Origin of the sequence: Vibrio sp. vnigr-6D03 (genome assembly GCF_002835515.1) — a bacterium.
GTDB lineage: Bacteria > Pseudomonadota > Gammaproteobacteria > Enterobacterales > Vibrionaceae > Vibrio > Vibrio penaeicida.
Map to the genome: position 1 here is coordinate 634,388 of NZ_PIZL01000001.1, position 101,871 is coordinate 736,258.

The 101,871-nt window shown below is 44.5% G+C and carries 87 protein-coding genes (1 of these 87 running past the window's edge); 36 read left to right on the forward strand and 51 right to left on the reverse strand.

Going from position 1 to position 101,871, the window contains the following annotated elements:
* Window positions 1-402, forward strand: partial view of a hypothetical protein gene (locus tag CW749_RS02775; protein WP_101110400.1) — the 3' portion only. The gene continues 132 nt to the left of window position 1, outside the view; 402 of the gene's 534 nt are visible here — the last part of the coding sequence; the start codon falls outside the window, past its left edge; it ends in the stop codon at window positions 400-402.
* A gap of 129 nt (window positions 403-531) precedes the next feature.
* Here CW749_RS02775 and CW749_RS02780 read toward each other — a convergent pair whose 3' ends face one another.
* The 12 genes from CW749_RS02780 to CW749_RS02840 form a co-directional block, all read right to left on the reverse strand.
* On the reverse strand, window positions 532-1,023 hold the full coding sequence (locus CW749_RS02780) for a MarR family transcriptional regulator (protein WP_101110401.1): 492 nt from the start codon (window positions 1,021-1,023) through the stop codon (window positions 532-534).
* Window positions 1,024-1,201: 178 nt separating this feature from the next.
* Window positions 1,202-2,248, reverse strand: a complete 1,047-nt coding sequence (locus CW749_RS02785; RefSeq protein ID WP_101110402.1) for a methyl-accepting chemotaxis protein — start codon at window positions 2,246-2,248, stop codon at window positions 1,202-1,204.
* Between the two features lie 357 nt (window positions 2,249-2,605).
* On the reverse strand, window positions 2,606-3,685 hold the full coding sequence (locus tag CW749_RS02790; RefSeq protein ID WP_101110404.1) for a site-2 protease family protein: 1,080 nt from the start codon (window positions 3,683-3,685) through the stop codon (window positions 2,606-2,608).
* A 35-nt stretch (window positions 3,686-3,720) separates the two neighbouring features.
* The gene (locus tag CW749_RS02795) at window positions 3,721-5,619 is read right to left on the reverse strand and encodes a reverse transcriptase family protein (RefSeq protein ID WP_101110406.1); all 1,899 of its coding nucleotides are present in this window, start codon (window positions 5,617-5,619) and stop codon (window positions 3,721-3,723) included.
* Between the two features lie 447 nt (window positions 5,620-6,066).
* Window positions 6,067-7,722 carry a hypothetical protein gene (locus CW749_RS02805; RefSeq protein WP_101110410.1) on the reverse strand — a complete coding sequence of 552 codons (1,656 nt, stop codon included), beginning with the start codon at window positions 7,720-7,722 and terminating at the stop codon, window positions 6,067-6,069.
* Entirely contained in the window at window positions 7,719-10,922 is a 3,204-nt protein-coding gene (locus tag CW749_RS02810; protein WP_101110411.1) for a hypothetical protein, read from the reverse strand. The genes CW749_RS02805 and CW749_RS02810 overlap by 4 nt, the downstream gene beginning before the upstream one ends.
* Window positions 10,923-11,051: 129 nt before the next feature.
* Window positions 11,052-12,194 (reverse strand): hypothetical protein, encoded by a 1,143-nt coding sequence (locus CW749_RS02815; protein WP_101110414.1) that lies wholly within the window; start codon window positions 12,192-12,194, stop codon window positions 11,052-11,054.
* Window positions 12,195-12,286: 92 nt separating this feature from the next.
* Entirely contained in the window at window positions 12,287-13,348 is a 1,062-nt protein-coding gene (locus CW749_RS02820) for a hypothetical protein (RefSeq protein WP_101110417.1), read from the reverse strand.
* A gap of 148 nt (window positions 13,349-13,496) precedes the next feature.
* The gene (locus tag CW749_RS02825) at window positions 13,497-14,942 is read right to left on the reverse strand and encodes an NAD-dependent succinate-semialdehyde dehydrogenase (RefSeq protein WP_101110419.1); all 1,446 of its coding nucleotides are present in this window, start codon (window positions 14,940-14,942) and stop codon (window positions 13,497-13,499) included.
* Window positions 14,943-15,148: 206 nt separating this feature from the next.
* On the reverse strand, window positions 15,149-15,583 hold the full coding sequence (locus CW749_RS02830) for an SRPBCC domain-containing protein (protein ID WP_101110421.1): 435 nt from the start codon (window positions 15,581-15,583) through the stop codon (window positions 15,149-15,151).
* An 86-nt stretch (window positions 15,584-15,669) separates the two neighbouring features.
* Window positions 15,670-16,143 (reverse strand): SRPBCC domain-containing protein, encoded by a 474-nt coding sequence (locus CW749_RS02835; RefSeq protein WP_101110423.1) that lies wholly within the window; start codon window positions 16,141-16,143, stop codon window positions 15,670-15,672.
* A gap of 2 nt (window positions 16,144-16,145) precedes the next feature.
* Window positions 16,146-16,487, reverse strand: coding sequence for a metalloregulator ArsR/SmtB family transcription factor (locus tag CW749_RS02840; RefSeq protein WP_101110429.1), 342 nt, complete (start codon window positions 16,485-16,487; stop codon window positions 16,146-16,148).
* Between the two features lie 150 nt (window positions 16,488-16,637).
* Here CW749_RS02840 and CW749_RS02845 point away from each other — a divergent pair, with 150 nt between their 5' ends.
* The 3 genes from CW749_RS02845 (at window position 16,638) to CW749_RS02855 (ending at window position 19,202) form a co-directional block, all read left to right on the forward strand.
* Window positions 16,638-17,000, forward strand: a complete 363-nt coding sequence (locus CW749_RS02845) for a nuclear transport factor 2 family protein (protein WP_101110432.1) — start codon at window positions 16,638-16,640, stop codon at window positions 16,998-17,000.
* 3 nt (window positions 17,001-17,003) lie between these two features.
* On the forward strand, window positions 17,004-17,879 hold the full coding sequence (locus CW749_RS02850; RefSeq protein ID WP_101110436.1) for a helix-turn-helix domain-containing protein: 876 nt from the start codon (window positions 17,004-17,006) through the stop codon (window positions 17,877-17,879).
* Between the two features lie 480 nt (window positions 17,880-18,359).
* Complete coding sequence (locus CW749_RS02855) at window positions 18,360-19,202, forward strand: DUF6279 family lipoprotein (RefSeq protein WP_101110439.1); 843 nt, start codon at window positions 18,360-18,362, stop codon at window positions 19,200-19,202.
* A gap of 88 nt (window positions 19,203-19,290) precedes the next feature.
* On the opposite strand, the gene CW749_RS02860 is transcribed toward CW749_RS02855, so the two are convergent.
* The 3 genes from CW749_RS02860 to CW749_RS02870 all read right to left on the reverse strand — a co-directional run bounded on the left by CW749_RS02860 (window position 19,291) and on the right by CW749_RS02870 (window position 21,264).
* Window positions 19,291-19,857: a pyridoxamine 5'-phosphate oxidase family protein gene (locus CW749_RS02860; RefSeq protein ID WP_101110441.1), complete on the reverse strand. Its 567-nt coding sequence runs from the start codon at window positions 19,855-19,857 to the stop codon at window positions 19,291-19,293.
* Window positions 19,858-19,963: 106 nt separating this feature from the next.
* The gene (locus tag CW749_RS02865; protein ID WP_101110446.1) at window positions 19,964-20,332 is read right to left on the reverse strand and encodes a DUF4440 domain-containing protein; all 369 of its coding nucleotides are present in this window, start codon (window positions 20,330-20,332) and stop codon (window positions 19,964-19,966) included.
* Window positions 20,333-20,439: 107 nt separating this feature from the next.
* Window positions 20,440-21,264 (reverse strand): NAD-dependent epimerase/dehydratase family protein, encoded by an 825-nt coding sequence (locus CW749_RS02870; RefSeq protein ID WP_101110448.1) that lies wholly within the window; start codon window positions 21,262-21,264, stop codon window positions 20,440-20,442.
* Window positions 21,265-21,985: 721 nt separating this feature from the next.
* On the opposite strand from CW749_RS02870, the gene CW749_RS02875 reads away from it, so the two are divergent.
* Together CW749_RS02875 and CW749_RS02880 are read left to right on the forward strand one after the other, a co-directional pair.
* On the forward strand, window positions 21,986-22,957 hold the full coding sequence (locus tag CW749_RS02875; protein ID WP_101110449.1) for a hypothetical protein: 972 nt from the start codon (window positions 21,986-21,988) through the stop codon (window positions 22,955-22,957).
* A gap of 81 nt (window positions 22,958-23,038) precedes the next feature.
* Complete coding sequence (locus CW749_RS02880) at window positions 23,039-24,784, forward strand: HEAT repeat domain-containing protein (protein WP_145997820.1); 1,746 nt, start codon at window positions 23,039-23,041, stop codon at window positions 24,782-24,784.
* Here CW749_RS02880 and CW749_RS02885 read toward each other — a convergent pair.
* Window positions 24,778-25,968: a sugar efflux transporter gene (locus CW749_RS02885; protein ID WP_101110454.1), complete on the reverse strand. Its 1,191-nt coding sequence runs from the start codon at window positions 25,966-25,968 to the stop codon at window positions 24,778-24,780. The two genes, CW749_RS02880 and CW749_RS02885, sit on opposite strands and share 7 nt — an antisense overlap.
* A 549-nt stretch (window positions 25,969-26,517) precedes the next feature.
* Between CW749_RS02885 and CW749_RS02890 the strand changes: the two genes are divergently transcribed.
* The gene (locus tag CW749_RS02890) at window positions 26,518-27,411 is read left to right on the forward strand and encodes an AraC family transcriptional regulator (protein WP_101110456.1); all 894 of its coding nucleotides are present in this window, start codon (window positions 26,518-26,520) and stop codon (window positions 27,409-27,411) included.
* An 8-nt stretch (window positions 27,412-27,419) separates the two neighbouring features.
* On the opposite strand, the gene CW749_RS02895 is transcribed toward CW749_RS02890, so the two are convergent.
* The 19 genes from CW749_RS02895 to hpaC all read right to left on the reverse strand — a co-directional run bounded on the left by CW749_RS02895 (window position 27,420) and on the right by hpaC (window position 49,728).
* Complete coding sequence (locus CW749_RS02895) at window positions 27,420-27,956, reverse strand: nucleotidyltransferase domain-containing protein (protein ID WP_101110458.1); 537 nt, start codon at window positions 27,954-27,956, stop codon at window positions 27,420-27,422.
* Window positions 27,957-27,958: 2 nt separating this feature from the next.
* Window positions 27,959-28,924 (reverse strand): D-2-hydroxyacid dehydrogenase family protein, encoded by a 966-nt coding sequence (locus CW749_RS02900; RefSeq protein WP_101110460.1) that lies wholly within the window; start codon window positions 28,922-28,924, stop codon window positions 27,959-27,961.
* 11 nt (window positions 28,925-28,935) lie between these two features.
* Window positions 28,936-29,262, reverse strand: coding sequence for a hypothetical protein (locus CW749_RS02905; RefSeq protein WP_101110464.1), 327 nt, complete (start codon window positions 29,260-29,262; stop codon window positions 28,936-28,938).
* Window positions 29,263-29,399: 137 nt separating this feature from the next.
* On the reverse strand, window positions 29,400-31,760 hold the full coding sequence (locus tag CW749_RS02910; RefSeq protein ID WP_101110466.1) for an ATP-binding protein: 2,361 nt from the start codon (window positions 31,758-31,760) through the stop codon (window positions 29,400-29,402).
* Window positions 31,761-32,142: 382 nt separating this feature from the next.
* The gene (locus tag CW749_RS02915; RefSeq protein WP_101110467.1) at window positions 32,143-33,480 is read right to left on the reverse strand and encodes an SAF domain-containing protein; all 1,338 of its coding nucleotides are present in this window, start codon (window positions 33,478-33,480) and stop codon (window positions 32,143-32,145) included.
* Between the two features lie 36 nt (window positions 33,481-33,516).
* Window positions 33,517-35,217 (reverse strand): dihydroxy-acid dehydratase, encoded by a 1,701-nt coding sequence (locus CW749_RS02920; RefSeq protein WP_101110468.1) that lies wholly within the window; start codon window positions 35,215-35,217, stop codon window positions 33,517-33,519.
* Entirely contained in the window at window positions 35,214-36,149 is a 936-nt protein-coding gene (locus tag CW749_RS02925) for an NAD(P)-dependent oxidoreductase (RefSeq protein ID WP_201796987.1), read from the reverse strand. The genes CW749_RS02920 and CW749_RS02925 overlap by 4 nt, the downstream gene beginning before the upstream one ends.
* Before the next feature lie 414 nt (window positions 36,150-36,563).
* Window positions 36,564-38,225 (reverse strand): GMC family oxidoreductase N-terminal domain-containing protein, encoded by a 1,662-nt coding sequence (locus tag CW749_RS02930; RefSeq protein WP_101110469.1) that lies wholly within the window; start codon window positions 38,223-38,225, stop codon window positions 36,564-36,566.
* Window positions 38,226-38,525: 300 nt separating this feature from the next.
* Window positions 38,526-39,485, reverse strand: a complete 960-nt coding sequence (locus CW749_RS02935) for a LysR substrate-binding domain-containing protein (RefSeq protein ID WP_101110470.1) — start codon at window positions 39,483-39,485, stop codon at window positions 38,526-38,528.
* 48 nt (window positions 39,486-39,533) lie between these two features.
* Window positions 39,534-39,947 (reverse strand): TRAP transporter large permease subunit, encoded by a 414-nt coding sequence (locus tag CW749_RS28565; protein ID WP_343232519.1) that lies wholly within the window; start codon window positions 39,945-39,947, stop codon window positions 39,534-39,536.
* Window positions 39,948-39,974: 27 nt separating this feature from the next.
* Entirely contained in the window at window positions 39,975-41,003 is a 1,029-nt protein-coding gene (locus CW749_RS02940; protein WP_343232515.1) for a TRAP transporter large permease subunit, read from the reverse strand.
* Window positions 41,000-41,554 (reverse strand): TRAP transporter small permease subunit, encoded by a 555-nt coding sequence (locus CW749_RS02945; protein WP_101110473.1) that lies wholly within the window; start codon window positions 41,552-41,554, stop codon window positions 41,000-41,002. Before CW749_RS02945 ends, CW749_RS02940 begins: the two co-directional genes overlap by 4 nt.
* Before the next feature lie 109 nt (window positions 41,555-41,663).
* On the reverse strand, window positions 41,664-42,701 hold the full coding sequence (locus tag CW749_RS02950) for a TRAP transporter substrate-binding protein (RefSeq protein WP_101110475.1): 1,038 nt from the start codon (window positions 42,699-42,701) through the stop codon (window positions 41,664-41,666).
* Between the two features lie 390 nt (window positions 42,702-43,091).
* A complete protein-coding gene (locus CW749_RS02955) occupies window positions 43,092-44,546 on the reverse strand; it encodes an NAD-dependent succinate-semialdehyde dehydrogenase (protein ID WP_101110477.1) in 1,455 nt (484 codons plus the stop codon).
* 532 nt (window positions 44,547-45,078) lie between these two features.
* Window positions 45,079-46,203 carry a lipase family protein gene (locus CW749_RS02960; RefSeq protein ID WP_101110479.1) on the reverse strand — a complete coding sequence of 375 codons (1,125 nt, stop codon included), beginning with the start codon at window positions 46,201-46,203 and terminating at the stop codon, window positions 45,079-45,081.
* A gap of 11 nt (window positions 46,204-46,214) precedes the next feature.
* The gene (locus tag CW749_RS02965; protein ID WP_101110481.1) at window positions 46,215-46,724 is read right to left on the reverse strand and encodes a carboxypeptidase-like regulatory domain-containing protein; all 510 of its coding nucleotides are present in this window, start codon (window positions 46,722-46,724) and stop codon (window positions 46,215-46,217) included.
* Between the two features lie 774 nt (window positions 46,725-47,498).
* Complete coding sequence (locus CW749_RS02970; protein ID WP_101110483.1) at window positions 47,499-47,732, reverse strand: hypothetical protein; 234 nt, start codon at window positions 47,730-47,732, stop codon at window positions 47,499-47,501.
* Between the two features lie 266 nt (window positions 47,733-47,998).
* The gene (locus tag CW749_RS02980; RefSeq protein WP_101110490.1) at window positions 47,999-49,168 is read right to left on the reverse strand and encodes a p-hydroxyphenylacetate 3-hydroxylase oxygenase component; all 1,170 of its coding nucleotides are present in this window, start codon (window positions 49,166-49,168) and stop codon (window positions 47,999-48,001) included.
* A gap of 50 nt (window positions 49,169-49,218) precedes the next feature.
* Entirely contained in the window at window positions 49,219-49,728 is a 510-nt protein-coding gene (hpaC, locus tag CW749_RS02985) for a 4-hydroxyphenylacetate 3-monooxygenase, reductase component (RefSeq protein ID WP_101110491.1), read from the reverse strand.
* Window positions 49,729-49,982: 254 nt separating this feature from the next.
* Between hpaC and hpaH the strand changes: the two genes are divergently transcribed.
* The 16 genes from hpaH (at window position 49,983) to CW749_RS03065 (ending at window position 65,928) form a co-directional block, all read left to right on the forward strand.
* Window positions 49,983-50,786, forward strand: coding sequence for a 2-oxo-hept-4-ene-1,7-dioate hydratase (gene hpaH, locus CW749_RS02990; RefSeq protein ID WP_101110492.1), 804 nt, complete (start codon window positions 49,983-49,985; stop codon window positions 50,784-50,786).
* 44 nt (window positions 50,787-50,830) lie between these two features.
* A complete protein-coding gene (gene hpaI, locus CW749_RS02995; protein WP_101110493.1) occupies window positions 50,831-51,622 on the forward strand; it encodes a 4-hydroxy-2-oxoheptanedioate aldolase in 792 nt (263 codons plus the stop codon).
* 25 nt (window positions 51,623-51,647) lie between these two features.
* Window positions 51,648-52,337 carry a fumarylacetoacetate hydrolase family protein gene (locus CW749_RS03000; protein ID WP_101110495.1) on the forward strand — a complete coding sequence of 230 codons (690 nt, stop codon included), beginning with the start codon at window positions 51,648-51,650 and terminating at the stop codon, window positions 52,335-52,337.
* Window positions 52,334-53,104 carry a fumarylacetoacetate hydrolase family protein gene (locus CW749_RS03005; protein WP_101110496.1) on the forward strand — a complete coding sequence of 257 codons (771 nt, stop codon included), beginning with the start codon at window positions 52,334-52,336 and terminating at the stop codon, window positions 53,102-53,104. Before CW749_RS03000 ends, CW749_RS03005 begins: the two co-directional genes overlap by 4 nt.
* Before the next feature lie 2 nt (window positions 53,105-53,106).
* A complete protein-coding gene (gene hpaE, locus CW749_RS03010; protein WP_101110498.1) occupies window positions 53,107-54,630 on the forward strand; it encodes a 5-carboxymethyl-2-hydroxymuconate semialdehyde dehydrogenase in 1,524 nt (507 codons plus the stop codon).
* Window positions 54,631-55,014 carry a 5-carboxymethyl-2-hydroxymuconate Delta-isomerase gene (locus tag CW749_RS03015; protein WP_101110499.1) on the forward strand — a complete coding sequence of 128 codons (384 nt, stop codon included), beginning with the start codon at window positions 54,631-54,633 and terminating at the stop codon, window positions 55,012-55,014.
* 57 nt (window positions 55,015-55,071) lie between these two features.
* Window positions 55,072-55,923: a 3,4-dihydroxyphenylacetate 2,3-dioxygenase gene (gene hpaD / locus CW749_RS03020; RefSeq protein WP_101110501.1), complete on the forward strand. Its 852-nt coding sequence runs from the start codon at window positions 55,072-55,074 to the stop codon at window positions 55,921-55,923.
* A gap of 202 nt (window positions 55,924-56,125) precedes the next feature.
* Window positions 56,126-57,571, forward strand: a complete 1,446-nt coding sequence (locus CW749_RS03025) for an NAD-dependent succinate-semialdehyde dehydrogenase (protein WP_101110503.1) — start codon at window positions 56,126-56,128, stop codon at window positions 57,569-57,571.
* Window positions 57,572-57,726: 155 nt separating this feature from the next.
* Window positions 57,727-59,025: an FAD-binding oxidoreductase gene (locus CW749_RS03030; RefSeq protein ID WP_101110504.1), complete on the forward strand. Its 1,299-nt coding sequence runs from the start codon at window positions 57,727-57,729 to the stop codon at window positions 59,023-59,025.
* Between the two features lie 133 nt (window positions 59,026-59,158).
* Complete coding sequence (locus CW749_RS03035; RefSeq protein WP_101110507.1) at window positions 59,159-59,521, forward strand: cupin domain-containing protein; 363 nt, start codon at window positions 59,159-59,161, stop codon at window positions 59,519-59,521.
* Between the two features lie 80 nt (window positions 59,522-59,601).
* A complete protein-coding gene (gene hpaA / locus CW749_RS03040) occupies window positions 59,602-60,645 on the forward strand; it encodes a 4-hydroxyphenylacetate catabolism regulatory protein HpaA (RefSeq protein WP_101110509.1) in 1,044 nt (347 codons plus the stop codon).
* Between the two features lie 47 nt (window positions 60,646-60,692).
* Window positions 60,693-62,105: an aldehyde dehydrogenase family protein gene (locus tag CW749_RS03045; RefSeq protein ID WP_101110511.1), complete on the forward strand. Its 1,413-nt coding sequence runs from the start codon at window positions 60,693-60,695 to the stop codon at window positions 62,103-62,105.
* 99 nt (window positions 62,106-62,204) lie between these two features.
* Window positions 62,205-62,708, forward strand: a complete 504-nt coding sequence (locus CW749_RS03050) for a universal stress protein (protein ID WP_101110610.1) — start codon at window positions 62,205-62,207, stop codon at window positions 62,706-62,708.
* Between the two features lie 161 nt (window positions 62,709-62,869).
* The gene (locus CW749_RS03055; protein ID WP_101110512.1) at window positions 62,870-63,817 is read left to right on the forward strand and encodes a tripartite tricarboxylate transporter substrate binding protein; all 948 of its coding nucleotides are present in this window, start codon (window positions 62,870-62,872) and stop codon (window positions 63,815-63,817) included.
* Window positions 63,818-63,855: 38 nt separating this feature from the next.
* The gene (locus tag CW749_RS03060; RefSeq protein WP_101110513.1) at window positions 63,856-64,449 is read left to right on the forward strand and encodes a hypothetical protein; all 594 of its coding nucleotides are present in this window, start codon (window positions 63,856-63,858) and stop codon (window positions 64,447-64,449) included.
* Between the two features lie 9 nt (window positions 64,450-64,458).
* Complete coding sequence (locus CW749_RS03065) at window positions 64,459-65,928, forward strand: tripartite tricarboxylate transporter permease (RefSeq protein WP_101110514.1); 1,470 nt, start codon at window positions 64,459-64,461, stop codon at window positions 65,926-65,928.
* 125 nt (window positions 65,929-66,053) lie between these two features.
* Here the strand turns inward: CW749_RS03065 and CW749_RS03070 are convergent, their stop codons facing one another.
* Complete coding sequence (locus CW749_RS03070) at window positions 66,054-66,773, reverse strand: helix-turn-helix transcriptional regulator (RefSeq protein ID WP_167404686.1); 720 nt, start codon at window positions 66,771-66,773, stop codon at window positions 66,054-66,056.
* Between the two features lie 324 nt (window positions 66,774-67,097).
* Between CW749_RS03070 and CW749_RS03075 the strand changes: the two genes are divergently transcribed.
* The 4 genes from CW749_RS03075 to CW749_RS03090 all read left to right on the forward strand — a co-directional run bounded on the left by CW749_RS03075 (window position 67,098) and on the right by CW749_RS03090 (window position 71,108).
* Complete coding sequence (locus tag CW749_RS03075) at window positions 67,098-67,592, forward strand: hypothetical protein (RefSeq protein WP_101110517.1); 495 nt, start codon at window positions 67,098-67,100, stop codon at window positions 67,590-67,592.
* Between the two features lie 83 nt (window positions 67,593-67,675).
* Window positions 67,676-69,295, forward strand: a complete 1,620-nt coding sequence (locus CW749_RS03080; RefSeq protein ID WP_101110518.1) for an ABC transporter ATP-binding protein — start codon at window positions 67,676-67,678, stop codon at window positions 69,293-69,295.
* Between the two features lie 148 nt (window positions 69,296-69,443).
* Window positions 69,444-70,613 (forward strand): GGDEF domain-containing protein, encoded by a 1,170-nt coding sequence (locus CW749_RS03085; protein WP_101110520.1) that lies wholly within the window; start codon window positions 69,444-69,446, stop codon window positions 70,611-70,613.
* A 237-nt stretch (window positions 70,614-70,850) separates the two neighbouring features.
* Window positions 70,851-71,108, forward strand: a complete 258-nt coding sequence (locus CW749_RS03090; protein WP_101110522.1) for a DUF3081 family protein — start codon at window positions 70,851-70,853, stop codon at window positions 71,106-71,108.
* Between the two features lie 28 nt (window positions 71,109-71,136).
* Here the strand turns inward: CW749_RS03090 and CW749_RS03095 are convergent, their stop codons facing one another.
* The 3 genes from CW749_RS03095 to CW749_RS03105 form a co-directional block, all read right to left on the reverse strand.
* Window positions 71,137-72,036, reverse strand: a complete 900-nt coding sequence (locus CW749_RS03095) for a LysR family transcriptional regulator (RefSeq protein ID WP_101110523.1) — start codon at window positions 72,034-72,036, stop codon at window positions 71,137-71,139.
* A 280-nt stretch (window positions 72,037-72,316) separates the two neighbouring features.
* Window positions 72,317-73,465 carry an iron-containing alcohol dehydrogenase gene (locus tag CW749_RS03100; protein WP_101110524.1) on the reverse strand — a complete coding sequence of 383 codons (1,149 nt, stop codon included), beginning with the start codon at window positions 73,463-73,465 and terminating at the stop codon, window positions 72,317-72,319.
* 115 nt (window positions 73,466-73,580) lie between these two features.
* On the reverse strand, window positions 73,581-73,943 hold the full coding sequence (locus CW749_RS03105; protein ID WP_101110526.1) for a PilZ domain-containing protein: 363 nt from the start codon (window positions 73,941-73,943) through the stop codon (window positions 73,581-73,583).
* A 560-nt stretch (window positions 73,944-74,503) separates the two neighbouring features.
* Here CW749_RS03105 and CW749_RS03110 point away from each other — a divergent pair.
* From CW749_RS03110 to CW749_RS03120, 3 genes are all read left to right on the forward strand, one after another.
* Window positions 74,504-75,142 carry a 2OG-Fe dioxygenase family protein gene (locus CW749_RS03110; protein WP_101110528.1) on the forward strand — a complete coding sequence of 213 codons (639 nt, stop codon included), beginning with the start codon at window positions 74,504-74,506 and terminating at the stop codon, window positions 75,140-75,142.
* Window positions 75,120-76,361, forward strand: coding sequence for a cysteine desulfurase-like protein (locus tag CW749_RS03115; RefSeq protein WP_101110529.1), 1,242 nt, complete (start codon window positions 75,120-75,122; stop codon window positions 76,359-76,361). Before CW749_RS03110 ends, CW749_RS03115 begins: the two co-directional genes overlap by 23 nt.
* A gap of 672 nt (window positions 76,362-77,033) precedes the next feature.
* Window positions 77,034-79,790 (forward strand): immune inhibitor A domain-containing protein, encoded by a 2,757-nt coding sequence (locus tag CW749_RS03120; protein ID WP_101110531.1) that lies wholly within the window; start codon window positions 77,034-77,036, stop codon window positions 79,788-79,790.
* 63 nt (window positions 79,791-79,853) lie between these two features.
* On the opposite strand, the gene CW749_RS03125 is transcribed toward CW749_RS03120, so the two are convergent.
* From CW749_RS03125 to CW749_RS03150, 6 genes are read right to left on the reverse strand one after another with little or no spacing between them, the layout of a single operon-like run.
* The gene (locus CW749_RS03125) at window positions 79,854-80,192 is read right to left on the reverse strand and encodes a hypothetical protein (protein WP_101110532.1); all 339 of its coding nucleotides are present in this window, start codon (window positions 80,190-80,192) and stop codon (window positions 79,854-79,856) included.
* Between the two features lie 35 nt (window positions 80,193-80,227).
* A complete protein-coding gene (locus CW749_RS03130; RefSeq protein ID WP_101110534.1) occupies window positions 80,228-80,536 on the reverse strand; it encodes a hypothetical protein in 309 nt (102 codons plus the stop codon).
* Between the two features lie 17 nt (window positions 80,537-80,553).
* Window positions 80,554-80,892 carry a hypothetical protein gene (locus tag CW749_RS03135; protein WP_101110535.1) on the reverse strand — a complete coding sequence of 113 codons (339 nt, stop codon included), beginning with the start codon at window positions 80,890-80,892 and terminating at the stop codon, window positions 80,554-80,556.
* Window positions 80,893-80,945: 53 nt separating this feature from the next.
* Entirely contained in the window at window positions 80,946-82,181 is a 1,236-nt protein-coding gene (locus tag CW749_RS03140; RefSeq protein ID WP_101110537.1) for a hypothetical protein, read from the reverse strand.
* Window positions 82,178-82,711, reverse strand: a complete 534-nt coding sequence (locus CW749_RS03145) for a hypothetical protein (RefSeq protein ID WP_101110539.1) — start codon at window positions 82,709-82,711, stop codon at window positions 82,178-82,180. Before CW749_RS03145 ends, CW749_RS03140 begins: the two co-directional genes overlap by 4 nt.
* A 58-nt stretch (window positions 82,712-82,769) precedes the next feature.
* Window positions 82,770-83,120 carry a hypothetical protein gene (locus CW749_RS03150; protein ID WP_101110541.1) on the reverse strand — a complete coding sequence of 117 codons (351 nt, stop codon included), beginning with the start codon at window positions 83,118-83,120 and terminating at the stop codon, window positions 82,770-82,772.
* A 520-nt stretch (window positions 83,121-83,640) separates the two neighbouring features.
* On the opposite strand from CW749_RS03150, the gene CW749_RS03155 reads away from it, so the two are divergent.
* The gene (locus tag CW749_RS03155; protein ID WP_180958311.1) at window positions 83,641-86,685 is read left to right on the forward strand and encodes a M6 family metalloprotease domain-containing protein; all 3,045 of its coding nucleotides are present in this window, start codon (window positions 83,641-83,643) and stop codon (window positions 86,683-86,685) included.
* Window positions 86,686-86,848: 163 nt separating this feature from the next.
* Here CW749_RS03155 and CW749_RS03160 read toward each other — a convergent pair whose 3' ends face one another.
* Window positions 86,849-88,972 carry a GGDEF domain-containing protein gene (locus CW749_RS03160; RefSeq protein ID WP_101110545.1) on the reverse strand — a complete coding sequence of 708 codons (2,124 nt, stop codon included), beginning with the start codon at window positions 88,970-88,972 and terminating at the stop codon, window positions 86,849-86,851.
* A gap of 500 nt (window positions 88,973-89,472) precedes the next feature.
* Window positions 89,473-90,723 carry a multidrug effflux MFS transporter gene (locus CW749_RS03165; RefSeq protein WP_101110547.1) on the reverse strand — a complete coding sequence of 417 codons (1,251 nt, stop codon included), beginning with the start codon at window positions 90,721-90,723 and terminating at the stop codon, window positions 89,473-89,475.
* A gap of 311 nt (window positions 90,724-91,034) precedes the next feature.
* Here CW749_RS03165 and CW749_RS03170 point away from each other — a divergent pair, with 311 nt between their 5' ends.
* On the forward strand, window positions 91,035-91,922 hold the full coding sequence (locus CW749_RS03170; RefSeq protein ID WP_101110549.1) for a LysR family transcriptional regulator: 888 nt from the start codon (window positions 91,035-91,037) through the stop codon (window positions 91,920-91,922).
* A gap of 76 nt (window positions 91,923-91,998) precedes the next feature.
* Here the strand turns inward: CW749_RS03170 and CW749_RS03175 are convergent, their stop codons facing one another.
* Window positions 91,999-93,846: a sigma-54-dependent Fis family transcriptional regulator gene (locus tag CW749_RS03175; protein WP_101110551.1), complete on the reverse strand. Its 1,848-nt coding sequence runs from the start codon at window positions 93,844-93,846 to the stop codon at window positions 91,999-92,001.
* A 234-nt stretch (window positions 93,847-94,080) separates the two neighbouring features.
* Between CW749_RS03175 and CW749_RS03180 the strand changes: the two genes are divergently transcribed.
* Together CW749_RS03180 and CW749_RS03185 are read left to right on the forward strand one after the other, a co-directional pair.
* Window positions 94,081-95,601, forward strand: a complete 1,521-nt coding sequence (locus tag CW749_RS03180) for an aldehyde dehydrogenase family protein (RefSeq protein WP_101110553.1) — start codon at window positions 94,081-94,083, stop codon at window positions 95,599-95,601.
* A gap of 217 nt (window positions 95,602-95,818) precedes the next feature.
* On the forward strand, window positions 95,819-97,639 hold the full coding sequence (locus CW749_RS03185; RefSeq protein WP_101110555.1) for a bifunctional diguanylate cyclase/phosphodiesterase: 1,821 nt from the start codon (window positions 95,819-95,821) through the stop codon (window positions 97,637-97,639).
* A gap of 38 nt (window positions 97,640-97,677) precedes the next feature.
* On the opposite strand, the gene CW749_RS03190 is transcribed toward CW749_RS03185, so the two are convergent.
* Entirely contained in the window at window positions 97,678-97,986 is a 309-nt protein-coding gene (locus tag CW749_RS03190) for an isoamylase early set domain-containing protein (protein ID WP_101110611.1), read from the reverse strand.
* A 531-nt stretch (window positions 97,987-98,517) separates the two neighbouring features.
* On the opposite strand from CW749_RS03190, the gene CW749_RS03195 reads away from it, so the two are divergent.
* Window positions 98,518-99,003 carry a MarR family transcriptional regulator gene (locus CW749_RS03195; RefSeq protein WP_101110557.1) on the forward strand — a complete coding sequence of 162 codons (486 nt, stop codon included), beginning with the start codon at window positions 98,518-98,520 and terminating at the stop codon, window positions 99,001-99,003.
* Between the two features lie 163 nt (window positions 99,004-99,166).
* On the opposite strand, the gene CW749_RS03200 is transcribed toward CW749_RS03195, so the two are convergent.
* Window positions 99,167-99,793: a bifunctional 4-hydroxy-2-oxoglutarate aldolase/2-dehydro-3-deoxy-phosphogluconate aldolase gene (locus tag CW749_RS03200; protein ID WP_101110559.1), complete on the reverse strand. Its 627-nt coding sequence runs from the start codon at window positions 99,791-99,793 to the stop codon at window positions 99,167-99,169.
* A 131-nt stretch (window positions 99,794-99,924) separates the two neighbouring features.
* Complete coding sequence (locus CW749_RS03205) at window positions 99,925-100,857, reverse strand: sugar kinase (protein WP_101110561.1); 933 nt, start codon at window positions 100,855-100,857, stop codon at window positions 99,925-99,927.
* A 277-nt stretch (window positions 100,858-101,134) separates the two neighbouring features.
* Between CW749_RS03205 and CW749_RS03210 the strand changes: the two genes are divergently transcribed.
* Window positions 101,135-101,764, forward strand: a complete 630-nt coding sequence (locus tag CW749_RS03210; RefSeq protein ID WP_101110563.1) for a thioredoxin domain-containing protein — start codon at window positions 101,135-101,137, stop codon at window positions 101,762-101,764.
* Window positions 101,765-101,871: the final 107 nt, after the last annotated feature.

A 101,871-nucleotide genomic window follows, 5' to 3' on the forward strand; every position in this document is an offset into this window, starting at 1 on the left:
GACTGGAACGAGGAAGATGCCATTCCTCGATGTTTGAAATGCCGAAAAGAATCCCAGATTAAGCATCAGCCGGATGGGCCTGAAATATTCGACCGCTACGTTGACGCAAATGGTCTTCAATTCTTAACCGCCAAAAACATCCGACACACGTTTGATATTGCTCTTGCAGAAAATTCCGTCACGCTCAGTTTCAAACTCATTGATGGGAAAGTTTTTATCTCCATAGATAATGAAAATGATACTTTGATAACAACGGACCAGAAGCAGGTGTTCAATCATTTGAATCACCAACTTTCATTTAGGTTTACCGATGTGTACCGGCCAAAAGAAGTGCCCACTCATCTGTCAAATGAACAGCCGGAGTTTTCTGTCGACTTCCAGCTAAACGTTTCGAAACTTTAGCTCCATGCTTCAAAACAGCGGTAAATACCAAAGAAGCTTGTAGCCTAAACGCAGCTCTCACCATAAAAACACTAAGGCGACTACTTAAGGGTCGCCTTGTTTCATTTTGCTTTTTTAAACGAACAGATGTTATTCCGACTGCTCTTGCGCAGAAAGTAGTTTGCTCAACAATGTAGACAGCGCTTCTCTTTCATCTTTGTTAAGGGATGTTAGCAGCGATTCACTGTTGTTAACGTGAGCTTCCAACGCAGTATTCGCCAGCTTTAATCCTTCTTCTGTGAGCGACACTTGAACGCCTCTTCTGTCATTTGGATCAGCGCTTCGAACCACTAGTTTTTTGTTCTCTAGCTTGTCGATACGATTGGTCATGGCTCCCGATGTCAGCATCATCGATTGCAACAAATTGTGAGGGCAAAGTGTGTAAGGCTCCCCTGAGCGTCTCAACGTCATCAACACATCGAACTCACCTGAGTTGAGCCCAAATTCCGCGAACGTTTTCTTCAGCTTTGGCGCAATATGACCGCGCAGCTGCCCTATTCTGCCTAAAATGGCCATTGATGAGGTATCTAGATCAGGTCGTTGTTCTTGCCACTGACGCAAGATGTTATCCACTTTATCCATTGCATTACTTTAAGTTAAGAATCTTAATAAGAAATTACTTTAATGGAATCAAAGAAGGCTGGCAATTCTTACCGCTTATATCCTTGTCTTTAGACGTAAAAAATCGGTCTCAAAATACATTGAGACCGATTCCATTGTCGGTTTTAGCGTTATCGGCGCTTGGGTATATAACGTTTCTTTATGATGCTTTAACGACGTGCTGTAAGTCCGTGAGCAGACTGTCGCTTAATTCCATATTATTGGCTGAGCCATCTACAGCCGCTTTGGCATCTTCTGCTAACTGCTTAACCTTCTCTGCCATTTTTTCCATCTCTGCAATCTGCCATTGAGCACGATCATGAACATCGGTTGCAGCAGAACGAATTTGATCAATAGAAACCGCCACCTGCTCTGCTTCTTCGTGACTCGTGTTTTCCTGCATTTTCGACATGGATTCAGCAAACAATTTTGCATCATCGGCAAGTTTGGTGCTGGTTGTACTGAGCTCTCCCATTAATGCATTAATCTTTTGAGCATCTTCACCAGATTTGTTCGCCAACCCTTTAACTTCTTCTGCCACAACAGCAAAACCGCGACCAAATTCTCCCGCTCTCGCAGCTTCAATGGAGGCGTTCAGTGCCAGTAAATTCGTCTTATCAGAAAGGGAGGTGATGGACGACGCCATATTTTCGATTTGAGAAAACTGCTGGCTAAGGTTATCTATGGACTCTTTCAGATTATCTGCCCACTCAGATGCTTGCGAGAATTCCGCCATAAACTCCGTTTGACGTTTGTTCATCAAGTTGAAGTTACCGTGGACACTGTGAATTTGTTCTTGCGATACTTCCGCTAATTTTGCCAGTTCGCAGGAACCCGACGTCACCTCATGAGCTTGATCAACCACAGATTCTGCAAACGCCAAACGCTTTCTAGAAGCCTGATTCACGTTTCCTGCGTTTGATCTCATCGACTGAACCTTGCCACGCGCTTCAGACAACGTATCCCGACAAACCAAGCCGGCAATATCTTCAGGACATTCAGGCGCAACCATGTTTTTCTCGACCGATTTCAATGTAATCTTGCTACTAACAATAGACACAATAAAAGGGACACAATAGGTGAGCATAGCCTTTACCACATTGAAATCCGCAGGACCAAGCAACGCATCGAATTGATTAATAAGATTTAAGATGGAACCGACAATAACAGCGATAATAACTGCACGCTTATAGAGAGCAGACTGCATAACATTCCCTTTATTTATAATTGATTTGAATAGATCAGTATCGAACCATATTCAACTTACCGTAACTACAGCATTTCAGCGAGTACTAAATTGCCCAACTTCAGAACTCAGACCTGAGCTGGAAGAGAAATATTTCAGTTTTATGAATCAAAATTTATAGAATGTGACGGGGCTTGCATCCCAGTCAACCAAACCCTAATCAGATATTGAAGGGATCGAGATACACCTTTATCTCTAAAACACATAAAAATTGTTCAAAATACCGATATAAAAAAGATGAGGCCGCAACCTCATCTTTTCCGTTATTACGCGATGCTACAGCCAACAACCCTCAAAATACTAGGCTGTTTTAATGCACTAGCTTGCCAATATTTGGAGTGGTAGGCTCAGTAACTGGTCGCCACTTGAACCGATATAAACCATGATTCCCACCAGCGCGGCAACCAACGCCACATACCAGACAAAAGACACCAGTTGCCCATAACGATCTAAAGGAAGTAGATGGCTGTTATGTCGCGTTCGCCATTCAACGATGATTTCGATGCTACCCATAATCAGAAGGAAGCCGAACAAAGCCATACCAAATGTGTAGCTTGCAATAATGCCTGCTACGGCCGCGACAATGCAGATAGCCAGTCCTGCGACACTGTTGAATGAGAAGCTGATACTCTTGAGCACGTGCCCGCCATCCAATGGCAACACAGGCAATAAGTTGATCAAGTTGAGGAACGCATTAAATACCGCGAGACCTGCAAAGAACACATCTCCAGTCACCCAATACACCACCAATAAAGCCATCGATAGTACTAAGCCAAACGTCGGACCCATGATGGATATCACCACGTCTTGCCAGCGGGTATTAATTTTCTCGTCACTGAGTGCGAGCCCACCCAGAAATGGAATCAGATAAATGCCTTTGGTCTTCATGCCAAAGAATTTCATGGCGCGAATATGCCCATATTCGTGGAACATCAAACACGCCAACAAACCTAAGGCAAATTGAAACGAGAAAAACCAAGAATAGGCAGCCAAACTCAACGCGGCGAGTACACCTTTGATCACCTTTGCACTTTTTAGCGCTTTCATGCCAAGAGCAAATAACCCAACGACACTGAACTTTCGTTCCTGCTTTACAGGTACAACGGGGGTTTGCCTTTCAATATCTTTGGCGTCTCGTTGCCCTTGCGCCACTAATTGGTTGTCCACTTTCGCTTCATATTGAATATGGAAAGGCTGCCACTTTAAATCAACATTTACTTGGCACTCTATTGCCTGTTCGCCCCTGGTTAATTGAAACGCATGGCTGTGATCCAGCCTTTCTGCATTGGCATCCAATTGCGAGACTAGCGTGTTATCCCAATACAGCTGTTGCCAGCCTGCCATTGAGCCTTCTAGCCTTAATGGTTTTCCTAAAAACTCGATATTAAACAGTTCCACTTGGGTTCCCTGCTACGACAAAAATTAGGCGTAGTTTAATTCAGATAGAGGTACAGAAGCCAGAGCACACCAACAACAATACATTTGATATTCCAAGGTGCTTTAAAGAACAGCATGACCAATACGATTGGTAAGAACAGTAAACCGAGAATGTACTCTCGCGTCGTCCACTTTTTCTTAGCATCCGATTCGAGGTCACTCCAGCCGTCACCTTGGTTAGCTTCGTTATCCTGATTGAAATCTGCATCTTGCCACTCAGAATTCGCGCCTTGATTCTCTCTTTGTTCCTGATTTCTCTGTCGCTTGATCGCTCGCTTGCGTTCAGCAATCTGGTTAGGTGTTAGCTCCAATTCAGGCGCCGGTTTCTCTTCCGGTTGCCACCAGCCTTCTTTGGGGTTCTCCCCATTAGCCGCTTTCACCCGTAACAAGCGCTTGTTTAGTTCGGTCACTTTGCCATGCTTGGTGGTGACGCCGTGCTGACGCTTCAAATGCACCAACGTTTTTTGCAGCGGAATGCCTTTTTCGGCATCCACCATCGCAACAAAATTGGCGTAGCCTTCCATTGATGCGAAAAGCTCACCTGCTCCCCAGTGCTTACCATCAGGACCATCGAGCTCGATTTGCTTGAGCGTAGCGCGAAAGCGTTTCAGAGTTTTGCGGTCTATCGAGAGCTTCTCGTTAACGACTACGCCTGTGACTTCTTGCTTTTGGTGCCTTCGCATAACACGGGTTTTATCTGGATGAAGAGTAAAACCTTCACTCACAACGATTTGTTTTGCGCGCCATAAAAGTGCTTGGGCTTTCTCTGCGCTGTCAGTGGAAAACGTTAAATCATCGGCATAGCGGGTGTAAGCAAACCCGAGTTTGTCGGCCATACCTTGCAATCTGGCATCTAACCGGCGACACATCACGTTGGTAATCGCAGGGCTACAAGGTGAACCTTGCGGCAGTCTGCGCTCACCTTGAGCAACAAACCAAGTTTGACCATCCATTTCCAGCTCTTGTGTTTCAGACTCTGTCGTCAGTAACCCAAAAACAGTAGCAAGTTCTTCACTGTACCCTTGGGATTGAAACAATCCTTTTACCCGTTTGTAGCTGATACTAGGGAAGAAGTCCTTCAGATCCATGTTGATAACCACTGCCTTACCGACATGTGGCTGGGCGTTAGACACAATGCTTCTGCCCGTCACGAAACCATGGGCAGCATCGTGCACAGACAACTTAGCGAGGATGTTGTCTAACAGCCAGTATTGCGCGCGCTTTAACCGCGGCATTGGCGCCGAAATATGGCGAAGCCCGCCCGTTTTCTTGGCAATGCTGAATCGTTGATAATGACTGACGTTCGATACGTCTTTTTGGTATGCCAAAAATCGAAGTTCTGAAACCGAGATACCCATTGCTCCGGCTAGTGCTGCGATGTTTTCAAACGTTGGCAACTCTCGTTCTTCAAGCCTGCCATCATCGTTCTCTTTGTTTTTTAACCCGAGAGAAACGTCATCTCCTAACCAAGTGAATGTCTCTTTTTGCTGGTTATACCATGCCAATGCTCTGTCATAGCGTTTTTGGTTCAGTGCTTGACGAGTTTGCTCTCGCTTTTCTAACGCCGCTTTTTTGCGTTCTTTATGCAGAGCTTCTAATGCTTTTTCAGGGTCAGCGTATAACGAATCTAGATCGCTTAGCTCCCTAAGCTTTCTTGTGAGTTCGGAGCGGCGCTCAATAAATTCTTGAGTCAGACTTGGCTGTTCGTCATCTTTGTTCCAGAACCCAAGGCGAATCATTTCTTGAAGAATGTATTCATCCTTGCTGCTTTCTCGAATGCGATCGTAAATTTGCTGACGCGTCAGCTTTGGAGCAGAATCGGTCACCGAAGCCTCCTGATGGCTTGCGTTGGAAGAGTTTGAGCGAGACGTTGATTGACTGGAAGAATCAGACATAAGCCACCTCCTCAGCCGTGAATCCTAGGATGGCGCGCAACATATATGTCTGTGAAAGCGACGGTTTCAGCTTTATTTTTAGATGGGGTGTACCTAAACGGAACGTCTTTAAGCAAAGTTCGGGTAAACGAAAAAAGGAACGCAGCGCGACAAGATATTCCTTCGAAGAGTTCTTAGTACTGAGGTTATCAACTCGATGCCGTACGTTACCTATACCGCTCATTGACTTCTGTGAAGTCACACCGCAATAGCGGTATAGGTGACTGTACGGCTCAGTAAAGATAGCATCAGTGATGCGTGGGCAGTCTTTATACCTGAATGGTGATCCACCATTCGAGAGGCAAGGTTCTTCTGCCGCGCTGCTGTAGTGTTCTATTGTATTGCTAGTTCTTTGTTCTGCAAGTAAAAAAGTTGAGACAGAACTGAATTTTGAGAGGGAGGTAACTATCATGCCGTCACCTCTGTATGTTGCTCTCTTGTGGATTGTAAGCGAAGCGCTAGCATATGCTCACACGGTCCTTGCCTCAATTTATTACTGTGCCAAAAATGACACTGGCACTCACCTTCCACCAATCTCTGGTCTTGGTCGATGCGAAGCTTCGACTGAAATTCTTTACCGTTATCAAGCGTCAGCCCAATGATCTCAGTGCCTTTTGAACCTTGGTTTAGCTGTGTAACCGACACCAAGTTAGCCTCAACGAAATTGTTCGCCTTTTGCTCTCGTTCATTCGTGAAACGTATTTCTTCTAACTCGATGGGCTGATTGTAAAGATGACGAAGACGATAAACATCTAACGATAAATCGTACAACACCTGCCCAAGCTGACTGTATTGCGCCAATGCCGATTTCACCACACTCACATCCAGTGCTAGCCGAGAAGCTAAACTTGCTGCACTCTCTTGCTGAGTCTCTTTAAGAGCCAAATAGACTCGCTGGCTGGTTAGCTCGTCAACGGTATCTCTTGGGGCTAATAGATCGAACTGCCCTGCCGCCGACCAATCGTTCGCGCTCCATCCCGATAAACCCAAGGTAAAAGTCATCCCACCCATGTTCGCGACATAAAACGACGGCATCCCATCGCCAAGCAAGCACACGTCGAAGCTATCCGCGATGGGCAACAAACGCTCAAGAATCAAAATACGTCGACGCCCCCATGTTCGAATAGTGCGCGCTTCCTCTCCACGGTATAAGGATCGTGCGCAGGTGACAACATCCCCCCAAGGCTCCATCACAATCTGAATGGGCTTGTTTGGGATCAGCTCGAAACGCATGGAACGCGGACCGACCCGTTCTTTCTTGCGTTTGAGTAATGTACAAATGTTGTGAATATCCATCGGATGTAGGCGGAATTTCACCATCGGAAGTGTCATGGCGGAGCTAACTTGCAAGAAGCCTCTTACCCAAGAGTCGGGTAAATCAATTTTCTTTTCCTCAAAGGCGTCGCTGCCGCTGGTCTGTACATTAAATCCATCAGGGTCGACTTTTAGCTGCGTCTTCCGATAGTCACGAATTTTTTGGAATTCGTCGTATAGCCCTTGGGAATAATCAATGTTCGTCGTCCCATATTCCTTGTCGCTGATGTGCTCAAAGGTGTCGTAGTTGCAGCTGAGCTTTCCATAGCTTGATTCGTCTTCGGAAAAACACTCAAAAAAGACCTGATCAGGGTGAACGGTAATCACTGGGTCGAGCACATACCAAGCATCCATATCGTGCTTGTATAGGTATTTGAAGTATTGGTCTTGCGCTTTATAGAACGGAGCCATGATCTCGCTGGACGCTTTGCCCATCGAAGAAAGTTCGGCTTTTACCGCCTCTAACTCTTCTTTTACTTCTCCATGGCGGCTAACAAATTCTGCAAGTAACCTTTCCTCTTCTTGTGCCAACCAAATCTTGTATTCGTCTCGATTTCTTGGCACAAACCGCATGTCTGAAATCACCACATCATGAAGGGCGGATATCGCCTCTCGGAAAACGCGTTTTTCCTTTACTTCACCAATGAAAAACGTAGGCGCTCTCGATGTATCAGGTGAAAAAGCAACATCCGTAGATTGGGAGCCAGAGCGAACTTGGCTTTTGGATGCGTATTGATAACTTACTTTCATGATTCGCGCTCCGTGGCTTTCTTCTCTGGTGTTGAATCTCCCCCATTGGACGAAGTGCTTTCTTTAGACTTATTGCCTTCGTTAGAGATAGCGCCTTCTTTAGATATAACTGAGGAAGGAGAAGTCACTTTAATCGGCATATCGAGGTGGGTATTCGTCTTTTTCAAGTGCAACATGGCTTTAAGGATTTGGGCTTTATCCTTTTGAACCGATGTTAAAGATTGGCGAACCAAAATATCCGATACCATTTCCGTAACCAGAGCGCTGCAATCCGCTTGTTCGGTTAAAAATTTCAATACTCTGTCTTTTGCTACACGGCCACGGTTGACTCGGCTCAGCACCGATACAAAATAGGGCTTCAATGCCAATAAAATACCTTCATCATTTGCGGCGTACTGTACCAGCAATTGGGTAACAAACAGCTCGACGTTTGCGGCAGGATGTTGGCTGAGTTTTAGCAGGTACTGTTTGCCTTCGGATTCATCAAAGAAGCGTTGTAAGAGTTCTCGTCCGAAGGCTTGTACTCGCTCGTCAGGGTTATCACATACGGCAACAATCGACTCTGGGTTCCAATGCTCTGACGTCATTTGATTACGGCAAAATTCGAACGCAAAGTCCTGTACATCTTGCCATTGGCTGTTGAGTAGCGTTAATACGGGTTCCGGCTCTTCTGGCGATTCATTCGCGTTCAATAAGGTTGCAGGTGTTCGCACATATTGTTCAATGGCTAATGCTCTAAGGGCATAGGTGCTGCTTTGGGCAAGCGAGTACCATTGGCTTGCCGTGAGTGTTCGCTCTAACTGACGCGCGTTATAACTGTCGGCAAAAACGTCATAAGCAAGATCGTGTGCCATTGTCGATGTTGCGGTAGCCAAACTCATCACTTCATCCAGAGAGTTCAACGACAGCTCACGTTCAAACTCTTGACGAATAAAACCGATAATCATTTGCTGTAAATCGCTATCGAGTTCGCGCTTGTGGAGAAGATCAACCAACTTACCAAAAACAAGAGGGCGGTGCTGGCTACCACGCTGGTAAGTCGCGGGCAACGTTTTCAACACAGCTTGGCGCTGTGATAGATTGTTTTTGAGTAGCAGTTTGAGTAGGTAGGATAAATTGTCGACTAGCTCTTCGGCACTTTGTTTAGACAGTAAGGCGACACTGTATGACTGAACCTTTTGAGAACGGTTGTTTTCAATCACTTCAAAAATCGTGGCGGGTATCTGTGCCCACTCCACATCAACAGCCATCAAAAATTCGCAACCTATCAGTACATTCGGTGAATATTGAGAGAGAATCAGCAATTCAATTTGTGATAACGAAAGCGTTGAAATGGCATCTTTACAATGTAAATTAAGCCATTCGGACAGCCACTCTGCGTGCTCGAATGTCTCAATGGAATTACCCTCGGAGTGCGGTTCCGTTAGCGTTAAGACAAGGCTCATGAGCAGTTCACTCTGAGCGCTTCTAAACAGCGCAGTTCGCTTCATTCGCTCTTCGAGCCACTTGTGTATTGATGGTTGCCCCATCAAAAGAAGCGCGGCTAATACATCGACTGACTTCGACAAGTCTCGAATTTTATCTAATTGATCTAAAGCCAGATTTTGAGCGGCTTCTACGTCACTGTTGAGTAATGTAATCAAACATTTTGTGCTTAAGGCGTGGCGTTTTAAGTAGGTTTCTAACAGTGGCAGCGCGAAATTCTGGCAAGCAGTGTACGGGCGAATCAATATGCCCACCAAAATATCGCCACTTAACGCGTCGGTGTAACTTGTGTTGTCTTGTAGCGCCCGAACCGCAAAATCACATACAGGTTCGCATTGGCTACCTAGTACTAACTCAAGTAAGTTATGAGGCACTTGGTCCCAAAGGTGAGCAAACGCTTCACCCCGACCTTCAAACACCACATCGGGGCTCAGTTTCCAAACGTACCCCGCATCGCTTCGTTTATAACGCGGGTTCTCACTTCTCAGCAACGCATTCAATGTGGAGTAACGAGCAAATTCATCGTAGTGGTTCACGGCTTTCACGTGACGACGCCAATTTTGATCGTATTCGTAAATTTCAGACGTTTTGGGTTTCTTGCCGTCACTGTCTTTAAATTGAAGTAAAAGCTGAGTCGCAAGCCGAACGAAATCAGGGCTTTCATTAACCCCCAATTGTTTTAACACCCGCCACTGTCTACGAATCAGGTAGTTATGAGTATGTTGGGAGTGCGCAAGTTTAGATTCTGGGGACGACAGTTCATTCTCAATGTCCAGCCTTCCATGTTCAGGCGAGTAATGGTATTTCCAAGCTCTTTGGAAATACGGGTTACTTTGCTCCAAACGATAGTATGCGGCGGCAAACATATTGGCATCCAGCCGGAATTCACTCATTTTTAGAATGTAGCGAATACCTTGGAAGGCATTGGGGGCGTATGGAATTTTGGCGAGAACATCTCGTAATGACTGATGCATCTCTTCATCAAAAACGGATTGAAGATACGCTTTCTTCAACAACAGATTAATGCTTCCCTTCGCCGTTCTTTGGGCAATAAAATCATCAACTTGAGTGACAAACTCTTCCACAGAAATGAGTTCGAAGCCACTGGCCTCCACGTAAATGCGTTTGCGCTCAGATTTAGGCGAGAGTGAAATTAGCGATTCCAATGCGATGGTGGCGAGACGAACATCTTGATGGGATAGATAGGGTTTAATGGCATCGATATTCGCTTCGCTACCTACTCGTCCTAGTGCCCACAAAATAGCGTATTCCAATTGCCAAGTATCACTGCCTAGCTTATTGGCTATCAAGGACGCCACATCGGGATTCGCCTCGGGGCGTAAACGCCAAATCTGCCGACCCAGCTCATAAGGGCTGGATTCTCGTTCAATGCGATTGATTAACGTGTTGTGGTCAAATCCGGAGCTCGGTTGTTTAGGTTGGAGAGAAGTGTAAGACGAGAGAGCATTCTGATCTTGGTAGCCTTTGTTAACCTTCGAAACAACCACACTATCAAACAGCCTTTCCGCTTGCTCAAGTGTAACTGGATCTCGGGTTTTGGTGCCTTCTCGTAGGGTACTGCCTTTTCGACCGTATCGAAAATTCACCAAATACCTTGAAGGTTCGCCTGATGTAAGCTCGACAAGATCCACTTCGTAGACTTTATCGGATTTGTCCTTTTGATAACGAAGCCGCGAATTCCTTATCAATTTCATGTTGTCGCCCTAACCCATCTTTAAACGTATTGGACAACATTATCAAAAATAATCAATTGGTTACATAACGCCACACTGTGAATTAGGCACAATCCACATTTTGAGATTTCAATGCTTACTGAACGGTGTTTACTGCCCTAATTTTTTCAGGAATTCGAGGCGCTCTTTCTCTTGCGCTGTAGGCTGATATGGCTCATCACTCAGTTGGGACACGTCAAACGAGCCTAACGAATAAGACGGTTGATCGCTAACGCCAAAACCTGTTTTCTGACCGGGAAAATCAGACAGTTTTTCCAATTGAAGGTAACGCAATTCGAATTCGGAGTCCCCACCTTGTTGAGTCCCATTTTTTAACGCGCTATTTTTTAACGAGCTGTTCTTTAAAACACTGCTGTGCACCTTCAAATGCATTTCTTGGCTACCTTCTGCTAACGTCTTTGTTACACGTAACGACGCAATTGGCTGACCGCTTGCCGAGAATAGGCTAGCCCGAAGTCGAAACGTTCCGCTCTTTTTGACTTCCAACTGAACAGGGATGAGCATGTCGGGACCTTCGCTACCTAATGTGTCTACGCCCGTAATTTTTCCAACTGGAACGTAGAAGCGAAAATCGCCTGTCAGAACATCATCCCCTTGTGCGAACGTGACTTTGGCTTTTACACGAATTTCTTCTGGCCAATCTTCGCTCGATTTAAATGTAGCTTCTGCGCGATTAACGGTTTGGCTAGCAATGCTTTTCCCGTTCTCGACTCCCCGTAAATCAAACGATACTTGCTGGATCTCAAGTGGTGAATCTATCGCGATGCGAATCGGGTTAGGGTAGAAATAACGATATTGTTCCAGCCTCAATGCCGCTTTGTGCTTGCCCTCTAAAATAGGTAATTCCACTTTATGGTATCGATTAGGATCGAGGGTAATTGGGTTGTCATCGTTAAGCGGCGGCGAGTACGCAGGGTGCTTCAGCTCTTCACTATAAGCACTCGCTATCAACGAGAATTGCTGCTTTATTGGTGTCTCGAGTTCAATAGGCTGCTCTGCAAGATCCGTAGCCTGATCGGGCTGCTCAAATTGGGGCACCTCAACCTCGCTGTCTTTAGGTTTCACCGCCATTTCTTGTTTGGGTTGACTGTATTTTTCGGAGCTACTGCCCTTAATGGTGTCTTTGTCATACGACAGATACGTCACCAAGGCCACTAGAATAATGGCCACAATAATGACAAAGCTTCTAACATAAACATTTCCTGACAAATACGCAGAGCCAAACACTTTCATAAATGAATCTCGGTCAAAGAAAGAGAAAAACAGGGCTCTGCCAAATCACAGAACCCGATTACCTGCTGTGCAATACTCAATATAAGACACCTTTACCGCGCGCTCTCAAGCAAGTTGTACGTTAACTGAGACATCGATTGGGAGTCTGAGTGTTGGACATAACGATACACGCTGCTCGACCACCAAGAGCTCTGATCTTCTGTATTAACTGTAACGGTTTTGCCATTACTTAAACTCAAATTGGCGCGTGCCGTAGTCACTTTGCCTTCGTGCTTGTTATCGATAAGGGAACTGTGAGAATAATCCTCACCCATAAGCAAAGGGTAATGCTGCGCCATAAAGCGGGTTACACCACGAGACTGAGCAGTAAGCTTGCCATTAAGCCCAACAAACGCAGAGCAACTGTTGTAGCTGCCAGCTGATTTTGCGCCACAACTGGAATGCGCAGCAACGACACCATCATCGTGCCCTGGTAGGAAGCCAGCAGTAAGCCCCCAAAAATCTGACCTGTCACCAACAATACGTACTCGTGGGACTCGGCTATCTGGTGTCGCGGAAAGTTGTCTCGCGTTTGCCACTTTTAGATCGTTCAAGACACCGGTATTGCCCGTTGTCGGTACCATACCCAACCACAATGACAGAGCTTGTCTAAGTGTCCAATTACCTGCACCGCCGCCTTCTGCTGCATTAATCGCAATGTCGGCCAATTCTGAACCACCGCCTGCACCCGCAAAATCTACCGTTGCGACGATGTTGAGTGGCGTTAAGCCTGCGTTTTCAAGCCAGCGTTTTTGGTTGTCCAAAATATGTCGTGCAATGAGATCGCCCGTAGAATGTGTGACAAAAATACAGCCGTTCGCGCAGGTGTTGTTACGAGAAAGTGATTGAAGTTTTGGCCAAACATAGTCTGATGCAATTTTGCCTTGGATCCGTTCATGAGAAGGCCAATCGATACGCTCATCAGAGCGAGAAAGCCAATACGATCGCCAACCTTCTTCACCCGCTAATGCCACCTGTTGAGCGTTTGGTTTTTCGCTCAACTGGTCGGCATTAAAACCGTGAATAAGGATAACGGGGTGTTGCGAAATGGCGGCTGAGGCACCTGTAGAAATGCATGCCATAAGACATGCTAGAGAGCAGATTAACTTCTTCATTTTATAGTTTCTCTTGTGTGTTATAAAAACAACAACAAGAATAGAAGCAAATTATTTAATTACTAAGGCAATAATGTCACAACTTACAATAAATGTTAAAAAATTGTAACATTGTCGCAAATTTCACCAATACACTCAGCAGTTAATCTCATAGCCCGCCCATCAGCATATACTTAGTTTCTAGATAATCTTCAATGCCTTGGCGCGCACCTTCACGACCAAGCCCAGATTCTTTTACCCCCCCAAAGGGCGCTACTTCGGTAGAGATCAACCCTTCATTTATGCCAATCATGCCAGCCTCCAACTGTTCTGAGACCTGCCAACTTCTTCTTAGCGACTGAGAGTAAAAATACGCCACCAAACCTGCGTCCGTTTGATTCGCTCGTTCGATCACTTCATCTTCGCTGTCAAACGTAAATATCGCGGCAAGAGGTCCAAACGTTTCTTCACTTGCCACTCTCATGTCATCGGTCATTCCCGTTACAATCATGGGAGAGCAGAAAAGATCGGCTGGTTTTTGCTTCGAGCCGAGCTCTAACGTTGCGCCTTTTTCTAGCGCATCGTTTAAATGAGCGTACACTTTGTCGATACCGCCTTGATTGATCATTGAGCCAATATGATTGGTTGGATCCATGCCATTACCGACACTCAACTTTTCAAACGCTACCTTGAGCTTGGCGACATATTCACTTTGCACATCACGATGAACAAAAATACGGTTGGCACACACGCAAGTTTGGCCGGCATTTCTCAGCTTCGCAATCACCGTACCTTGAACAGCTGCGTCGATATCTGCGTCTTCAAAGACAATGAAAGGGGCATTTCCACCTAACTCCAAAGACAGTTTTTTCACTGAGCCAGACGATTGGGACATTAAAAGCTTCCCAACTTGGGTAGACCCAGTAAACGACACTTTTCGAACGGTTTTGCTATCGGTCAGTGCGCCACCTATCCCTGCGGCATCACCGGTAATAATATTAAAAACACCAGCTGGAATACCGGCTTCTTCCGCCAATACACCGAGAGCCAATGCAGTAAAAGGAGTATCTGGAGCAGGCTTAAGGACCACGCTGCAACCTGCCGCTAAGGCCGGACCGCATTTTCGTGTGATCATGGCTGCGGGGAAATTCCAAGGCGTGATGGCTCCGACAACACCAATGGGTTCTTTGGTTACTACAATTCTGGCGTCGGTTTTGTGGGCGGGAATGGTTTCTCCGTATGCGCGTTTGGCTTCTTCCGCGAACCATTCAATAAAACTGGCGGCATACGCTACCTCGCCTTTCGCTTCGTTAATCGACTTACCTTGTTCTGTGGTGATTATCGTCGCTAAGTCGTCGCTGTTTGCTTGAATCAAATCAAACCATTTTTTTAATAGATTGCATCGTTCTTTGGCGGTGCGTGTTTTCCATTCTTTCTGTGCTTTACTCGCGACTTCTATGCAATATTCAGCTTCTTCTCTACCAAGTACAGGCACTTCACCCACTTTTTCTGCAGTGGCGGGATTGAAGATAGGTTGCTTTTCTACAGCCTCCCCGATCCACTGCCCGTTGATATAACACTGTTGTTTAAAAAGAGAGGTATTTTGAAGTTTCACAGAAGTACTCCTAAGCACAAAAATTCAGTTCTCCTAATCTTTGTTCTAAATATCGAAACAAATCAACTCATATTTTATTAAATGGTGATGTATACCCAAGTGACCTCAAGGTGCAGGATTCAAAACCTCTCCACTTTCAAACTCGAAAGTGGGGAGGTCGATGAAGCCAAATATGCTGGCTACAAAGTCGCTTTCGTATCACTACTTTAAATATTTTGCTCATTTGGGTGAGGTACTCCTTTCCCTGTTTCTAAGTAGCTTTTTAGGCTCAAACCAAGAAACAACCCCCACTTACAGTTACAGTGTCCGAAAAAGGCGCCCATCTCTGGCCACCCTTCATGGGTAAAGCTCAGCGCTGCTCCTCGAGCATCTTCTTTAATGACAAAAGAGAAATGCCCCATATCTGCCCATGGTCCTTCTACGCATTGCCAAACCACTTTTCGGTTCGCTTCTAATGAGATCAGGTGCATTTCCATCTTGTGGTCGCATTGAGGACCAAAGAAAAACGAAAGATTCTCGCCTACCTGTTGTGTCGCTTCTGCCTTTGTCCACCATGAAGACAAGCCTTCGGAAGACGTGATCGCTTGAAACAATTTTTCAGGCGTCGATTCAATGACAATGTGGTGATGTATATTTTCCATGTTACTTTCCTTAGTTATGTACACCAAAAGGTGTACTGTCTACTTCAAAAAAAAGCACTAATCCAGTGCTCAATTTCGACAAATACTTATTGGCTGATGCTTTGAAGAATATCCTCTAAGCTGTCTAAGCTGCTCGACCAGCCGAATTTATGCCTTTCGTAGGCTTTCTGATCAGGCAACTTTTCATGAAGTAAAGTCAACCGAGTGAGCTTCGAATCCAACTGCTCAAACCGCAAAGTCACTAACGTGGACGTATCTTGATCCGCACAGCCACCACAATCTTGGTTAGCAAGTACCCAAGTAAAAACAAGGTGTACGTGTGGGTCGACGACAACATATTCGCCAAAGTGGCTAATCTCCCCCCCCTCGGGGGATCGCAAAACAATCTTGTATTGTCCGCCTTGCACGGCATTGATGCTAGCCGTCAGTACATCGTGCTCTTGGGGGCCAAACCAGCGACTGAGCATCGTCGATTGCGTCCACGCCTCAAAAAGAGTTTTACCATCAGTCCGAAATTCTCGTTGTAATTTTAAAGCTGCATAACCGCGTTGAGCCGACATCGTTACTCGCTCTCCGTTAGTTGCTTGTCTAGGTAAAATTCTAGTGCATCAAATTTGTCTTCCCAGAAAGTTTGGTAGAACGCTAGCCATTCGTTCACTTCAACCAAAGGATCGGGGTTCAAAGAGCATATGTGCTCACGCCCAACCACTTGCCGAGTCAGCAACCCTGCTCGCTCTAAAATTTTAAGGTGTTTCGTTACCGCAGATTTAGAAATGTTGTTTGGGTTCGACAGCTCTTTAACGGGCAACGACCCATTAGCTAACTGACGTACCATTTCACGTCGTGTTTCATCTGCGAGAGCCATAAAGACGTGGCTCAATTGTTCGTCATTAATGTTTACCATAAGGTGTACAATAGGATTGAATCCATTCCTTGTCAAGATTGATTAAAATACAACCAAAAATTTCGCACAAAATATCAAAACGTGTATTTATCCAACCTGCACAATGGCGGTGTTTATAACTCAGGTCTGTTGACCTCAAGGAGATACATCATGGAGCACAGCGAAATTTGGGAACAATATGTACAAAGTTGGAAGGCAGAAACCGCAGAAGAAAAACGCGCTCTATTCAAACAGTGCATGACAGAAGATACGGTATACACCGACCCACTAACTCAGACCAAAGGTTGGGATGCACTCATCCAATATATGCTTGAATTCCACCAGCAAATTGACGGTGGTCACTTTGTCACTACCTACTTTTTGAGCCACCATAATAAAAGCATGGCTAAGTGGAATATGTGCAATCGAAATGGTGATGTGCTAGGTGAAGGTGTCAGTTTTGGCGAGTACGATCACAATGGGAAACTAAAAGCAGAAACGGGGTTCTTTGAACTGCCCGATCAAGAGGGTTAATAAGTGAAATATATCGAGCGTATTCAAGCGGGGATTGCATTCATAGAGTCTTCTCTTGAAAGCGATTTTGAATTGCATGACGTTGCCAAAGCCGCGGGAATGAGCCAATGGCATTTCCAACGAATTTTCAAGGCTCTCACAAATGAAACCTTAAAAACTTACATCCGGAATCGTCGGCTTTCTCAATCGCTAGTTGCGCTCGAATCCAGCAATCAGCGAATTCTTGATATTGCTTTGCAAGCAGGCTACGAATCTCAAGAGGCTTATACTCGATCTTTTAAAATGCTGTTCGGGATCACCCCAAAACAATACAGGCAGGTTGAATGTAAAAAGCAGTGGTTAAAAAAATCGGAAATCACCACCGATTACTTACGCCATTTGAACCAAAACTTAGATACCTTGCCCGACATTCGCTGTCAGCCCGAAATGTTTCTGGTGGGGCTGCATACCCGTTTCCACAGCTCTGATTCAGACAAAAACAACATCGCAGACAAGTTACCAGCACTTTGGACCGCCTTCCTTCCACGCATAAAAGAGCTGAATGGATACATAGTTGATGACTCAACTGCGTATGGCGTTATTCAACCTGTGAGCGACCAATCGGATTTGCTCGAGTATTACGCCGCAATCGAAGTTCAGCCCAATACGCCTCTACCAGATGGCTTCGCTTCAATAACAGTGGAAAGTGCTCGCTATGCTAAATTTGCTCACCAAGGTCGCCCCCAAGCTTTAGATCAAACCGTGAACTATGTTTATTCTAATTGGTTACTGAATCAAAATTATGAGCATACACAGGGTCCAGATATTGAAATATACGGGCCTGAATACAAAGCCGACTCAGAAGAATCCTGTATTTACTATGCCATTCCGATTGTTTAGCGGGATTGAGAAAAATTGGATGGGGGTAATCTACAGACGAAAAAAAAGCCACACGCAAAACGCGGGTGGCTAAATCATTTGTGAACAAATATCGGTTCACTAACAACGTCAGTTGGCTAGGTGACCCTCGGCTTTAAAAAGGGTCACTCTTATTAATGCATCTACCGTGCCAACTTTTCACATCACATTTTCGGTTAAAATCCGTACTTATCTCTCATAATTTCGCCATAAAATACAACTGCGTTTGCATTTTGCAAATGCAGTTTGCAATCAATAGCAATATAAAACCTGTTTCACCTTGAGCGCAAATAATTTAATCTCAGTTATAAAACGCTATGCGTAATCCAATCGTGAAGGATTGTTGAGCTAATAATGAAACTAATACCCCTATAAATCAGGGAACACCAATTGATCTCTGCTGTCGTAGAATAAGTATATTTATACATATCCCCCTCAATTACTCGTTAGCAAGGAATCGCTATGTTTTGGAAACGTCTTTTGCCTGTTGTATTCGCATTTGGGCTAATTGGATGCACAACCAAATTCGTATACAGCAATTTGGATTGGATTGTTCTGGAATACATAGATGATTACGTTTCTCTTAACTCGGAACAAGAAGATGTTATTGAACTTAGCTTGCAGCAACTGAGTGAGTGGCACAAAACTCAAGAGCTCCCTGCCTACATAGAACACCTCAACGAGCTCGAATCGATGGATCCAGAAACCGTCGATGCTGCCTATGTTTTTATGCATACCGAGAAGTTTAGACAGCACGCCAGGCGAGTGATCGCGAAAGCCTCACCAAACCTTTATGCACTAGTCAGCCAACTTGATCAAAAGCAAGTCGATGAATTGCTAGAAAATACGGCGAAAGAGCATGAAGAATACCGCGAAAAATACAAAGATATGGACGAAGCGGAGATCCGAGAGGTGTATCAAGAGAGAATGGAAGATAATCTCGATACATGGTTAGGGTCGCTTTCAAGCAAACAAAAGGCGATCATCAAGTCGTGGTCTGAAGACGTTAAAATTACAAACTTCGATTGGGCAGATCACAACGACAAAATGTACATTGAGATGGAAACCTTGTTCAATCGCCGCGACGAAGTCCAGTACTTTCAACCTATGTTTATTCGCATCCTAGATGATCCTGATAGCTTTTACACCGATTCACTCAAAGCAAAGCTGGAACATAATCGACAATTAGCCAGCGATAAAATCGCACAAGTGATTAACTTAATGGATAACAAGCAACTGGCTCACTACAAAGAAGAAATAGCGGACTGGAGAGAGATTGCTCAAGATTTGGCAGCAGTAAAATAATGCTCTTAAGAACCGGGGTTAACACTGGGTTTTAAGGTTGGATTAGGCAGGTAAAAATCAGCGCTCCAGCAATGCTGGAGCCGATTACTTAAGCTTCTTTTGATAACCCAGCACGTTGCGCTATCTCAGTCTCGAAGCCATCGATACTTTTCTGGTTCTTCTTCAACCAATACTTCTCAACGCCTTCTTTTCCTTGTCTCTCAGACCATTTAGCCAATTCATCTCGGTCTGCAACATAATCGTAAAAAGGCACCGACATCCCACAAGAAGATTGCACTAGATTTATATCAAGTAGGAAGATTTGTCGAGTTGCGACGCTTGGGGGAAATTTCCCGACGTATGTGTCCCAGTCAGAATCTCCCTGATGCAGCACACGTGCATGCCCATACGCTCGTAAAATCAAAGGTGCACCTTCGAAAGCACAAAACATAATCGTCATTCGAGGGTTTTGAATAACATGAGACGCCGACTCATTTCCGCTGCCCGTTAAGTTTTGCCAAGCAATGGTTTTATTATCAATCACTCGAAGAGAGTCTCCGCCTTTAGGCGATACGTTCACGCTACCTGTTTCGCTGGCTGTGCCGACAAAATACATCTTTTGCTCGGCTATGAATTCAATATGCTTTTCGTTTAACTCTGAAAATTGCTTCCCCATTTTCACGATTCCTTGTGTTTAACTTATACGGCTTTGTGTTCTTACCTGATGGCAGTACTGACTGCTTTGCTTCAATACAGTTTACGCCCCTAAGCCTAAAACAAGCTTAACCCTTAATTTCAAACTCTGGGCATAACGTCCCTTGATGGTAAATAAGTTGCCAACTCTCTCCAGAGAAAGTCCAAACTGACGATCGTTTAGCGTAATCAAAATAACCGCCTTGTTGATCCTGCAAAGCTGTTTTATAAAGCAGTAATTGAACAGATGGTTTAAGCGTGACACACAAAAAATCCTGAGAGTGAATCACAGGTTCAGATTCGTCGTTCATTTCTTCTAACACATCATCAAAATGATAGGTTATCCCTGTTTTCCCAACTTCGACAAAGTCGGGATGCAACAGCCTACTCACCTCATCACGGTTATTTCTAACACTAGGTTGATGTAAAGCCGTTTCTTGCTCTATGAGTATTTTCACGTTACCTCCATTGGCTTACTCACCTACCACTTATCTATCAAGAACGTATACTCAATCCGCCAAATATAGAACGGGCAGTACCGAGGTTTGCATTATTTTCTTTCATTTTATTCAAGCACAAGCTCATTAGAAATGTAATCTCTAAGTCTATGTTTTGGGATGAAACTTTGGTGAATTGGCAATTTCAAATTCAAATGCTCAATATCCAATGCGTCTTGCCCAAATTGTTTCTGAAACTCCGTTCTATTGCATTCTATGATCTCAAGGACAACCCCACGTTGCTTCAACATCAATGCATATTCAAGTGGGCTGTACCCTTGCTCTTCAGCGACAAAAATATCGGAATCGTCACACTCTAAAAATGCTAACTCACCATAAAACTCAGCAATGTCTTGAACATGCGCATATTGATTGAAGCCAGTAGAAGGCATCGCAATATTGACCTGACCCGATTCATAATCCCTTATGATTCTTTTTAGCTGACAATGTTCACCGCCATAAATCAAACTGGGGCAATAGACAATTTTCCAACCAACATCCCTCGCTTGTTCTATCGTTTTTTTATCTGGCTTTACGATATCAAAGGGCTTGAGAATACTTTCTTTCAATTCCTGTTCATTTGCATGTCCGAAAAGCCAAACACCAGAAGTATGAATTTTTACACCTTCGGCTTTACAGAATTTATTGAGTATTACCAGCGTTTCTTGCTCAATAAGAGCGATATCATGCGGCGAATACTCAGACCAATGAGGTCTTGCGCAATTCACCACCAAATCGAAAGAGTGGTAAAAAGGCGTGTCTGACGAATACACCCCATTACGATGAGACTGACCTTCTCTCAAGTACCGGAACACGCTATGTCCAAGTGACTCCATATAACGAACAACGTGCCGACCAAGATATCCGTTAGCACCTGAAACTAATACGCGCATTTTTGAAGTATTCTCCTTAGAAACTAAAGACAAGAACTATTCACTAGATGTGCTCATCATCAATTAGATTTCCATAAAAATCAAAATAATATACCCAAATAACCTCAAGGCACGGATTTTATTTACTTCTTCGTATATCAAAATCATTTAACTTTTAGAGAAAAAATCAAATTTTAAAAATCTTAGGGGAAATAAAACCACTATAAATTGAGGGTTATAAGGAATAAATATTGATTTACCATTAATATATTGAATTAAAATCACATTAAATATTAATAAATTTAAAAAACAATAAACAACAACACACATAGCTAGATTGTTTTTTTCATTTACTATTACTAAACACTTTATTAACCTTAATATTAACGTAATGAAATACAGGTAAAGCTAATAAACAAATCAAGATAAATATAGTTATTAATATATATTTTTTATTTGATTTCACTCACATTAGTTGAAATATATTCAACCATTTAATTTCCAAAGAGAATTAAATAAAAGCCTTTATAATCAATAAAATAAAATACCATCCAAAGTATAGGCTTATTATCTTAATTATAATAAACAACAAGTTAGCAGCCTGTTGACTGAAATATAAATCTGACTAGGTTAAATGGATGTTTGAAATGCAGTTTTCAATTTAGAATATTTACACTTTTATTGTTATTCAAACATTGGTCGCTTGACTTTAGCTTACAGGATTAATATTAAGGATAAGACAATGAAGAAAGCCTCAAATATGGCATTGGCTGTCTGCGGTACCTTGGCAATAGGGATATTTTCTCTCCCTGCCTACGCTGGCACTGTTAATGCTGGAACCGTTTTAAACAAAAATCACTCAGCAAACGTGCATAACGTTGTAGGTCGGTTCCAACAAACGCGGCATGCCTCTGGTTATGTGACGTATACAGGAGGGAAAATACTAGGAAATACAGACAACAAGTTCACTGTAAACGTAGGTCCGCATAATACGCAAATAGGCACTGTTTTTGGAAATACTAACCTGTCGTTTAACCCCCAAGAACTCAATTGCGTGCGTGGGCTGCATCTATCTCTAACCGTGAATGCAACTACCCCTCTTTCGATCAGCCCAACATGTAACGCTCTATTAAAGGCAGACATTAAACGCACGTTTTCTCACACGATTGCCGCTCCTGAAGTCCCGATTCCTGAAGTACCAATCGATCCAGCTGGCGTATTCAAGCTGGGCGTAAAAATTGGCGCTGTATTGAAAACAGGGGCAGATTTCGCTGCAGGTCTTGAAGTGGGTGGCTTTGACAAACCAAACACGCCAATCGAAATAAATGGTCAGCGTCGACCAGACTTTGTTTACGCGTCTGTTCGCCCATTTGTAGCGGGTGATGCGACAGCCAAAGGCTATGCCATGCTGAATTTTGGCGTCAAAACTATAGAAAAAGGCGTTAAAGGTGCGATCAACCTAGTGAATGTTGGCACAAAAGCGCATGCAGAGGCTGGCGTAACCTACAAAGAAGGGAGCTCGACGGATTTTCAGTACTACACGCGGCTTAAGTGGGATGCCAGTGCGAAAGGCGGGAGTGGAAACATAGGATTGTACTGTCAGGTGAAATTGTTTGGCATTTGGAACATTCTTAATGCAGAGACAACGCTCATCAGCTGGTCTCCAATATGGGAATTCAGTCACACTATTTACGATAAGACTAAGTATATATAAGACTCAAAGCGGGAGCGAGCACACCGCTCGTTCCCTTTTGGTATGGTGAAATTAAGTGATACATCGATTGAGGGGGGAGACATGAAACGGGTAATTTTATTGCTATCTCTGGGTATTGTTGCGGCTGTAGGCGCATCAGTATTTGTATTTCAGGAAGAACCTGAAACGCAAGATAACTCCGAGAGTATTCCAGTTTATACGCCCGAGAAAAACAGCGAACCGGCTTCCATCTCAACCATTGCCAAAAGTGCAGAAGAGCAAGAATCCGATCCTGTTTATCGCTATCGTGTGGCTCTCACAACAACCATGAGTAACCCAAAAACGCAATTGGGTGAAATGACGTATAGATTCAATATGGCTTTGAAACCGACAGACGATCAGCCAAATGTGTATCTAGGACAAATATACAACATTCAATGGGCAGCCGACCCACAAGGGGAAGATCGCCCAAAGCGCCTTACGTTTACCGCTCAATTTTCTCAGGGGTCTTTTGAAAACATAGATTTACTGGGGCTAAACTCTTCTCACCCACTGACCATTATCAATACCACACTGACTCAGTTTTCTTACTTTTCGGGGAGTAAAACACTCGCCCTAGCAGATGGAAAGCACCGTTTTTACTTCGCCCGACAAAATGAATCTAGCCTAGAGCGAGACTGGCTTGGGGCTGTATCCGACTCGCAGAGTTATCAGGTAATCGAACAGCAAGATAAATGGAAGTTAACTCACGATACTGCTGGCTTCCCGCAAACATTAGCGCATACCCACACGCGTACCGTCGATTATGAGAACCAGAAACTGACCGTTGTTCAACAGACCAATATTTCACCGTTAAAAAGCACGACAGCGCTCAATTGGTCGATGAACCAATACGCAAGTAACGTTAATCAACATTTAAAAGGGTTAGACGTAGCTACTGCAAGCAATAACGAGGCAGTGAATGAAGACAACTTTGTGGAACAATTCGAATTGTACGCAGGTTCCCCCAACCTAGACAGCGCCCATCTTATTGGCGCTTATCTGGCTGGTCAGGGTTTTAACACCGTGAAAGATTGGCTTCAGAACCAAAACCTAACGGACGACCAACAATCGCTTTTAATCTTTGCGCTGGAGCGCTCACAAAGCCCAGAAGGGGAATATATCCTCTCACAATTGATAGAAGACAATTCATTAGATGAAGAAAACCGGCTACGCGCTATTATGTCGATATCCAAAATGGGGGATGTGAATTCAATTCATGCGCTGCAAGCGTTGGAAGCTGCCAGCGACAACAGCAATCAAATCATATCTGAAACGGCCTTGCTCAACATTGGCATTTTAGGAAGCCAATCCGAGTCTTTACGCAGCGACGTCTCCCAATATCTAAGTAAAAACTTGCAGTCAGAAGAGGCGTCTTATCTCACTTTGGTTTCCATTGATAATCTAGACGATCGCACACTTGATAGCCAAGTATCCAATTATTTAAAAAGCGAGCATTTTGATGAAAGGATGGTGGCTGCGAGGGTATTAGCTAGAAACCCTAAGATGAAGCAAGCACTTCGTGAACAAGCCATAAAAGACAGCAATCCAAATGTAGTGCGAGAAATAGTGAACGCACGTTTATCTACACCAGACTTGCTGCCTTTTGATTCAAATTATCAGCACCAACTTCGTAAGCGGATTATGAGTGGCGACATTCCGACACCGACAAAAGAAATGCTATTTGAATATCTGATGTCGGGTTCCCAAAATACGCCGGAAAATCAGGCGGTCGCAGAAGCTCTGTATAAAGAAGCAGAGCTGTCTGAGTCCACAAGACAAAAGCTCGCTAGCTTACCCAATCAATAAGCGGGGGCAATACCACGGGTGCTGCGATTTCTTAGCGCAGCCATACCCAAGAAAACCAGCCCTAATACGGTTCCACCCAAGCTTAAATAAAACGTGCTGTAATAGTTGTACATTCCGCCAACAATGCCAATGGAGATGCTCGCCAACAGCGTACTTCCTTGCAACACGTTTGAGAATAATGTGGATGCAACACCAAGCTGGTCTTTCATCATGTCTTGTAAAATGACCATCCCTAATGAGGCCGTAATCCCAACGAATATACCATTGCAAATCTGCATAGCGATCAGTTGCCATACTTCTGTTGCTTTAATAATGCCAATGAAAAACACCATGCCACAAACCAAAGCAACCCCAACGACTCGGTTCCCACCATATTTCGCTGCCAACCAGCCAGCGGCAAGCATAATTGGGATCTCACAAAGCGCTGCAATACCCAAAAAAGTACCTGGTAAGCTTTCACTTAGCCCTAATTCTTTGGTGATATACAAAGGCATCGCAGTTAAGTACAAACCATTAGCAAAAAAGGTCATCAGCATGGATAAGCAAAACAACACAACCGATGCTCTTTGATACCAAGGAATTGCAGTGGCCGCATCTTCTACTTTTTCCTCTTTCATTTCCCCGTCAGGAAGGAAAAAGAAGACAATGGCAATTGTAATTACGATCATTCCCGCAGACATCAAAAAGGTCGCTGAGAATCCATATTCCGCCTTAATGATGAAAGCGATTGGCGGCCCGAATACCCACGCCAGTGCCATTCCTGCTCTCAAGGTAGACAAAAATGTCGTCGCTTGATCATTTAAATGCCTATCGGCGTATTCACGTGCCAACGCAAATGCCTGCCCATAAATCGCCCCAGTCACACTGCCAAATACCACTGAGATGGCTACCGCTAAGTAATAATCGCGGATGAACGAAAAACCAAGCACCGTAACTAAGTAGCCACAAAATGAAACGAGCAGTATTCGTTTTCTTTTCCACCCTCTGTCTGAGCGGTAAGCAATAAATTGAGAGACCACCACGGAGCTGAAAACAGAGAGCACTAAAAAGGCACTCAGCATTGCGGGCGTGGCATTTAACGCTTCCACCATAAATAGGCTAGATAAGGGGAAGAAAAATGATCCACAAAGCCCAGTCGCGAATGTCGTAAACAAGAACAGAATTGCGGTTCTATTTGTCCACATAGCAAGATCCTCACTGCTGCACCCTTACGTACAAAAGGCACAATGCATTGATATTAATAAGTTTAAATTTAAAAGAGTGGCCGCTCTATGTATTTAGGTGCGCAGGAAACATAAATTCTGCGTACCGGATGTATACCCAAGTAACCTCAAGATGCTAGGTTCAGCGAGAGTTAACTGGCTTTCAGGCAAGGCATCGATTTGAAGATCTAGTGGTTCTAAATCAAGAATCGATAACGCAGTATGAAAGCCAGTTAAACTCGCCCTTGGGAGCCGATATTCTGTCCCACTTCATCGTCTAAGAACTTGGAAAGGACTCGTCATTCCGCTGCATTCTTTTCCTTGAATTGAAACAGAATATGAGGCTCTGAATCCTGCACCTTGAGATCACTTGGGTATAAGTGCAATAAGTCTACTGAATATAATGCACATGATTGGTAGAAATCTGTCGTGTGTCGATACTATTCATTCAAAATACCATTACACTTTGACAGCCTCATACAGTAATGGGTATATAAGTCATTAAGTAAGCAGCCCTAGAAAGGAAAACGAATGAGACCTTTTGTTGAAGCCATTGGGGATAAACCTCATTTCAATTGGAAAATCCGTGAGTATGTCTGTGACGTGCCTAAAGAGGGCTATGCCTGTGCGTGGCACTATCATGTGGAATATGAACTGGTCCTTTATCGAGACCCAGGGGATTGCTTTGAAGGTAATTTTTTTGCAGGCGATCACATTGGAAAAGTCGACCATAATACCCTACTGCTTTTTGGGCCTGGCTTACCTCATATGCTTTCGGGTCGGTCGTTTGCGCATGCCTCTCAACCACATAACACTTTAATTTTGTGGTTCACTCAAAGCTGGATAGACAATTTGATCAAAGCCGCACCAGAACTCGCTCATATCAAACCCATGCTTCACCGCTCTTATCACGGTCTTGAGTTTTCTAAAGAAATGGGGGAAATACTGTTTCACAAAATGAAAGACCACCGAGTACTTTCTGCCCACCAGCAACTTCTTAATGTGATTGATGCATTAACACAGCTAGCGGATGATAAAACAGCTTCATCACTATCGTCGTCAAGCTATGGTATCGAACAAGCAATGCAGCCGGATGAAAGCTTTAGTCGAGTTGAAGCTGCAAGGCAATTCATTGAAAGCCATTACCATGAACCGATAAAAATCAGCGACTTTTGCAAAACGCTTCACATGAGTGAAAGCTCGGCTTATCGGCTATTTGAAAAGCATTTCAAAGAAAGCTTTTCGGAGCATTTAAAGAAATTTCGAATAGGTAAGGCATGCGAATTGTTAGTCAATTCCGATATTCCGGTATCACTCGTAGCAGAGCGCTCGGGATTCAATAACTTGTCTAACTTTAACCGCCAATTTAAAGAGAAGAAGCAAATGACCCCATCCGATTTTAGGGGCCAGTTTATCCGCAAATAAAATTCTAATTAAAGCTGTTTAGCCAGTCGCTTTAGATACCCTTTAGCTAAATCTTTATCGCCTCGACTAAGCCACTTAACACAGTCAAAGAGTTCCCAAATCAGTCCGTCATCGCCATTCGGGAAGACCGGAAAGTTCTCATGTTTAGGCGCTGGTTGGTTCGAGATTCTACTTGGAGTTACAGAGCTTTTATCAAACAATATCTTATAAGGTTTACATATCTCAAATTCTTCAGATACATCTAGTATGTGAATTTCAGCACTTGTCATATCACCAAATAAATATTTGCGAAAACATGCTTTGTCATTGTGCTCACCCGATAAACAATAAAAAACCTCTTTCCCTATTACAAACTGTTCGAATTGATCGCTATTATTCTTATGAAAATTGTTGGTACTAAATACAACGATATCTGCGTCCGATACTCTATCGCCAGTCCCACCCGCTAACGAACCGACCAATACTGCCGCCAGTACATCCGGTGACTCTTGAAAGGATGTAACTGCATCTTTAATTAACGCTTCTTGCTTATCCAAACACTGCATGATTACCTCTTAGCGACCAGATTTTGCGGATTTCCATTTGCAAACGCGATCACGTTCTCGAATGCGATCTTAAAGTACAACTCATAGCTGCCTTGTTCCACATAACCTAAATGAGGGGTTGCCAGCACATTAGGTAGCGCGATTAATGGTTCATTTTCTGGAGTAGCAGGCTCACTCTCAAATACATCAAGAGCAGCAAATTTCGACGGCTCACAAGTAAGTTCTGCAAGCAAAGCGCCCTGCTCTACCAGTTCTGCACGGCTGATATTCACAAATAACGATCCTGATTTCATCGCCGATAAATCGGATCGGTTTACAATTTCTCGCGTGGCATAATTAAGCCTTAAATGCAAAGAAACAATATCTGCACTTTCAAAAAATGACTGCTTAGATTCCGCAGCATCAAAGCCATGTTCTATCGCCTTTGTCCTAGAGGATTCGCTTCCCCAAACCAAAACGTCCATTCCAAACGCTTTAGCGTATTGGGCAATACGCTGACCAATTTTTCCGTAACCCCAAATACCTAGCGTTTTACCATGTAAGGTTTGACCTAACCCTAATCCGGACTGTTGCCAAATCCCTTGAGAAAGCTGGGAAACGTAAGAGGGAATATGACGGTACGCCGCCATAATTAGCGACCAACAAAGTTCAGAAGGGGCAATGGGTGAACCTTTTCCTTCTGCGATATCCACACCATATTGATGGCAAAGATTAGGATTAATATGATTACTGATTTTCCCTGTTTGGCTGATCAGTTTTAAGTTTGGCAACTTCGAAAGCAACGCTTCCGTCATCTCAGTACGTTCACGTATTAAAATAAGCGCTTCCACATCGACAATGTTTTCAGCCAGCACCTCCGGATCTTTGATCGTTTCATTCAATACGATAACGTCATGCTCTTTCAGGATGTGAAAACACGCCAAATCTTTTACAGCATTTTGATAATCATCCAATATGGCTATTTTCATTACGTTCCCTTTTAACTGAAATCGAATTCTTGGTTATACAGTTTGAGCACGTTCACTAAAGGCTCTTCCCAACCCAAGCATTCTTTTAGCTGAGCAACAATGCCTTCCACATACTGCTTTTCAATGTTGATTTCTATTTTCATCAATGGGTAGTTTTCAACATCGCCAATCGCACCAAAAACAGGGCTAGACCCTAATAGCGCACGGTGCGAACCGGTCACAGAACCAATCGCCCAACAATGATCGTAGTTACCTATTCTATCGACACCCGACTCATGCAGCGTGCTCAACACTTTGTCTTTTTGGTCTGGCTGACAGAAGATTTCCAGTTTGTACATTCAGGTTTCCTTATTTTCAAGCAAAGCAAGGGAGGACTATGTATACCCAAACATGAGGTTGCTTAACTTTCGTCATTTACAATGTAAATTCAGATACAGAAAAGGGGCTTTCGCCCCTTTCAAATTATGTTATTCGGCTACTTACGCAGAGCATTCAGCTTCGCTTGTGCTACACCAAATACAGAATCGATTGGGTAAGCGCCTTCATCGCCCAATTCGCCTGGTTGTTTGCCCGTAAAGAGTTCTACAGCTTCGGTCACATGATCAATTGCCCAAATGTGGAACTCGCCTTTTTCAACCGCTTCTACCACATCGGTACGCAGCATCAAGTTATGGACGTTCGATTTTGGAATGATAACCCCTTGATTCGGTGAACGTCCTTTGATCACACAGACATCAAAGAAGCCTTCAATTTTCTCATTCACGCCACCAATAGGCTGAGATTCACCAAACTGGTTCATGGAACCTGTAATGGCGATATCTTGTCGGACGGGCAGTTTAGAAAATGCCGATACAATGGCGCAAAACTCCGCCATACTTGCGCTATCTCCATCTACGCCGCCATAAGATTGTTCAAACGTAATATGCGTGGTTAACGGGACTCGAGCGGTTTTGCCAAATACAGAGGCGAGGTAAGCCGAAAGAATCAACACGCCTTTTGAGTGAATACTGCCACCCAAATCGACATTACGCTCAATATCAATCACCTCACCGTCACCGTACGCTGTTGTCGCCGAGATTCGGTTTGGTGCACCAAACATATGATCGCTCGTGCTGAGTACGGAAAGCGCATTCACCTGCCCAACCGCTAGCCCTTCGGTATGAATGAGCGTGGTGCCATTGGTAAAGCTTTCCATAACGCTGTCTTTTAACCTGCCGACACGCATCTCTTGGCTCGATAACGCTTGCTCTACATGGCTCGCACGAATCAAGTTGGATTTGGCAGCACGAGCAACATAGTTAGACTCTCGTAGCAAGTTGGCAATATGAGCAGAATGCAACGAAAGCTTGGTGCAATCGCCCGCACGGCGGGAGCTATGCTCAATGATTCTGGCAATGGCTTTTTTGTCGCAATGCAGCATGCCGTTATCGTGCACAATGCTAGAGATAAAGCGCGCGTAGTGAAGCTCGGCTTCAGGGGTTCGCGTCATCTCGTCTTCAAAGTCTGCCGTTACGCGGAACAACTCTCCAAACTCAGCATCGTAGTGTTGTAAAAGTTGGTAGGTGCGGTAATCCCCGAACAAGATAATTTTCACATCCAGTGGAATGGGTTCTGGATCAAGCGAAACCGCCCCCGTAAGGGTCAGCTCTTTCTCTAACGAGGTTAAGCTTAACTGTCGAGCACGGAGTGCACGTTTTAAACCATCCCACACATAAGGCTGCTCCAGCACTTTAACCGCATCCATCAGCAGTACACCACCATTGGCTTTATGGAGGCTACCCGCTCGGATAAGCGAGAAATCGGTAAAGACCGTGCCTTTGAACGTAGCCGTTTCTGTGTAACCAAACAGACTATGGTAGTTGGGGTTATCTTCCACAATGATGGGGAAGTTTTCGTCTTTTTGGCTCACCAACACATTAATCTTGTATCGGCGTGGTAACTTCTTGTCTAGAGAGGCGGTAGCAACTTCGCCTTGCTCGTTTGCTTCTTCTAAGAAAATATCGACGTTTTCAACGATGTCTTTTTGCAGTTCACCCAGATATTTCTTCACTTCTGTGAATTCTGAGTAATCTTTCTTAAGCTGCTTGATGAAATGACTGATCACATCGAGCGTTACATCGCTGTTCAGCTTTTGGATTTTCTCGGTATACGTTTCTTCCCACTCGGTTAGCTGGCGAACCATGGTGCGCAACGAGATTTCTAACGAATCGATGGTTTTATCGAAGTAGTCTTGCTCTTTTGGCGTTAACTCATCAAAGGATTCTTCGGTATGTAAATCTTCACCGTTCATGGCAACAAATTGGTAATCGCCCTGATTGGTTATGGTTAAGCTAATACCACGCTCTTTGGCATCTTTACTGATGTCTTCAAGCTTTTCTTGTTGCTTCGCCGCAAGTTGGTTTTTTAGCTTGTCGGCACGGGAATAGTAAATCTCGTTATCGAAAGCCAACGGCATCGCTTTGACCAACTTGGTCATCAGCTTTTCGATGTCTTTGCTTAAGTTTGTTCCCACCCCCGCAGGCAGCTTAAGCACTTTGGGTGTGCGAATATCATCGAAGTTCGCGACATAGCACCAGTCGAAGGTGGACTCATTATCCACTGGGTGGCGGTTTAAATAACGTAACACCATGGTTCGCTTGCCTAAACCATTTCGACCAATGGCGTAAATGTTATAACCCTTTTCTTTGATGGACATAGCGAATTCAACGGCTTTTTGAGCGCGTTCTTGCCCAACAATTTCATCAATCGGTTCGATATTCTTAGTTGAAGTGTGTTCGAAGTCTTCGTTTAAAGCATGTACATACAGATCGTCTGCGCAAAGTTCTTTGATTCCCATAACGACTCCTTTCACTAGATTTTAATTCTTGTTTTCTCGATCAAATGACAGAGCCCAACTAGGCTATGTGGCGACAAAAGGGTGACAAATTTTAGCCACCTATATTCAATAAGTTAGCATAGAGAAAACGCATCGGGTGTGGGGCAACTATCATAAAAGGCAATTCCAGCGATCGTTTGCACAAAATATAACCAACTGCCGCTAGAATTGCATTTTTGTTAAATGGGGGTTTTGGGTGGCGAAGCTAGGAATTAGGTGAATTCTTTAGCTTGATCGTTTTGTCCCTCTGCAGTTTGTTTACTCAACTGTAGAAGGACAGATCCTATTATCTGGCAATTAACTCTCGTATCGGTATTAGACAAAGCAAAAAATGCCTGTCTTACTACACGTATTGTTGCTCAATCTCTTTACGAAGTTTATAAGCGGCAGTTGTCGTATTGATATCTACGTCATCCCATCTCACTGGTTGACCTTCCTGGACTGCGTTCTTCAAGATGACATTATGCGCAAGACCCAACGGCAAATATCGGTTTTCAACGGAGATTGAGGCTGGGCGCAATCCTCCCGAAACGGTGTAACCTCCTTCACCATCGAGTGTTTCGCCGACAGCGAGATTTCGTTTTGCAATGGCGACAACGTCCGCCCTAAAAGATGTGGCGAAGCCAGTCGCCTCTTTGCGTAATCCAACTGATGCAACAGAAATGGCAAGTTCAAGCCCGATCAAATGCCAACGTTTATGATTTACCATATACCGACCGGAAGGATCGGTGACCACTTTATATTCTTCAAAACAGTTTTTATGGTAATCCGTGTCTGCTTCGATACATACCCAAACACCTTTTCGAATGTCATTTGGGATTTGCTGCCCGTCCAATGTTAGACAAGACACAACTTCTACCATTCCAGCGCGTTCGAGAACACCGCCAAGCTCTTTAGGACGCATGAGCGTGGGGATGTCATCGACGGATCCTGGAGGGAAGAGCAATCCATTCGTCGGGACATCCAGCCCTGTACCATTTGCAATGGCTGCCGATTCAATAGCAGGCTTTGAACCATCTAGAAATGCATTAAACATCTTGGGATTCAATCGACCTCGTTTTGCCTGTTCTGCGGTCAACCCCCAATGCTCCCAGACAGTATCGGGCGTAGAGTGGCGATAATGAGGTAACCATTTATGTCCCCGTCCTGCAGCAACCACCTTGAATCCGCTGGCTCGAGCCCAGTCTACCAACTCACAAGCTAACGCAGGCTGATCCCCATAAGCCATGCTGTAGACGACACCTGCCTCCTTGGCTTTTAACGCCAACCCAAAGCCACAAAATGCATCAGCTTCAACCGTCACATTGATCACATGTTTATTCTGACGAAAAGCACCAAGACAGTGCTCGACAGCAGCCATTGGATTGCCTGTCGCTTCGATGATTATTTCTATTTCAGGCTGATCTATAAGACGACGCCAATCATCGGTCACATGAGTCGTCCGTTTACTTACAGCCTCTCCTAAATTAACAGCAGAGTAGGATTCTTTAGACCAGCCTACGAGTTCGAGATTCGATTGAACAGCACATGGTGATAAGTCTGCAATTCCAACCACGTGAATACCAGGCAAGCGTGTGACTTGAGACAAAAACATGGTCCCAAATTTACCCCCCCCGATCAATCCGACCTTAATGGGTTTGCATTCTTGTTCACGCTGCTTGAGTTTGGCGAAAAGGTTCATCTTGGGTTCCTAGAAAATTATATGTTGAGGAAGGCATCAGGAATCAGCTGATGTATGACGAAGGAAATCAAAATCACAACCATCCGGAGCCTGTAAAACGGTTTTGCTATATAGCGCCCGATAGCCGCGCTCTGGTATCTCCAGAGGTGCTTTATTTTTCAAACGCATCTCAATGGTCTTGTCGTCGACCAATAGTTCTATTCGTTTCTTGCTCACGGAAAATTGAATGCGATCTCCATTTTCAACTGCCGCTAATGGACCACCGACACCAGCTTCTGGTGAAATATGGAGAACAATGGTTCCAAACGCTGTTCCGGACATGCGCGCATCTGATAGGCGTACCATGTCTTTCACACCTTTTTGCGCGAGTTTTTTGGGAATGGGGAGGTATCCGGCTTCGGGCATGCCAGCCGCTACTGGTCCTGCGTTTTTTAATACGAGAATATCATTGGGTTCTACATCAAGATCAGGGTCATCAATGCGGTTTGCAAGATCTTCCAAATCCTCAAAGACAACGGCTCGCCCCTCCACTTCAAACAGTTCAGGCGTTGCTGCCGCACGTTTGAATATCGCGCCGTCTGGGGCAATGTTACCTTTCACTGAAATCAAACCTCCTACACTGGAAATCGGCTCGTCGAGTGATTTGATATAGGTCCTATCAACCCAGTTCATCGGTTCTTCAAGGAGCTCCCCAAGGGTTTGCCCAGCTACGTTGACGGTATCAAGATGAAGCAGGTGCTTTATCTCATGCAATACGGCCTGCAGACCTCCCGCGGCATAGAAATCTTCCATATAGCCTTCACCAACAGGTTTCAAATTAACCAGAACAGGGGTTTCATCAGAAATTTCGTTGAGTCGCTCATCAGAGATCTTTACACCCAAGCGACCTGCGACAGCCGTTAAATGAACGATCGCATTGGTTGAACCACTGATGGCCATAAGGACTCGAAAGGCATTCTCAACGGATTTTTTAGTAATGATTTCACTAGGAAGAATGGGGTTATCGATAAGTTGGACTATAGCGTGACCTGTTGCTTCAGCCGCAACCAAACGCTCTGAGTGTACCGAAGGAATCGCCGCGGTATTGGGCAATGACATCCCAAGTGTTTCAGCAATGCAAGCCATCGTACTTGCGGTGCCCATAACCCCACAGGTACCAGAGGTCGTTGATAGTTTGCCTTCAATTTCAGAAATTTCTACTTTATCAATTTCGTTGGCACGATATTTCCCCCAAAAACGACGACAATCGGTACAAGCCCCTAAACGCTCACCTCGATGACGACCCGTTGACATCGGTCCGGTAACCAATTGAATCGTTGGAATATCAGCGGAAGCAGCCCCCATTAATTGAGCGGGTACCGTTTTGTCACATCCACCGATCATGACCACGGCATCCATCGGCTGAGCGCGTACCATTTCCTCTGTATCCATTGCCATGAGGTTCCGATAAACCATGCTGGTAGGGCTGAGAAAAACTTCGCCTAATGAGATGGTTGGGAATGGTCGAGGAAGAGCCCCAGCAGCGAGAACGCCTCTTGACACCGCTTCTACGAGCTCAGGCATGCCCCGATGACAGCTATTAAACCCTGAAGGGGTCATTGCGATACCGACAATGGGTTTATCCAGCATTTCTTTTGAAATACCCATTGAACGTGCAAAAGATTTACGCAAGTAGGTCGCAAACTCTTTGTCACCGTAGTTGGTTAGGTTACGTTTTAATCCATGCTCTTTTGTCATTTTGAATCTCCTTCCTTACTACCAGAGCGAAATTTGACATCAAGCAGGTCTTCAAAGACGCGCAGCATTGCGCCTTTATCTTTTGCACCATGTCCATTGAGTAACGCCGTTTGATAAGTTGCTGTTGCGGCTGATAAAACGGGTGTGGGTATTTGATATTGAACCGATATTTCGGCCCCACTAATCAAATCTTTGTAGGCATGCTCTAGGGGGTATCCTTTGTCAAAGATCCCTTTCAATACATTAGGGATGAAGAATTCTGATGCATAGCTTCGCCCGGTTCCGCTATTAACAACGTCACCGACTTTAGTCGGGTCAAGCCCAAGCTTAACGGACAGTGGAAGGATCTCTGCTAAAGCGGCAGCGTTGATATCAAAGAGCAGTTGATTAATGAGTTTGGTGAGCTGCCCACTGCCTACTGGTCCCATATACATGATATTTGAGGCGATACTGGAAAATAGCGGTTTAAGATCATCAATTAAACTTTGCTCGCCGCCACACATGATGGTCAGAGTGCCATCTTCAGCACGAGCCCTCATACCGGATACAGGCGCATCAACAAATTTCACATCAAGTGAAGAAAGCTTCTCTGAAATAGAAATCGTAGTGCTATATTCGACGGTACTAGTATCAACAACAATCGTTCCCGGACGTAAAACGTCAGCCAATCCATCTGAACCAAAAAGAACCTGTTCGACAACGTTAGCGCTAGGTAAGCACAAGAAGATAACGTCTGCATTTGCGACATCCTGTAAATTCCTTGTAATAGTCACTCCAGATGACTCTAAAGGCTGTCGAACCGATTCGCTTCGACAATGTGCAATTACCTCAAAGTTTGAAGCCAGATTGACGGCCATAGGACCGCCCATTTGACCAACTCCTACAAAACCAACTTTCATCAACGTACCTCTGTTCTCTTCATTGCTATCCATTACCTGATCATAAGTGGTAAGGAATAACTCCCGAAGCGTTCAATAACGATGCCCCCGTTACCGAAATACGTTGCCAAGATTGCCAGTGTCAGGTTTTGAATGTTTACAAGAATGGTATGCCGATAACGCTCGCTGAGTCGTGCATTGCCTACATAGATTAAATTTTGTTCTTGAAAGAACAGGCATTCCCGTGAATCGAGAAATCGGTATATGGAGAGAAATACAGTTGGTTATTTCGAAGGTCTAGAGAGTGGAGATCACACAAAGAATGGAATCGCGTTAATTGCTATGTACCCGTGGGTGACGAGCAGGACTTTATCACTCCATCCAGATCATCTCCTAAAAGCCGCTGCGGTAACGCCGAACAAAAGGTCCTTAAGCACCGTGAGACTTAAAGACCGATCAACCGAGAGTTTATGTCTCTTCTTTTTTAATACTATTTTCGATTGGCGCAAGGGGGGTAAGCCCTCTAATCATATCAGAAGCCTTTTCTGCGATCATAAGTGTCGCCGCGTTGGTATTTGCCGAAGGCATTGTTGGCATTATGGAAGCGTCGACAACGCGTAACCCTTGAAGCCCATGAACTCTCAGCTGAGCATCCACAACCGCATCGGGGTCTGATTCGGGTCCCATTCGTGCCGTACCAATGAGGTGATAGACTGTCGTACCATTTTTGCGTGCAAAATCTAATAATTCATCGTCTGTCTGTTCGTTATCCCCCGGTGCCGTCTCATGATCAAAGTAGGGACCCAGCGCAGAAGTACGCATTAGCCGTCTGGCAAGGCGCATTCCCGCCAGTAAAACTTTTTGATCCCTTTCGTCCGCTAAATAATTAGGCTGTACAAGGGGAGCGTCAAATGGGTTAGCGGAACGCGCACGGACGAAACCAGTGCTTTCTGGCCGCTCCTGCCATACGCCTGTAGTCATACCCGACTTTTTATCAAGCAGGCCTACCACCCCCTCGCGAAAACTCGCTGGCGAGAACACAAACTGCAGATCGGGTTTGTCCATCGTCTCATCTGACTTCCAGAAAACATGGGCTAGAGAAGGACTTACCGCCAATAGGCTTGGCTTTCTAAACAACCAGCGGGCAATTTCCAGCAGCAGTGGTGGTCCCTGAACCATATTATTTATCGTACGGATACTTTTGACACGTGACACCATTCTCACCGCATAATGATCACGCAAATTGTTTCCAACGCCCGGTAAATTATGCACCACTGGAACACCAAGTTTAGCTAACAATTCTGCGTCGCCGACGCCTGAGATTTGGAGTAATTTTGCAGTGTTGATGGTTCCAGCAGAAACGATAACTTCACGACGCGCCATTACCTCGTACGACTTCCCCGAGGGACCACCTTGCATATAACTAACGCCAACCGCTCGCTTACCTTCGAATAGAATCGCTGTCGCCTGAGCGTTGGTGCGCACCTCAACACCTGGTCTTTTTTTAGCCGTTCCCAGAAAGGCGCGAGCCGATGAAATACGAAAACCTTTGTTGATACAGCGTTGGTAATATCCTACGCCATCTTGACGCGCTCCGTTATAGTCGGGGTTTTCGGGAATCCCAAGTTCTTGCGCACCTTTAACGAACGCTTCTGATACAGGATGGTGCCAATCAAGATCGGTTATTGGTAATTCCCCTTTAAGCCCGCGGTATCGTTTGTCACCTTTGCCTATCTTGCGCTCTGAACGGCGAAAGTAGGGAAGCACCTCGCTGTAAGACCAACCCGGATTTCCAAGCTCTGCCCACAGGTCAAAGTCTGCACTTTGTCCTCGGTTGTGGTTGAGCCCGTTAATGGAGCTTGAACCTCCCAGTACACGCCCTTGGGGCAGAGAAAATCGACGCCCAGCAGTGCCTTCACTAGCCTCCGCCTCAAAACCCCAAGTAAGTGTTTTCGAATATACATTCTTTATGTAGCCAGCAGGAATGTGGATTAATGGATTGATATCGCGTGGTCCAGCCTCAAGTAGACAAACGGTAGCGCCATCCTCGCTTAAGCGATTGGTGAGTAGCGCTCCAGCTGTTCCACCACCGATGATGACGTAATCAAAAGTTTCTTTAACAAGGGGCATATGCGATCTACCTAACTGTATGAGTAATTGAAATGGCTATAAATCGACCGTTTTTTATTTCATTTAAGAATTGCAAATTTTGTTTCCCTTTACCAATTCCCAATAAAGAGGGTGGACATATCGGCTCACGATCTCTGCTTAAACTCAGTCGTAAATTTCGATGACCACTAGTTGATATAGTCAGTAGCGAAGGACAAGCATAGAAATACCCTGCCAAAAATGCAGTCTGAAGACGCGCTGAAAAAGGTATCCATCAACTAAAAATCAGCCGATAAGATTGGTGGAATATTCGAATAGTACTTACGAGGGTTCGGGGGCAAGACATTCAATCAGGGTCCGCGCCACCACCGGCAATGATTTGTAATCCCTGAAACCCAGTATCAGTGAGCGTTTTGCCCATGGTTCGTCGAGTTTAACCGCGGTGAACGTTCCCATTTCGAGGAAAGGAATAACCGCACCTTCAGGCAACACTGCTAACCCCAGCCCTGCTTCGACCATACGTCGAATACCATCAAAACTCAGTACTCTTACACGAAGCTTTAGCGGCTCCTCCAGCGAGGAGGCTTCATGTAAGAGCTGGTTTTGTAATGAACTGCCATCTTGAAGACCTACTTGATTGTAGGCGGCTATGTCAGCCAGCTTTAACTTCTCATGCCCTTCCAAGGGATGCCCTGAAGGCAGGATGACCATAAGCGTGTCGTGTCGGTATACACGTGTTTCCAGATCTCCACTATCCGTATGACCAGAAAATATACCTAAGTCGGTAAGCCCCTCTCGAATGCCATCTATGATGATCTGGCTGGTTTCCTCACGCAACTCTATTCCAACCTCTGGAAATCGCTCCACATAACGAGATATATCTTCTGGGAGAAACTGCGTAATACTCGACGTATTAGCCCACAACCGCACCTGTCCACGCATGCCGTGTGTAAACTCGCTCAATTCGGCGTCCATATCCTCCATAAGCAGAAGAACACGCTTTGCATGGCGCAGCATTGCCTTGCCAGCCTGTGTGGGCTCCACACCACCGCGCAACCGATAGAGTAAATTAACGCCTACTCGAGCTTCAAGGTCCGAGATCCGCTTACTTATGGCTGACGCCGCTATGTGATTAATCCGCGACGCCTCTGCGATATTCCCTTGTTCAGCCACACTCACAAACAAGCGCAAGGTAGTGATGTCGAAGTTCGCTGTCGAGGATCTCGTACCGACTATTGCCACATTAAGCCTCCGGTCTAAAGGTGTCGATTCCTTATTCATAATAGCAACGTACCTCAAATGAGAACAAAGATATAACTGCCCTTAGTTTTATTCCTGCAAAACTCTAGGCAACCAAAGCGCAATATCCGGATAAGCAATCACGAGCGCCAGACCGAAGAGCTGCAACATGACAAACGGAATGATCCCTCTATACACTTCGTTAATCTCAACCGAGGGCGGTGCCACCGCTTTCAAGTAGAACAGCGCGAAGCCAAAGGGGGGAGTTAAAAATGAGGTTTGAAGGTTCATTGCTAGCAAAATCGCAAACCAATAAGTCACTTCGATTTGCGGCATATGATCGCCGAAATCAAGTTGCGCAATGATTGGTGCAAAGACTGGCAGCACAATTAGGGTGATTTCGAGCCAATCGAAGAAGAATCCAAGAATGAACACGAGCCCCATAATTAGGAACAGGAATCCCCAAGACCCAAGACCAAGTGAATGTACCAGTTCAATAACAATGTCATCACCACCAAGTGCACGGAATACCTAGCTGAAAAGTGTTGCCCCAATAAAAATGCCGAAGATCATGGCATTTGTCAGCATGGCACGTTCAACAACCTCTGTAAGGGTGCGACCAAATTGATGCAACTCTTTTGTAAAGCCACTGCCAATAGCATGGTTACCCATATCAACATCAGTATTTGTATTAAAGCCAGCGACTTCGGAGACACCCATCACGGGCAAGATCACGAGGTTGATAAAACCGAGCAGGATAGCCCCCATCGCACCGACACCTGCCGCTTCTGTAGGAGTCGCAAAACCGCCAAGGATAGAGCCGAGCACTATTGAAATGAGAAGAATAGGAGGCACAAAGCTACGTAGCACCATCACGAGTACAGCCACTAGATTCTGTGGGCCAACATCAGCATCCAGCATAGGGGCTAACTTAGGGTTTAGCGTACAACGTATGACGATGTATGCGATATAGAGTCCAGCCAGTAAAAGACCAGGGAACACTGCCGCCATAAAGAGATCACCAACTGAACGTGAGAGCAGGTCTGCCATGATCACCAACATGATGGATGGCGGGATTAAAATCCCTAGGGTGCCTGAGGCAGCAATAGTGCCCGTCGCTAATTCGTGATTGTATTTGCGCTCGATCATCACTGGTAACGCTAGCAGTGTCATCATGATCACTGATGCACCGATGATGCCGGTCGTTGCAGCAAGGATTGTCCCCATTAATGTCACACCAAGCGCAAGACCACCTGGTACGCGGCGCAGTAGTACCTGGAGACAATTTAAAAGATCTCGGGCTACGCCTGATTTTTCTAGCATTGTCCCCATGAAAATGAACATCGGAATCGCCGTTAGGATTGCATTTTCGAAAATGCTTCCAAATATACGTGAGGGCAGTACTTTGAATTGAATGGGCAAAAATTCCTCTAACCCAATACCAATTAAGGCAAAACCAAGACCGACACCTGCAAGGACAAAAGTAACGGGTAATCCTGTGAAGAGTAATAAACCAAGCACTGCGAACATTAGCAGTGGAAGCACTTCAACCAACGTCATAGTTCTTCTCCACTCACGGCTTCCATGGAAAGGTCGCCACGGAGCGCAGCGAAGATCTTAATGAGCTTAGAAAGACCTGCAAAAAAGATGAGTACAAAAAGAATAACGAGCCCGCTTTTCAGGATCCATAGGTCAGAAAGCCCATTTTGTGATTTTGATATTTCACCGGAAATATATGATTTTACCGTGTAAGGCCAGGCTAGCCAGATGCCCAATAGTGAGTATGGAATGACTGCGGTTATAAGACCAATGAGTTCAATCCAGAGTTTCGTTTTTAACGAGAAGCGAGGTCGAAAAAGATCAACTCGAACGTGAGCGTTCTTGTGATAAGCGTAACCAATCGAAAAAACAATGAGAAAGCTATGCAGCCAGTATTCTGATTCTTGGATCATCGTAGAATTTATTCCGGCTGGTTTGGGAACGCCGAAATAACGCGTGACCACATCATAACAAACTGCAACGATCAAAATTACTCCCAGCCATCCGCCAAACATCGCTAGGAACCTCATGACTCGGTCAATAATTTCAGAAAATCCGATAAAAAATTGCAAGCTACCCCTCCAGGCTATTTCACCAAAACGTTTCTTTAATAAGCTCTGTTTCAGCTTAGAAAACAAAGACCGACTTCACGACGGTCTGATCTTGTTTTTTACGAAGTGACTAGAGGTAACCCAGTTTCTTCCACACTGCATATTCTTCTCTGAATTGGTCGAGATTATTCCAGACTTTCTCGAACTCAGGATTAGCAGCCTTTTCTTCGGCAAGAACTGAGGCCCAGCCGTCTCTTAGTGCATCAAGCATCTCGTCATTCCAGCGGTGTGTTATTACGCCTTTTTTCTTCATTTCAGCCAGCGCGGGAGCCTGAATCGCCTCGCCTTCCGCATATTGAGTGGCAATGTTAGATCGACAAGTGGTTTCGATTATCGCCTGCTGTCGTTCACTCATGCTATCCCACTTCTTTTTGTTAACCAGCAGTTCTTGGATCGTGGATTGTTGATGCCAACCTGGGAAGTAATTATGTTTGGCTGCATTGTAGAAGCCGAGCTTGAGGTCAATTGCGGGCATAGAAAATTCAGTTGCATCAATGGTACCGCGTTCGAGAGCGGGAAAAATATCACCGCCGGCTAACAATTGCGTATCAACACCAAGTTTCTGCATGACCTTAGCGCCAATGCCGTAGAAACGCATTTTTAATCCCTTGAGGTCTTTCGGGCTGTTAATTTCCTTCTTGAACCAACCAGAAGTTTCTGGGGAATGGATGCCACAGGTAATACTCTGAATACCATATTTATTGTAGATTTCGTTCTTCAACTTATCGCCATCGCCGTACCACATCCACGCAAGGTATTCACCCGCTTGAGGGCCGAAGGGAACAGTGGCAAAAATGTTCAATGCAGAATTCTTTGACCCCCAGTAACCAGAAGTAGACCAACCTGCATCAACAGATCCATTTGACACGGCGTCGAAAATTTCTAGTGCTGGAACAAGCGCACCAGGTTCAAAGAACTTAATCTTTACTTCGCCACCGGATATTAGGTTGACGGTATCCGCTACACGCACACCAGCCGTGCCAAGCTGGGTTAGAGATCCAGGGTACACCGACGGCATATTTAATTTCACAGGATCAGCCGATGCAAGTGGGGCAAATAGCGCCGAAACTATTGCAGAAGCAGTAGCTATTTTTTTAATACTCTTCATGAAAACGTCCCTATTAACTTTTAAGAAATTCTTTAGATGAAACTGCGTCATCTACTTTTAAATATACGTCAGTTCACAATACTTCCGAACAAACCATCCGGAATGGCGGGCATCGTATTTCGTGATGGATGAAAAATTTGATAAATAGAAGGCAGGGGGTTAATCATATTGATAAATGGAAGGTCGTAAGAGTAGATAGACAGAGATAGGTTGATAATGATCAACCTCTTATCTCAGGGAGTTTGGATAAAGGAGGTGGGAACACTTTGTTCAGATTCAGACAAAATTAATAATAAGGCTTTTCTTTCATTTCCTTACTGGGTAGTAACTAACAGCTTAACTGCCAACACCCCATTCATTGGGATGCTGGCGCACTAAAGAGTCAGATTATCAATTTACATCACCGAGACAGATATATTTGAGATCTGAGAAGTCATCAAGACCATAACGGGAACCTTCACGCCCAAAGCCTGATTGCTTAACGCCACCGAAGGGACCAACTTCGTTTGAAAACATGCCAGTATTTACACCAACAATACCCACTTCAAGCGCTTCTGCAACACGCCATACTCTTGACGTATCACGACTAAAGAAATACCCAGCGAGCCCCGTTTCTACGGAGTTCGCCTTTTCTATCACGTCTTCTTCCGATTCAAAGCGAAACAAAGTGACCACAGGACCGAAAATTTCTTCGCGCGCGACTTCCATATCTTGGCCGACATCTGCCAGCACAGTAGGTTCATAAAAACCACCGCCTAGAGAGTGCCTCTGGCCACCAGCCAGCAGGCGAGCGCCTTTGGCTAAAGCATCTTCAACCAGGTCTGATACTTTCTCGACACCAGCTTCATCGATCAAAGGACCGATTGAAACATCACGATCTAGACCGTTCCCTACTTTCATGTCGAGCACCTTCTCAGTAACTCGTCGTGCAAATACTTCATAGATCGAATCATGAACAAAAACGCGGTTAGCACAAACACATGTCTGACCCGCATTACGGAATTTGGACACCATTAATGCGTCGACAGCCTTTTCCACATCCGCATCTTCGAACACTATGAATGGCGCGTTGCCACCCAATTCAAGCGATAGTCGCTTAACAGTTGGTGCTGCTTGCTGCATGAGTAAGCGCCCGATGGGCGTCGAACCAGTAAAAGTAATTTTACGAACAGCCTCATTGGAGGTGAGCTCTGTCCCGATAGCCCTTGCCCCACCAGTAATCACGTTAAACACGCCTGCAGGGATGCCAGCGCGTTCACCCAACTCCGCGAGAGCAAGAGCGGAGAATGGTGTTTGCCCAGCAGGGCGAAGTACAACCGTACAGCCCGCTGCAAGTGCCGGTGCAACCTTTCGTGTCACCAGTGTACAAGGGAAATTCCACGCAATGATCGCACCACACACACCTACAGGTTGGCGTATAGCAAACAAGCGTTGGTCTCCCTTCGTTTGAGGTATGACGTCACCATATTGACGACGCGCCTCTTCAGCAAACCAGTCGAGAAAGGAAGCAGCGTAAAGAACCTCTCCACGTGCCTCTTCAAGTGGCTTGCCATTTTCGAGGGTGATAATCATTGCGAGATCATCGATATACTCCATTACTAGATCGTACCAACGGCGTAATATCAAACCGCGTTCTTTTCCTGTTTTCGCCTTCCAATCAGGCCAAGCCGCCTCAGCTGCTGCAACGGCATTTTGGGTCTCAGCTCGACCTAAGTCAGGAATAGAGCCAATACTATCGCCGGTCGCAGGGTTTTTCACATCAATCACACTCTGCACTCCTGCATCAGTCCAGTTGCCATTGATGTATGCCTGTTGGCGGTAAAGCTGTGGGTCACTAAGCTGCATAAAACAATCCTATGAGTGAATCCGCCATATTCTGTCTGGCGAATTAGATGAGTGATTATGCAGTTAGGATAGTGCCCTTCAATTCTATGTACCATTATTGCTTCGGTATGCCCCCCATCGTGAAACTTAAGGATAGAAAGGAAGGTATTAAAATTGGTTCACGGGAAATAATCGCAAAAGCGGTAAAAAGACGCAGCACGTTGTAATTTTGGCGGACGCCGCCGCGGTCATCGGCGTGGCGATTGCACTAAGAGGGTATATTTGAATGGTTCTACGGTAACTTCGATTATTCAACGGCTTTTTGAGCGTATTCTCGCCCTACAATTTCATCAGTCGGTTCGATATTTTTAATTGAAGTATGTTCGAAGTCTTCGTTTACAGCATGTACATACAGAACGTCTGCACAAAATACAACCAACTGCCGCTAGGGTTGCATTTTTGTTAAATGTTTTATTTGGGGAAAAACCGTTGTCATTTTTAAATTTACGTAAGTCTAACTTACTAAAAAGTCGCCATGTGGCGACTTTTTATATTAAATGGAGTTGAGTGCACTTCTGACAGCATTCAATAGTCTCTTCGTCATTAGAGTAAATACCCATTTAACAAATTTGTATGACATATCCCGAACTTCAATACCAGCTCTACCTGCGAAAACCAACATATGCCCTAAGATGCCCTTAGTTTGCTCGGCAAATTGACTAGATTTTTGAGCTATAGTACTCAAATGTCTAGCCAAAATGTCGTGGATAGTTAGTAATGGAAGCATTGCCGATTGTAAACCTAATCCGACTCCAGAGTTTCTTAAAAGGGTAATCACGGCACCGATTATTTTATCTTTCCATGTTTCATTAAATGCCGCTTCTTTTCTGCGGTTGTAATCTAAAACCACTCGCTTATTAAAATACTTTTTGGAAACCTTTTGTAAATTGCTCCAGCTTTCAGATTTTGCAGTATTCACATACCCTGGATTGCCAGTAGAGGCCAACTTATGTGTTGATGGTACAACTCCAACACTCGCATCTAATCTATATTCTTCACCAGCGTGAATAAATGGCCATAAAGGAAACATTGGAACAGGATCAGCTCCATGCGTACATCGGTATGTTTTGTCAATTTTTTTATTAGCATATCCGAGCATACCGATTCTCGGTGTGCCAAATGTGTATAGATTAACTTTTAACGAATACTCTGCCTTAAGCCAGTCTGCAAATAATGAAGCTATCGCTCCACCTAAACTATGACCCACACAGTGGACTCTAGAAGGTAGTGTTTTTCTCTTTGATAAATAGCTGCGAATCTGAGGTTTTATGGAGTTATATAAATTTACAAAGCCTGCGTGAGCAGCATGCCCATTAGGTGATCCTTTTAAGCCTACATTCGCATCAGCTATTATATCGCCGAGTGTATCAGTACCTCGTATTGCTATAACAATATCTGATTTGTAGCTCTCTTTACCTTCACCTATCAGAGCGAAGCCCGTTGTTTTATTTCCAAAGATTGAAAGCAAACCACCAGTTTTACCTACGTATGATCTATTTTTATCATCAAATGAAAATGACTTATTGACATATCGAGGGACAAATACTGATTTACTATCTAATAAGTCATACGGAAGCAATGCTATTTGAGAAGCTAATTTGGGAGAGATTGATGACATTTTAGTTCCTTCTAATATTTACCTGATTCGTTGCTTCCCTTTAGCTCACAGACACTGTGAACTTCATAGTCATTGCTATCTATAGAGAAAATGAAGTACTTTAATTCTGAATTGACATCACATGTAAGGTTGGACAGATTACTAGTCATGAAAGGCTTCAAACGATAACCAGCTGTCATCGTCCGCCAAATTTTAATGTTTTTATCTTCGATATCAGTATCAATTGAGACACTAACCAATTGCTCGTCAAACACACCAGGGCTATTTAGTTTATTAACCACCACCTCGTCAAAATAAAAGTTCCCATTTTGGTCAGTGATACTTTGATGAACCAGTGTGTCTCCCATAGCTCCAATTGCTAGCTCAATAACGGCACCTGCTATTGGAGAGCCTTCGGATACAAGTTTTCCATTTATTTCGGGAGTAAGTTCAAATCTATTTTTTTTTATCAAATTACCTTCCTCTGCTTTGATAGACCCCAAAAATAAAGTGGATAGAATAATAAAGCATAGTATTTTCATTGTATTGAGCCTAAAAAGTTACAAGTCTACATGTGAGCTTTAGCTTGACCATATTGTTTTTCCTCATATTCGGTAGGCTTCATAGATAGCTGAAACTGACTTTCTTGATAGTTACACGGACCGATGAGCTTCTTGCTACCTAGAAGAAACAACGAGCATTCCTATAAAAGGAAATGTAATAGTTGCACTAAGTTGAATTGAAGCTACCAATGAGATGCACACAAATTAGTTACACAAGGGTGAGATTAAGGCTGAGTTTGCGAATAGAATCTCGCTAAACCTTTAATGGAGTTAAAGAGTTAATGTAAGCCACTTTAGCTCAATTGAATTCAGCAATGAGCTAGCAAAAATTGCTAGTTCAGATTAATTAAATGCTAGTTTTATCTCATACCCAATAGCGAGTTAAGCTGATAAGAAAAACGGTAAAAAAAGCAGGAACGCAGAAAAGAAAAAAGCGACACATAAAGATGTGTCGCTTAGCAAAATTTAGTAAGGCTGAAACTAAGCCAACCTTGCCATAAGCTATAAATTACACTGGAAGCAATGTGAGCAATGTCGTGTCAAAGAAATCCAGATTCGATTCACCATTACTTGAAAAAGTGCAGAGCTAAATGACTCAACTCTATGACAAACCGTTTCTTTTTCCCTTCCGACAAGGCAAACAATAATCATTCTCATTTGGGTTGTCAAACACTTTGTTGATAATTATTCTCATTTAATTATCAAGCCATAAAAGTGGCACCTTGCTTCCTAAACATTACATGCTGTCGCTTGCTATAGAGTCTCTCTAGAAAAATCAACCACACTATCACCAAAGATCTCTACAGCCTGCGTAACAAGTGGTTTCATCAGTAATCTTAACTCGACGAGATCATTGCCATAATCCGCGATTTCATCATCATTTTCAGATGTGTTGCACATTTTTGCCCACTTATTCTCAAGCTCCAATAAGGCTTCAAGAACAAACCGAGTATCCGCATTATCTAATTCCAATTTAAGATTTTTCAAACAACTTTTCCTTCCTTCTTAAATACTCGAGTGGTGCTCAACGCTATTTATTCTAGTAAGCCTTTATACTTTTCAGTCGGCAAAGTCTTCATTGCTTGGATCGCAACTTGTTGCTTCGATGCGATTCATTTCTCAATTCAATGTAAATCTAAAGAAAACTCAATTTCCAAAAAAACGCGGCTCGCTTCGAATGAAAAAGCGAGCCGCGGTGGAAAAGGCGAAGCCTTATCCAAAGCTAAATTGAGTTTTCAGCGCTGTAAGGTGGCTTAAACCATAGAAGGGTCTGGGTCTAGACCCATTAGTTCGCGACCAAAGATCTGAGCACATACATCGTAATCGGTATACGCGTGCGCGCCTGTCATGTGTGAGTCTCTGAATAGACGTTGGGCTTCGTTATCTTCAAACCATGAATTACCACCCATTGCTTCAAACAAACGGTCTACGGATTCAATACACATTTTTACCGCGTAGGCTTGGTTAGTACGCCAATGCGCCAGTGTTTCGCGATCTGGATAGCGTTTTTGTTCGCCGTGCTCTTTGTGTTCTTCCCACGTTTTTTCTAAGAAAGCTCGCGCGGCGTTTACCTGGTGTGTGGATTCAGCAAGACGCATTAATGCAGGCGTAGCACCACCAACGTTCACCCCTGTATAGGCGCGTACACGGTTTTTGGTTTTCTCTTTAAATACTTCCAGCATACGCTCTGCAATGCCTAGGCTAATCGCTGAAAAGCCGCAAGCAAAATATGGGCGATAAGGCGCGTAAAAGATTTTGCTGTCTGGGTATAAATCAAACCCTGCCGACTTCCCTTCCATCATATCTTTCGCCGCTTCAATACGATGCTCTGGAATGAACACATCTTCGATGATCAGTGTTTTTGTGCCACTTGATTTCATGCCAGCTGCAAACCAATCGTCTTGTATGCTGTATTCGCTGCGCGGTACTACACCAAATGAATAGATTCGCTCACCTTGAATACCTTCACGCCAAAAACCAACGATCGCCCATTCAGCATGGTCGCAACCGCTACTCCAACGCATATGCCCATTGAACAGAACGCCGCCTTCTACTTCTACCACTTTACCAAAAGGAGCAATACTGCTGCTCGCTGTCGCATCAGGGTTCTCACCCCAGAACTCTTCTTGTGCCTGCTTGGAAAACATCGCCATTTGGTGGCTGTGAGTAGAAAGTAAACTTGCCGCCCACGCAGTACCGCCACACGCGCCCGCCAAAGCGGCAACGCAATTGGTGAATTCAGGCAAAGACACTTCCAGCCCACCGTATGCTTTAGGCTGTAAAGCGCGGTGAAAGTTAATGCTTTTTAATAAGCGTATGTTCACTTCAGGTGGCGTTCGGTCTCGCTCTGCCATCGCAGCATTTTCGGCAATGGTTGGAAGAATTTTATTCAGCTCGTCGAGTAAAGGGTTATTTGTATTCATAGTTGTCTCACATTATTGGATTTTTCAAAGAAGTGTTGGTACTTTCCAATTTAAGCAGCCTTTGCTTCACCGGTTTTTACGGTTCTAAATTCTCTGTTAAAATAAATAAGCGCGTCTTTACTTGAATTAATATCAATATTTTCTATTTCCACAAAAAATACAGAATGGGTTCCAACTTCACTTACGTTTTTAATTTTCCCTTCCAAATTCGCTATTGCTCCTTCGAGTTTAGGCACACCTTTTTCTGTTAATTTCCATTCAGGCAGGGCAAATCTTTCTTCCATCGGTAGCTTGGTCATGCCCGCAAAGTGATAAGACATAGTCTCTTGATCTTCACTGCATATATTTATGCAGATATTTTGGTTTTCACAAAACTTATCATGGCTACCGCTTTGCTGATTAACGCACACTAACATAGTAGCTGGAGAGTCACTCACCGAGCATACCGCTGTTGCAGTAATGCCCCCTAGCCCAGCTTGACCACCTGTAGTCACAATGTTCACAGCTGCAGCAAGGTTTGACATAGCATCTCTAAATTTCTTTTGGTTATCCTGTTCCATTTCCGTATTCCCTTCTAGTGTAGGATTGCATTTCCATATTAGATAAAGGGAGATATATAGATATGGCTTTTTCTTTTAATGGATTGCACTTTTCAATAAGAGATTCACATCAAAATAAATTAACTTAATGAATTTAATAAAAATATAACTTATGAATAGTCCCACCTAACCATTTCCGACATTTTCACTTCTAGATTCTATTTGTTATAGATAAATAAAGAACAAGCAAAATAGAAAATAAATAAGGAAGTAGCATGCTCAAAAAGGAAGAAATAGAAAATGCCGCGCAGAAGCTTTATCAAGCTGAAATAAATCGCCAGCAAATTCCAGCCCTGACACTCTCTCACCCAGAGATGACCATGGACGATGCCTATGCCATTCAAAAAACTTGGGTGGATAAGAAAATCGAAGGCGGAGCACAGGTGAAAGGCTACAAAATCGGGCTGACATCGAGAGCCATGCAAATGGCGGTGAACATTGACCAACCTGATTTTGGGGTATTACTGGATGACATGTTCTTCCCTGATGGCGCGCAGATCCCAGCTGGCGATTTTCTCGATCCTCGCATTGAAGTTGAACTGGCGTTTGTTCTAAAAGCCCCGTTAAAAGGCGAGAACGTCACTATTTTTGATGTGCTTAATGCCACCGATTACGTTGTGCCCGCCATTGAGCTCATTGCGGCTCGTTGCCACAGAACCGATCCAGAAACAGGTTACACCCGCAAGGTTTACGACACCATTGCCGACAACGCCGCCAATGGCGGAATCATTATAGGTGGACGCCCTATTCGTCCAGACGAAATGGACATTCGCTGGGCGGGTGCCGCGCTTTATCTCAACGGTCAAATTGAAGAAACGGGACTGGCTTCTGGTGTGCTTGGTCACCCTGCAAACGGCATCTGCTGGGTATGCAAACGCTTTGCGCCACATGGCATTGGGTTGGAAGCAGGACAAGTCATCCTTTCTGGCTCATTTACCCGTCCCGTTGCAGTAAAAGCGGGCGATACGGTGCATGCCGATTACGGTCCGTTAGGCGGCATATCGGTGTCGTTTGTGTAGTGGTGCTGATGAAAATAGTGGCACAGGTATAGGCAGGAACAACTATGAAAAATCAATTTAAACACAAACTCTCCAACCACCAGCTGCAATGGGGGCTATGGCAAGGCTTGCCCGACCCAACTGCCGCCGAAATCTGCGCGGGTGCGGGCTTCGATTGGCTGCTCATCGATGGGGAGCATGCCCCGTTTGAACTTGGAGATGTACTTACCCAGCTGCGAGCGATTGAACCTTACAACACGTCCACCATTGTTCGACCAGCAGAGGGAAACACCACGGTGATTAAGCGCCTCCTCGATATTGGCGCACAAACGCTTCTAATACCGATGGTTGATACTGCTGAGCAAGCACAGTCGTTAGTGTTGGATTGTCGCTACCCACCTCAAGGACGTCGCGGCATGGGAAGTTCGCTAGCGCGAGCGGCACGCTGGAATCAAATTCCGGGGTACGTGCACAGCGCCAATCAAGAAGTGTGTTTACTGGTTCAAGCGGAAACGCAAACCGCACTGAACAACTTGGAAGAGATCGTAGCGATCGAAGGCATTGATGGCGTATTCATCGGCCCTACCGATTTGTCCGCTTCCATGGGGCACGTTGGAAACCCCGATCACCCAAAGGTGGTTGCCGCTATCGAAAGTGCGATTTCCACTATTCGAAAAGCAGGGAAAGCCGCTGGAATTTTGTGCCTCAACCCAGCGAAAGCGCAGCACTACGCCGATTGTGGTGCGAGTTTTATCGGCATTGGTGTGGATACTTTGCTGCTATCGAATGGTGCGAAAGCACTGGTTTCTCAATTTAAAGGACAACAAGACACCGCCCCAAGCGGAAGCGGTTATTAAAGGCTTGCAGACTTAAGGATTCAACATGACGATTTTACCCAACAGCCAGTCCAAACTGGTTTGTGTGGCACTGAACGACAAGCGCCATCGCCAAGAATGGAACGACAAATTTCAGCAGCCACCCTACAAAGCGCTGCCAACCGAGCCAGTTCTGTATTTCAAGCCCAGAAATACATGGAACAAAGACAATTCGTTAATACCGGTAGAAAAAGCGAACGCTTCACTCGTAGTCGGAACCAGCCTTGCGCTACTGATAGGCAAACGCTGCCAGCGCGTGAGTCGCGACAATGCTCTGAGCTACATTTCCGGCGTCAGCGTGGTGCACGATATTTCCTCACCGGAAGAAAGTTACTACCGCCCAGACATTCTTGGAAAAGGCATCGATAAATCCGCGGCGATGAATGGCAACTGGCAACCGGCGAGCATACTTGCCTCATCAGCGAGTGCGATTTCATCATCTCCTGCTCCATCATCGACGATTGTCTCCACCAAAATTAATGGCAAATGGCGTGGCGATATTTCCACAGAGCATTTTGAAACCGACATTCTCGAACTGATTGAACGTATCTCTTTCATCATGACGCTAGAACCAGGCGACATCATTGCCCCGTGTTTTCATGGCGAGCGCATTGCCATACGGGCTGGCGACAAAATTGAATCCAGCATTAATGGCCAGCACCACCTCACTAGCCGCTTAGGGGAGTACGCCCAATGAGAACTGCACGAATCATTAAAGATGGCAAAACCCTGAACATTACCATCGATATGAATGGTCAATTTATCGCACCAGATGGCAACGTCGTGTCAAAAGACAACATCTCATGGCTTTGCCCAGTAGAAAACCCAGGGACGATTTTCGCGCTCGGTCTTAACTACGCGGATCACGCTTCAGAATTGGCCTTTTCTGCCCCAGAAGTACCGCTGGTTTTTATTAAAGGTGCCAACACGCTTACAGGACACGAATGCCCAACGTATCGCCCAGACAATGTGGATTTTATGCATCACGAATGTGAGCTGGTGGCGGTGATTGGCAAGAAAGGCAAGCACATCTCTCGTGAAGACGCGATGGACTATGTCGCGGGTTACACCATTTGTAATGACTTCGCGATCCGCGACTACCTTGAGAATTACTACCGCCCCAACCTGAAGGTGAAAAGCCGCGATTCCCTTTGCCCTATCGGTCCTTGGCTGGTGAGCAAAGATGAACTGCCAGACGTCAGTAACCTGTCACTGGAAACCAAAGTGAATGGCGAAGTGGTTCAAACCGGTAACACCAATGGCATGATTTTCAGCATCCCAGAGCTGATTGAATACCTTAGCCAAACCATCACATTGCAACCAGGCGACATGATTGCAACCGGTACGCCAAAAGGGCTGAAAGATACCCAACCCGGTGATGTGGTTGAGTGCTCTATTGAAGGGCTGGGCACGTTAACCACGCACATGGTCAGTGAAACGGAATACTTTGAAAGCAAGGATTAAGCATGACAACTCTCGATACGCAAATTACCAAAGCCAGACAATATCTGGCGCGTTTTAAGACCGACACACTGGGTCACTTCATTAATGGAGAATGGACGCTAGGAACGGGTTCCGACACCTTTGAAAACCAGAGTCCAATCAACAATAAACGTCTTGGTACGGTAGTGAAAGGAACAGAACAAGACGTGAACCTCGCCTGCACTGCAGCGCAAAGTGCCTTTGAAGAATGGTCGGGGCTTTCTGGTGCAAAACGTCGCCAAATCTTACATAAACTCGCGGATGAAATAGAACGCAGAGCAGAAGAAATTGCACTCGTTGAATCGGTGGATTGCGGGCAAGCATTTCGCTTTATGAAGCAAGCAGCTGTGCGCGGCGCAGCGAACTTTCGCTTCTTTGCAGACAAAGCCCCAGAAGCGAAAAACGGCGACTCTTTGTTTCAAGACGCGCACACCAACTTCACTGTGCGCACCCCTATTGGTCCCGTAGGTGTGATCACCCCATGGAACACCCCTTTCATGTTGTCGACATGGAAAATCGCTCCGGCACTGGCCGCTGGTTGTACCGTCGTGCACAAACCTGCTGAGTTCAGCCCACTCAGCGCCGCTATTTTAGCGGAGTGTGCCGAAGCTGCTGGGCTACCGGCAGGCGTTTGGAACATGGTCAATGGGTTTGGTGAAGTGGCTGGTAAAGCACTTACCGAGCACCCTACGATCAAAGCTGTGGCTTTTGTTGGGGAAACCACTACAGGCTCCATGATTCAAGCACAAGGTGCAGCCACATTAAAACGCGTCCACTTTGAATTGGGCGGTAAAAACCCCGTTTTGGTGTTCGACGATGCCGACATGGAACGTGCCCTTGATGCGGTAGTTTTCATGATTTACAGCTTGAACGGCCAGCGCTGCACCAGCTCCAGCCGCTTGATCCTTCAATCGTCTATCAAAGATGAATTCATCGCGAAGTTGAAACACCGAGTGAGCTTGCTAAAAGTCGGGCATCCACTAGATCTCGATACCGAAGTCGGCCCGCTTATTCACCCAACGCATTTAGAAAAAGTCACCAGTTATCTGGAATCTGCCAAGCAGGAAGGAGCCGATGTCGCTCGTGGCAACGTGTCGGAATTGGCACCAGAAGAGGGGTATTACTTTGCTCCAGCGCTGATCACTAACGTGAATAACGAAATGAAAGTCGCGTGTGAAGAAATCTTCGGACCTGTTTTATCGGTGATCACCTTCGATTCAGAAGAAGAAGCCCTGCGCATTGCCAACGATACCCAATATGGCTTGGCGGCGTACATCTGGACAGGCGACACCGGTCGCTCGATGCGATGTGCCCACAAAATTGAAGCGGGCATGGTGTGGGTCAACTCTGAAAACAACCGAAACCTCCCTTCTCCCTTTGGCGGCGTGAAAATGTCGGGTGTCGGTCGTGATGGTGGCGACTGGAGTTTCGACTTCTACATGGAAACCAAGAACATCTGTATCGCACACGACCAGCACACGGTGCCTAAATTGGGTAAGGAGGGCTAAATGCCTCACTTTATTGTCGAGTATTCCGCCAATTTGGATGGCGATGTGGATTTTCCTGATCTGTTTGAACAGCTCGCCAATGTTGCTCAAGAAACGGGGGTGTTCCCATTAGGGGGCATCCGCATTCGAGCGCACCGCTGCGAACACTTTCGAGTGGCGGAAGGCGACCCTGAAAATCGGTTTATTCAATTGACCATCAAGGTGGGTACAGGCAGAAGTGAAGAAACACTCATAAAAGTGGGCGACACCCTACACGCCTTCTTTACTGAGTATCTTTCTTCCCTTTTCGATACCCGATACCTGAGCTTTGGGCTGGAGCTAACCGAGCTTCACCCAACTTTGAATTACAAGAAAAATAATATCCATCAAAAACTGGCCAAGTGAGCACAACGCTGGCATCGCTGGCGTACCAAAAGTGAATGAAACACAAGGAGAATGATTATGGGTGAATTGGTTATAGCAGCCAAAATTACACACGTCCCAACCATGTTGATGTCGGAGCAACCTGGGCGTCTATTTGGTTGCCGACAACAAGCCATCGACGGACACAAAAAGTTGGCAGCCATGGCAAAAGAACACAATGTCGATACGTTGGTCGTGCTCGATACCCACTGGTTGGTCAATGCGGGCTATCACGTCAATTCAAATAAGAAATTTGAAGGGATCTACACCAGCCACGAGTTCCCTCACTTTATCCAAAACCTCGCTTATCACTACGATGGCAACCCAGAATTAGGGGACGCTATTGCAGAAAAAGCGATGGCGAAAGGCGTTCATACCCTATCCCACCAAGTGGAAACCTTGGATTTGGAATATGGCACCCTTGTACCGATGCGGTACATGAATGAAGACAGCCATTTCAAAGTCGTCTCTATTGGAGGTTGGTGCGCGGTGCATAGCATCGAATCGTCACGTCTTGTTGGCGAAGCCATTCGTGAAGCGATTGAGGAAAGTGACAGCCGAGTCATGTTGCTGGCGTCGGGCTCCCTTTCCCACCGGATTTGGGATAACGAAGACTACGAAGCCAACAACGGCACCTTCACTATTTCCAAAGAATTTAACCGCCAAGTCGATCTGCGCGTGTTGGATTTATGGGCACAAGGCGAAATCAAAACCTTCCTAAAAATGCTGCCTGACTATGCCGAACTGTGCTCTGGCGAAGGCGGCATGCACGATACCGCGATGCTGTTTGGTGCATTAGGTTGGGATAACTATGAAGGTAAAGGCACGCTCATTGGCGAGTACTTCCCGAGCTCGGGTACAGGGCAAGCGAACGTGCTGTTCTCTTTATAAAGCCATTCTCTTTATAAAGCAGTTTTTTTATACGGCCGTCTATCAAATGAAGTGCCCTCTCTTAGCCAGAAGTCACTCTCTGATCCAATGACCTTTCTTTGATCCAGCAAGCGATTGCTGAATCACAGCTTCACTACGCCCATCTCCTGCTTTGAAAATAGTCAGGCGAAGGGCGAATCTACCTTTTTCTAAGGAGCGCCACATGAAATTGAACGATCCAACTCTATTAAAACAAAAGTGCCTGATCAACGGGGAATGGGTAGGTGAAGGTGATCAATACCAACCTATTTGCAACCCAGCCAACCAAGAAGCGATTGGGTTCGTTCCTTGCTTTGGAGCTGATGAAACCCATCAAAGCATTGAGGCGGCAGAGCGAGCACAAAAAAGCTGGAAAGCGCAAACCGCCAAATCCCGTTCTTTAATTCTTCGCCGCTGGTTCGAATTGATGCTGGAGAATCAAGACGATCTCGCCACGATTCTCACCTCGGAACAAGGAAAGCCGCTTGCAGAAGCCAAAGGTGAAATCGCTTATGCGGCAAGCTTCATCGAGTGGTTTGCAGAAGAAGCCAAACGCACCTACGGCGAAACCATTCCAAGCCACAAACCCGATGCTCGAATCGTCGTAACAAGAGAGCCCATTGGCGTGGTCGGGGCGATTACACCTTGGAATTTCCCAGCGGCCATGATCACCCGAAAATGCGGCCCTGCATTGGCGGCTGGTTGCGCAGTTGTACTTAAGCCAGCACCAGAAACCCCACTCACCGCTTTGGCATTGGGCGAACTTGCCATTCGAGCGGGCTTACCTGCCGGTGTACTCAATATCGTGACTGGCGACGCTGTACAAATTGGCGGCGCGTTAACGCAAAGCTCCGTAGTTCGAAAAATCAGCTTCACTGGCTCCACAAACGTTGGAAAGCTGCTCATGAATCAATCTGCCGACACCGTGAAAAAGCTGTCGCTGGAATTGGGTGGGAATGCTCCTTTCATCGTGTTTGACGATGCGGATTTAGACGCCGCGGTCAGCGGGCTCATGGTAGCCAAATACCGAAATGCAGGGCAGACCTGTGTGTGTGCGAATCGGATTTACGTACAGCGAGGCGTTCATGATGCGTTTGTGGAACGTTTCAAAGCCGCGGTGGCTAAGTTAGAAGTCGGCGATGGGATGAATGGTCACGTTCAAATAGGCGCCATGATTAACAAAAGTGCGGTTACTAAAGTCTGCGAACACGTAAGCAACGCATTAGAGCAAGGTGCGACATTGGTATCGGGCTCTGCCACCCCACCCAATGACTTGTTCCTCCACCCTATGATTGTGACCGACATGACCGACGACATGCGTGCTGCCAATGAAGAAACCTTTGGCCCTCTGGCGGCGATTTACCCGTTTGATACTGAAGAAGAAGTCCTTGAGCGTGCGAACCGCTCTGATGTAGGGCTCGCCGCGTATTTCTATACCCAATCGCTCGCCCGTGCGTGGCGCGTTGGAGAAGCATTGGAAGCGGGCATGGTTGGCATCAATGAAGGGCTAATTTCTACCGAAGTCGCACCATTTGGCGGCATTAAAGCATCCGGCCTAGGGCGTGAGGGGGCAAGGCAAGGTATTGAGGATTATCTCGAAACCAAATACATGCTCATGGGCGGATTATAGAATTTTTCAATGAAATTCAGCGCTTTGCCAGGCCTCATCCCGATGGTTGATATAGACCAATCTCAAAACTTGGCTAAATGGTAATTAGCCCTCCCAACGACTATTGAGTTTGGGTCTGGAACCAAAGACAGAATGGAAATTAGAAGAACAATATTATGGAACATTTAAATTCTCTTACTTACTACGCTGCTACCAAGAAATACGACTTGTCGTTTCCGACATTGAACAATGATCTTGATGTGGACGTCGTGATCATTGGTGGTGGCTTTACGGGCATTAACACCGCTTTGGAACTGGCAGAAAAAGGCATCACCAATGTTGCCGTCTTGGAAGCCAAACACCTTGGTTATGGTGGTACAGGCCGCAACGGTGGTCAGATCATGGCGGGATTAGGTCACGATTTAGACACGGTAAAGAAGCACGTTGGCAAAGATGGGCTCGAAGAACTTTTCAAGCTGGGCAACATCGGCGCAAGCATCATTCGTGAGCGCGTAGAAAAGTACAATATCGATGCGGATTTTTGTCAGGGTTACGCGTATCTGGGCTTTAACGGTCGTCAGGAAAAAACGCTGCGTACTTGGATGGACGAGTTTAAAAAAGCCACGCCCGACGAAGAAATCACACTGCATACTGGATCGGAAGTGCAAGACGTTATTGGTTCACCAGCATACTCGTGCGCGCTGAAACACATGGGTGCAGGGCATATTCACTCGTTGAACTTGCTGCTTGGCGAAGCAAAAGCTGCCTCTGAATTGGGTATCTCTATTTACGAAAACACCCAAGCGCTGGATGTGGAATACGGTGAGCAAATCAAAGTACGTACTGCTAAAGGCACAGTCACTGCGAAGAAACTCCTGTGGGCATGTAATGGTTTTTTGCAGGGCATGGAACCTCACTTACATCAGCACACCATCAATACCTATGCCTTCCAAATGGCAACCGAGCCACTCAGCGACGAGATGATTGAACGCATCAGCCCGATTCGCGGTGCCTACAGCGACATTCGCCCGGTTATCGATTACTACCGAGTCACCAAAGAAAACCGCCTGCTATTTGGTAGCGCGACACGCTGGGTCGAATACATGCCGAGCGATTTAAAGGCATGGAACCGCAAACACATGCTGACGATTTTCCCATACCTGAAAGACGTGAAAATCGACATGGCGTGGGGTGGACCGCTTTGTTGTTCCGCCAATCTGTTTCCTCAAGTCGGAACACTTGAGGGACACGACAATGTGTTTTACGTACAGGGCTATTCAGGCTTCGGCGTAACCCCAAGCCATATTGTTTGCAAAGTGTTAGCAGAAGGGATGAGCGAAAGCACCGATCGCTACAGCTTAATGAGTTCAATACCACTGACACGTGTCATCGGAAAGGATGTTGCCCGGCCATTGCTCGTGACCAGCGGCAAGCTTTTCCACCAAATCTCGGGCTACTGGATGGGCAGGCGCTAAATCGCTCTTCTCACTGGTACACGTTATTAACCGATACATGCAACTAACCAATACGTTACTAACCAATACACAATTAAAACACGTGCTTCACCAATAAATACGCTTATAAAAGTCAACGAAAAAGGAAATACCAATGAAACCTATTCTATTGAATCAACCTCTGCCTGAAATGATGTCTGTCGGCAGTGTCGAAAACCTTGGTTCAACCGTGATCTCTGGTTCACCTCAGGCTGAGGTAGCAATGATTTCAGGCACCCCCGAAGACGCATTGAGCTGCGGTTTGTTTGGCTGTACAGAAGGCGAATTCAGTATGCAATACCCCTTCACAGAGCACGCTACGGTTTTGGAAGGCGAAGTCGAACTTACCAATGAAGAGACAGGCGAATCCCACACTTACAAGCAAGGCGATTCTTGGTTTGTAGAGCAAGGCACAAAAGTGCGTTGGCACATCCGCACGCCCAAGTTTGTAAAACACTACTTAGCAGTTGCTCAGTAAAGTTTGACGCTTCTCTGCTGGTTCTCCCTTAACCATTCGCAGACATAAGCATCAGCAGAGAAGCATTTTTCGGGGGATTTATGAGTCCGACAAACACCAAAAGCATCACGCAAGCTAATTTAGCTCAAACCAATGCGGTGCAAGACAATGCCGCACTAGCTAATGTCGCAAAAAACAATGTCGCAAAAGACAATGGCGCGCAAGCCAATGTTACGCAAAAGAATATAGCGACATCACGTATTCCGAATATCGATATCGGACAAGCGTATGACCGACGCTATATCGATAGCGAAGTTCACTTCGAACAGATACAGAACCTGGCGGATTTCTTCGGTCACGATATGCCGGTGCATTATCACGATCGCTTCTATCAAGTGCATGTAGTGATGTCGGGTAACATTCGTTTACAACTGGATAACCGCACCTATCAGTGTGAAGGTCCGGTACTGTTTTTTACACCGCCCACGGTGCCGCATGGGTTCACTATCTCAACGGAAACGGAAGGCTATGTGCTGACCATTCGACAGCAATTCGTATGGCAAATACTCAGCCAAACGTCCGCTTTAAACGACAAAGGATTGCTTGCCACTAAAGGAGTGTGTATTCCGCTTGGTACTCATAAAGCGTCGCTTAATCGAATTCTTACGTTGCTTGCCTTGCTAAACGATGAATACAGCAACGACCGCACGGAAAAAGCTAAGGCGTTGTATTCGTTGGTGCGCTTGGTTTTGATTGAAATCATTCGTATGTCAGACGAAACCAATTCGGCGTCTTCTGTTCGCGATATTGATGCTCAAATATTTCACCAATTTCACAAGCTGATCGAAGCGCAGTTTGTCCACCATTGGACATTATCCCAATACGCCAGCGAGCTGTGTGTGACCGAATCTCGGCTGAACAGCATTTGCCAACGCGTAAGCGAAAAATCGGCGAAACGCTTGGTTAACGAACGGGTTTTACAAGAATCCAAACGTTTGATTGGGCTTACCCAAAAACCCATTACCCAAATTGGCTACGAACTCGGGTTTCACGACCCTGCTTATTTCGCTCGCTTTTTTCGCCGGATGTCTGGCGTAACCGCAAGCAACTACCGGGAAAGCCAGCAGAAACCATCGGCAGGGTAACCCCCCAACGATTGCTGTACTTTCAATCAACATCAGGAGATTTTGTTATGGATAACCGCTTTGGATTGATCATCAACGGCCAAAAACGCGCTGGTGATCTGCCTCCGCGCCCTGTTATTAACCCAGCCACAGGGCAAGTACTTAGAGACGCGCCAGAAGCATCTTCGAAGCTACTAAACCTTGCTGTGGAATCAGCGAATCAGGCATTTGAAAGCTGGAAAAACGTCAGCCACATGACGCGCAAAGCCATGCTGACGGAAATTGCCGACAATCTTGAAGCCGCAATGGAAGAGCTCGCCACTCTAATTGTGGAAGAACAAGGTAAGCCGCTCGATTTAGCAAGAATGGAAGTGGGTGGTGCTGTGGCATGGACTCGTTACGCCGCTGGTGCCGACGTGCCCGTTAAAGTGATTCAAGATGACGATACTAAACGTATCGAATTGCACCATAAACCCATTGGCGTTGTTGCATCTATTACGCCTTGGAACTGGCCGCTGATGATTGCGGTTTGGCATGTAATGCCCGCGTTGCGTACTGGAAACTGTGTGATCATTAAACCTTCAGAGCTTACGCCATTCAGCACAATTCGTATGGTCGAAATCATGGCAGATGTACTGCCAGATGGGGTGATTAACGTGATTTCAGGGGGCGGCGAACTCGGCCAAGCCATCAGTGAGCATAAAGGCATCAATAAAATCGTATTCACAGGTTCTACACCAACAGGGCAACGCATCATGAGCGCAGCGTCGGGCAATCTGAAACGCCTAACTCTAGAACTCGGCGGTAACGACGCTGCCATTGTCCTGCCAAATAGCGATGTACAGGCTTTCGCTCAGGGGCTATTCCAAACCTCTTTCATCAATATGGGGCAAACCTGCGCAGCATTGAAACGCTTATACGTGCACGAAAGCCAATATGAAGAAGTCTGTCAGGCGCTCACTGAAATCGCGCAATCACAACGCGTCGGAGCAGGTTTGGAAGAAGGCGTCACCTTTGGCCCTGTACAAAACCTGAATCAATTCAATAAAGTGCAAGAGCTCATCGACGATGCCGTTGCCCAAGGAGCCAAAGTACTGACGGGAGGCAAACCAGTCAGTGACGAAGGCTACCTATTCCCGCCAACCATTGTAGCGAATGTATCTAACGGCATTCGATTGGTCGATGAAGAACAATTTGGCCCTGTGTTACCCGTGATCCCCTATCAAACCGTCGAACAAGCCATTCAGCTCGCTAACGACAGCGATATGGGGCTCGGTGGCTCAGTGTGGGGAAGCGATACCGAACAAGCTCAACAGGTTGCTCAAAGAATGGAGTGCGGAACAGTGTGGATTAATGGTCACGCCGAAGTACTGCCTCACGCCCCCTTTGGCGGCAACAAAATGTCGGGGTTTGGTGTGGAATTCGGTGAAGAAGGGTTATTGGAAAACACCCAGCCTCAGTTAATCAATATAAACCGCTAAAAAACAGAGGTTAACGTTCAGCTCATCCCAATGGTTGATACCTGATACTAGCGGGATGAACTTGAATGGTTCAATACAGAAAATGTAGAGGCAATGGATATGCTTACTGAAATTAATACGATTATTTACGCATCGGATTTGCAAAAAGGCAGTCGCCCTGCGTTTCGAGCTGCCGTTAAACAAGCCATTGCACATGATGCCAAAATTGTATTTCTTCATGCGATTCCCCCCATTGGAGAACTGACTCAACAGGTAATGGTGAGTTATCTCCCTAAAAAGGTGAATCAAAAGCATACCGATCAAATAATGGCAGATGCTCAAGCACGCATTCGGCAGCGCATTCAGTCTTTTTTAGAAAGCGAGCTGGATAACGTGACTGCCTTACCACAGCCTCCACAAATTCAAACTCAGATAGGTGAACCGCATGAGGTGATCTTATCCTGCGCTGGAAAACACAGTGCACAACTTATTGTCATGGGAGACAGGGAAGCAAACGCGATATCGCGTCTGTTTTTAGGGTCAACCGCCCTTAAAGTCATCAGTCAGAGTGATATTCCAGTCCTCATTGTTCCACTCAGCCAAGCATCGGCTAGCAGAGAATAAGTTGGTAAATAAAAAGTTAGTAAAGAATAAGTTAGCCAAGAATGAGCTAACGGAATAAAAGTCAGATAAAAGTGAAACACCTCCTGATAAGTCTGCTGAACATTTGCCTGCCAAGCAATTGGCTACTCGGACTTATCGACCCAACACAGAAAGGGAAGTTTATGAAACGTGTAACTAAAGCCATGAAGGCTGCTCTTATTGCTGCCGGTCTGATGACCAGTTTTGCAGCACTGTCCTCTAATTATCCTAATCGCCCAGTTAAGTTTGTTGTGCCATGGCCTCCGGGCGATTTGGAAGACATTCTTACTCGTGTGATTGCGGAAGAAATGTCGAAAGAAACGGGTAAACCCGCGTCCGTCGTGAATAAGCCCGGTGGCGGCGGTGTGGTAGGTGCAACAGATGTCTCTCGCTCTCGTCCCGATGGGCTGGTGATTGGCTCTTTCGTTGCCGATATACTCACAACGCAAGTGTTGTATGGCACTGCACCATTCGACCAATCCACGTTTGAACCCGTTGGGATTTTCCTCGATTACCCATTCGCCATTGCGGTGAAGTCAGACGCGCCTTATAACAATCTGGAGGAGTTGGCGGCTTACTCTAAAAGCAACAAAGTCACATTAGGGCATTTTGGCTATCAAGCCTTACCTACCGCTATCACCTTTAAAGCCGCTGACCAAATCGGAATCAAGTTTTCTTCGGATGCGCCATTTGACGTATTGGATTGTTCAACCTTGGCAAATGGTGATGCGGATGTCATCAACACTACAACCCAGCTCATTCTGGCGTGCTTGAACTCTGGTGATGTGAAGCTGCTCACTTCGATCAGCCGCGATCGCCTTTCTATTTCGCCTGGTGTCGCAACATTAGCGGAGCAAACAGGCATTACTCAAACAACGTGGAACGGTCTGTTTGTGAAGAAAGGTACGCCTCAAGCGATCAAGGAAAAAATCGCGGGTATCGCTCAGAAAGCGCTTCAAGCTGACCGTGTTAAAGACATCAGCATGAATACGGGTGCCGGTGTCTATTGGCTAGGTGGTAAAGATGCTGAAGCCCTGTTAGCGAAAGACTTTGAACAAGCGAGATCACTGCTCAATTTCATGAATCAGTAATCGAAAGGGGGGATATCCCCCCTTCCAAGGAGTGCAGTATGATCTCTGAAACCCATTCTCTCGACACAAAGCCTGTAACTGACAGCCCCCAATCTGAAACAAATAAAGGGTTGGAAAACAAAGGGACAGGCGGAATTTTCGTCTTCTTTGCTGTGTGCGGATTGCTTCTGCTGTGGTTCTTACCCGAGCAAGCATCGTGGGTAAAAACCAAACGTGGTTGGTACACCCAGCCGATGATGGGCCCCGCGCTAGGTTTGGGCGTTTTTGTGGTTTTTGCCTTGCTCAAGGTGCTGTACCACATTCGACGTTTTTCTCTTCATCCCATCCGAGCTTTGGATTCTGGTGCCGAGGCCATTGCCAGCTATCGTGTCGCTATTATTGCTGGTGCTTTGTTTGCACTTTACATTCACTCGCTGTCCATTATGGGGTTTGCGCCAGCTACATTGCTTTTTGTTTGTACTTTGCTGTGGGTTAGCCGATTACTGGATGGCTTTTGGTTGATGATGAGCATTCTTGGTGTAGCAGCCGTTGTGATCATATTCAGGGTTATGTTGAACCTATGGCTACCGGATGTTTGGCTATATGGGTTACTGCCAGAATCTTGGTCGCTGTTTGCCAATCAATATCTGTAAGGAGATAACATGGAATCATTAATGTTAGGGCTTGCAGAAGTCGGAACGGTGAGTGTACTGAGTGCTATCTTACTTGGGGCACTTATTGGGGTGACCATTGGATCTATCCCAGGTTTAGAACCTGCCGGTGTAATGGCTATTTTATTGCCAATCAGCTTTTCAATGGAGCCATTAGCTGGCGTCAGTTTGCTGGTTGGTGTGTATGGCGGCGCTTGGTATGGGGGGGCTATTCCTGCCATTTTGATGAACACACCCGGCACTCCGGTAGCGGTATTAACCACTTACGATGGCTACCCAATGACCCAGCGAGGCGAAGGGAAAAAAGCACTCTCAATAGCTTATTCTGCTTCCTTTGTAGGTGGCTTGGTGAGCATTCTTTCTTTGGTTTTCCTTGCGCCTATTTTATCGCAGGTCGCTACGCATTTTGGTTCAGCTGAGTTTGCCATGCTCGCGTTGTTGGGTATGGTGTTTGTGGTTTTAGCGCATCGCAACCAAGTGCTTGATGCCGCCATGATGCTTGGGCTCGGTATCTTCTTCGGTTCCGTCGGCGTAGATCGCTCATACAACACGTTAACTTATACTTTTGGTCAGGAATGGCTACTTGGTGGGATTCCGCTGGTTCCAGCGGTAATCGGGCTGTTCGCGATGTCCCAAGCTTTTGTACTGCTTTCCCAAAAAGGCGGCGATGCCAAGACCACCAAACTTGAAGGTAAAGGGTACTTCTCTGGCTTAATCACGCTGGCAAAACACAAAATTACTGTCGCTCGCTCTGCTGCACTGGGCGTAGTGATGGGGCTATTACCTGGAGTTGGCGAGTTCGGCTCTCAGTTTTTCTCTTACACATTGGCCCAAAAGTTTTCGAAAACTCCGGAAAAATTCGGCGATGGCGCAGAAGAAGGGCTGATTGCCTCTGAAACCTCCAACAATGCGGTGACGGCATCGGTCATGATCCCTCTTCTGGCTTTTGGTATTCCTGCCGACGCATTAATGGCCATGCTATTAGCCGTATTTATGGTGCATAACTACATTCCTGGTCCAACCCTTTTTGTTGAAAGACCGGAGTTTATCTCTGGGCTGTATTTGTCGCTTTTGCTGATCAATGTAGTGGTCTTTTTGTATTTAACCTTCGCGACCAAATGGATTGTGAACCTCACCAAAATCCGTGGTCGGTTTATTGGTGCGTTCATATTAGTTCTGGGTTTTATTGGTAGCTATAGCCAAAACTACCAGTTTTCCGATGCCATTATCGCTCTTGGATTTGCAGGCTTAGGCTATGTGTTACGCAAAAAGAACATACCCGCGGTGCCCATTGTACTTGGGTTGGTATTAGGGCCGGTGTTTATGGTACGGATGCGACAAGCACTCGGTGTCGCAGATGGTGATTTGTCGATTCTGGTTACGCGCCCAATCGCGGCAACATTGTTAGGGCTCACAATACTTTCGATCGTGGTATACGCCCTGTCTTTGAAAAAGAGATAAGGAAAAAGAGATAAAGAAAAAGAGATAACATTCAATCGCCTGCAATGCTTACCATTGCAGGTTTTTCTTTATTTCAAAGTGGTTTTGTTTATTTCAAAATAGATAGATACGCAATGACGTAAACATTAAACCGTACAATTGTTGCGATACACTAAGCTGGTCAGTTCTACTTTGCTGTTGATTTCCATTTTGGCGAAAATGTGCTGAAGGTGCGTTTTCACTGTTGGCAAACTACAACATAACTCGTTAGCAATCGCTTTATTTGGCATACCTTGCAAAGCAAATTGAGCCACCAATCGTTCTTTCTCGGTTAGAGAATATTGGTCGCAAAAAGCTTGGTAACTCATGGATTCTGGAGTCGATAAGCTTTGATTTAACGAGAATTCAATGTACCGATGCATGTGGTGTAATTTCATCACATCGTCCGTACCCATGGTATTTTGGTTGTTACCAACAAACATAGCAGCACCAGCCACCAGCTTGCCATCTACATGGAAAAAGAGCTCGATGATATCGTTGATTTTCCATGGGCGAATAAAGTCTTTGAAATATGTGTGCGAGGCACGCTGTTGCGCGGGCACTAAATCGCTCATTTTTACGACTTTAGCAGCAGAAAATCGAAAGTTGGTTGGATGAAGAGGATCCGTTTTGTAGAAGTGATCGAGATATTCCCGATGCATCGAAGGTTGGATCTTAACCGATTTATAGCAAATCGGTTTCGCTTGTTCGTCGACCAGATAACTCGCCATTTTGGAAAAATTAAACACGCCAGAAAACAAACCAAGTAGCTCATCTTGAAACTGGTTTAATTTCTCTAATTGGGATCCTTGAGCTTGGTGTGTCATGGTTATCCAGCCTCCATAAAATCTGCTGTTAAGCCCCATATTATCGGCTTTTCCGTTCACACCACGTTATTTCGATCACACAAATTAAACAACTATTTAAACTATTAATAACATTCTTACTTTTAAGAAATGAGACCTTATTTCAATAATCAATGAGCCTCTTAATAAATAGATTCAAATGACACCCAAAAATTCCCTTGGATTCGAAATTAGCAGTGAGTTTGGTATAAATCGCTGTTATTCACAGTGGAGTTAGAATTATTTGCATTTGATAATGGTTTTCATTTAAATTATCACCCACTTTTGTGTAAACAGGATCGGGATATGGATTTAGAACAGTGTTGGGCGCGCTTTATTAAAGCCGAAGAATTGTTAGAACAAGGACACTGGCCCGAGGCACAATACCTATATAACGATGTATTAGAACATCTCCCGATTTATGTTTCGCAAGCAGCCGAAAGTGATGACATCAAACCATGTCAGATGAGTTGTTTGCTCGCCGGGTTGAAAGACGCGGCCATTAGCCAGTCTGAAATCCTGAACAAAATGGGGCAACAACGCGAAGCATTCGACCTGCTAAACCAGACTTATGCGCACATGCAGTTTCTTGCGCTCGAACAGTATGATATTGTTCGTGCCGTCGAGCCAACACTTATCCAGTATAGTGAAACAATATTCCGCCATATTGCGGCATTTTGTGCGGCTCAACGTAATGCCAGTTGGCAGTTGGAGCTGGATGCCCTTCAAAAAGCACACCATCACTTCAACCAACTAAAGCTGTATTCAGAGAGAACCAGCGCGGTATACACTCTGAATTAATAGGGTCTGCCTTGTAAAAAGAACCCACAAATGGCTGCAAAAAATAATCTCGAAAGGTCAACAGACCCTAATAAGGAAGTTCAATGTCACAGTCCCCAATTCTTACAGTTCGCGATCTGTCAGTAACCTTTACGACCAACGATGGTCCTGTACACGCAGTAAAGAACGTTCATTTCGACCTAAAAAAGGGCGAAACACTGGCAATCGTTGGTGAGTCGGGTTCAGGAAAGTCGGTATCGACAAACGCCATTATGCGCCTTCTTCCACATAACTCTATTATTCCAGCTGAAGCCGACATTCAGTTTGAAGGTAACTCCATTCTGGACCTTTCTGAAAAAGAAATGCAATCCATTCGTGGCGACCGAATCGGCATGATTTTTCAGGAGCCAATGACCTCTTTGAACCCGTACATGCGTGTCGGTATTCAGGTTGCTGAAGCACTGATGTGTCACCGTAAGGTAAGCCAGTCAAAAGCAAAAAAAAGAGTACTTGAACTGTTCAACCTTGTTCACCTTCCAAACCCAGAGACAGCGTACACCAAGTACCCGCATGAATTCTCTGGTGGCCAGCTGCAACGTATCATGATTGCAATGGCACTCATGAACGAACCTGATCTTTTGATTGCCGACGAGCCAACCACTGCACTCGACGTAACTGTGCAGGCGGAAGTGCTTAACCTGATTAAAGAAATTCAGGAAAAGATGGGCATGGCTATCCTGTTCATCACGCACGATTTAGGTGTTGTTAAGCACTTTGCTGATCGTGTGATCGTGATGTGTAAAGGTGATGTTGTAGAGGAAGGTCAAACAGCAGAATTGTTCAAGAATCCGACTGAAGACTACACAAAAATGCTGATCAACTCGATTCCGCATGGCAGTAAAGATCCAGTCGCCGAAGATGCCGTTAATCTTCTTAAAGCGGACGATATTCGCGTTAAGTTCCTTATCAAATCGCATTTTCTACCAAGCAAGAACCAATACTTTGAAGCCGTTAAAGGCATCTCCCTTGAACTGAAGCAAGGTGAAACGTTGGGGATTGTAGGTGAGTCGGGTTCCGGTAAATCTACGCTAGGTCGTGCTTTAATTGGCTTGCTACCGTCAGAAGGTAAGATTGCTTATCGCGGTCGTGATGTGAGTACGCTAACTGAGAAAGAAAAGTTTGAGCTGAAAAAAGACATTCAAATGGTATTCCAAGACCCGTACGGTTCGCTTTCTCCTCGTATGACGGTTGGCGATATCATTACGGAATCCCTAACGGTGCATCAACCTGGTCTAAGCCGTGCGGATCGCATGACGCGAGCACGCCAAGCATTGGAAGAAGTTCGTTTAGACCCACACTCCATTAACCGCTACCCACATGAGTTCTCTGGTGGTCAACGTCAGCGTATTGCTATCGCTCGTGCGCTGATTCTTGAGCCTTCGTTCATTCTTCTAGATGAACCTACATCCGCTCTTGACCGTTCAGTACAGCTAACGGTTATTGATCTTTTGAAAGATCTTCAGAAGAAGCACAACATCGGCTTCCTGTTCATTAGCCACGATTTGAGTGTTGTTAAAGCACTTTCTGACCGTGTAATGGTGATGCAGAAAGGTGTCGTGATGGAAGAAGGATCCGCGGAAGAGATCTTCAATAATCCTCAGCATGAATACACGCAAAAATTGATTGATGCGTCGTTTGATCTTGATGAAGATCTTGTTGCATAACGCAAAAGAATCAACAGCTTAAATTCTAAAAATGCCTCTTAACAATAAGAGGCATTTTTTATTGCAAAAAAACCCCACATTCTTAAGGCAAATATGTGTGTGTGTACTATGCTTTTAGCTACATAATAAAAAAGGCTAGGCTAGACACATGTACAACATGGCAGGTCGAAAGCTTGAAGAAATGGCAGACGTTCGGCTACTGCGCAGAAAGCGTACCCTCATCGTTTTATCTGTTATTGTCTTCATTCTACTTTCGGTATTTGGATTTTTAAGTATAAGTAATGGGGACCACTTTCAGGGCTCCATCAACTACATCAGTGCGCTGGTTGTTTTTTCCAATCTCGCTTTATTTCTAAGCCGTGGTCACTATACGAAAGCTGCCCATGTCCTTACGCTTGTACTTGTAACCCATGCGATTGTACTGATCCTAACTGGCGGCTTGTCTAAGTCTTCCGTTTATTGGATTTACCCAATTCTTGCTACCATCATCTTTGTAAATTCGTTTAGAGGCGCTGTGTTAGCCACAACGAGTTTCTTTGTATTTTGTATTGTTGCGTTTACCTCTCCTAATTTCCCGTATTTATCCGCAGATTATTCAGAGTTTTCCGTTGGACGCTTCTTAACAAGCATGTTGGCTTTCTTGGCGATTTGCCACTATTTTGCCTATCAATACTACAAAACCAATCACTATGTATTGTCACTGTATCAGGAAGGCATCGAAGACTTAGCTTATAGAGATGCTCTCACTGGATTGGCAAACCGATGGAGTTTTGAAAAATGGGCGGAACCTAAGCTCAAAGAGCTCAGACACAGCTCCAAAATAGCAGCGTTGGTCTTTATCGATATTGATAACTTCAAAGAAATTAATGACAATTTTGGTCATTCAGTTGGAGACAGAGTGTTACAGAGCTTTGGACAAAGGCTTGCAAATAACCTGCGCACAAAAAGCCGAAAGGACCAAAAGGATGAGTTTTCCATCGCCCGGTATGCTGGGGATGAATTCGTTGTGTTGCTCTACGATATTCCCAGTGCCAATGTACTAGAAAGCATCTTAGGTCGTATCACGTCTTTGTTTAACGATGGCTACCAAGTCAACAATCAGGTCAATTATGTGACGTTGAGTGTTGGAGTATCCGTGTATGGGCAAGATGCTTTTGAGCTCCCAGAATTGCTTCGCTGCGCCGATAAAGCGATGTATTCTGCTAAATGCGATGGTAAAAACAACTACGCGTTTTATCACAATATTCAGTCTGGCAATAAAAAAGCCAGCAACGTGAAACCCTTCAATAGACATGGCTCGGCATTGAAAGAGCTGTAAGTTACTCATTTTGCGTCAATATAACCAGTTTGCTTTAAGATAAACAGCTTGCTCTAAGGCTTGTGATTCCGATGAATCAGGTATGTCGTTTCTATCGTCATGTCGCTTCTATCGCATAGTTAGACGCATCTTGGCACATCGAATCACACTATTTCCCTTATCGTTTCTTTACTTTGTAACCTAATCAACGAATGGATCCGTATATAGATTAGGTGCGCTACAGCAAGAGTAAAAACTATGAAAAATCAGCTGGATATCCTCTTTGTTCTAAAGGTAATGGATAAAATTAGAAAAAGTGGGATTAAATCAGAAAAAGGCTACGTACTCGAAGGTATAGAAGCAGGAACGGGTTACGATGAATACACTGTCTACCTAGCCACACCGCAGGTCACTCTGCATATATTTTTTCACAACAAATACCAATTCGAATATCAAAAGGAAGAGCACTTCAAAGGTTTTATGAAAAGCCTTGAACTGATTAATCGAAACTATTAGCGAGCAGTTAGCGATGATAATCTCATCGCTAAAAGTAATGTGAGATTGCTAGGTAACGCGTGCGAATGTGCTCTATGAGCAAGCTCACTTTTTTAGGCGGTTGACGTGTAAATGGGTAGACGGCGTAGATTCCGAGCTTTTTGCCTACCAGTTCTGGGAATATATCGACAAGTTCACCACTTCTAATATCGTGATACACCAAGCAGCGAGGGACATAAGCAATACCATGCCCGCCCAGTGCCGCCTTACGCAGAGCAGTGGCATTATCTGTGGAGAACGATCCTGATACCCTGACAATGTAGTTTCCTTTAGAAGATTTAAACTCCCAATCTGACGCCCCCGTGGTTTGGTAAGCGTATTGCAAGCAGTTGTGGCTGGTTAAGTCTTCTGGCTTTAGTGGTTTGCCATTTTTAGCAATGTAAGATGGCGAAGCACACACTAGCCATTGCGAGTCGAGAATATGACGAGCAATCAAACTGGAGTCTTCCAGATATCCTGTTCGAATAACTAAGTCAAAGCCCCCTTCTACCAAGTCGACAAATCGATTATCCAAAGACATATCAACCGTTAGCCCTGGGTGCATGTTGCAAAATTCAGCAACCGCATCCGCCAAGATAAGATCGCCAGAAATACTGGGCACCGACATTTTTACATGACCACTTATCTTCTCTCCAAAACCGGAAATTACATCCATCGCTTCATTTACCGCTTGGTTAACGTTTTTCGCTCCTTGATATAGGGCTTTTCCCGCTTCGGTTAAGGTAAGCTTTCTGGTGGTGCGATACAGCAGTTGCACGCCCAACTCTTCTTCAAGTCGCGCAATCCTTTTACTCACGACAGAATTCGTTAAGTCGTTTTGTTCCGCAGCTTTACTGAATGTGCCTAAAGCCACTACTTGATAGAACAATATTAGGTCATCACTACGCATCGCATTCTGTTAAATTTGGCAATAATTGAGGCAATTATTTCCTTAAGTGACAAAAAAATAAAGGAGCACGGTCACGTTTGTCTGACTCTGATTCCGTTTACTTCATACGGCTCTCTACTGTTAAGGGGCTTCGTTGTTAAATAGGTTGGTCGTTAAATAGGTTGGTTGTTAAATAGATTGGTTGTTAAAGAGGCAAACCGTTAAAAGCCCAAAAGGGCAGGCATCAAACTGACACCTGCCCTTCCAGAACGTTCTATTCCATTTACTTACATCACTTTAGCTAGGCAATCGCATTTTCCAAAATCGCTTTAGATTCCACCAGAGTGATGCTGCCATTCTCACTCAACTTAACCAGCCCGTGCTCTTCAAGTTTAGCCAATACTGCTTGTACGGCTGTTTCTTTGTCTGTGGTGTGCTCGGTAAGCTTTGTCTTCATACCCACGCTTTGATAAAACGCTTCTAGGGCATCAATCGTTTGCTCTGCCAGTTCATCCGAGTCTTTTAATCCAAAGACATTTCGCCCTAATTGCTCTAGCTTCGCTTTTTTATACTCAAGCTGGTTTCGAAGCAATGAAGGTTGAATGATCGCCAACGAATGAGCGTGATCGACCCCGTACAAAGCCGTAAGCTCATGACCAATCACATGAGTTGACCAATCTTGCGGTACGCCAGAGCCAATCAATCCATTGAGCGCTTGATTGGCTGTCCACATAAGATTGGCGCGCCATTCGTCGCTATCACGTTGCTCAAAACGCTCACCTAAATCCTTCAATGTTCGAAGCAACGATTCTGCATACGCATCTTGAACCATCGCACCATTTGGCTTGGTAAGGTACTGCTCACAAACGTGTATCCATGCGTCTACAATGCCATTGATCAACTGACGCTCAGGGAGGGTTTTCATTACATCGGGATCCAAAATAGCAAACTTTGGTTGCACCGCTGGGTGGTAAAACGACAATTTGTCCTGCGTTTCACTTTTGGTTATCACAGCTGCAGGGTTAGATTCCGACCCAGTAGCAGGCAACGTTAACACCGCTCCAAGTGCTACGGCTTCTTTCACCTGATGTTTACCTTCTAGGATGTCCCATCCGTCCCCGTCATACTTTGCAGCCGCAGCAATGTATTTCACGCCGTCAATCACAGAGCCGCCGCCGACCCCAAGCACAAACTCAATGTCATCTTGCTTAACAATCTCAACTGCTTTATCCAACGTTTCTTTGGTTGGATTGGGCTCTACGCCTGAAAACTCCTGCCAGCTGTGTGCTTTCAAAGCGTCAACGACTTGATCATAAACGCCATTTTTTTTGATAGAGCCACCGCCGTAGACCACCAATACACTTGAGGAGGTTGGAATCGCTTTTGATAGCGCTTCTATTTGACCTTGGCCGAAATGGATTTGAGTTGGATTTACATAGGAAAACTTCATTGCAATGCCTCTTGTACCTAGGTTTGTTGACCTTTCGGGAAAGCAAAAACCCTAATTGACAGCGTCAATCAGGGTTATGGAATTTGAATGTGAGTATAGCCTAAAGTGGCTTTTACTAGGCTGCCACAGGTCCCCGTTTAGAGAAAAACGTAGGGTATTTCTTCCGAATATGACGCTGCTCTTCCACCATATTCTTTAAACTCGGTCCCTTGGACAATTGGAAGATAACCTCATCGTTATCAAACCTTAACACTGCCCCTTCAACAGAGATATGAGTATTACCATGCAAACGCAGAGTACCAGCGATGCTCAGACCGCGATAAAGTGACGCGACATTTGCCATAAGGACACGTATGCCTTTCTCCGACACTTCACAAATGTGGTAATACTGATCCTTGATTCTTAACACAGGTCTTTCCTGCTTTGGGTATCGCAGGCGATAGTATCGACGCTTTTGTTCAACAGATGTCTGGCTCATGATGGTGAATACTCCGTTTTTCACTCAGCAACTGGATGCTATCTTTCATTGAAGGCTGTTCATTAAAGACATAGCTTGTTGCTGTCGCGATAGACCTTAACTTATCACAGTTGCTGCCTTCTTTATCGGCTCAAGGTCTATCAAATGATTCTTGTCTCAATAATAAGCATCGGCTGAACATCATTTTTCTTTAACAATTTCTATAACAAAAATGCGCTCATTTATTCAATGAGCTTAAAGCGCCTTTTGTTAGCGTATTGATCAAAAGTAAAACGCCCCTTAGATAGGGTAGCGTGATAAAACACAGTGAGGGGGCTAAATAGGGAAAGCTGTTCACGAAAAACCTATTGTTAATTTTGTTATGCATTAAATATAAAGATATTTAAACCAGCATGATAATCAAAACCAACACAAAACACCAAAATTCGAACTTAACAGTTTTTAATTCTAGAATATATATTCGTATTAAGCTTTATGTATTGAAAGCAAATTCAATAGCGGGATAATAGACTCATTGTTAATCATTTGTTAAACACAAAATCAAACAATAAGGACATATCATGGAAATGGAAAACAAGTTTCTGATTGAAGCTTTTCAAACCCCAAAAAGCATAGCAGAGCAACTTTCATCCTACTTTGAGCAGCTCCCTGCAGACCAATACGTCGACAGTGATCACCGTTATCGTACCTATGCAAGATTCCAATCTACAAATAATGAATTAACCCGTTTGCCCCACTCTACTTTTACGCAATCTTCAGAGTTCAATAGAGTCGTTGGCGATGTTGAAAGAGATTTTGCCAAAATGGATGAGGAAATGGTGAAAACACCGTACTTTCAGCACCTCATCAAATCGTTTATGGAAAGAACGGGGACAGACAAAGATAATTCGGTTGTGGATGTACACCAAATTCGAGTAACTTGCGGTTCCGATGCGACCAGTGCCCCTGCACCAGAAGGGATACACCAAGATGGCTACCGATATGTTGGCATTTTCTGTGTGCAACGGAAAAATATCACTGGTGGGTTTACACAAATTTTTGCTTCTCCGGTTGATCAACACCCTCACTTAAACACGGTGTTAGAAGAAAACCAGTTTGTGGTACTCAATGACTCACGCTTTTTCCACCACATTTCTGAAACGCTTTCTAGCGTAGCAGGAGAAAAGGGAGTACGCGATGTCTTCGTATTTACCGCTTAACCAAAAAAATGTTGAAGGTCTTAGAGAGCAATTCCCAGCGCTTAATATGCAGCAGAATGGAATTGCACCCATCTATTTTGACGGTCCCGGTGGAACCCAGCTTCCACTCTCTGTGATTGAAGGCTATGGCGCTTACTTGGCGCAAGGTAATTCTAACTTGGGTGGTCGTTTCTCTGTGAGCCACAACACAGTGAGTTTAGTGGATACGTGCAGGGAAAAAGCGGCATCACTTTTTGGTGCTGCATCCAAAGATGAAATCGTCTTTGGTGCCAACATGACGACCATGACATTTCATTTTAGCCGTGCAATTAGTCAAGATTGGCAAGCTGGAGACGAGATCATCCTTAGCGATGCTGATCACGGTGCCAACCGTTCGTCTTGGGCAATGGCGGCCCAACTGAAAGGCGTAAAAGTCCACTACATTCCCGTTATAGACAATAGCTGTAATCTGGACTTAGAGGTGTTTCAGTCCTTACTGAATGAAAAAACACGTTTGGTTGCTGTTACAGCGGCCAGTAATCTGTCTGGCACAATGGTCGATATAGAAAAAATCACCCAGCTCTCAAAAGCGAACGGCAGTGTCGTTTTTATTGATGCCGTGCACCTTTTGCCTCATAAAATTATTGATGTGAAAGCACTAGGCGCAGACTTTGTTGCAGGTTCTGCCTACAAGTTTTTCGGTCCTCACCTTGGCGTGCTTTATGGTCGTAAAGACTGTTTAGAACAATACACACCTTTTAAAGTAGAGCCAGCACCTACCTATGCCCCAAACTGCTGGGAAACGGGTACATTGAACTTTGAAGCGCTCTCTGCATTCTCATACGCTGTCGATTATTTGGCAACATTAGGACAAGGGGAAAGCCTAAGAGCTCAACTGGAATCAGCCTACGGAAATATTCGACAGTATGAAGAATCACTAGCGACGTATTTTCTCGCCCGCCTAACAGAATTTCCCTCGATTGAATTATTCGGGGAGCCTACTGCAAACAACAGAACTGCTACGTTTGCTCTTAGGTTTGGTGATCTTGACCCGGCAGACATCGCCACGCATCTTGGAACGCAGGAAATCTATACGTGGAGCGGTCATTTATACGCCGATAGATTAACAGATGCACTAGGTGTTACAGACAAAGGCGGCATTTTGAGAGTTGGGCTAATGCACTACAATACCCAAACCGAAATCGACCGATTCTTTAGCGCACTGCGCAGCATTCTTTAGTTTCAAAACCCTATAAAAACCTATGCCAGCATTATACCCAAGTAACCTCAAGATGCAGGATTCAGAGCCTCATAGTCTGTTCCAGTTCAAGGAGAAGGACGCAGTGGAATGACGAGTCCTTTCCAAGTTCTTTGACGATGAAATGGGACAGAATATGGGCTCCCAAGGGCGAGTTTAACTGGCTTTCATACTGCGTTACCGATTCTTGATTTAGAATAACTAGATCTTCAAATCGATGCCTTGCCTGAAAGCCAGTTCCCTATTCTTTGGTAGGGAAGCCGCTGAACCTAGCATATTGAGGTTACTTGGGTATATATTGCTGGCTTTTTTGATCAATTGGAATTCGTTCAGCAAATTTTAAATATTATGTAAACAATCCCATTCCCAACACACCTATGTAATAAACCGCCTTCCTTTCCTTATTCATATTTAAGAATTAGAACCATTACCAAAATTTTAAAAATTTATTTCAACTAACCTATCTCCATTAATTCCAGAATTTAGATTGATAATATATTCGTCTATTTGGAATAAATAGTCACATTATATTTTTCACAGATCGCTAATATAAAAATTTAATCCAACAGGTTTAAAATCACAATCTCACCGACGGAGGTTCCAATAAAGAAATAAAAGGAATGATTAATAGAAACAACCACTAAGGAATAAAAAATGGCAATTTTTAAAAACACCATGCTGCTGGCAACATCGCTGGCAGTATTCAGTGGAATATCTTACGCCAATACTCCGGCCGATATGGGTGTTGTTAATGAAGAGAGAATAGCGGAAATGCTAATTCGCTCTGGAAAACTCAGTAAAGATGCAACACAAATAGAAAGAGAAGAAGCCGTAAAGACATTCTTAAATACAAAACTGAACCCTCATACACATGGCGATGCTCAATTTGGAAAAAAAGCCATTGAGCAGAGAAATAAGATATTTAAATCGTTAGCAAATAAGAAAGGGCAGAAGCTCAATGCCGTTTCTTTTTCGTCTCGTTCTGTCACCATAAAAAGAACGGACAGAGTCATCGCGTTGATGATCGACTTCCCTGACTTACCGTGGGATGACAACAGAATCACCGACGAGCATACCGATATGTTGTATGACTCTTACCCCATTTCGCATTACGCTGACTTGTTGTTTTCCCCCTCTGGCTATGAAGGTCCCAATGGCGAAAACATTGTTTCTATGAAGCAATATTACGAACAGGAATCCGGTGGAACCTATTCGGTTACGGGTGAAGGATTCGGGTGGTATAGAGCGGCTAAAAACGCCAAATACTACGGGGGAAACGATGCCAGTTCTGGTAACGACAGTAACGTTCGTGAATTGGTGCGTGAAGCTCTCAACCAGCTGGCGAATGATCCCAGTGTCAACTTAGACGACTACGACATTGAAGACCGATACGACTATGATGGAGATGGCGATTACCGTGAACCTGATGGGCTAATCGACCACCTTATGATCTTCCATTCCTCGGTGGGCGAAGAAGCCGGTGGTGGTGTTTTGGGTGAAGACGCCATTTGGTCTCACCGCTGGAACTTAGGTTCTGTTCACCAACTTCCGGGAACGTCCAGCACGCTACCTGATCGCTTCAATGGGCAATACGCTGCGTTTGATTACACCATTCAGCCTCTTGATGCTGCCGTTGGAGTCGCGGCGCATGAATACGCGCACGACTTAGGCTTACCAGACGAATACGACACTCGGGGAACGGGTAAAGGAGAGCCTGTCGCGTATTGGTCCATTATGTCTTCTGGCAGCTGGGCAGGCGAACTAGGGGGGATTAGACCCACAGCATTCAGTTCTTATGCCAAAGAGTTCTTGCAAGAATCGTTAGGGGGACGCTGGTTGAACAGCACACAACTATCGCTTGATGATTTAGCCGAGAAGCCTCGTAACCTAACGTTATTTGAAACCACGGATAACCTTCGCCCCAATATGGTGAAAATCGAATTACCTGCGAAAAAAGTCGACGGTGTTAAACCGTTTGGCGGCGAATACTCGTTTTACTCCCAAAAAGGGGATGACCTTAATAACAGTATGAGCCGTAAACTCACTGTCCCTTCGGGTGGTTCAGTACATCTCACCTTTAAGACGTGGTATGAGATAGAAGTGGACTACGATTATGCTCGAGTATTGGTCAATGGCACTCAAATCGCTGGAAACATTACGACCACTCAAGATCCTTACAACACGGGTCTGGTACCTGCGATAACAGGAGATTCTAAAGGATGGGTAAACGCTCGTTTTGACCTGTCGGAATGGGCAGGCAGCGAAATCACACTCACTTTTGATTATGTCACTGATGGCGGTTTAGCCATGGAAGGGTTGTACGTTGATGACATTGCGTTTGAAGTTGACGGAGCGGCTCGTGGCATTGATGATGCTGAAGGGACAAGCACCTTTGCATTCAGCGGATTCAGTAAGAATGCAGGTTTCCACTTAGCGGATCACTATTACTTGCTCCAATGGCGCAGTTACGATGGCGTCGATAAAGGGCTTGAGAGTATTCGCAGAATTGGACAGCTGATTTCTTATGATCCAGGTTTGGTTGTGTGGTATGTCGATAATTCCTTTACCGATAATTGGGTAGGACTGCACCCTGGGGAAGGTTGGCTAGGTGTGGTCGATGCCGACCAAACTCCGTTTGTTTGGTCTAGCGGCGAAGTCGCGAGATCCCGTTACCAAGTGCGTGATGCTGCCTTTTCTTTAGAAAACAGTTCGCCTCTCGTTTTGGTCGATAAAGAAGGTAACTTGCTGCAAGATACCAGCCTAACGCCAAACGGTGTGTTTGATGATAAAGAGGATTACTCTTCCCCCGGTGCTCCACACGCTGGTCGCAAAGTGATGGAGTATGGCTTATCGGTAAAACTGATCCATCAAGCGCCTGATAACAGTTATGGCGTCATTCAAGTTTCTTACGATAAACCCAATGAAGCGCCGATCGCCAACTTCACGTTAAAAGTCGAAGGCATGAGCGTCACTTCATCTAACGTGAGTAGTGACCCCGACGGCGAGATTGTTGGGTATTTGTGGGACTTTGGAAACGGTCAAACCAGTACAGAGTTCAACCCAAATTGGAGCTACGACAAAGCAGGTGAATATACGGTCGTACTTACGGTGACTGACGACCAAGGTGCAACCGCTCGTCATTCAGAAACGATAGAGATCGTCGCAGCAGTTAACGAATCGCCTGTCGCTCAGGGTGGCTATTTCCCTCTATTCGGGCGTTACGCTTTACTGTATTCCACAAGCTACGATCCGGACGGGCATATCGTGAAGACTCGCTGGAAATTGGGTAAGAAAAAAGTACGCTTCGGCACTGTTATCTTCACCCGACTCCCCGCCAATAAAAAGGCAGTTAGGCTCACAGTCACCGATAACGAAGGAGAAAAAGACTCCACTAAAATTCGGTTAGATTAAATGGCATAGCCTAAAAACGACAAAAGCCAGCGAGTGCTGGCTTTTGTCGTTCTTTGGAAAACCTTAGTTTACTGACAAACCTTTCAGAATAGGTCGATTCCAGTCATCACAACCACCTACCAATGCTGTTACACTTTTACCTGATACTTTAAAAGCAAGTATCATAGAAATCATCGTTTTACCTTTCGGTGTACTAGGATCAATTCTATGATATTTATCTGAAGGGCTACTACATTCATTAGGAAATGGAATAGACGAGAATACAACATATGCTCTGTTATCCGCTTCTACTAGAAACTGACTAATTCCTAGAGGGCTACCAGACCAACCTCCGGCTGAAGTGTGGAAAGGTATTAGTAAGAAAATCACAACTAAGAATCGAAAAAGTTTTGCTTTATTCATTTTAAACCTCATGACTAGAAAACGGAAATAAGTTTTCAAGTAGCAACAAGATGACCAGAAATTGATTTACTTGGTTTATTTATCTCATACATAATATCAAACTTCTGATTCGACATTTTATAAGCTAATAGGGCTGAGAAAACCTCTTTATCTAGGCTATCAATATATAAACGGCTATTACAAGACGAATGTATTGCTTTATTAAATTTTACAGCATGAGCTTGGCTTCTATGCTCGCCATTTATACTTTGGACATAAAGTTTCTCGATACCCACATTATATAATACAGCTGATTCAACAATAGAAGAAAACAACAACACGGCAAAAAACACTAATTTATTCATAATTACTAACCACTAAATTAATAGTAAATTCTTGCGTAAGCTACTTGGCAACCTTGAGAGCCATTTTTTATTCTCACCATTAGTTTATTGTTTGTAGCCATAGCAGTAAGTATTGTTGAGTATACTTCTTTAAAATATGGATGAGAGTGATTTAAAGTCATGCTGTGTCCGTCTAAGCGGCAATCTAAATTATTTCTACTCCCTTCAGGTGGAATGACATAAACACCACCTTCATGAACCATTAATGAAGTAACCACTTCATTTCCTTTTCCAACACATTCATCTTTATTACAAGCTGCATTTACACTAAAAGAAAATACAGCCATCAGTAGAAAGCTAGATAATTTTTTTATCATTTTAATTAATCTCGTTAAATTTATTGAAGAAACTCATTTTGAATACACAAAAATTAACATGGTATACCACCACCTGAGCCAGGGGTAACACAACCTGTAGGTCTAGTAGAAGTGCCGGTACCGCCACCAGAACCGTCACCGCCACCCTCATCAGAGGTACCTCCTGTTACCCAGGTATACCCCAGACCTGATGTAGGCCCGTAATAACCGAACCCAAAACCACTCCCCCACTCCATAGCTGTTCCATCACATGAAAAGCTAAACTTCTTGCATCCAATGGGGGTGTCTACAGAAAAGTCACCAATTGGAGTTGAAACGCCCCCATTCCAGCTCCATCCTGCGTGGTCATTTCGATCGCCTGTAAACTGAGTTCGACTGACTACTCCAATTCCAAAGCTTCCAGTTCCTGTATTCACAGAGCCAAAGCCATAAAAACCATCGCGGTCTATGCCAAGTCCTCCAGTTCCATTAACGGCAATTCCATTTATCTGCAGACCTGTTGACATGCTCCCTTGTTGAACTAAGCCTTTACCTCCTGTTAATACCCTAGGTACAAAGTACGTTGTATATTCAATCTTACTTTCGGCATCGCGAAGAGAATCTGCAACCTCTGGATTACCTTCACTTTCATACCTATTCGCTAGTTTTGAAAGAAAACTCAACACATCGCCATGATCAGCATTAGGTCCGCTCTTCGAGTAGTTAGATATATCATTGGCTCTATAAGGCGGTTCATAATCAGGTAAAAACTTACTTTCCTCTCCATTTGGAATTAGAACTTTACCAGAATACCCCCATACATTGGGCTGGTTGAAGTGATAAATATTTGACAAAACTAAATGTTTAGGAACTTTAAACTCAATTATCCCTTGCTCTCTATTAACAGCTATTTCCACTCCATTTTGATTATCTTTAAATAAACCCTGTTTTGTTATTACAAAGTCTCCCCTAGAGCTTGAAATAAATATTAAATCAGATCCTTTACTTAGCTGATTATTTACTAGTGATGTGGAAAGGTCATTATCAGCATCAACCCATACTATGAATTCATTTTTTTCAATTGGAACCATTACGGTTAAATCGTTATTATAAATTGGTACTAACAATTTTTCTGATTCTTTATAAAATCCTACACTTAAGTTATATAAATCAGATTTAACTGTGATTTGTGAATGTATCACCCCACTTCCGCTATCAACAATTGGCCAATCATTTTTATTTCCATCAATTGCAATCGAATATGTATAAGCACTATAGAATAATGCTGATATTAATATTAATATTCTCAATTTAGTTCACCATATTTATCTTTAATAATACCTAAATATTTTGATTTTTTCAAAGTTGACATATTTACTTTTGTATAAACTTCCCAATTATTTTTTAAATGCGTGCTTCTATAAACAACCAAATCAACACTTCGACCATTATTAAGTTTAATACTAATATCGATCTTATCTCGTCTATTCGATTTATTCCTATTTCCTAAGGGAGGATTATGCACTGATAGCAATAAGTCCTTAATACTTTTAGTACAGCATTTACCACTTACATAAATTTCCAACTTGTCATTTCTTTCTATCATGTTCTTAAATAGAAATCTCGCTTCTTTATCATGAGCTCTTTCCATAAAAAGTGATGAAATAAAAAAAATAGAAAAAATTATCGCGAGTAAATAAATCCGTCCTAGCCTAGGATTAAAACGATCTCGAACAAACTCATAAAGAAAAAAAGAAAAAGTAGTAACCCCTAATAAAATCATTGCTACATTAATATAATTAATCACAGACCCTAAAAAATCTAAATATTCACTTCCCATTCTCTTCCCCAGAAAAAACTCACATTACTAACTTAATTCATATTGCTCCTAAAAGGGACTAGAAAGGCATTTTACCCATTTTAATTCCTGTAAGATCTTGAGAGTTCGCCCAATGCTTGCAAGAGGGGCTAACCACAAGATCAACAGTTCTATCGCCTGTTGCATAGGCAGTCATAGCAATGCTCACCATTTCTTTAAAATTCGGTGTGGTGCTGTCTATGGCAAAACGTTTTGTTGTAGCACAAGCCGCCATACCCGTTTTGTCACCATCAATGTCGATAAACAATATACTTTTTGAACCACTGTAATAAACACCTGCCCCTATAATGGCTCTATCTCGAAAATACTGAGCCGCGGATACACTATTAGCGATCAAAAGACTGGTAATTAACAACGTTACTTTTTTCATATTTAAACTCTAGTTATACCGATATCAAAAATGTCATAGTCAAAGGCTTTGCATACGCTACCGCCCTTCCCAGTTAAGGGACGAGCGCTAATGTACACGTTTCATCATGTCAGCGCATTTGCATAGATTTGCAAATGTGAACATTATCAATGATTCTCACGACTGATACATTTTGGGGGTTTCACGTGCCATTACGCGTTGTAGTTTTGCTCTTGTTAGCGAACTGAAGGGTAATAACTTCTATGATTTCATCAGTACTGCGTGCACTTCAAATTGAATGGAACTCCAAGATAAGATCTCTATTAACACCTCTATCGAAAACTCATAATTAACATTAAAAATCAAAGTGTTACATATTGACACATCCATTAAGTTCCAGGTTTTATAAACATCGTCTCAAAAACTGACACTTTAGTCATAAACGCTCTCAGAACGCCCTTTTGTACGAAAATACGCCTTGCTAGGTATATACCCAAGTAACCTCAAGACGCTTGGTTGTACAATTAAAATGGAATTTTATATGAGAATATTTAAACGTAGTGTCCTTGCTAGTTTGCTGGGGCTGTGTTCATTTGCGTCTTTCGCGACGGTAATGCCCTCTCCCCAAGTTCATCAGATAACCCTACCAGATGGGAGCTCGATGGATGTAAGGTTGAAGGGGACGAAAGAATTTCACTGGTATGAATCGTCCGGTGGTCATGCTTTAATTCAGCAAGACAGTAAATGGCACTTTGCTCAGCTCAATCAAACAAGTGATAAGCTTGTCTCGGCGGGCGAAATATTCTCCTCTACAGCAATACCACCTACCGTATCCATCATCGAACCCGCTACCGCGTTTAAAATGCAGGTGAAAGCTCAAAAAGCAGCCGTACCTCAAAGCGACAACTTAAGCACTATGCAATCAAATTATGCTGAATCAATGCCTCAAAAGGTTCAGCGCAACCAAGCTGCAAATGGCATAGTTGAACAATCATTGCTTGTGGTTCAAGTTTCTTTCGCCGATGTCACCATAACTCACGACTTTACCGATCTAGTGTTTTCAACAACGCAGCAAAGCGTGAAAGATTACTTTCGCAAAAACTCTTCGGATAATTACGAGGTGGTTCCAGCTAATGAGATAGATGGCACTGTGAATGATGGTGTGATCGATATTACTCTTGCTCAAGATCACCCAAGTTGTATCAATCAATGTTGGGATGCGTTCGCCCCTGTCTTTGAAGAAATTTACAGTAAACTCGATCCACTGGTCAATTTCGCGGATTTTGACAAAGATCTAGACGGAAAAATCACCCCTTCCGAACTTTCAGTCATGTTTGTGTTTGCAGGATACGACCGAACTGGCGGACCAGAAAACCCAGCCATTTGGCCACATAAGTGGAACCATAGCCCAATTACAGTGGATAACGTACAAATCAATTCGTATTGCTTGTTTGCTGATTATCAAGGTGACCATCAGTCGACGTTAGGGGTGATTGTTCATGAGCTTGGACACTTAATGCTGGCACTACCTGATTTATACCCAGATAAAAACAACCCAGATAAAGGCTCTATTGGGTATTGGGGGGTAATGAGTGGCGGCTCTTGGGCGATGAAACCTGGCGACCAGTATCCTGGTCAAACACCTTCGAATATGTTGGCATGGACGAAAAAAGCCGCAGGGTTTGTCGAACCAAGAGTTTTGAACTCGTCTGGTCAGCAGGAAATACAAACAACGAACGACTCCGCTGTTATTTACGTTGACCCTTACCTAAAAGAAAAAGGCAGTCGCGTCTACCTAGAAAACAGACAAGCCCAAGATTACGATGCAGGTATTCCTGGTGAAGGCTTGCTTGTTACGTCAGTTAATATCAATAACGAAGCGCGTAAAGTTGGACCGATGCAGGTTCAGATTTTGCAGGCTGATGGACTCGATGAACTCGGTGTTGGCTGGAGAGCAGATAACGGTGACGTATTCCCTGGTAGCACAAACAAACGTAGCTTGTCGGATACCACAACTCCATCTCTATCCAGTTTTGTCGGGATAAACTCTGACATTGCGTTTACTAGCATCTCAAGCAATTCAAATAGAGCAAGTTTTGACTTACGCATGGTCGACGAGCCAAACAAATACGCTTGGGCAACCTCTTTCCAGCGCGCTTACTTGCAGCTTTCTTATACTGGTGTTAATTATGCAGCCTTTGCCATTAATCCACGAGACTCGCTAAGTGTTTTGGATGGCCTGCATATCTATACTCGGTCTACGGGTATTCAAGACACTCAATATAAACTCTGGTTATTCCCATACCAACCTGCTGACAATGTTCTCTCTGTTACTCCAGAAGAAGGTCAACTTCTGTCTCAAGGATACATTCCTGAGAGCAATAGAATTATGCTAGAAAACAGCATTTCACTACCCGATGGGAAAAGCACGCTACTATTGGAACTCACCGACGGTTTCGTAGAAATCGAACGGAAATTCTTCGAAACCTATATTAATTACAGTGAAGTGGAATCGTGGTGGTCAAGTGACGCACTCTTTAAAGATAATCACCAACTTTTCGCTATGAACCCAATGCATCAGTTTAGCTTTGGCGCACTGTTGCGCTCCGACACAAGCTCGGTGCTCACTGCTGAAAGCGATACAATCGTATTGGACGAAGACACCACGGTAGATTCAAACCTGAGAAATAATGACATAGTTGACTTCTCTCATCCAATAGAGGGGATCGAAATCGTCACTCCTCCTGCTCACGGACGCGTTTATACTCAATCAACTGTTGCTAACTACATACCAAACACCAACTTCCATGGTAACGACTCATTTACCTATCGATTGAAGACAACGGAAGGGTTAACGTCAAACATTGCCACTGTTGATGTCACAGTAAACCCGGTAAATGACGTGCCTACGGCGGTTATTTTAGCTCGTTCAGCTATCATCTCTGCAGGTCAATCTATCACAATATCTGGTAATGAAAGTTCTGACGTTGAAACATCAAATCTAAAATACCTTTGGAGTACGTCCGAAGATTATCTATTATTTGGTGAACACTCTTCTCAACTAACAGTTCGTATACCGCATTTAAGTGAAAGTAAAAGATTAGATGTGACGCTTACCGTTACCGATGAAGCAGGGGCTCAATCGACGGATACGGTTACTTTTAACATTCAAGCAAGTAATAAAGTTCCGGTTACTCAAGACGATGCCGTTACCGTTACATTCGGCGAGTCCGTCACCATAAGACCACTTGATAACGACACCGATGCCGATGCCGATACGCTAAGCCTAACAATTACATCACTTCCTAAGCGAGGCAGTACGTCAATTCAAGGTAATGAGATCACGTATACGGCATCTGGTACTTCTGGCGCAGCACAATGGGTGGAAACGTTCACCTATAAAGCGTCTGATGGCAAAGGCGGGTTCACAACGGGTGAAATTACTGTGACTGTACAACCCAAAGTTACAATTACAACTACTCCTCCAACCACCTCGTCATCTGGCGGTTCTGTGGGTCTATTTGGCATGTTGGCTCTATTGGTGATGGGTGCCTCTAGAACAGTACGTACACGTCGCAAAGATTAACACATGCGTTTGTACGTGATTGATATTTAACGGAGCCTGATTTTAGGTAATAAAAAGCCCCATCCTTGGAAGAGGTTGGGGCTTTTATCGTTTATACGCTTGTATGTTGTGAATAATAAGTCGATGCAAATAAAACAAGGGCGCAATCGGTGATGGGTAGAGACTAAATCACAATGGCAACATCCGAAGCATTCACAATGCGGTTTCGCCCTAAATCTTTCGCTTGATACAGTGCTTTATCGGCTTTGGAATACATGGAGTCGAAGTCGAACTTGGATGGCAAAACCGACTCGGTCAAATAACCGATTGAAACCGTTAATACAGATGAGCTGTCGTTTTTCGCATGTGGGATGCCGTCTGTCTCAATACATTTTCGAATTTTCTCAGCTATTTTGCGTGTTTTGCTCTCGGTAGTGTCAGAAAGCAGCAAGGCAAACTCTTCACCGCCAATACGGCAAAAAGTCTCATCATTGCTGTCACAAAAATTACTGAGGATATTCCCTAGTCGTATTAGGGCAATATCTCCTTCCAAATGTCCGTACTCCTGATTAAACAAACCAAAATGGTCAATATCGAGCAATATTAAACCGATATTTTGTGGTGAGCCGGATTTATGATTGGCAATATCGTCCATGTGTTTACTCAATTGCCGTCGGTTCCCAAGACGCGTGAGTGGGTCAATACTCGACAAGGCTTCAAGCTGCTGGTTTGCAAGCTCCAGCTCTAGAGTTCGGTTTCGCACTTGCTGCTCTAGATTTTCGTTCAACGTTCGAATGGCTTCTTGCGCCCTTGTGCGTTGCAAAACTTCAGCGAGGTTAGAGGCAAACAACAACATCATTTCTTGAAGTTGGCTTGTCATGGGTTTGCGGGTAAGCAGATTATCGGCAGCAAGAAACGCAATGGGTCCTTCTGAACTGCTTTTTAGCATGGTCATGGCTGTCCAACCAAAACCGACAATTCGCTTATCGTGGTAAATGGGGACAGATTCTTCCAGTGAAAGCGCATTAGGCTTGTTGATTGCCGTCGAGACGAGGGGCCTGTCGCGCTGCATTTTGGTTTCGTAGTAGCTTTCATCCACTACATTTCCTTGGATGTCGGTTCCCCATGTACCTCGAAGGTGAGTAAGCTCTGGGTCGGTCAAAAAAACCGCCATCCGATCAATCCCAAGGTTGTTGATGGCAAAGTCTACTGCAGATTTACACACCTCATTTACGGTAGTGCATCGAGATAACGCCACCATACTGGAGTGAAGTAACCGAATATTCTGCTCTTGTTTCTTGCGAATGTAGATCTGAGAAAGCAGAGAACCAAAAGACTTCAGCATCTCTTTTTGATAGGCGGTAATGGGTTCGCGATGAATATAGTTGTCAATTGCTATCCAACCAACCGGCTCATTTTCATCTCTTAATATGAGCATCCCATTCCACCCCTGCCCGACCACACTGCCCGTCGTATAAAGTGGTGCATTTTCCATGATCACCAACGACGTTTCATGATTGTGTAAGGCCTCGATATAGTCATCTTCAAGCTGGTGGAGATCGTATACTGATTGGTGCTCTTCTTGCGTTTCGCCTTGCTCGCTGGTGCCATAAGTGCTGGTAAAACAGCGCTTTTTCATATCCAGCAGCATAAACACACTGCGATCAAACCCTAAGCGGTCGCGAATGGCTTCAACAGCCCCTTTATATAAGTCGTCCAGAGAGGCGGGGTTGGAAAGCTCTAACGCTACTTGCTGCACCAATTTCATCTTTTGGATGAAGGTTTCACGCTGGCGAATCTCGTCTAGATATTTTGCTTCGCGCATGTCACGGTTTTTAAATTCCAGTGATGCGTTTCGCTCTGCTCTCAAACACTGCCAACGAGCGGCAGTGATGTTCAAAATATCTAAAAATTCTTTGGTGGTGTTGGCTTGGTATTTTTCTGGGTCGACCGCTTCAACAAACAGGTAAGTGCGCCACTCTGGATGATTATCAAACATCATCAAGAAACACTCTCCATTCAGTGTTTCTTTGTAATTCCAAGAGCACGTATTAATTTCTAAAGGTATTAAGCCATCGGATGTATCAAATTGAGCTGCCCATGCCCAAAACGTAGACGGAAAGCTTGAAGGGGAGACAAACTCCCCTTTTGAAAACCCAGGTTTGGGTTGATGATCGGTAGAGGGAGCTTGGACAAAATACATCGCATGGGGAGAGAAATGTTCGGATAGAAAATTGAATAGTTCTTCTGCGATCACTTTATGATCGCGAGCTGAAGAGACAACTCTCAATAATGCGTGTTTATCCAAAATGTCACCCAGCTAGCCGTATTTTATTATGTTTATATCTAACGTTAACTAGAGGGCAATTCTTATGCAACACAGCGGACAGCGACATGTTACTAAATCCACGTTTTTCGGTCGATGAAATGAATAATTCGCGATTCAAAGCAAATTTTTGGCACAACATCACAGCTAGTGTTACATCACAGAATTACACCACTTGTATGTGCATATAAATGACAGTTATAAAACAGAGGTTAATTGGTGTTAATTATATAAATATGAGCTAGCTGGATAACACCTTATTTGTCGTTATTTCTAGATATATACCCAAGTGACCTCAAGATGCTTGGTTCAGCGACTTCTCTACCAAAGAATAGTTAACTGGCTTTCAGACAAGGCACCGATTTGAAGATCTAGTCGTTCTAAATCAATAATCGGTAACGCAGTATGAAAGCCAGTTAAACTCGCCCTTGGGAGCCCATATTCTGTCCCATTTCATCGTCAAAGAACTTGGAAAGGACTCGTCATTCCACTGCGTCCTTCTCCTTGAACTGGAACAGACTATGAGGCTCTGAATCCTGCATCTTGAGGTTACTTGGGTATAAATGCTTACATCGCAATTGCAATACATAGAGCACCAATAAACTCAATGTCCCCACCAACAAAAATGCGCCAAGTAGTTCTTTAGACGTAATCATTGATGCAACGACACCACCAAACACTCCTGTAATCAACATTTGTAGCGATCCAGACAATGCCGTGACAGTACCTGCTTTATCTTTTTGAGGCTCTAGTAGCATTCGGCTGATGACCGGGAACATCAACCCTTGAGCAATCGCCAACCCAGTTAACGCCCCCACTAAATGAAAGACACTCACAGCTGCAAAATACATCCATAAAGCCGCGCCCAATGCCATCACCAAGCCTGTTCCTAGCAAGGACTTGGGTTCTAATCGCCGGTTAAGCATGTTTTGCAACACACTACCAATCATCAACCCAAAAGATGGCACAATCATAATGACACCATAATGCGCCGCGCTAATTGATAGTTGCTCTTGCACTAAGTAAGGCATAACCGATAAAGACATCATGATCATTAAGAAGTTAACCCACCCGTAAGTCGTGGTTGCAAGAACTTGTGGGGTTTTAATGAGTTCTGCGTACGATTTAAACGCCGCATACAGCTGGGGCATTTTGGGAGGGTAAGGCAATGTCTCTGGCAATATCAAAAGCCCCGTTATGTATATAAACGCGACGTAGACAAAAACAAACATAAAGACCGAATCCCAGCCAAACTGCCACGTTAGCCACCCACCTAAAACCGGTGATACCATTGGCATAACGGACGCCATTATGGAGACATAAGAAAGTGCTTTGGCGAGTCGATTACCGCTGTAGCAGTCTCTGAGAATGCTGTTTGCAATCACTGCTGTACTGCCTGCTCCAACCCCTTGCAATAAACGCCCAAACACAATCCAGCTTAAATCGTGTTGCAAGAACACACAGATCACCGTGCCTACAAGATATAAACCCTGACCAAATATAAAAATAGGACGTCTTCCCAATGAGTCAGCCACTGGGCCATACACCAATTGCGCCGCACCAAGACCAACCATATAGATCGTCACCAACCATTGGATATCGAGCGGTGAATCTGCAAATTGCTGGTTCATCTCTGGCAGTGCTGGCAAGTAGATACTGACACCAACCTGACCTGTTGCGATCACCATCATCGCAAGCATAAGTGGGAGTTTACTGAACGTCTCTTTTCTCATTATATTTTGATTACTCGCTTTGATTTTGGATGCCCGCACTGGTTTTAGATATTCGTTTTAAACGTCGCGCGAGTTACCCTCGTGAAATAACTCTCGGTGGACTGACCTAAATGGATGCTTCTTGCTGGATAGATCTAAATGAATCGCTCTAGGTGAATAGATCTGGACAAATTAAAAATATCCAAAGGCAATTTCTTATCCAATTAGGGATCGGAGGTGAAAACATAAACAGTTTACTTTGTTATCAATGAATGATAATCAGGTATCTAGGAAAGTAATTATGTCCTGTCAGGAATTAATGTGAGTGAGCTATGGACTGGATGCAATGTGTAAAAAGCTACATAAGAGTCGTCGAAGAAGGCAGTTTTAATGGCGCTGCAAGGCGTTTAAATACCACCAGCTCAGCCATTAGTAAGCGCGTACTATGGCTTGAAGACCGTGTTGGTGCACAACTGCTCAAGCGCACCACGCGATCCATCAGTTTAACGGAAGCGGGAGCGCTATTTTTTGAACGCTCGGTGTCCCAAATGGAACAATGGCAATCCATTGTTGATGAAACCCGTTCCGTTACACAGGCTCCGGTTGGTCGTTTAAAAATTGGGGCAACCGTTGCAGTAGGATCGCGATTTATTGTTCGATATTTGGATGACTTTCTCACCAAGTACCCAGACATCAAAGTACAACTGACCACAACTGTACCCGGTCAGTTACCCGAACTGGATCTCGATGTATATATAAGCCGAGAGCTTGAGCAAATGAACTCACTCAGCTTCATTGCCACCCCATTGTTTGAATATCCATTTGAGTTCTTTGCCTCTCCCCATTACTTGGATCAATTTGGCACGCCAGAACATGTCGAGGATTTAAAAGACCACAATATGCTGATCTGGGGAGAGCAATTGGAGCGAGAGTTTTTCTTTGAGAATAAGAAGAAAGTCACCTTCAAGGGTAATTTCGCCACCACCAATCCTGAAGCCTTATACCATGCCGTTAAAGTGGGGATGGGGATCCTGATTTCCAGTAAAATGATGATTCGCGATATGTTGGATTCTGGTGAAGTAGTGCAAGTGCTGCCTGGTCTAAAAACAGAAACCACCACTATATATGCGTACTACCCAAAACTCGATTACGAACACACTCGCACGCAGCTTTTTATTCAGCACCTAAAGCAAAGACTCGAACAGGAGAAAGGGCACTAGCGGTTATCAGAAAGCAGCGAAGTATCAGAAAGTGGCTAATTAACAGAAAGACTGATCGTTGTTAGAAGACCGGTCGCTATTCATAACCCAATCGCTTGAGTTTTCGATATAACGTTTGTCGGCTGATACCGAGCTTTTTCGCTGTCCGGCTCACGTTTTCACTTTGCTCGGCATACACATTCAAGAGCTTGGCATCGGCAAGCTCGCTCAGTGTTCCTTCTGGATTAGAATGCGCATCTGCTTTGATTGAGTTATGCACGTTAACTATATGTTCAGGCAAATGGGACACCCGCAACTCCGCTGCTTCCTCCGAAAGCAAGGTTGCGACTTTCAACACATTGTCTAACTCACGTAAATTGCCTGGCCATGAATAACCGTCCAAAAACGCCAGCAACTCAGCAGACAATACTTGCGCGCCTTCAGAATAGTTTTGATGAATACGCTGTATTAATTCGGTTCTGTCTTGTCTGTTTCGCAATGGTGGAATATTGAGGATGAGTCCATTCAACCGATAGTAAAGATCTTGTCGAAATTCCCCTTTCGAAATCATGGCAGGCAAGTCTTTGTGGGTGGCAGCTACAATTCGAACATCGACAGGTACGGCTTTTGTCGCTCCAACGGGCATCACTTCACTGTCCTGTAAAACGTGTAAAAGCCGACACTGAGCACCCAGTGACATGTCTGCAATTTCATCTAAAAACAGTATGCCCTTGTCAGCAGCTCTCACCTTGCCCATCGCCCCTTTGGGGTTTGATCCGGTAAACGCACCAGCTTCATATCCAAATAACTCGGATTCGATTAACTCATTGGGTATTGCACCGCAATTCACAGCCACCAACGGTTGATGGGATCGAAAGCTGTGTTGATGAAGTGCCTTAACCAACTCACCTTTACCTGTCCCCGTTTCTCCATGGATAAGAAGACTAATGTCTTTGTCTATGAGCTTACTCGCTTGTTGCCAAACCTTTGCCATGGCATCGTCGCCAAAATGCAAATGAAGGCTCGGTTTCTTTTGGCTAGCAGTGCTGTTTACAGTGAGTGATTTGAGGCTAGACGCAGAATTCTTTGAATCGACGACTTGAGTACTAAATGCCTTGAAAGGTACGGTATTCGGAGTGATGCTCTCCGTCCGAAAAACCATAGGGTTCACATCATCTGAAAACGCCTCACTATTTAACAAACGTTCCAGCGGTTGCCCGACGATCTCATCAGATTGCAGCATGCGGCTTGCAAACTGATTGTGAGCAATCACTTTCCCGCTATCGTCTGCGATAACAACACCTTGCCAACCCGTATTCAATAAAGATTCACTCATCGCAAACTCAAGCCGGATACGAGAATCTTGCATATTGTTCAGCAACCAATTCTCAGCCAGTTGCCCCATGTTACGCAGCAAAACCTGAGTATCTTGCCCGTGTACAGCTTGTTCACTGGTGATATCCAGCACCCCAAGTACCTCACCAGCCCCTGATAAAATAGGGGTTGCCGTACAGCTAATAAAACGATGCTGGCGTATAAAGTGCTCGCCACCAATCACAGAAATGGTTCGGTTTTCAGTTATGGCTGTGCCAATGGCGTTCGTGCCTTTTAGGCGCTCCTGCCAGCACACTCCCAATTCCAGCGCAATGTTGTGTAGCCTGTCTTGAAAACTCATTTGCCCCCAAGACCCGACAATCACGCCTTCTTGGTCGGTCAAAATTAGGCGGCTATCCGTTCCCTGAAACACTTGCTGAAACAATGGATACGCGACTGCCTCAACCGCATTGATTAACTGCCTAGCACGGTATTTTTTATCTGATAACTGCGCACCATCCAATCGGATGTGCTGAGGTTTTTTGGTTGTGACAAGACCAGCAGATTCACTTCGCTTCCATGATTCCACCAACCAGTTTGAACTAGGAATATTTTTTAAAGAGTCGTGCATGACAACTGCTCCATATTGAGACAGACCCCGTGTTCCAAAGTGTGACAGTTCAGCAATACGTCGGGAGGGAACCTTTATTTGCTGCTTGCCCACGCCTAAATGTCAACCACTTAACAATCATAACGTTACATTTAATTAACAACAAACTTTTCTAGACTGGCGTAAAGCTTGCGATTTAAACACCGATTCACGCTTCTCATGTTTCAACTTAAACCTAAAAAAAGGAATAGAACGATGATCTACGCTCAACCCGGAAAAGAAGGATCGGTGGTCCAGTTTAAAGCACAGTACGACAACTACATTGGTGGCAAGTGGATCAAACCCACTCGGAACGAATACTTCGATAATATTTCCCCAGTAAACGGGAAGCCCTACTGTCAGGTCGCACGCTCAACCGCTGAAGACATCGAATTAGCGTTAGATGCTGCGCACCAAGTCCGCGCGCAATGGGCAAATACCAGCGTGACGGAACGATCCAATATATTGCTGAAAATTGCCGATCGTATTGAAGAAAACCTAGAAGCACTAGCCGTCGCAGAAACATGGGAAAACGGCAAACCCGTGCGGGAAACTTTAAATGCTGACCTACCCTTAGTCGTCGATCATTTCCGCTACTTTGCAGGGTGCATTCGTGCGCAAGAAGGAACATCAGCTGAATTGGATAAAGACACGGCAAGTTACCACTTTCCAGAACCTATTGGTGTGGTAGGGCAAATCATTCCGTGGAACTTCCCAATGCTCATGGCTGCTTGGAAACTGGCGCCTGCAATGGCCGCTGGTTGTTGTGTTGTGCTTAAACCCGCCGAGCAAACACCCACATCAATATTGCTTTTAATGGAAGTGATTGGCGATTTGATTCCACCAGGTGTGATCAACGTAGTAAACGGGTTTGGATCAGAAGCAGGTCAAGCCCTCGCCACCAGCAACCGAATTGCCAAATTAGCATTCACAGGCTCGACCGAAGTCGGAAATCACATTCTCAAATGCGCGGCAGATAACTTGATTCCATCAACCGTCGAATTAGGCGGAAAGTCGCCAAACATCTATTTTTCTGATGTGTTTGATTACGAAGACGAATATTTAGACAAATGCGTTGAAGGCATGTTGCTCGCTTTCTTCAACCAAGGAGAAGTGTGTACCTGCCCATCCCGAGTATTGATTCACGAATCCATTTACGACAAGTTCATCGAAAAAGCCACAGAACGCGCCAAAACGATTAAGCAAGGCAACCCTCTTGATACCGACACCCAAGTGGGGGCTCAAGCATCACTCGAGCAGTTTGAAAAAATCTTAAAGTACATGGAGATAGGAAAGCAAGAAGGGGCAGAAGTACTGATTGGCGGTAAGAGTTTATCCCAAGATGGTGACTTAGAAAGCGGGTACTACATCACGCCCACTATGCTGAAAGGCAACAATAAAATGCGCGTGTTCCAAGAAGAAATTTTTGGACCCGTCATCGCCATCACGACCTTCAAAGACGAAGAAGAAGCACTCGCCATCGCTAATGACACCGAATACGGGCTAGGTGCCGGAGTTTGGACACGTGACACCAACTTGGCCTATCGAATGGGGAGAAACATTGAAGCAGGTCGTATATGGATTAACTGCTATCACGCGTACCCTGCTCACGCAGCGTTTGGTGGTTACAAAAAGTCGGGCATTGGTCGCGAAACCCACAAAATGATGCTCGATCATTATCAAAACACAAAAAACATGCTGGTGAGCTACAGCGTAAATCCACTAGGCTTTTTCTAGAACCTTTCCTTCTATTCATAGCGGTCATCTATGACCGCTATTTCATAATATTCTCAATAAAGAGTCAGATCGGGATTTTTTTTACTCGTGCCACTTTTTCCATCTTATACTTCTGTTCTATAAGAATTTTATATTCACACTTTATAAAATAACGTGCGGTTTGCATGTTCATGTCAGATGAATAAGTAATCACGTCAATGCTGGGTTTTGACACATCATGGAAAGAAAGGACTTCAATGATACGCCCATCAGTATGAGTGACATCAATACCATACTCTTACTCGATGGAAATGAGCTTTTAGAGCAAACGTGTATGTTGCTCCATAAAAAGCTAAACTCGTTTTGTACTTGTATTGTCGAATTGAATGAAGCCAATCGCGTTGCCGCAACCTTGGCCTATGTTCAAGAAGGCGAGCTCATGGGCGATCTGGAATACGACATTAAAAACACGCCTTGTGAACAAGCCACTAAGGCCGATAAAGAATTCTGTTTCTACCCTGAAAAAGCGTACAACCACTTCCCTCAGGATCCTTTTCTAGTCGATCTCCGGCTTGAATCCTATCTGGGTTACCCACTAAAAAATCAGCAAGGGAAAACACTGGGTATTCTCATCTCCACGTTTAAAACCCCAGTCGATGATCCCAACTCCATAATTCATTACCATAAGCTGTTCTCTAAAATAATTATTCACCAATTGCGTGCCAAGTGGTTGGTGGAACAAACCGATACTTTGCTTAATCAGCTAAGTGAACAAACCAAACGAGACAACCTGACCAAACTCTATAATCGTTTTTCTTTGTCGCATCATTTGAAACATTTGATGGTAAACAACGGTAATAACTCTAGCTTAGTACTGATTGATATTAATGGATTTAAAGAGATCAATGACTTATACGGCACGCACATTGCCGACAGAGTTTTATTACACACAACCCAATCTGTTCGACGTTGCTTTGATCAAGTCGACACCATTTATCGCATCGGTGGGGACGAATTTGCCGCCATATGCAGCAGTGAAAACGTAGAAGCTTTCGCTCGTTCACTCGTCGACGTGCTCAATGCTGGATTCAGCTACGAAGCGTTTGTTCTCAATTTTTCGATTAGCATTGGCATCGTCAGTTTTGAAGATGCCGAAAATGGTGACGACTTGCTGCTGAAAGCCAATCTCGCATTGAAACTATGTAAGCAAAGCCAGAAATGCGATCTTCAGTTTTACGATAACCACCTAAGTGCTATGCACCTTCGACGCTCACAAGTGATCGAAGCTCTGACACACGATCTAAGTTCAACCGTTGAAAACAGCGCACTCAGCGTCGCCTTACAACCTATCGTATTGTTAAATGGGGAAACGTGGCGCAAATTTGAAGTACTAGCTCGCTGGAACGACCCTAAGCTAGGCATTATTGCCCCCGATGAGTTCATCGAAGCTGCAGAGCATACGGGCATGATCAGTAAATTGGGTGAAAGAGTTTTTGAACTCGCTTGTGAAGCAAAGGGCTTTCTCGAAGACGCATTAGGGTATTCCATTGAACTCAGCGTGAACTGCTCGGCAAAAGAACTCGCTCAACCCAAGCAATATCTAACTCAGCTGTCTAAAAGTTTAGAGCGTTACCACTTTAGCGCTCATGAATTCACCATTGAATTAACCGAAACAGTGCTCATGACACAATCCGGTGATATCCGTTTGGCAATGAAAGGGTTACACGAACAAGGCTTTAAAATTGCTTTGGATGATTTTGGGACGGGTTACTCGAGCTTGAACTACATTCATCGATACGACATCGACTGTATAAAGATAGACAAAACATTTGTGCAAAACATGCTCACCAATTTGAAGTCAGAGCGAATCGTCAAGTTGATTGTTGAACTGGCCAAACAGCTGCAAGTGAATATCATTGCCGAGGGTGTCGAAACCGAATCAGAATTGAATAAGCTAGTAGAAATGGGGTGTTCATCGATTCAGGGGTACCTTTTCTCTTGCCCCCTATCACCACCACAATTATTGCAGAAGATTGAATACTTAAAACCCCGAAGCTAAAAAGTTCGGGGTTTAATTACGCTCCCATATATAGGGAATCATTTTACTGAGCGCTCTCTAGTAGAAACGAGACAGTTGTCTTGTCCAAACGAATTAGGCACATACTTATCTGCGTTCGCATCATTAACCCAATTTGATTCGTTCACAAGATACCGAAACTCAAATTCTTGGTCTTTCGGTAAACGGGTTTTGAATTTGAAGATCTTATCTTTTTTGTTGCGCTTCATAGGCGCCGCTTTCCAATCAAGAAAATCCGCTACTATCGCCACAGAACTGGCTTCTTTCTCATCCAGCTCAAATGTTACTTCAACCTCATTCTTAGTCTTAAAAAACTTTTTGTTAATCACAACCAACTCCATACTATTTCGTGTTTTCTAATTTTAATAACTCAACCAGTTTCATAACGCAAGGCAACATGCATTTTTTGTTGATGTTATAGATTTTCGTGGAATTGAGTCATTCGAATGAGAACTCGCTCAATTAACCATCAAATTTGAGTGTAGATGGCGATCAAAAAAACGGAAACAATGGGGCAAGATTTAACGCTCAGAAAATCGAATAAACCGCTTTTTCACCCATTAACTTGAAGTGGAATCAATTTGAATTTCGAAACAACGTTGAGGATGCACCAATGCAGTTAGATGGAAATCTTACGTAAAACCAATACGAGTAAAGACCACAATTTTTCAGAGTTGATGTTGATGTGATTCTTTGATATCAAAAGATTCAATCAGTTACACAAACCTGATCCGAATAGGTTTGAAATTGGATGCAATTTCACATAAAACCAAACGTTCATCGATCGCAAAAAAATAGTTTACTGAGTAAATACCTTTTACTTCGAACCTTGATATGCTTAAGATGTTGCAATAGATCATATGAATAAGTCGAGGGCCAACAAAGTGGCAGACAATAAAAAACCTAAACCTTACGAAACTACTGCTGGAATTAGCTGGATCGCAACGCGACAAATGCAAAACCGAATTCAATTAGAAATCCAAAAGCTCTATAAAGAAATCAATGTAGAGCAGCTTCTTGTGCTGATGGAGCTGGATTATGAAGATGGCCTTCGCCCAAGCGTGTTAGCAGAAAGATTGCAGCGCAGTAAAGGCACTATGACCAGCTTGATCCGCCACGCAGAAAAAAATGAATACATCGCCTCGACCCCAGATCCAACGCATAAAAATGCCAAAAAGATCTTCCTTACGCTGAAAGGCAAAAAAGTTCACGACGAGCTTTCAAAAATCATCAACAACGAGCTGCAAGAAGCCGTTGCCCATGTCAGTGAAGAGCACCAGCAAATCATTCATGACGCAATGAAAGGCATGGTCATGCGCTACAACCCAAGTATTTTCGAATTCTAAGCCGTTCATAGCGACTTTAAATGAATTAGCGTGCTTGAGATGAAAATAGCAGTGATGCCATAAAACACTGGTATACATAGCACTGGTATACAAAGCATTAGATCAACAATGCCAGCATTACGCTGGCATTGTTAATACGTAAAATTCATCTCATAGCGCTTTATTAACTAACAAGCTCAACTGCTTCACGCGTTAATTTCGCTAACTCATCCCACTTTCCTTCTTGAATCAGCTTTTTGTCTACCATCCAAGTTCCGCCACAAGCAATAACACGAGGTATTGCTAGATAGTCGTTGACGTTTTTCGTATTGATGCCACCTGTCGGCATTAATTCAATGTCGGTATAAGGTGCAAGAAGAGATTTCACCATATTGATGCCACCTGATGCTTCAGCAGGGAAAAACTTCAACGTTTTCAAACCCAATTCCAATGCCGCTTCAATCGCGCTTGGGTTATTTACTCCAGGTACGATTTCAATGCCTTCTTCTTGGCACGCTTTTACCGTGTTTGGGTTAAGACCTGGTGAAACAATAAATGAAGCGCCAGCTGCTTTTGCGGCTTTTACTTGCTCGGCATTCAATACCGTACCCGCTCCGATCAGCATGTCTGGTTGCGATTCTTTCAACAAGCGAATGGCTTCGACGGCAGCGTCTGAGCGAAAAGTGATTTCGGCTACTGGTAAGCCATTTTCTGCGAGCACTTTACCTAACTCGATAATGTCTTCAGCCTTGTCAATCGCTATGACAGGGACAACTTTTAACGCTTTTAACTGTTCACTAATGGTACTCACGGTGTCTCCTTAATTCTTCTAGGGTTCTCTTCCCTAATGACAATATTACCGTTCATTGGGTATAAAATTTGGGTATATCTTTTAGAGTCAGTGACCTAAAACTTCTAGTTTCAAGCCATTAACTTTAGTGACTAATTTGTGGCACTCTTGGGCACGATCGCGCCTTTATGCTGAATCACTTTTCCTGCAAGGATATTACCTTGCTTGCAACATTCTGCTAGGCAATCGCCATTTAAGTAGGCAGCAAAGAAAGCACCGTTAAATGAGTCTCCTGCAGATGTAGTATCGACCACCTTCTGCACGGGGATGGTGGGTACTTCAATCGCGGATTGTTTATCGGAGAAGTCCTGCACTAAACAGCCTTTTTCACCTAATCGCACCACGACAATACGAACACCGAGTGCTTCTAGCCTTTGGAACGTCTCTTCGGGTGTAGTATCTCCCCAAAGCGCTTGTTCGTCGTCGAAAGTGACCAGCGCAATATCTGTGGTTCTATAAACACTCAAGTAGGCCTGTTTTACGCTTTCTGTATCCTTCCAAAGTGCCGGGCGGAAGTTACTGTCAAACGCGACTTCTGAACCTGCCTGACGAAGCTCCTTCAACCACTGGTACAATTTTGGTTTGTCATCATCAGGCAAAATGGCAAGGCTGATTCCACTTAGAAACGTTACATCAGCCCCCATCGACGCTTCTTTCAAATCTGAAAAATTAGGGTGCTGAAGAAGGTACCTCGCCGCGGACTCATTACGCCAATACAAGAAGGTTCGCTCACCTTCGCCATCCAATTGGATGAGATAAGCACCAGGGACTCGGTTGGCATCTTCTAACACCCAATCCGTATTGATCCCTTCATCTTGCCAACGCTTCTTCAACCCATGACTTAACGCATCGGAACCCAAAGCTGTTAGATAGTTGACATCCACTTTAGTGGAGTACTTTTCCTGATGACGGCTGGCGTAAACCGCAGCATTAAGGGTGTCGCCTCCATAGGTTTGCCACATTGCACCAAATGGTTCGCCATTCAGCTCAATCATGCATTCACCTATGATTGAAATTCGTTTCATTTCCATTCCAGAACAAGCTTTAAATAATTTTTAAACCGTCATTTCATTTTATTACCAAAAAGCATTCAAAAAAATACACAAACACTATTTCAAAGATCTATGTTTCGTTTTTGGTACGAAAAATGTCCTAAAATTTGATCCCGAGCACCATTCATCTCTCCTCTCGCACACCAAATTCACTTTGGGTATCACTCAATAATCTCAACCAAAGGTTTGACATAAAATTAAAGTCAAAATTACCATCGGAAATATTGTTTCAGATGAGTAGACGAATTCAATGTTTAATACACTAAAATCGATGATTATTTTACTGGTATCACTTGGTGGTTCCGGTACTGCACTCGCTAATGATCTTAAAGAAGGAATGGACTATAACGTTGTCGAGTATGGCATAAAGAAAGACAATAACGTACGAGTCTATTTCAGTTTTCGATGTGGCCATTGTGCAACTATGGATCCTATCTATGCCGAAGTATCGAGCCAACTCCCATCAAATGTCAGCTTAACTAAAATCCCTGTATTTAGCTCAAATGACGAAACCGATGTTTTGTTTACAAAAGGATTTGCAGTGGCGCAAATGCTTGGCCTTGATACGCAATATACGCACCATTTATTTATTGCTCTTAGGGAAAACAAAGCGCCTCAGTGTGTGGATACACTGGCTGAATTTGTAGCAAAGAAATTGGACATAGAACCAGTTGAATTTAAAAAACAAATGATGTCATCCCAAATACGTACTCAACTTGCCGAATATGTGAACAATACAGAGCAAATGTCCATTAGAGCTGTTCCCGCAGTTATCGTTGGAAACTACTTACAAGTTACGCCCAAAAGAGTCACGTCTTTCGAAGGTTACAAAACACTTATTCGCAATGTCGTGAATATGAGTTTAGAGCAAACCAGCTAGTTTCTTGTTGGAAACTCGTTAGCTGGCGTCAGCACAAGCCAGTCGTATCGACGATATTTTAGAAAAACACAAAAAAAGCCAGCAAATTGAAGTGACCCCCAATAGTT

Excerpts from the sequence above, each read along its gene's own strand:
- CW749_RS02780 (WP_101110401.1), bottom strand. The coding sequence starts at position 1,023 with ATGGATAAAGTGGATAACATCTTGCGTCAGTGGCAAGAACAACGACCT.
- CW749_RS02785 (WP_101110402.1), bottom strand. The coding sequence starts at position 2,248 with ATGCAGTCTGCTCTCTATAAGCGTGCAGTTATTATCGCTGTTATTGTC.
- CW749_RS02795 (WP_101110406.1), bottom strand. The coding sequence starts at position 5,619 with ATGTCTGATTCTTCCAGTCAATCAACGTCTCGCTCAAACTCTTCCAAC.
- CW749_RS02805 (WP_101110410.1), bottom strand. The coding sequence starts at position 7,722 with ATGAAAGTAAGTTATCAATACGCATCCAAAAGCCAAGTTCGCTCTGGC.
- CW749_RS02810 (WP_101110411.1), bottom strand. The coding sequence starts at position 10,922 with ATGAAATTGATAAGGAATTCGCGGCTTCGTTATCAAAAGGACAAATCC.
- CW749_RS02815 (WP_101110414.1), bottom strand. The coding sequence starts at position 12,194 with ATGAAAGTGTTTGGCTCTGCGTATTTGTCAGGAAATGTTTATGTTAGA.
- CW749_RS02820 (WP_101110417.1), bottom strand. The coding sequence starts at position 13,348 with ATGAAGAAGTTAATCTGCTCTCTAGCATGTCTTATGGCATGCATTTCT.
- CW749_RS02830 (WP_101110421.1), bottom strand. The coding sequence starts at position 15,583 with ATGGAAAATATACATCACCACATTGTCATTGAATCGACGCCTGAAAAA.
- CW749_RS02835 (WP_101110423.1), bottom strand. The coding sequence starts at position 16,143 with ATGTCGGCTCAACGCGGTTATGCAGCTTTAAAATTACAACGAGAATTT.
- CW749_RS02840 (WP_101110429.1), bottom strand. The coding sequence starts at position 16,487 with ATGGTAAACATTAATGACGAACAATTGAGCCACGTCTTTATGGCTCTC.
- CW749_RS02845 (WP_101110432.1), top strand. The coding sequence starts at position 16,638 with ATGGAGCACAGCGAAATTTGGGAACAATATGTACAAAGTTGGAAGGCA.
- CW749_RS02855 (WP_101110439.1), top strand. The coding sequence starts at position 18,360 with ATGTTTTGGAAACGTCTTTTGCCTGTTGTATTCGCATTTGGGCTAATT.
- CW749_RS02860 (WP_101110441.1), bottom strand. The coding sequence starts at position 19,857 with ATGGGGAAGCAATTTTCAGAGTTAAACGAAAAGCATATTGAATTCATA.
- CW749_RS02870 (WP_101110448.1), bottom strand. The coding sequence starts at position 21,264 with ATGCGCGTATTAGTTTCAGGTGCTAACGGATATCTTGGTCGGCACGTT.
- CW749_RS02875 (WP_101110449.1), top strand. The coding sequence starts at position 21,986 with ATGAAGAAAGCCTCAAATATGGCATTGGCTGTCTGCGGTACCTTGGCA.
- CW749_RS02880 (WP_145997820.1), top strand. The coding sequence starts at position 23,039 with ATGAAACGGGTAATTTTATTGCTATCTCTGGGTATTGTTGCGGCTGTA.
- CW749_RS02885 (WP_101110454.1), bottom strand. The coding sequence starts at position 25,968 with ATGTGGACAAATAGAACCGCAATTCTGTTCTTGTTTACGACATTCGCG.
- CW749_RS02890 (WP_101110456.1), top strand. The coding sequence starts at position 26,518 with ATGAGACCTTTTGTTGAAGCCATTGGGGATAAACCTCATTTCAATTGG.
- CW749_RS02895 (WP_101110458.1), bottom strand. The coding sequence starts at position 27,956 with ATGCAGTGTTTGGATAAGCAAGAAGCGTTAATTAAAGATGCAGTTACA.
- CW749_RS02900 (WP_101110460.1), bottom strand. The coding sequence starts at position 28,924 with ATGAAAATAGCCATATTGGATGATTATCAAAATGCTGTAAAAGATTTG.
- CW749_RS02905 (WP_101110464.1), bottom strand. The coding sequence starts at position 29,262 with ATGTACAAACTGGAAATCTTCTGTCAGCCAGACCAAAAAGACAAAGTG.
- CW749_RS02910 (WP_101110466.1), bottom strand. The coding sequence starts at position 31,760 with ATGGGAATCAAAGAACTTTGCGCAGACGATCTGTATGTACATGCTTTA.
- CW749_RS02915 (WP_101110467.1), bottom strand. The coding sequence starts at position 33,480 with ATGAACCTTTTCGCCAAACTCAAGCAGCGTGAACAAGAATGCAAACCC.
- CW749_RS02920 (WP_101110468.1), bottom strand. The coding sequence starts at position 35,217 with ATGACAAAAGAGCATGGATTAAAACGTAACCTAACCAACTACGGTGAC.
- CW749_RS02925 (WP_201796987.1), bottom strand. The coding sequence starts at position 36,149 with ATGGATAGCAATGAAGAGAACAGAGGTACGTTGATGAAAGTTGGTTTT.
- CW749_RS02930 (WP_101110469.1), bottom strand. The coding sequence starts at position 38,225 with ATGCCCCTTGTTAAAGAAACTTTTGATTACGTCATCATCGGTGGTGGA.
- CW749_RS02935 (WP_101110470.1), bottom strand. The coding sequence starts at position 39,485 with ATGAATAAGGAATCGACACCTTTAGACCGGAGGCTTAATGTGGCAATA.
- CW749_RS02940 (WP_343232515.1), bottom strand. The coding sequence starts at position 41,003 with ATGACGTTGGTTGAAGTGCTTCCACTGCTAATGTTCGCAGTGCTTGGT.
- CW749_RS02950 (WP_101110475.1), bottom strand. The coding sequence starts at position 42,701 with ATGAAGAGTATTAAAAAAATAGCTACTGCTTCTGCAATAGTTTCGGCG.
- CW749_RS02955 (WP_101110477.1), bottom strand. The coding sequence starts at position 44,546 with ATGCAGCTTAGTGACCCACAGCTTTACCGCCAACAGGCATACATCAAT.
- CW749_RS02960 (WP_101110479.1), bottom strand. The coding sequence starts at position 46,203 with ATGTCATCAATCTCTCCCAAATTAGCTTCTCAAATAGCATTGCTTCCG.
- CW749_RS02965 (WP_101110481.1), bottom strand. The coding sequence starts at position 46,724 with ATGAAAATACTATGCTTTATTATTCTATCCACTTTATTTTTGGGGTCT.
- CW749_RS02980 (WP_101110490.1), bottom strand. The coding sequence starts at position 49,168 with ATGAATACAAATAACCCTTTACTCGACGAGCTGAATAAAATTCTTCCA.
- hpaC (WP_101110491.1), bottom strand. The coding sequence starts at position 49,728 with ATGGAACAGGATAACCAAAAGAAATTTAGAGATGCTATGTCAAACCTT.
- hpaH (WP_101110492.1), top strand. The coding sequence starts at position 49,983 with ATGCTCAAAAAGGAAGAAATAGAAAATGCCGCGCAGAAGCTTTATCAA.
- hpaI (WP_101110493.1), top strand. The coding sequence starts at position 50,831 with ATGAAAAATCAATTTAAACACAAACTCTCCAACCACCAGCTGCAATGG.
- CW749_RS03000 (WP_101110495.1), top strand. The coding sequence starts at position 51,648 with ATGACGATTTTACCCAACAGCCAGTCCAAACTGGTTTGTGTGGCACTG.
- CW749_RS03005 (WP_101110496.1), top strand. The coding sequence starts at position 52,334 with ATGAGAACTGCACGAATCATTAAAGATGGCAAAACCCTGAACATTACC.
- hpaE (WP_101110498.1), top strand. The coding sequence starts at position 53,107 with ATGACAACTCTCGATACGCAAATTACCAAAGCCAGACAATATCTGGCG.
- CW749_RS03015 (WP_101110499.1), top strand. The coding sequence starts at position 54,631 with ATGCCTCACTTTATTGTCGAGTATTCCGCCAATTTGGATGGCGATGTG.
- hpaD (WP_101110501.1), top strand. The coding sequence starts at position 55,072 with ATGGGTGAATTGGTTATAGCAGCCAAAATTACACACGTCCCAACCATG.
- CW749_RS03025 (WP_101110503.1), top strand. The coding sequence starts at position 56,126 with ATGAAATTGAACGATCCAACTCTATTAAAACAAAAGTGCCTGATCAAC.
- CW749_RS03030 (WP_101110504.1), top strand. The coding sequence starts at position 57,727 with ATGGAACATTTAAATTCTCTTACTTACTACGCTGCTACCAAGAAATAC.
- CW749_RS03035 (WP_101110507.1), top strand. The coding sequence starts at position 59,159 with ATGAAACCTATTCTATTGAATCAACCTCTGCCTGAAATGATGTCTGTC.
- hpaA (WP_101110509.1), top strand. The coding sequence starts at position 59,602 with ATGAGTCCGACAAACACCAAAAGCATCACGCAAGCTAATTTAGCTCAA.
- CW749_RS03045 (WP_101110511.1), top strand. The coding sequence starts at position 60,693 with ATGGATAACCGCTTTGGATTGATCATCAACGGCCAAAAACGCGCTGGT.
- CW749_RS03050 (WP_101110610.1), top strand. The coding sequence starts at position 62,205 with ATGCTTACTGAAATTAATACGATTATTTACGCATCGGATTTGCAAAAA.
- CW749_RS03055 (WP_101110512.1), top strand. The coding sequence starts at position 62,870 with ATGAAACGTGTAACTAAAGCCATGAAGGCTGCTCTTATTGCTGCCGGT.
- CW749_RS03060 (WP_101110513.1), top strand. The coding sequence starts at position 63,856 with ATGATCTCTGAAACCCATTCTCTCGACACAAAGCCTGTAACTGACAGC.
- CW749_RS03065 (WP_101110514.1), top strand. The coding sequence starts at position 64,459 with ATGGAATCATTAATGTTAGGGCTTGCAGAAGTCGGAACGGTGAGTGTA.
- CW749_RS03070 (WP_167404686.1), bottom strand. The coding sequence starts at position 66,773 with ATGACACACCAAGCTCAAGGATCCCAATTAGAGAAATTAAACCAGTTT.
- CW749_RS03075 (WP_101110517.1), top strand. The coding sequence starts at position 67,098 with ATGGATTTAGAACAGTGTTGGGCGCGCTTTATTAAAGCCGAAGAATTG.
- CW749_RS03080 (WP_101110518.1), top strand. The coding sequence starts at position 67,676 with ATGTCACAGTCCCCAATTCTTACAGTTCGCGATCTGTCAGTAACCTTT.
- CW749_RS03085 (WP_101110520.1), top strand. The coding sequence starts at position 69,444 with ATGTACAACATGGCAGGTCGAAAGCTTGAAGAAATGGCAGACGTTCGG.
- CW749_RS03090 (WP_101110522.1), top strand. The coding sequence starts at position 70,851 with ATGAAAAATCAGCTGGATATCCTCTTTGTTCTAAAGGTAATGGATAAA.
- CW749_RS03095 (WP_101110523.1), bottom strand. The coding sequence starts at position 72,036 with ATGCGTAGTGATGACCTAATATTGTTCTATCAAGTAGTGGCTTTAGGC.
- CW749_RS03100 (WP_101110524.1), bottom strand. The coding sequence starts at position 73,465 with ATGAAGTTTTCCTATGTAAATCCAACTCAAATCCATTTCGGCCAAGGT.
- CW749_RS03105 (WP_101110526.1), bottom strand. The coding sequence starts at position 73,943 with ATGAGCCAGACATCTGTTGAACAAAAGCGTCGATACTATCGCCTGCGA.
- CW749_RS03110 (WP_101110528.1), top strand. The coding sequence starts at position 74,504 with ATGGAAATGGAAAACAAGTTTCTGATTGAAGCTTTTCAAACCCCAAAA.
- CW749_RS03115 (WP_101110529.1), top strand. The coding sequence starts at position 75,120 with ATGTCTTCGTATTTACCGCTTAACCAAAAAAATGTTGAAGGTCTTAGA.
- CW749_RS03120 (WP_101110531.1), top strand. The coding sequence starts at position 77,034 with ATGGCAATTTTTAAAAACACCATGCTGCTGGCAACATCGCTGGCAGTA.
- CW749_RS03125 (WP_101110532.1), bottom strand. The coding sequence starts at position 80,192 with ATGAATAAAGCAAAACTTTTTCGATTCTTAGTTGTGATTTTCTTACTA.
- CW749_RS03130 (WP_101110534.1), bottom strand. The coding sequence starts at position 80,536 with ATGAATAAATTAGTGTTTTTTGCCGTGTTGTTGTTTTCTTCTATTGTT.
- CW749_RS03135 (WP_101110535.1), bottom strand. The coding sequence starts at position 80,892 with ATGATAAAAAAATTATCTAGCTTTCTACTGATGGCTGTATTTTCTTTT.
- CW749_RS03145 (WP_101110539.1), bottom strand. The coding sequence starts at position 82,711 with ATGGGAAGTGAATATTTAGATTTTTTAGGGTCTGTGATTAATTATATT.
- CW749_RS03150 (WP_101110541.1), bottom strand. The coding sequence starts at position 83,120 with ATGAAAAAAGTAACGTTGTTAATTACCAGTCTTTTGATCGCTAATAGT.
- CW749_RS03155 (WP_180958311.1), top strand. The coding sequence starts at position 83,641 with ATGAGAATATTTAAACGTAGTGTCCTTGCTAGTTTGCTGGGGCTGTGT.
- CW749_RS03165 (WP_101110547.1), bottom strand. The coding sequence starts at position 90,723 with ATGAGAAAAGAGACGTTCAGTAAACTCCCACTTATGCTTGCGATGATG.
- CW749_RS03170 (WP_101110549.1), top strand. The coding sequence starts at position 91,035 with ATGGACTGGATGCAATGTGTAAAAAGCTACATAAGAGTCGTCGAAGAA.
- CW749_RS03175 (WP_101110551.1), bottom strand. The coding sequence starts at position 93,846 with ATGCACGACTCTTTAAAAAATATTCCTAGTTCAAACTGGTTGGTGGAA.
- CW749_RS03180 (WP_101110553.1), top strand. The coding sequence starts at position 94,081 with ATGATCTACGCTCAACCCGGAAAAGAAGGATCGGTGGTCCAGTTTAAA.
- CW749_RS03185 (WP_101110555.1), top strand. The coding sequence starts at position 95,819 with ATGGAAAGAAAGGACTTCAATGATACGCCCATCAGTATGAGTGACATC.
- CW749_RS03195 (WP_101110557.1), top strand. The coding sequence starts at position 98,518 with ATGAATAAGTCGAGGGCCAACAAAGTGGCAGACAATAAAAAACCTAAA.
- CW749_RS03205 (WP_101110561.1), bottom strand. The coding sequence starts at position 100,857 with ATGAAACGAATTTCAATCATAGGTGAATGCATGATTGAGCTGAATGGC.
- CW749_RS03210 (WP_101110563.1), top strand. The coding sequence starts at position 101,135 with ATGTTTAATACACTAAAATCGATGATTATTTTACTGGTATCACTTGGT.